Origin of the sequence: Candidatus Microthrix subdominans (assembly GCA_016719385.1) — a bacterium.
GTDB classification, from domain to species: domain Bacteria; phylum Actinomycetota; class Acidimicrobiia; order Acidimicrobiales; family Microtrichaceae; genus Microthrix; species Microthrix subdominans.
In genome coordinates this window covers 287,533-402,875 of record JADJZA010000006.1, presented here as the reverse complement: position 1 = coordinate 402,875, position 115,343 = coordinate 287,533, and the positions used below count along the sequence as shown (strand labels likewise).

General features: G+C 69.1%; 103 protein-coding genes, 2 tRNA genes, 1 other RNA gene and 3 pseudogenes (2 of these 109 only partly in view). 37 read left to right on the top strand and 72 right to left on the bottom strand.

Annotated features, from left to right (window positions below):
- Positions 1-43, bottom strand: the start of a protein-coding gene (locus tag IPN02_09960) for a hypothetical protein (GenBank protein ID MBK9297140.1). It extends 251 nt beyond the left edge of the window; the window shows 43 of its 294 coding nt (coding positions 1-43); it begins with the start codon at positions 41-43; the stop codon falls past the left edge of the window.
- Positions 44-195: 152 nt separating this feature from the next.
- Between IPN02_09960 and IPN02_09955 the strand changes: the two genes are divergently transcribed.
- Positions 196-831 (top strand): TetR/AcrR family transcriptional regulator, encoded by a 636-nt coding sequence (locus tag IPN02_09955; protein ID MBK9297139.1) that lies wholly within the window; start codon positions 196-198, stop codon positions 829-831.
- Here the strand turns inward: IPN02_09955 and IPN02_09950 are convergent.
- Both IPN02_09950 and IPN02_09945 read right to left on the bottom strand, forming a co-directional pair.
- A complete protein-coding gene (locus IPN02_09950; protein ID MBK9297138.1) occupies positions 828-1,136 on the bottom strand; it encodes an ATP-binding domain-containing protein in 309 nt (102 codons plus the stop codon). The genes IPN02_09955 and IPN02_09950 overlap by 4 nt on opposite strands.
- Positions 1,085-2,989, bottom strand: a complete 1,905-nt coding sequence (locus IPN02_09945) for an AAA family ATPase (protein ID MBK9297137.1) — start codon at positions 2,987-2,989, stop codon at positions 1,085-1,087. Before IPN02_09945 ends, IPN02_09950 begins: the two co-directional genes overlap by 52 nt.
- 148 nt (positions 2,990-3,137) lie before the next feature.
- Here IPN02_09945 and hemE point away from each other — a divergent pair.
- The 3 genes and pseudogenes from hemE to hemG all read left to right on the top strand — a co-directional run bounded on the left by hemE (position 3,138) and on the right by hemG (position 6,684).
- Positions 3,138-4,240 (top strand): annotated as a pseudogene (gene hemE, locus IPN02_09940) (uroporphyrinogen decarboxylase).
- The gene (hemH, locus tag IPN02_09935; GenBank protein MBK9297136.1) at positions 4,230-5,186 is read left to right on the top strand and encodes a ferrochelatase; all 957 of its coding nucleotides are present in this window, start codon (positions 4,230-4,232) and stop codon (positions 5,184-5,186) included. The pseudogene hemE and the gene hemH overlap by 11 nt, the downstream one beginning before the upstream one ends.
- A gap of 13 nt (positions 5,187-5,199) precedes the next feature.
- Positions 5,200-6,684, top strand: a complete 1,485-nt coding sequence (hemG, locus tag IPN02_09930; GenBank protein MBK9297135.1) for a protoporphyrinogen oxidase — start codon at positions 5,200-5,202, stop codon at positions 6,682-6,684.
- Positions 6,685-6,730: 46 nt separating this feature from the next.
- Here hemG and IPN02_09925 read toward each other — a convergent pair whose 3' ends face one another.
- Positions 6,731-7,372 carry a class E sortase gene (locus IPN02_09925; GenBank protein MBK9297134.1) on the bottom strand — a complete coding sequence of 214 codons (642 nt, stop codon included), beginning with the start codon at positions 7,370-7,372 and terminating at the stop codon, positions 6,731-6,733.
- Between the two features lie 108 nt (positions 7,373-7,480).
- Entirely contained in the window at positions 7,481-7,915 is a 435-nt protein-coding gene (locus IPN02_09920; GenBank protein ID MBK9297133.1) for a DUF456 domain-containing protein, read from the bottom strand.
- A 402-nt stretch (positions 7,916-8,317) separates the two neighbouring features.
- Here IPN02_09920 and lnt point away from each other — a divergent pair, with 402 nt between their 5' ends.
- On the top strand, positions 8,318-9,913 hold the full coding sequence (lnt, locus tag IPN02_09915; protein MBK9297132.1) for an apolipoprotein N-acyltransferase: 1,596 nt from the start codon (positions 8,318-8,320) through the stop codon (positions 9,911-9,913).
- On the opposite strand, the gene IPN02_09910 is transcribed toward lnt, so the two are convergent.
- Complete coding sequence (locus tag IPN02_09910; GenBank protein MBK9297131.1) at positions 9,888-10,367, bottom strand: D-tyrosyl-tRNA(Tyr) deacylase; 480 nt, start codon at positions 10,365-10,367, stop codon at positions 9,888-9,890. The genes lnt and IPN02_09910 overlap by 26 nt on opposite strands.
- A 72-nt stretch (positions 10,368-10,439) precedes the next feature.
- Here IPN02_09910 and IPN02_09905 point away from each other — a divergent pair, with 72 nt between their 5' ends.
- From IPN02_09905 to IPN02_09890, 4 genes are all read left to right on the top strand, one after another.
- Positions 10,440-11,771 (top strand): glycosyltransferase family 4 protein, encoded by a 1,332-nt coding sequence (locus IPN02_09905; GenBank protein MBK9297130.1) that lies wholly within the window; start codon positions 10,440-10,442, stop codon positions 11,769-11,771.
- Between the two features lies 1 nt (position 11,772).
- Complete coding sequence (locus tag IPN02_09900) at positions 11,773-12,513, top strand: class I SAM-dependent methyltransferase (protein ID MBK9297129.1); 741 nt, start codon at positions 11,773-11,775, stop codon at positions 12,511-12,513.
- A gap of 69 nt (positions 12,514-12,582) precedes the next feature.
- On the top strand, positions 12,583-13,638 hold the full coding sequence (locus IPN02_09895) for a prenyltransferase (GenBank protein MBK9297128.1): 1,056 nt from the start codon (positions 12,583-12,585) through the stop codon (positions 13,636-13,638).
- A 32-nt stretch (positions 13,639-13,670) separates the two neighbouring features.
- A complete protein-coding gene (locus tag IPN02_09890; protein ID MBK9297127.1) occupies positions 13,671-14,252 on the top strand; it encodes a hypothetical protein in 582 nt (193 codons plus the stop codon).
- On the opposite strand, the gene IPN02_09885 is transcribed toward IPN02_09890, so the two are convergent.
- A complete protein-coding gene (locus tag IPN02_09885) occupies positions 14,238-14,819 on the bottom strand; it encodes a class I SAM-dependent methyltransferase (GenBank protein MBK9297126.1) in 582 nt (193 codons plus the stop codon). The genes IPN02_09890 and IPN02_09885 overlap by 15 nt on opposite strands.
- Before the next feature lie 102 nt (positions 14,820-14,921).
- Positions 14,922-15,584 carry a GtrA family protein gene (locus IPN02_09880; protein ID MBK9297125.1) on the bottom strand — a complete coding sequence of 221 codons (663 nt, stop codon included), beginning with the start codon at positions 15,582-15,584 and terminating at the stop codon, positions 14,922-14,924.
- A 133-nt stretch (positions 15,585-15,717) separates the two neighbouring features.
- On the opposite strand from IPN02_09880, the gene IPN02_09875 reads away from it, so the two are divergent.
- Both IPN02_09875 and IPN02_09870 read left to right on the top strand, forming a co-directional pair.
- Complete coding sequence (locus IPN02_09875) at positions 15,718-16,809, top strand: Na/Pi symporter (protein MBK9297124.1); 1,092 nt, start codon at positions 15,718-15,720, stop codon at positions 16,807-16,809.
- 314 nt (positions 16,810-17,123) lie between these two features.
- Positions 17,124-18,773, top strand: coding sequence for a PQQ-dependent sugar dehydrogenase (locus IPN02_09870; protein ID MBK9297123.1), 1,650 nt, complete (start codon positions 17,124-17,126; stop codon positions 18,771-18,773).
- Positions 18,774-18,883: 110 nt separating this feature from the next.
- Here the strand turns inward: IPN02_09870 and IPN02_09865 are convergent, their stop codons facing one another.
- From IPN02_09865 to IPN02_09845, 5 genes are all read right to left on the bottom strand, one after another.
- Complete coding sequence (locus tag IPN02_09865; protein ID MBK9297122.1) at positions 18,884-19,312, bottom strand: GNAT family N-acetyltransferase; 429 nt, start codon at positions 19,310-19,312, stop codon at positions 18,884-18,886.
- Positions 19,305-20,033, bottom strand: coding sequence for an NUDIX hydrolase N-terminal domain-containing protein (locus tag IPN02_09860; protein ID MBK9297121.1), 729 nt, complete (start codon positions 20,031-20,033; stop codon positions 19,305-19,307). Before IPN02_09860 ends, IPN02_09865 begins: the two co-directional genes overlap by 8 nt.
- A gap of 42 nt (positions 20,034-20,075) precedes the next feature.
- Positions 20,076-22,376, bottom strand: a complete 2,301-nt coding sequence (locus tag IPN02_09855; GenBank protein ID MBK9297120.1) for an HD domain-containing protein — start codon at positions 22,374-22,376, stop codon at positions 20,076-20,078.
- Positions 22,377-22,548: 172 nt separating this feature from the next.
- A complete protein-coding gene (locus IPN02_09850) occupies positions 22,549-22,887 on the bottom strand; it encodes a P-II family nitrogen regulator (protein MBK9297119.1) in 339 nt (112 codons plus the stop codon).
- 76 nt (positions 22,888-22,963) lie between these two features.
- Entirely contained in the window at positions 22,964-24,223 is a 1,260-nt protein-coding gene (locus IPN02_09845; protein ID MBK9297118.1) for an ammonium transporter, read from the bottom strand.
- 751 nt (positions 24,224-24,974) lie between these two features.
- On the opposite strand from IPN02_09845, the gene IPN02_09840 reads away from it, so the two are divergent.
- Positions 24,975-25,892: an ABC transporter substrate-binding protein gene (locus tag IPN02_09840; GenBank protein ID MBK9297117.1), complete on the top strand. Its 918-nt coding sequence runs from the start codon at positions 24,975-24,977 to the stop codon at positions 25,890-25,892.
- Between the two features lie 356 nt (positions 25,893-26,248).
- Here the strand turns inward: IPN02_09840 and IPN02_09835 are convergent, their stop codons facing one another.
- From IPN02_09835 to IPN02_09815, 5 genes are all read right to left on the bottom strand, one after another.
- Positions 26,249-27,004, bottom strand: a complete 756-nt coding sequence (locus tag IPN02_09835; GenBank protein MBK9297116.1) for an ABC transporter ATP-binding protein — start codon at positions 27,002-27,004, stop codon at positions 26,249-26,251.
- A gap of 134 nt (positions 27,005-27,138) precedes the next feature.
- On the bottom strand, positions 27,139-28,161 hold the full coding sequence (locus IPN02_09830; protein MBK9297115.1) for an ABC transporter ATP-binding protein: 1,023 nt from the start codon (positions 28,159-28,161) through the stop codon (positions 27,139-27,141).
- A complete protein-coding gene (locus tag IPN02_09825; protein MBK9297114.1) occupies positions 28,151-29,146 on the bottom strand; it encodes a branched-chain amino acid ABC transporter permease in 996 nt (331 codons plus the stop codon). The genes IPN02_09830 and IPN02_09825 overlap by 11 nt, the downstream gene beginning before the upstream one ends.
- Positions 29,146-30,477, bottom strand: coding sequence for a branched-chain amino acid ABC transporter permease (locus IPN02_09820; protein MBK9297113.1), 1,332 nt, complete (start codon positions 30,475-30,477; stop codon positions 29,146-29,148). The genes IPN02_09825 and IPN02_09820 overlap by 1 nt, the downstream gene beginning before the upstream one ends.
- A 118-nt stretch (positions 30,478-30,595) precedes the next feature.
- A complete protein-coding gene (locus IPN02_09815) occupies positions 30,596-31,279 on the bottom strand; it encodes a chlorite dismutase family protein (protein MBK9297112.1) in 684 nt (227 codons plus the stop codon).
- Between the two features lie 146 nt (positions 31,280-31,425).
- Here IPN02_09815 and IPN02_09810 point away from each other — a divergent pair, with 146 nt between their 5' ends.
- A complete protein-coding gene (locus IPN02_09810) occupies positions 31,426-33,861 on the top strand; it encodes a flippase-like domain-containing protein (GenBank protein MBK9297111.1) in 2,436 nt (811 codons plus the stop codon).
- A gap of 100 nt (positions 33,862-33,961) precedes the next feature.
- Here the strand turns inward: IPN02_09810 and IPN02_09805 are convergent, their stop codons facing one another.
- Positions 33,962-34,237, bottom strand: coding sequence for a MoaD family protein (locus tag IPN02_09805; protein ID MBK9297110.1), 276 nt, complete (start codon positions 34,235-34,237; stop codon positions 33,962-33,964).
- Positions 34,238-34,491: 254 nt separating this feature from the next.
- Between IPN02_09805 and IPN02_09800 the strand changes: the two genes are divergently transcribed.
- Entirely contained in the window at positions 34,492-35,418 is a 927-nt protein-coding gene (locus IPN02_09800; GenBank protein MBK9297109.1) for a glucosyl-3-phosphoglycerate synthase, read from the top strand.
- Positions 35,419-35,462: 44 nt separating this feature from the next.
- On the opposite strand, the gene IPN02_09795 is transcribed toward IPN02_09800, so the two are convergent.
- The 4 genes from IPN02_09795 to ispD form a co-directional block, all read right to left on the bottom strand.
- Complete coding sequence (locus IPN02_09795) at positions 35,463-36,464, bottom strand: glycerate kinase (GenBank protein ID MBK9297108.1); 1,002 nt, start codon at positions 36,462-36,464, stop codon at positions 35,463-35,465.
- Between the two features lie 71 nt (positions 36,465-36,535).
- Entirely contained in the window at positions 36,536-37,141 is a 606-nt protein-coding gene (locus IPN02_09790) for a LytR C-terminal domain-containing protein (GenBank protein MBK9297107.1), read from the bottom strand.
- Between the two features lie 171 nt (positions 37,142-37,312).
- Positions 37,313-38,362 (bottom strand): 23S rRNA (guanosine(2251)-2'-O)-methyltransferase RlmB, encoded by a 1,050-nt coding sequence (gene rlmB / locus IPN02_09785; protein ID MBK9297106.1) that lies wholly within the window; start codon positions 38,360-38,362, stop codon positions 37,313-37,315.
- Positions 38,359-39,600, bottom strand: a complete 1,242-nt coding sequence (gene ispD / locus IPN02_09780) for a 2-C-methyl-D-erythritol 4-phosphate cytidylyltransferase (protein MBK9297105.1) — start codon at positions 39,598-39,600, stop codon at positions 38,359-38,361. The genes rlmB and ispD overlap by 4 nt, the downstream gene beginning before the upstream one ends.
- A gap of 39 nt (positions 39,601-39,639) precedes the next feature.
- Here ispD and IPN02_09775 point away from each other — a divergent pair, with 39 nt between their 5' ends.
- Entirely contained in the window at positions 39,640-40,296 is a 657-nt protein-coding gene (locus IPN02_09775) for a Crp/Fnr family transcriptional regulator (protein ID MBK9297104.1), read from the top strand.
- 61 nt (positions 40,297-40,357) lie between these two features.
- Here the strand turns inward: IPN02_09775 and IPN02_09770 are convergent.
- From IPN02_09770 to IPN02_09750, 5 genes and pseudogenes are all read right to left on the bottom strand, one after another.
- Positions 40,358-40,964 (bottom strand): annotated as a pseudogene (locus IPN02_09770) (TIGR03086 family protein).
- A gap of 101 nt (positions 40,965-41,065) precedes the next feature.
- Positions 41,066-42,163: a DUF480 domain-containing protein gene (locus tag IPN02_09765; protein ID MBK9297103.1), complete on the bottom strand. Its 1,098-nt coding sequence runs from the start codon at positions 42,161-42,163 to the stop codon at positions 41,066-41,068.
- Positions 42,160-42,855, bottom strand: a complete 696-nt coding sequence (locus IPN02_09760) for a dienelactone hydrolase family protein (protein ID MBK9297102.1) — start codon at positions 42,853-42,855, stop codon at positions 42,160-42,162. The genes IPN02_09765 and IPN02_09760 overlap by 4 nt, the downstream gene beginning before the upstream one ends.
- Before the next feature lie 42 nt (positions 42,856-42,897).
- Positions 42,898-43,971, bottom strand: a complete 1,074-nt coding sequence (disA, locus tag IPN02_09755; protein ID MBK9297101.1) for a DNA integrity scanning protein DisA — start codon at positions 43,969-43,971, stop codon at positions 42,898-42,900.
- A gap of 135 nt (positions 43,972-44,106) precedes the next feature.
- Positions 44,107-44,976, bottom strand: a complete 870-nt coding sequence (locus IPN02_09750; protein MBK9297100.1) for an alpha/beta hydrolase — start codon at positions 44,974-44,976, stop codon at positions 44,107-44,109.
- A 149-nt stretch (positions 44,977-45,125) separates the two neighbouring features.
- Here IPN02_09750 and IPN02_09745 point away from each other — a divergent pair, with 149 nt between their 5' ends.
- Complete coding sequence (locus IPN02_09745) at positions 45,126-45,557, top strand: rhodanese-like domain-containing protein (GenBank protein ID MBK9297099.1); 432 nt, start codon at positions 45,126-45,128, stop codon at positions 45,555-45,557.
- Between the two features lie 63 nt (positions 45,558-45,620).
- Here the strand turns inward: IPN02_09745 and IPN02_09740 are convergent, their stop codons facing one another.
- The 7 genes from IPN02_09740 to IPN02_09710 form a co-directional block, all read right to left on the bottom strand.
- The gene (locus IPN02_09740) at positions 45,621-46,043 is read right to left on the bottom strand and encodes a hypothetical protein (GenBank protein MBK9297098.1); all 423 of its coding nucleotides are present in this window, start codon (positions 46,041-46,043) and stop codon (positions 45,621-45,623) included.
- Complete coding sequence (gene radA / locus IPN02_09735; GenBank protein ID MBK9297097.1) at positions 45,983-47,032, bottom strand: DNA repair protein RadA; 1,050 nt, start codon at positions 47,030-47,032, stop codon at positions 45,983-45,985. The genes IPN02_09740 and radA overlap by 61 nt, the downstream gene beginning before the upstream one ends.
- Before the next feature lie 98 nt (positions 47,033-47,130).
- Positions 47,131-47,508, bottom strand: a complete 378-nt coding sequence (locus IPN02_09730; protein MBK9297096.1) for a RidA family protein — start codon at positions 47,506-47,508, stop codon at positions 47,131-47,133.
- Positions 47,509-47,757: 249 nt separating this feature from the next.
- On the bottom strand, positions 47,758-48,573 hold the full coding sequence (locus IPN02_09725; GenBank protein MBK9297095.1) for a hypothetical protein: 816 nt from the start codon (positions 48,571-48,573) through the stop codon (positions 47,758-47,760).
- Positions 48,574-48,925: 352 nt separating this feature from the next.
- Complete coding sequence (locus tag IPN02_09720; protein MBK9297094.1) at positions 48,926-49,711, bottom strand: hypothetical protein; 786 nt, start codon at positions 49,709-49,711, stop codon at positions 48,926-48,928.
- A gap of 167 nt (positions 49,712-49,878) precedes the next feature.
- Entirely contained in the window at positions 49,879-52,437 is a 2,559-nt protein-coding gene (locus tag IPN02_09715; protein MBK9297093.1) for an ATP-dependent Clp protease ATP-binding subunit, read from the bottom strand.
- 100 nt (positions 52,438-52,537) lie between these two features.
- Positions 52,538-53,914 (bottom strand): hypothetical protein, encoded by a 1,377-nt coding sequence (locus IPN02_09710; GenBank protein ID MBK9297092.1) that lies wholly within the window; start codon positions 53,912-53,914, stop codon positions 52,538-52,540.
- Positions 53,915-54,144: 230 nt separating this feature from the next.
- Between IPN02_09710 and IPN02_09705 the strand changes: the two genes are divergently transcribed.
- Positions 54,145-55,068, top strand: a complete 924-nt coding sequence (locus tag IPN02_09705; GenBank protein MBK9297091.1) for a pseudouridine-5'-phosphate glycosidase — start codon at positions 54,145-54,147, stop codon at positions 55,066-55,068.
- A gap of 25 nt (positions 55,069-55,093) precedes the next feature.
- Entirely contained in the window at positions 55,094-56,302 is a 1,209-nt protein-coding gene (locus IPN02_09700; GenBank protein MBK9297090.1) for an ATP-binding protein, read from the top strand.
- On the opposite strand, the gene IPN02_09695 is transcribed toward IPN02_09700, so the two are convergent.
- From IPN02_09695 to IPN02_09685, 3 genes are all read right to left on the bottom strand, one after another.
- Entirely contained in the window at positions 56,272-57,087 is an 816-nt protein-coding gene (locus IPN02_09695; protein ID MBK9297089.1) for an ATP-binding cassette domain-containing protein, read from the bottom strand. The genes IPN02_09700 and IPN02_09695 overlap by 31 nt on opposite strands.
- Positions 56,976-57,659, bottom strand: coding sequence for an ATP-binding cassette domain-containing protein (locus tag IPN02_09690; protein MBK9297088.1), 684 nt, complete (start codon positions 57,657-57,659; stop codon positions 56,976-56,978). Before IPN02_09690 ends, IPN02_09695 begins: the two co-directional genes overlap by 112 nt.
- A 64-nt stretch (positions 57,660-57,723) precedes the next feature.
- Positions 57,724-57,999 (bottom strand): hypothetical protein, encoded by a 276-nt coding sequence (locus tag IPN02_09685; protein MBK9297087.1) that lies wholly within the window; start codon positions 57,997-57,999, stop codon positions 57,724-57,726.
- A 113-nt stretch (positions 58,000-58,112) separates the two neighbouring features.
- On the opposite strand from IPN02_09685, the gene IPN02_09680 reads away from it, so the two are divergent.
- Together IPN02_09680 and IPN02_09675 are read left to right on the top strand one after the other, a co-directional pair.
- Positions 58,113-60,092, top strand: a complete 1,980-nt coding sequence (locus tag IPN02_09680; protein ID MBK9297086.1) for a protein meaA — start codon at positions 58,113-58,115, stop codon at positions 60,090-60,092.
- Between the two features lie 188 nt (positions 60,093-60,280).
- Entirely contained in the window at positions 60,281-61,276 is a 996-nt protein-coding gene (locus tag IPN02_09675) for a hypothetical protein (protein ID MBK9297085.1), read from the top strand.
- 36 nt (positions 61,277-61,312) lie between these two features.
- Here the strand turns inward: IPN02_09675 and IPN02_09670 are convergent, their stop codons facing one another.
- From IPN02_09670 to IPN02_09640, 7 genes are all read right to left on the bottom strand, one after another.
- Entirely contained in the window at positions 61,313-63,172 is a 1,860-nt protein-coding gene (locus tag IPN02_09670) for a glycoside hydrolase family 15 protein (GenBank protein MBK9297084.1), read from the bottom strand.
- The gene (locus tag IPN02_09665; protein ID MBK9297083.1) at positions 63,135-63,611 is read right to left on the bottom strand and encodes a hypothetical protein; all 477 of its coding nucleotides are present in this window, start codon (positions 63,609-63,611) and stop codon (positions 63,135-63,137) included. Before IPN02_09665 ends, IPN02_09670 begins: the two co-directional genes overlap by 38 nt.
- A gap of 101 nt (positions 63,612-63,712) precedes the next feature.
- A complete protein-coding gene (tal, locus tag IPN02_09660; GenBank protein MBK9297082.1) occupies positions 63,713-64,819 on the bottom strand; it encodes a transaldolase in 1,107 nt (368 codons plus the stop codon).
- Between the two features lie 91 nt (positions 64,820-64,910).
- Positions 64,911-66,059 carry a CoA transferase gene (locus tag IPN02_09655; GenBank protein ID MBK9297081.1) on the bottom strand — a complete coding sequence of 383 codons (1,149 nt, stop codon included), beginning with the start codon at positions 66,057-66,059 and terminating at the stop codon, positions 64,911-64,913.
- Complete coding sequence (locus IPN02_09650) at positions 66,060-67,055, bottom strand: metallophosphoesterase (protein ID MBK9297080.1); 996 nt, start codon at positions 67,053-67,055, stop codon at positions 66,060-66,062. It abuts the gene before it with no gap.
- Positions 67,056-67,094: 39 nt separating this feature from the next.
- Positions 67,095-67,316 carry a hypothetical protein gene (locus tag IPN02_09645; protein MBK9297079.1) on the bottom strand — a complete coding sequence of 74 codons (222 nt, stop codon included), beginning with the start codon at positions 67,314-67,316 and terminating at the stop codon, positions 67,095-67,097.
- Positions 67,313-68,866 carry an acyl-CoA carboxylase subunit beta gene (locus IPN02_09640; GenBank protein ID MBK9297078.1) on the bottom strand — a complete coding sequence of 518 codons (1,554 nt, stop codon included), beginning with the start codon at positions 68,864-68,866 and terminating at the stop codon, positions 67,313-67,315. Before IPN02_09640 ends, IPN02_09645 begins: the two co-directional genes overlap by 4 nt.
- Before the next feature lie 209 nt (positions 68,867-69,075).
- Here IPN02_09640 and IPN02_09635 point away from each other — a divergent pair, with 209 nt between their 5' ends.
- The gene (locus IPN02_09635; GenBank protein ID MBK9297077.1) at positions 69,076-70,176 is read left to right on the top strand and encodes an ATP-dependent DNA ligase; all 1,101 of its coding nucleotides are present in this window, start codon (positions 69,076-69,078) and stop codon (positions 70,174-70,176) included.
- Positions 70,177-70,329: 153 nt separating this feature from the next.
- Here IPN02_09635 and IPN02_09630 read toward each other — a convergent pair whose 3' ends face one another.
- The 3 genes from IPN02_09630 to IPN02_09620 all read right to left on the bottom strand — a co-directional run bounded on the left by IPN02_09630 (position 70,330) and on the right by IPN02_09620 (position 72,935).
- Entirely contained in the window at positions 70,330-70,932 is a 603-nt protein-coding gene (locus IPN02_09630) for a lysophospholipid acyltransferase family protein (protein MBK9297076.1), read from the bottom strand.
- Between the two features lie 45 nt (positions 70,933-70,977).
- Entirely contained in the window at positions 70,978-72,000 is a 1,023-nt protein-coding gene (locus IPN02_09625) for a PHP domain-containing protein (GenBank protein MBK9297075.1), read from the bottom strand.
- A gap of 173 nt (positions 72,001-72,173) precedes the next feature.
- Positions 72,174-72,935 (bottom strand): phosphoglyceromutase, encoded by a 762-nt coding sequence (locus IPN02_09620; GenBank protein ID MBK9297074.1) that lies wholly within the window; start codon positions 72,933-72,935, stop codon positions 72,174-72,176.
- A 312-nt stretch (positions 72,936-73,247) separates the two neighbouring features.
- Here IPN02_09620 and dnaK point away from each other — a divergent pair, with 312 nt between their 5' ends.
- The 5 genes from dnaK (at position 73,248) to IPN02_09595 (ending at position 78,316) form a co-directional block, all read left to right on the top strand.
- A complete protein-coding gene (gene dnaK, locus IPN02_09615) occupies positions 73,248-75,080 on the top strand; it encodes a molecular chaperone DnaK (protein MBK9297073.1) in 1,833 nt (610 codons plus the stop codon).
- A complete protein-coding gene (locus IPN02_09610; GenBank protein MBK9297072.1) occupies positions 75,077-75,685 on the top strand; it encodes a nucleotide exchange factor GrpE in 609 nt (202 codons plus the stop codon). The genes dnaK and IPN02_09610 overlap by 4 nt, the downstream gene beginning before the upstream one ends.
- Positions 75,686-75,759: 74 nt before the next feature.
- Positions 75,760-76,902, top strand: a complete 1,143-nt coding sequence (gene dnaJ / locus IPN02_09605) for a molecular chaperone DnaJ (GenBank protein ID MBK9297071.1) — start codon at positions 75,760-75,762, stop codon at positions 76,900-76,902.
- Positions 76,903-76,983: 81 nt separating this feature from the next.
- Entirely contained in the window at positions 76,984-77,397 is a 414-nt protein-coding gene (locus IPN02_09600) for a MerR family transcriptional regulator (protein ID MBK9297070.1), read from the top strand.
- Positions 77,398-78,001: 604 nt separating this feature from the next.
- Positions 78,002-78,316 (top strand): hypothetical protein, encoded by a 315-nt coding sequence (locus tag IPN02_09595; protein MBK9297069.1) that lies wholly within the window; start codon positions 78,002-78,004, stop codon positions 78,314-78,316.
- Positions 78,317-78,394: 78 nt separating this feature from the next.
- Here IPN02_09595 and mce read toward each other — a convergent pair whose 3' ends face one another.
- Together mce and ccrA are read right to left on the bottom strand one after the other, a co-directional pair.
- Positions 78,395-78,796 carry a methylmalonyl-CoA epimerase gene (gene mce / locus IPN02_09590; protein ID MBK9297068.1) on the bottom strand — a complete coding sequence of 134 codons (402 nt, stop codon included), beginning with the start codon at positions 78,794-78,796 and terminating at the stop codon, positions 78,395-78,397.
- Positions 78,797-78,917: 121 nt separating this feature from the next.
- Positions 78,918-80,267: a crotonyl-CoA carboxylase/reductase gene (gene ccrA, locus IPN02_09585; protein MBK9297067.1), complete on the bottom strand. Its 1,350-nt coding sequence runs from the start codon at positions 80,265-80,267 to the stop codon at positions 78,918-78,920.
- A gap of 146 nt (positions 80,268-80,413) precedes the next feature.
- Between ccrA and IPN02_09580 the strand changes: the two genes are divergently transcribed.
- From IPN02_09580 to IPN02_09570, 3 genes are all read left to right on the top strand, one after another.
- A complete protein-coding gene (locus tag IPN02_09580; GenBank protein ID MBK9297066.1) occupies positions 80,414-80,887 on the top strand; it encodes a CBS domain-containing protein in 474 nt (157 codons plus the stop codon).
- A gap of 52 nt (positions 80,888-80,939) precedes the next feature.
- Complete coding sequence (locus tag IPN02_09575; protein MBK9297065.1) at positions 80,940-81,929, top strand: zinc-binding dehydrogenase; 990 nt, start codon at positions 80,940-80,942, stop codon at positions 81,927-81,929.
- Positions 81,930-82,104: 175 nt separating this feature from the next.
- Positions 82,105-83,286, top strand: coding sequence for an acetyl-CoA C-acetyltransferase (locus IPN02_09570; GenBank protein ID MBK9297064.1), 1,182 nt, complete (start codon positions 82,105-82,107; stop codon positions 83,284-83,286).
- Between the two features lie 209 nt (positions 83,287-83,495).
- Here IPN02_09570 and recR read toward each other — a convergent pair whose 3' ends face one another.
- The 5 genes from recR to ffs form a co-directional block, all read right to left on the bottom strand.
- Positions 83,496-84,149 (bottom strand): recombination protein RecR, encoded by a 654-nt coding sequence (recR, locus tag IPN02_09565; protein MBK9297063.1) that lies wholly within the window; start codon positions 84,147-84,149, stop codon positions 83,496-83,498.
- A 4-nt stretch (positions 84,150-84,153) separates the two neighbouring features.
- The gene (locus tag IPN02_09560; GenBank protein ID MBK9297062.1) at positions 84,154-84,540 is read right to left on the bottom strand and encodes a YbaB/EbfC family nucleoid-associated protein; all 387 of its coding nucleotides are present in this window, start codon (positions 84,538-84,540) and stop codon (positions 84,154-84,156) included.
- A 190-nt stretch (positions 84,541-84,730) separates the two neighbouring features.
- A complete protein-coding gene (locus tag IPN02_09555; GenBank protein MBK9297061.1) occupies positions 84,731-85,210 on the bottom strand; it encodes a hypothetical protein in 480 nt (159 codons plus the stop codon).
- Positions 85,147-87,180 carry a DNA polymerase III subunit gamma/tau gene (dnaX, locus tag IPN02_09550; protein MBK9297060.1) on the bottom strand — a complete coding sequence of 678 codons (2,034 nt, stop codon included), beginning with the start codon at positions 87,178-87,180 and terminating at the stop codon, positions 85,147-85,149. Before dnaX ends, IPN02_09555 begins: the two co-directional genes overlap by 64 nt.
- Before the next feature lie 85 nt (positions 87,181-87,265).
- Positions 87,266-87,364, bottom strand: an RNA gene (gene ffs, locus IPN02_09545) — signal recognition particle sRNA small type.
- Between the two features lie 117 nt (positions 87,365-87,481).
- On the opposite strand from ffs, the gene IPN02_09540 reads away from it, so the two are divergent.
- A tRNA-Ser gene (locus tag IPN02_09540) sits at positions 87,482-87,566 on the top strand.
- A 221-nt stretch (positions 87,567-87,787) separates the two neighbouring features.
- On the opposite strand, the gene IPN02_09535 is transcribed toward IPN02_09540, so the two are convergent.
- Positions 87,788-88,345, bottom strand: a complete 558-nt coding sequence (locus tag IPN02_09535) for an SRPBCC family protein (protein MBK9297059.1) — start codon at positions 88,343-88,345, stop codon at positions 87,788-87,790.
- A 277-nt stretch (positions 88,346-88,622) separates the two neighbouring features.
- Between IPN02_09535 and IPN02_09530 the strand changes: the two genes are divergently transcribed.
- From IPN02_09530 to IPN02_09520, 3 genes are all read left to right on the top strand, one after another.
- Positions 88,623-88,994, top strand: coding sequence for a hypothetical protein (locus IPN02_09530; protein MBK9297058.1), 372 nt, complete (start codon positions 88,623-88,625; stop codon positions 88,992-88,994).
- 151 nt (positions 88,995-89,145) lie between these two features.
- Positions 89,146-89,219: transfer RNA gene (locus IPN02_09525), tRNA-Arg, on the top strand.
- A gap of 523 nt (positions 89,220-89,742) precedes the next feature.
- The gene (locus IPN02_09520) at positions 89,743-92,580 is read left to right on the top strand and encodes a patatin-like protein (GenBank protein ID MBK9297057.1); all 2,838 of its coding nucleotides are present in this window, start codon (positions 89,743-89,745) and stop codon (positions 92,578-92,580) included.
- A 125-nt stretch (positions 92,581-92,705) separates the two neighbouring features.
- On the opposite strand, the gene ilvD is transcribed toward IPN02_09520, so the two are convergent.
- From ilvD to IPN02_09505, 3 genes are all read right to left on the bottom strand, one after another.
- Positions 92,706-94,412, bottom strand: coding sequence for a dihydroxy-acid dehydratase (gene ilvD, locus IPN02_09515; protein ID MBK9297056.1), 1,707 nt, complete (start codon positions 94,410-94,412; stop codon positions 92,706-92,708).
- Positions 94,413-94,631: 219 nt separating this feature from the next.
- The gene (locus IPN02_09510; protein MBK9297055.1) at positions 94,632-95,234 is read right to left on the bottom strand and encodes a hypothetical protein; all 603 of its coding nucleotides are present in this window, start codon (positions 95,232-95,234) and stop codon (positions 94,632-94,634) included.
- Positions 95,195-95,911 carry a metalloregulator ArsR/SmtB family transcription factor gene (locus IPN02_09505; GenBank protein MBK9297054.1) on the bottom strand — a complete coding sequence of 239 codons (717 nt, stop codon included), beginning with the start codon at positions 95,909-95,911 and terminating at the stop codon, positions 95,195-95,197. The genes IPN02_09510 and IPN02_09505 overlap by 40 nt, the downstream gene beginning before the upstream one ends.
- Positions 95,912-96,184: 273 nt before the next feature.
- Between IPN02_09505 and IPN02_09500 the strand changes: the two genes are divergently transcribed.
- Positions 96,185-97,408, top strand: coding sequence for an acyl-CoA dehydrogenase family protein (locus IPN02_09500; GenBank protein MBK9297053.1), 1,224 nt, complete (start codon positions 96,185-96,187; stop codon positions 97,406-97,408).
- Positions 97,401-98,120: a TetR family transcriptional regulator gene (locus IPN02_09495; GenBank protein MBK9297052.1), complete on the top strand. Its 720-nt coding sequence runs from the start codon at positions 97,401-97,403 to the stop codon at positions 98,118-98,120. Before IPN02_09500 ends, IPN02_09495 begins: the two co-directional genes overlap by 8 nt.
- Here the strand turns inward: IPN02_09495 and IPN02_09490 are convergent.
- The 3 genes from IPN02_09490 to IPN02_09480 all read right to left on the bottom strand — a co-directional run bounded on the left by IPN02_09490 (position 98,108) and on the right by IPN02_09480 (position 101,870).
- Entirely contained in the window at positions 98,108-99,607 is a 1,500-nt protein-coding gene (locus IPN02_09490) for an MFS transporter (GenBank protein ID MBK9297051.1), read from the bottom strand. The two genes, IPN02_09495 and IPN02_09490, sit on opposite strands and share 13 nt — an antisense overlap.
- Positions 99,604-100,476 carry an enoyl-CoA hydratase/isomerase family protein gene (locus tag IPN02_09485; GenBank protein ID MBK9297050.1) on the bottom strand — a complete coding sequence of 291 codons (873 nt, stop codon included), beginning with the start codon at positions 100,474-100,476 and terminating at the stop codon, positions 99,604-99,606. The genes IPN02_09490 and IPN02_09485 overlap by 4 nt, the downstream gene beginning before the upstream one ends.
- Positions 100,477-100,604: 128 nt before the next feature.
- A complete protein-coding gene (locus IPN02_09480; GenBank protein ID MBK9297049.1) occupies positions 100,605-101,870 on the bottom strand; it encodes an amidohydrolase in 1,266 nt (421 codons plus the stop codon).
- 245 nt (positions 101,871-102,115) lie between these two features.
- On the opposite strand from IPN02_09480, the gene IPN02_09475 reads away from it, so the two are divergent.
- Positions 102,116-103,360 carry a cytochrome P450 gene (locus IPN02_09475; GenBank protein ID MBK9297048.1) on the top strand — a complete coding sequence of 415 codons (1,245 nt, stop codon included), beginning with the start codon at positions 102,116-102,118 and terminating at the stop codon, positions 103,358-103,360.
- A gap of 50 nt (positions 103,361-103,410) precedes the next feature.
- Positions 103,411-104,268, top strand: a complete 858-nt coding sequence (locus IPN02_09470; GenBank protein MBK9297047.1) for an META domain-containing protein — start codon at positions 103,411-103,413, stop codon at positions 104,266-104,268.
- A gap of 81 nt (positions 104,269-104,349) precedes the next feature.
- On the opposite strand, the gene IPN02_09465 is transcribed toward IPN02_09470, so the two are convergent.
- The 10 genes and pseudogenes from IPN02_09465 to kdpB form a co-directional block, all read right to left on the bottom strand.
- Positions 104,350-104,655 carry a hypothetical protein gene (locus IPN02_09465; GenBank protein ID MBK9297046.1) on the bottom strand — a complete coding sequence of 102 codons (306 nt, stop codon included), beginning with the start codon at positions 104,653-104,655 and terminating at the stop codon, positions 104,350-104,352.
- A gap of 129 nt (positions 104,656-104,784) precedes the next feature.
- Positions 104,785-105,489, bottom strand: a complete 705-nt coding sequence (locus IPN02_09460) for an ABC transporter ATP-binding protein (GenBank protein MBK9297045.1) — start codon at positions 105,487-105,489, stop codon at positions 104,785-104,787.
- Positions 105,486-106,238, bottom strand: coding sequence for an ABC transporter ATP-binding protein (locus tag IPN02_09455; GenBank protein MBK9297044.1), 753 nt, complete (start codon positions 106,236-106,238; stop codon positions 105,486-105,488). Before IPN02_09455 ends, IPN02_09460 begins: the two co-directional genes overlap by 4 nt.
- 66 nt (positions 106,239-106,304) lie before the next feature.
- A pseudogene (locus IPN02_09450) lies at positions 106,305-108,485 on the bottom strand (ABC transporter permease).
- Positions 108,486-108,490: 5 nt separating this feature from the next.
- The gene (locus tag IPN02_09445) at positions 108,491-109,978 is read right to left on the bottom strand and encodes an ABC transporter substrate-binding protein (GenBank protein MBK9297043.1); all 1,488 of its coding nucleotides are present in this window, start codon (positions 109,976-109,978) and stop codon (positions 108,491-108,493) included.
- Between the two features lie 156 nt (positions 109,979-110,134).
- Positions 110,135-110,995, bottom strand: a complete 861-nt coding sequence (locus tag IPN02_09440; GenBank protein ID MBK9297042.1) for a PAS domain-containing sensor histidine kinase — start codon at positions 110,993-110,995, stop codon at positions 110,135-110,137.
- Positions 110,992-111,687 (bottom strand): response regulator, encoded by a 696-nt coding sequence (locus IPN02_09435; protein MBK9297041.1) that lies wholly within the window; start codon positions 111,685-111,687, stop codon positions 110,992-110,994. Before IPN02_09435 ends, IPN02_09440 begins: the two co-directional genes overlap by 4 nt.
- Before the next feature lie 46 nt (positions 111,688-111,733).
- Positions 111,734-114,325, bottom strand: a complete 2,592-nt coding sequence (locus IPN02_09430) for a sensor histidine kinase KdpD (GenBank protein MBK9297040.1) — start codon at positions 114,323-114,325, stop codon at positions 111,734-111,736.
- Between the two features lie 25 nt (positions 114,326-114,350).
- Positions 114,351-114,929, bottom strand: a complete 579-nt coding sequence (gene kdpC / locus IPN02_09425; protein MBK9297039.1) for a K(+)-transporting ATPase subunit C — start codon at positions 114,927-114,929, stop codon at positions 114,351-114,353.
- Positions 114,929-115,343 carry the final stretch of a potassium-transporting ATPase subunit KdpB gene (gene kdpB / locus IPN02_09420; GenBank protein ID MBK9297038.1) on the bottom strand. Its footprint extends 1,694 nt past the window's final position, so the window shows 415 of its 2,109 coding nt (coding positions 1,695-2,109); the start codon falls outside the window, past its right edge; its stop codon occupies positions 114,929-114,931. Before kdpB ends, kdpC begins: the two co-directional genes overlap by 1 nt.

The window sequence follows — 115,343 nt, the reverse complement described above, 5'->3', positions numbered from 1 at the left end:
CAACCTTGTCGGGCGATGCTCCGGGCGTCACGGTTGCAGTCATGTGATCTCTCTCCCCCGAGGTGATCGTACGTGTGCATCTCGGCCGGCGCGTCCGAGCGGACGGTCACCGCCTATTCTCCTGCCAATGTACGCCGTACAGACCGCCCTTTGCACAACAGCCTGGCGAAGGGGAGACTCGGAGCGTGGGTTTCGATGAGCAAGCCGCAGAGCCGGCCGCCAACAGCGTTACGCCCGCGCGTCAGCTCCGACGGAGCGGCCAAAACACGAACGCCTCTCACGTTGGACCACATCGTCACGACGGCGATCGACCTGATCGAGGCCGAAGGCCCCGATGCCCCGTCGATGAGACGCCTGGCCACCCGGTTGGGTTCGTCGCCAATGGCCACCTACCACCATGTCGCCGATCGCCAGGCCCTGATGGAGGCGATCGCTCAGCACGTGGTCGCCGAACTCAACACCGTGAGCGACGAGGCGACGGAGGAGCCATCCCGGAATTCGAAGCTGGGCTGGGCCGAGCCGGTCCGAGTCAATGCAAGGGCGTCCCTCGTCCTCTCGCGGCGTTATCCGGCGACGTTTGCGGCGTTGCTGCGGTCGAGGCCCACCACCTTGGTGTCCGCCGTGTTGGGCGTCTCCTCGGACCTGATGGCCGCCGGCCTCGACGAGGCCGACGCTCGCATGGTGGTGCGCACGATCACCCGCTACGTGATGGGCACGGTGATGGGCGAGGGGGCCGCAGCGCGGTCCGGCCTCAGCCGAGAGGAACTGGACGAATCGTTCGAGTTCGGCATCGAGGCGCTGCTCGACGGCATGGCCAGGCGCCTGGCCTAGGACCGCTTGCCACCCGAACCGAGGAGCACCTCGGGCAGGGGTCGCTCGTGCACCAGCGACAGTCGGCGGGTGGCGCGGGTGAGCGCCACGTACAGCGCTTGGGGGCCCCGATCGTCGGCCTCGAGGATGTCGGCCGGTTCGACGACGATCACCGAATCGAGCTCCAGGCCCTTCACCATCCGCACGACGACGACGGTCACCTGCTCGTCCAGCCCGTGGCGGGTCGCCCGGCCGAAGTCGACCCCGGCGTCGGTCAGCGCCCGCTCGCAGCGCTCGAGCCAGGCGTCGGCGCAGACGACGGCCACGCTTCCCTGGCCGACTGCGTTGACCTCCCGGCGGACCGCCCCGACCAACACGTCGGCAAAACGCGAGCTGCCCGAAAATCGTCGACCCGCTCGACCACCGGCTCGTCGCCGAGCTCACGGATCGAGCTCGGCGGCGCCAGCCCGGGCGCGGCCAGCGGTAACAACTGCGCCGCCAGTTCCATAATCGGTCCGGGCAGGCGATAGCCGGTACGCAGCTCCACCCTGCGGGCCGGGCGACGCTGCGGCAGCGCCTCCAGCACCTCATCCCAATCGTCGTGGGCCCACGGCGACGTCGCCTGGGCGATGTCGCCCACCACGGTCATCGAACCGCCCAGGCTTCGCCGGCGCAGCGTCCTCAACTCCATTGGGGACAGATCCTGGGCCTCGTCGACCAGGATGTGGCCATAAGTGCGGATCACATCGCTCTCGCGCCTTCCCGGCCGAGCGCCGAGGCGCACCAAGGCCTCGTCGAGCACGGGCGCATCAGCGAATGCCCACACCCGCTCGGAGGCATCGTCGTGGTGGGGGCTGATCAGGAGGTCGATCTCGTCGTCGCTCAGGCGGCCGGCCGCGGCCGACGCGATGAGGGCCCGAGAGCTGTACAAGTCGTTCAGCAGCTCCGACGCGCTCAGCACCGGCCACATCCACTCGAGGGCGTATCGCACCTCCTCCATCCTGCGAATGCGGTCGCGCAGGTCCTCCGGCGCGATCGGCTGGCGCGAACGCTCGGCGAGCAGGCCGAAGACCCGCTCCTCGACCATCCGCCGACCGGCATTGTGGCTGCGAACGCGGCTGCGGACGTCGGCCACGATCCGGCGACTTTCCTCCACGCTGAGACGCAGGCGCTGGACGCCGAAGGGCACCACGAGCGGCTCCCGCAGGGCCCGCTGGCGATCCCTGACCGCCTGGCGCACCAACGCCACCATGCGCAGGTCACCCTTGACACGAGCGACCGGCAGCGGGTCGGAGGCGGCCACCCGGGTATCGGGGATCAGGTCGCCGATCACGGCGGTGTGCACGCCGGCCTCGCCGAGGGACGGCAGAACCTGGTCGATGTAGGACAGGAACAGGCGGTTGGGACCGACGACCAGCACCCCCTGGCCCTCGAGCGGGAAGCGATGGGTGTAGAGCAGGTAGGCCGCTCGGTGCAGGGCCACGACCGTCTTGCCCGTTCCCGGCCCACCCTGCACGATGAGCACCCCCGGCAGCGGCGCCCTGATCACCTCGTCCTGTTCGCCCTGGATGGTGGCGACGATGTCGGACAGCTTGCCCGACCGGCGCTCCTCCAGCGCCGCCACCAACGCCCCGTGGCCCTGCACCGAACCGTGGTCGAGCGCCTCGGCCGCCGAGCCGAACAGCTCGTCGTCCATGCCGAGCAGCGCCCGACCCCGCACAGCGAAGTGACGGCGACGGACCAGCCCCATCGGGTCGGAGGCAGAGGCGCGGTAAAAGGGTTCGGCCACGGGGGCCCGCCAATCGACGACGACAGGGTTCTGGGCTTGGTCGGCCACCGAGATGCGGCCGATGTAGTAAGGCTCGGCACCGTCGGGCGGGGGGTCGCCCCTCGTCAGCGGTTGATCCAGGTGTCCCTCTGGGTCGGCGCCGTTGGCGGCGACGTCATCACGGTCGATACGGCCGAACATCAAGGCGCTGTCGCCAAGTTCGAGGTGAGCCAACCGGGCGGCGACGCGATCCCAGATCACATCGCGCTCGTATCGGGCCTGGAACGTGCCGCCGGGTTCGTGCACCACGGTGTCGCGCACCTCTTCGGCGGCCCGGCGGGTGGCGTCCAGGCACTCGTAGGCGAAGTCGATGTAGGCCTGCTCGGCCTCCAATTGAGGGTCTCGGCTCACGAGAACGGCGATTCCTCCGATGGGCGAATTCGTCCGACGATTGCGACGGGGCCGAATTGAGGGACAGAGCAGCCTACCGGGCCCGGCGGCGCCACCGCGGCACGCCACCGGGTCCAATCCGCCGTCCCCGGCAGTAGGATGCGGGCCGATATGCCCGCTGAGCCCCCACCTCCGAACCCACGCCCTCACCATTTTGGAAGCCGCCCGTGGCGGCTGTCCCGATCGGGTGCCGATCTGGTTCCAGCGTCAGGCCGGCCGTTCGCTGCCCGAGTACCGGGCGGTGCGGGGCAGTGGATCGATCACCGAAGCCATCCTCCAGCCGGAGCTGGCCGCCGAGATCACGTTGCAGCCGGTACGCCGCTACGGGGTGGACGCCGCCGTGCTCTTCAGCGACATCGTTACCCCGGTCCACGCCATCGGGGTGGACATCGACGTCGTGCCGGGCATCGGGCCGGTGGTCGAACAGCCTTTTCGCAGCCGGGCCGACCTCGGCCGTCTCCGCCCCTCGACCCGGAGGCGGATACCCTGTACGTACTCGAGACGATCAAGGCGGTCATCTCGGCCACCGATGTCCCGTTGATCGGCTTCGCCGGCGCCCCTTTCACCGTGGCCAGCTACCTGATCGAGGGGCGCCCGTCGCGCACCTACGGCGCCACCAAAGCCCTGATGCTCGGTGACGAGGCCCTCTGGTTCGACCTGATGGAGGCCCTTGGCGACCTGGCCATCGCCTCGATCCGCTCCCAGGTGAACGCCGGCGCCCGGGCGGTGCAGCTGTTCGATTCCTGGGCCGGCGCCCTCACGCCCGCCCACTACCGCCGCTACGTGCTGCCCACCTCCCAGCGGGTCTTCGCCGAGCTGGCCGACCTCAACGTGCCCCGCGTGCACTTCGGTGTTGGCACCGGCGAGCTGCTCGGCCTGTTCGCCGAGGCCGGCGCCGACATGATCGGCGTCGACTGGCGGGTGCCGCTCAGCGAGGCCAGAAAGCGGGTCGGTGGCCTCCCCGTCCAGGGCAACCTCGACCCGGCGGTCGTGCTCGCCGGCGTCGAGCCCACGCTGGCCGAGGCCCGCGAAGTGCTCGGCCAGGCGGGGCCCGGTGGCGCCCACGTGTTCAACCTCGGGCATGGAGTACTGCCCGAGACCAACCCGGAGGTGCTCGAAGCGCTGGTCGAGTTCGTCCACGCCGAGGGCCGCACCATCGCCGAGGCCGGGCTGACCGCAGACGGAACGGGAGATACATCCAATGGCTCATGACGCAGAGCGGGTGCGAGGTGCCCTGATCATGGCGTACGGCTCGCCGGGGTCGCCCGAGGAGATCGAGTCCTACTACACCCACATTCGCCGGGGACGCCCGCCCACCGACGAGGCGCTCGCCGACCTGCGCGGTCGTTACGAAGCGCTGGGCGGCACCTCCACGCTGCGACGCCGGACCGCCGACCAGGTGTCGGCGATCACGCTGTCGCTGCAGCACGATCAACCCGGACGCTGGGTGACCGCACTGGGCCAGAAGCACGCTGCCCCCTTTGTCGAGGACGGCGTGGCCCACCTGCTCGAGGTCGGCGCCACCGACATCGTCGGCCTGGTGCTCGCACCGCACTACTCGGCCGCTTCGGTCGGGCAGTACCACGATCGGGCTCGGGCGACCTGCGCCGAGGCCGGCATCGGCTACGCCGGGATTCACTCCTGGTGGGGAATCGACGCGTATCGCCGCTTTCTGGCCGACCAGGTGACCGAGGCCCTCGCCGAGCTCCCAACCGCCACGCGGGTGTTGATCACTGCTCACTCCCTGCCGCTGCGGGTACTCGAGGGCGATCCCTACGTCGACGAGCTCACCGCTTCGGCCACAGCGATCGCCGAGGCGGCCGGGCTGAGCGCCGACCGTTGGGCGCTCGGTTGGCAGTCCGCTGGACGCACGCCCGAGCCGTGGGCGGGCCCCGACATCCTCGACGAGCTCCGCACCCTCGCCGACGACGATGAGGTGGACGGCGTCCTGGTCGTGCCCCAGGGGTTCACGGCCGATCACCTCGAGGTTGCCTACGACCTCGACATCGAGGCATCACAGCTGGCCGACTCGCTCGGGCTGGCCTTCGCCCGCACCTCGGTGGTGAACGACGACGTGGCGGTGATGGCCGATCTGGCCGAGCTGATCCACGAGCAGACGCCCGAGCGGGGCGTGCCGTCCTCCGCGCTCGAGACCTGATGGGCCGACCCCGATGGCTGATCGGCCGACCTCGATGACAGGCGCCCGCCGGCGGTTGGTGATCGTCGGCGGCGGCATCTCCGGGCTGGCCGCCGCCTGGGAGGCCAGCATCGGCGGCACGCTCGACGTCACCGTGCTCGACGACGGCGGGGCGGCGGTCGTCCCTCCCAGCTCCCGGCCGGACATCGGGGGGAAGCTGCGCACCTCGCCGGTGGGTGGCGTGGCCACGGACGAGGCGGCGGACATGTTTCTCGCCCGGGTGCCCGAGGGCCTGGCCCTCGCCGACGAGCTCGGTCTGAGCGACCGCCTCACCGCACCGGTCGCCGGCGGCGCCGCCATCTGGATGGACGGTGCCGCCCACCCGATGCCGACCGGGCTGGTGCTCGGCGTCCCCACCGACCCGCACGCGCTGGGAGGCTCCGGTCTGCTCGAGGCCGACGACATCCAGGCGGTTCGCTCGGAGTTGGTGCGCACCGGGCGACCGGTGGTCGAGGACCGGTCGATCGGTTCGCTGATCAGGGAACGCCTCGGCGATCGCATCGCCGATCGGCTGGTGCAGCCCCTCCTCGGGGGGATCAACGCCGGGGTGATCGATCGGCTCAGCCTGGCCGCCGCGGCGCCCCAGCTCGACGTCGCCGCCCGTTCGGGTCCCTCGCTCACCGGAGCGCTGGCCGCCACCCGACGAGCCGCCGGACCGCCCTCGACGACGCCCGCCTTCTACGGCCTTCCCGGCGGGATGACCGAGCTCGTCACCACCCTCCGCACCGCGCTGTCCACTCGGGGAGTGCGCCTGCGCGACGCCGTACGGGTGGAGTCGGTCGAGCGCGCCGGCGGCGAGTTGCGAATGGTGGTCGCCTCGACGCGGACCGGCGCCCGGGCAGCGATCGCGGCCGATGCCGTGATCCTTGCCGTACCCGCCGCAGCGGCGGCGGCGCTGCTCGCCCGGACCGAACCGACCGAGCCGAGCCATTGGGCCGGGGCGCCCGAGACCGCCGCAGTCCTCGGCGGGTTTCGCAGCGCCTCGGTGGCGATGGTGCGCCTCGCCGTCCGCCCCGACCGGGTGCGGGCACCCGCAGGGCGGGCGGGGTTGCTCGTGCCGCATCGGTCGGGGTTCGCCACCGTTGCTGTGAGCTACGCCTCGACCAAATGGGCGCACCTGGCCGAGGACGGTCTGGTGCGACTGCGGATCTCGGTGGGCCACGACGACGACCCCGACTCCCCTCGGCTGCCCGAGGACGAGCTGGTCACCCGTGTGCTGGACGAGGCCCGCACGCTCACCGGGCTGGACGGGCCGGTGGAGCACCACTCGCTGGTCCGCTGGCACGACGCGTTTCCCCAGTACGACGTCGGTCACCTCGACCGCTGCGCGACCGTCGACGCAGCGCTCGCCGAGGAACTACCCAACGTCCTCGTCACCGGCGCGTCCTACCGGGGCATTGGTATCCCGGGGTGCATCCGCCAAGGCCGTCGGGCCGCTGCGGCCGTCATGAGCGGCTGAACGACCCGGGCGACGACGCGACGGACCACCGAGCACTCCTGGCGACTCACCGGTCCGACTCGAGGCGAACGACGATGCGCTGGCGGGCCGAACCCGGCGGATGACAGGCGAACAGCGTTGCGGTGGCATCGACGGTCGGGCGGGCGACGTCGAGCTGGTTGGGGTTGACGATCTCGGTGTCGGTCACCCGATAGGTCACCGCCGAACCGGCCGGCCCAATCGTCGCCTCGTCGCCCACGTTCAGCTCATCGAGGCGGCGGAACGGTGCGCCGTGGGTGGTCCGGTGCCCGGCGAGCACCATGTTGCCTGGCCGGCCGGGCAAGGCCGTCCCCGGCCAGTGACCGACCGCCGATGCCAGAGATGCCAGCTCAACCCCCTCGGCCACGCCGCTGTCGAGGCCGATCGCCGGGATCCGCAGCCGCATCTCAGACCACGGTCGAACGTGCGGCTCGCCCTTCGCAGCGTGGCTCGGTGTCCCGGCCGGCAACAGCACCCGTGCGGTCTCGCCGCCGTCGTCGGCACCGACGCCGGGCACCGGCACGACGGCGACCGGACCGGCTTGGGAGCGTTCGGGCGTCAGACGCCGAGCGACGACCAGCCCCGCCACCAGCCCCAACGTCACCGCCAGCACCCACGCGATCAGCGCGACGCTGCGACGGGCCCGCCGCTCGCTGCGATGCTCAGCCATGACACCCCCGCTGTCCCCGGGCGATCTGCGGCGCCCGCCGCCCCTCGCCCTCCGACCATGATGACAGCGAACGGCGCCGATCCAAACCGGCAATCCAGCGGTCGGGGCTCAGCCGGCCAGCGCGCCCAGCATCCACACACCGGCCATTAACGCCACCGCCGTCAGCTCGATCAGCATCGCCAGGCCGACCGCTCCCAGCGCTGTCCGGGTCGATCGCCAGGCGAGCGAGTGTGCCCGCAACCGGGCCCACTCGGCCAGGTACACGCCCAACACGAAGCCGAGCGGGGCACCCACCACCGGCACGACGAAGAACCCGACGACGCCGAGCACGCCGCCGACCAGGGTCGTCGAGTTGGGCACGCCGCGGTCGTTCAGCCGACGCGACGGCACCAGGTACTTGACCACGAAACCCACTGCGGCCGCACCGCTGGCGACGAGGAGCACGAGCCAGCCGGTGGTCGAGCGCTCGACGACTGCCCACACCACGATCGCCGCCCAGGCCAAGGCCGTGCCCGGCAGTAGCGGCACGACCACGCCGAGCATCGCCACGACCAGCAACGCTCCAACGGTGACATCCAGCCACAGCGGCGCCCCGCTAGCGGCGGCGATCACCACCAACCACCCACCACGTCAGCCCCAACCCGGGAGCCCAAGCAACCGCCAGGCAGCGCTCCCCACTCCCCGGTTCGGCAACGACTCCCAACCCGGGAGCCCAAACAACCGCCAGGCCGCGCTTTCCACTCCCGAGTTCGGCACAGACTCCCAACTCGGGAGCCCAAACAACCACCAGACGGCGCTCCCCACTCCCCAGTTCGGCAACGACTCCCAACCCGGAAGCCCACACGAGCATCAGCCGGAGCCTCGACTCCCCGGTTCGGGGCGCTGGTGCAGCAGCTCTGCGTGTCGGGGTAAGCGCTCATCGGGACAGTCTGGTGTACTGATCCGGTGCTGGACGCCCAACCACCCGACTTCTCCGAGACCCCGTCCGCCGAGACGCAGCCGGCCGAGCCCGCCGATCCATCCGAACCGGGCGATGGCTGGGCGCCCGCCCGGCCCCTGGCCATCGCCGGGTCGTTGACTGCCGGCGTTGCCGTCGCTGCCGGGCTTCCTCCCTGGGGCTGGTGGCCGATCACCCTGTTCGGGCTGGCCGCTTGGGCGGCGGTGCTCGCCGGGGCCTCACCCCGGGCGCGGTTCTGGCGCAGCTTCGGAGTAGGTGTCGGCTGGTTCGCCCCGTCGCTTCTGTGGATGGTCACCTTCACGCCTCCCGGGTACGTGATCGCCATTGCGGTGTTTTCCACCCTGCTCGGCCTTGCCGGCCTGGCCACACCACCCGGCCGGGCCCGGGCACTGGCGCTGCCCGCCGCCCTGGCCATCACCGAGCTCGTCCGCTATCACGCCCCCTTCGGCGGCGTCCCCTTGTCGATGACCGCTCTCACCCAGGCCGAGGGACCGCTCGCTCCGATCGCCCGGCTGGGTGGTCCACTCCTGCTGACGATCGGCATCGCCGCCGTCGGCGTGGGGCTGGAAGCCGCCATCCGGCGACGCTGGACACACGCCGCCGCCGCCATCGCCCCGGTGCTGGTGATCGCCGTACTTGGAGCGGTGGCCCCTTCCGGCAACGCCGTGCGACCCTTGCGGGTCGCCATCGTTCAGGGCGGCGGCCCGCAGGGCACGGTGGCGTTGAACACCGACCCGGCCGACGTGTTCGACCGCCACCTCGAGGCCAGCCGCTCCGTGCCGGGCGACGGTGCCGTCGACCTGGTGCTGTGGCCGGAGAACGTGGTGAACGTCAGCAACAAGCTGGCGACCGACTCGGTGGATCCGGTGCTGGCCGCAGAGGCCCGCCGTCTGGACGCGCCACTGGTCGTCGGCGTGGTCGAGAGCGTCGATGCCGACCAATTCGCCAACTTCTCGATCGTCTACGGCCCCGACGGCAGCACCGGGTCGCGCTATGACAAGCAACGACGGGTGCCCTTTGGTGAGTACGTGCCGTTCCGTCCGGTGGTCGAGCCATTCGGAGGCGGGTTGCTGCCCACCCGCGATCAGCTTCCGGGTACCGGCCCGGCGGTGGTCGACCTGCCGTTGACCGACGGCACCGACGTGAAGGCGGCGACGCTGATCAGCTGGGAGGTGTTCTTTCCCCGGCTGGTGCGCGAGGGGGTGGCGGCGGGAGCGGAGCTGGTGATCAACCCAACCAATGGTGCGTCGTATTGGCTCACGCTGGTGCAGTCCCAGCAGGTGGCCAACAGCCGACTGCGGGCGATCGAGTCCGGCCGATGGGTGCTCCAGGCCGCCCCGACCGGCTTCTCGGCCGTCGTCGATCCCGCAGGCGACGTCATCGCCCGCACGGCGGTCTCCGAAGAGCGCGTGCTGATCGAGACGATCCAAGCGCGCAGCGGCGACACAATCGCCCAGCGAACCGGCTTGTTGCTGCCGTGCCTGGCCTCCGCAGCGCTCCTGCTCGCCGCCTGGGCGATCGCCACCCCGGGCGGGCGCAACCGGTTGACCGCTCGATTCAGTCGACGTCGAGGATCACGGTAAACGGACCGTCGTTGGTCAGGGTGACCGCCATGTCGGCGCCGAAGCTGCCGGTCGCCACCTCGGCGCCCAGCCGGGCCAGCTCGGCGGTCACCTCGTCGACGAGCGGTTCGGCAACCGGCCCGGGGGCGGCGGCCGAATAGCCCGGGCGGCGCCCCTTGCGGGTATCGGCATACAGGGTGAACTGGCTGATGACGAGCACGCCCGCCGGCTCGCCGGCTTCGACCAGGTCGGAGGCCGACCGTTCGCCGCCGGTGCCGACGAGAGCACCGTCGAACCCGGCAACAGGGTCGAAGATCCTCAGCCGCCACATCTTGGTGGCCAGGCGCCGGGCCAGCTCGGGAGTGTCGTCGTGGGTCACCCCAACCAGCGCGCACAGCCCCGGCCCAATCCGACCGACGCACGCCCCTTCGACGTCGACTCGGGCTTCGCCGACCCGCTGAACGACCGCCCTCATCGGCCCCGCCTTCGCTGTGACGAGCGCCCCGGGATTGACCGTTCCCCAACCATGGGAGGAAGCTAGTCGGCCATGCGCCCACTCCCCGGTCCAGGCGATCCCCTGTCCATCGCCTACCTCACCTATCGGGGTAAGCCCCACGTCGGCGGCCAAGGGGTGTACACGAGGCACCTCACCAAGGCCCTGGCCGACCTCGGTCATCACGTCGTCGTCCTGTCGGGACAGCCCTACCCCCACCTGGATGAGCGGGTATCGCTGGTCAAGCTACCCAGCCTCGACATCTATAACGACCACTTCCCGATGCGAATGCCCGGGCTGTGGGAGATCAAGGATCTGGCCGACTGGGCCGAGGTCACCTCGTTCTCGATGGGCAGCTTTCCCGAACCCCTCGCCTTTTCGATGCGCGCTGCCAAGTGGTTGTCCGACCACGGCGACGACTTCGATCTCGTGCACGACAACCAAAGCCTGGGCTACGGGCTGTTGGCGATCGAGCGGCAGGGCCTGCCCGTGCTGGGCACGATCCATCATCCGATCACCGTCGACCGGCGCGTCGAGATGGAACACGCCGAGAACTGGAAGGCCCGCTGGGGCAAGCGCCGCTGGTACCGCTTCACCCGCATGCAAACCCGGGTGGCCAAGCGGCTGCGTCGCATCATCACCGTGTCGGAAAACTCCGCCACCGACATCCTCGCCGACCACGAGGTGCCCGCCGACCGGCTCCACATCGTGCCCGTCGGCGTCGACCCGGACCTGTTTCGTCCCCTGACCGGCGTCGAGCGGGTGCCGTTGCGCATCATCTCGACCGCGTCCGCAGACGTACCGATGAAGGGCCAGCGGTTCCTGCTGGAGGCGGTGGCCAAGCTGCGGGCCGAGCGCAGCGACGTGTCGATGACGATCATCGGCTCGCTCAAGGACGGCAGCCGCACCCACTCGACCCTCGACCGCCTGGGCCTGCGGGATTGTGTCTCCTTCGTCAGCGGCGTGAGCGACGAGCGCATCGTCGAGCTGTACTCCGAGGCGTCGGTAGCCGTGGTGCCCTCGCTGTACGAAGGGTTCTCGCTGCCGGCGATCGAGGCGATGGCGGCTGGGTGTCCGCTGGTGGCCACCACCGGTGGGGCCCTGCCCGAGGTGACCGGCGCCGACGGAGACACCTGCTACCAGGTGCCCCCGGGCGACGCGGACGCGCTCGCCGTCGCGATGGGCCGGGTGTTCGACCATCCCGCCGAAGCGACCGCCATTGCCGAACGTGGCCGCAACCGCGTCGTGGAGAACTGGAGTTGGAAGCGCACCGCCGAACGAACGGTGACCCATTACCGGGCCCTGCTCGACGAAGCGGCTGCGGAACGAGCGGGATCAGCGGACGCCGACCAGCCCGACCCACACCACGCCCCTGCGGGGGTGTGAGGTGCTGACCGTCGACTTCGACCGGCTGGATCTGAAGCCCGGCCACCGCTTTCTCGATATCGGGGCCGGTGCCGGACGCCACTGCTACGAGGCCGCTCGACGCGGCGCCCACGTCGTCGCCCTCGACTACGACGCCGACGCCCTGCCCGAGGTTCACGCCATGCTCGGCGCCATGGTCGAGGTGGGCGAAGCACCAGCCAACGTGGCATGCCTGGTCATACGCGGCGACGCACTGAAGCTGCCGTTCCCCGATGCCAGCTTCGATCGCATCGTCGTCTCGGAAGTGCTCGAGCACATCGACGACGACGCCGGCGTGTTGGCCGAAATCCATCGGGTGCTGCGGCCGGGCGGCATCGTGGCCGCCACCGTCCCGGCCTGGTTTCCCGAGAAGATCTGCTGGTGGCTGTCGGCGGAGTACCACGCACCGCTGGTGCCCGGCGGACACCTGCGCATCTACACGGAACCGATGCTGACCGAACGCGTCAACGCATCCGGGCTTCGCTTCGAAGGGTCGGGCCGCACCCACGCACTGCACAGCCCGTACTGGTGGTTGCGCTGCCTGGCCGGTCCGACCAACGACACCAACCGGGCGGTCGCCGCTTACCACCGTCTGCTCGTGTGGGACATGACCAAGGCCCCCTGGGTGACCCGAACCTTCGATCGGGTGATGGCCCGCCCCCTGGGCAAGAGCCTGGTCGCCTACGCCCGGCGCCCCACGACGTCCCCTCAGGACGAACGGTGACGAGCGCGCCGGCCGCCCGAGGGGACGCGTTGACGATGACCGGACCGCTCCGATGAGGGAGCACCGCCGATGACCGAATCGAGCGGATGGCTACGCGGCGTCGAGGGCGTTCTCAGTGGCCCCGACCTCACGCTCACCGTCGAGCGGCTGGCCGAGTGGCAGCTGAGCGACGGCATGATGCCCTGGTACCCCGGTGGCCATGCCGACCCCTGGAACCACGTCGAGGCGCTGATGGCGCTGATGCTCGACGGGCGCAAGGCCGAGGCCGAGGCCGGTTTCGCCTGGTTGGAGCGCCTCCAGCACGCCGACGGTTCGTGGCACCAGTACTACCTGGCCGGCGGCGAGGTGGAGGAAGCCAAGTTCGATGCCAACTGCATCGCCTATGTGGCAGCCGGCCTCTACCACCACTGGCTGCTGTTCGAGGACCGCTCGTTCCTCGACGCCAACTGGGGCATGCTCAGCGGCGCCGTCGATTTCGTTCGTGGCCTGCAGACCGATCGCGGCGAGGTGTTCTGGGCCCGCAAACCCGACGGCACCCCGTTCGAGTTTGCTCTGCTCACCGGATCATCCTCGATCACCCACAGCCTGCGGTGTGCGGTGGCGGTGGCCGAGGTGCTGGGCAAGGAGCGGCCAGAGTGGGTGCGCTCAGCCCAGGCGCTCGGGCGCGTGATCCGCGACGAGCCGGAGGCGTTCGCCCCGAAGCACCGCTGGGCGATGGACTGGTACTACCCGGTGCTCGCCGGGGTGGAGACCGGCGAGCGGGGACGCCACCGGCTTCAGTCCCGCTGGGCGGCGTTCGTGATGGAGGAGCGGGGCGTTCGCTGCGTGTCGGACCGGCCGTGGGTGACCGCCGCCGAGACCTGCGAGTGCGCGATGGCCCACCTGGCGGTTGGCGAGACCGCTGCTGCCAACCAACTCTTCGCCTGGGCGCAGCGACTGCGCAACGACGACGGCCACTATTGGACCGGTATCGTGTACCCCCAAGAGGACTACTTCCCAGCCAACGAGACGTCCACGTACTCCGCGGCGGCAGTCGTTCTCGCCGCCGACGCGCTCTCAGGGGCCAGCCCCGCCTCCTGGCTCTTCGCCGAACACGACCGCCTCCCGGCCGGCGTGCCCGACTAGTGGACGGGCTCGGCGGGCGAGAGGATGTGTTGATGACCGAGCCATTCGCCCCCCGCTCACCAGGCAGACCCATGACGGACGGCACGAGGGACCTGCGACGCTCGGTCCTCGCCGGCGGTCTCGCCGTGGCGCTGCTCGTCGTCCTCCCGCTGACGACGGTGGCCTGGGCGGCGCCGTCCGGGGCCACCGAACGGCCGGCACCGACGTCGGCGGTAACCCCGACGACTTCCGAGGCAAACGGGTCACCGACCTCGGTGACCACCGAGGTCACGCCCAGCACCCCTCCACCGCTGGTCGAGCAGAGCCCGCTTCCGGGCGACACCACCCCAACCGATCCGGTCGACAAGGGCGGCTCGCTCAACAACATCCTTCCCCGGCCGAACTCGGGCCACGAGCCCACCTACCAGGGGGACCGGGGCACCGGCAGCCAGTACGCGGTGCTGGGCGGGATGCTCCTGATGCTCGGCGCGATCCTCGCCCTCGTCACCCGTCAGAGCCGTCGTTCCAAGGCACGCTGGAGCGCCGCCGCACCGATGGCCGGAACCTCGGAGGTGGGTGCCACCCCACCCTCGGATGACCCCGCCTCGGAGGCTCCGGGATCAGACGCGCCGTAGCAGGCGGAGCGAGCCGGTGTGGCCGGTCTCGACGAACTCGCCGGACTCGATGGCCCGCAGATAGATCTCATAGGGCGGGCGCCCGCCGTCGTTTGGGTCGGGAAACACGTCGTGGATCGCCAGTGTGCCACCCGGGGCAACGTGGGGAGTCCACAGCTCGTAGTCGCGGTGGGCCGGCTCGCTGCCGTGGCCGCCGTCGATGAACAACAGGGCCAGCATCGACCCCCACACCGGCGCCACCACCTCCGAGTGCCCGACCAGCGCGACGACCACCCGCTCGAGCCCCACCTCATGGATCGTGCTGCGGAAGGTGGCCAGCGTGTCGAGGAGATCGAGGTCCGGGTCGACGAGATCGGCGTCGTGATGTTCCCAGCCGGCCTGGTTTTCCTCGGAGCCCCGATGATGATCGAGCGCAAACAACACTCGCCCCGCGTCGCGAGCAGCCGATCCTAGATAGAGCGCCGACTTTCCGCAGTACGACCCGATCTCCAACATGGGTGCCGACCCGACGGCTGTGAGTGCGGCGACAGCTGCGGCGTGCAGCGCCAGCCCTTCGTCGGGCGGCATGAACCCTCGGGCGGCCTCGGCCGCCTGTCGATCCTCAGGTTTCACAGCGCCAGCATTCGCTTGACGTCGTCGCTCGGTTCGCCGATGGCCACCACAGAAGGCTTAACTGCCGGGGACGGACGACTTGTCGGAGTCGTCATCGACGGTAGCCACCTCGGCGTCGGGGCTCGCTGCCGGCCCGGGGACATCGGGGGAGGCGCCGTCAAAGACGACACCGGGGAAGAGGTCGCCGCTGACGTCAGCGACGACCTCGGAAGTTTCGTCTTCGTTCAGGTGGGTCACCGTGAACACCAGCTTGTCCAGGAAGACAAACCGGGCGGCCCACACGACGCCGTAGCCGATCAGCTGGGCAGCGAAGATGCCCAGGGCGCGCACCCAGGCGGCGGTGGTGTCCTCGGGCAGCCAACCGTCGACCAGGTACAGACAGTAAGCGGCGAAGGCGGTACCGAGCACGGCCGACACCCAGAAGACGATGACCTCGGTGCGCACCTTGTCTCGGTTGGCGTGACGCCACACGTAGTACTTGTTGGCCAGGAAGTTGGGTGGGGTCAGGATGGTGGCGGCGATCAGCTGCGCTGGCACCACAGCAATGCCCAGCCACCAGTGGAACAACTGAAGGAGGATCTGCCCCAGGGGCACGAACACCAGCGACACCGCCGAGTAGCGAAGCAGCTTGCGGAACTGGTGATGGTTCCACAGCTTCTTGATCCGGTCGGTGGAGGTTTTTGCGGGAACCTCCTCCCAGATGTCTTCGGCGGTATGCATCCCCACCACACTATCGGCGCGCAGTTACCGAACCTGAGCGGCAAGATTCCGCGGCGACGCGCGGTTATCGGTCAGACTCTGCGGCGTGAGCGACGCGGTAACCGACACCGACACCCGCCAGATACCGACCCCGGTGCGGGCACTGCTCGTTTTCGGGCTGCTGTACCTGTTCCTCGTCGGCATCTCCGTTCTGGAAAACGGCATCTCCTCGCTGGGCGAAGGCGTCCAGGAACAGCTTTTCACCAGCGTCAACAACCCGATCGCGGCGTTGTGCGTCGGCATCCTCGCCACCGTTCTGGCCCAGTCCTCGTCGGTGACCACCTCGACCATCGTCGGCCTGGTCGGCACCGGGTTGTTGCCGGTCGAGGCGGCGGTGCCCATGATCATGGGCGCCAACATCGGCACCACCGTCACCGCCACGCTGGTGTCGCTCGGGCACCTGCGCCGCTCCAACGAGATGCGCGATGCCTTCGCCGCCGCCACCGTGCACGACTACTTCAACCTGCTTGCGGTTGCGGTGCTGTTACCCCTGGAGTTGACCACCCACTTGCTGGCCCGCTCGGCGACGTGGCTGACCGACAGGCTGGTCGGCCGCGGCGGCGGCACCTTCAACAGCCCGATCCAGGCGGCGGTCAAGGGCCCGGCCAGGTGGGTACGGTCGGTGGTGGAAGCCACCGGGGCGTCGGGCACCCTGCTCGGGGTGTTGTTGATCGTCGTCGGGCTGTTGTTCATCTTCTTGGCGTTGGCATTCATCACCAGCAACATGAAGGCGCTGGTCGCCGACCGGATGGAACAGTCGATCAACGCCTTCCTCGCCCGCAGCGGCGGTGCGGCGGCGATGCTGTTGGGCCTGGTGATCACGATGGCTGTGCAGTCCTCGTCGATCACCACGTCGATCATGGTGCCCCTCGCCGCCTCCGGGGTGCTGACGCTGCGCAGCGTCTACCCGGTGACCCTCGGGGCCAACGTGGGCACCACGATCACGGGGATCCTCGCCTCGCTGGCCATTTCCAGGCCCGAGGCCCTCACGATCGCCCTGGTGCACACCCTGTTCAACATCGGCGGTATCCTGCTGTTCTATCCCGTTCCGGCAATGCGGGAGATCCCGCTCCGCCTGGCCACCGCCACGGGAGAGTTCGCCGGTCGCCGGCCAGTCGCCGTCGTGTCGGCTGTCGGTTTTTGTTTCGTCGTGGTCCCGGCTCTCGGGATCGCCATCCTGAGGTGAGGTAACGCCATGGTTATGAGTTTTTTCCGAGGCGACGGTAGCGGTGGTGTGACCGAATCCGTCGACCGCCAGATCACCGAGATGCTGGGCGCCTGCCGCCACAGCTTCGATCTGGCCATGTCGGCGCTGGTCGCCGACGACAACATCACCGCCATCGGCGATGATGTTCACGAGACCGACGACCAGGTCAACGAGCTGGAGGAGACCGTGCGCCGCGAGCTGGTGGTTCACGCGGCGGTTCACGGCCAAGCGGACATGACCCTGACCATGCCCAGCCTGCTGGTCGTCAAGCGCCTGGAACGGGTGGGCGACCAATGCAAGAACATCTTCGGCATGGCCAACCAGGGCGTGCGCTTCACCACTGCCCCCGACCGGGACGTCTTCGACGAGGACCGCCGCTTGATCTCGGCGATGTTCGGCACCACGGCCGAGGTGATGGCCTCCCGAAACCTCGACGCCGTCGAGGCGTTCAGTGCCGATGCCGAAGCCCTCATGGCCGAGCTGGAGGACCGGGTGTTTCAGCTGATGACCAGCGACAAGCCGTCCAGCTTCGGAGTGCCCCGGGCGATGCTGGCCCGCTACAGCAAGCGCATCGTTGCCAACCTGGAGGGCTCCGCCCGCACGGTCTCCGTGCCGCTCACCGGCACCGAACCCACCGATCTCGACGAGTGAGACGCTCCCCGGCGAACGCCGCCGCCGTGGCATCCGACCAAGGAACGCCTCGGGTGGCCCGGCGTTGGCTCGGGGTTGCCGGGGCGGCCGTGCTGCTCGCAACCTCCGGCTGTTCCGACGGCGGAAGCGGCGATGGCACCTCCAAGTCCAACTCGGATGAAACTTCTGCGGCTCCGGCATCCTCCGGGCCGGCGGTCACCGCCACCGCGCTCGACGTCGAACTGGATGCCCCCACCGTGGTGCTGGGGGCCGCCGACGGCACGCTCCTCATCGCCGAGCGGGCGGGCACGGTCCGTCGGGTCGACCCCGAAGCTCCGTCGGGCTCCAAGCTGGTGCTCGACGTCACCGCCGACGTGGGCGACACGTCGGGCGAGAAGGGGTTGTTGGGCCTGGCCATCTCCCCCGACGAGGACGAGCTGTACGCCAGCTACACCCGAGCCGAGGACGGCGCCAGCGTCATCAAGATCTTCCCGATGGGGGCCGACGGCGTGGCCGGCGCCTCGGGCCGGGAGATGCTGGTCGTCCCGCAGCCGTTCTCCAACCACAACGGCGGCAACCTCGTCGTCGACGACGAGGGGCTGCTGTGGTTCGGGCTGGGCGATGGTGGCGACGCCGGCGACCCGGATGACAACGGCCAGAACCCCGCCACCCTGCTCGGGTCGATGCTGCGGGTGCGGCCGACACCGGACGGCGATGAACCCTACGAGATCCCCGCTGACAACCCGTTCGCCGACGGCACCACTCCCGACGGGGCTCCATCCAACAACGCTGAGGCGGCCCCGGAGGCGTGGGCGTACGGCCTACGCAATCCGTGGCGCTTCAGCTTCGACTCGGCCACCGGCGACTTGTGGATCGCCGACGTCGGTCAGGGCGAGTGGGAGGAGATCAACCACCTCCCCGCCAACGATGGCCTGGGCAAGGGCGCCAACTTCGGTTGGAACCGTCGCGAGGGTGCGCACCCGTACTCCGACGGACCCGACCCGGCCGCCGAACCGGGCGACATGATCGACCCGGTGTTCGACTACGCCCACTCCGACGGTCGTTGCTCGGTGACCGGCGGCGTCGTCGTGCGCGACTCTCCCGGCCTGGCTGACCTCGACGGGGTCTACCTGTGGGCCGACCTGTGTGAGGGTGTGCTGCACGGGTTGCAGCCCGCCGACAGCGGTGTGACCGACCTCGACCTGGGGGCCGAAGTGCCCGGCATCACCAGCTTCGGCACCGCAGCCGACGGTGAGGTCTATGCCGTCTCGGTCGACCAGAACCAGCTCTGGCGCCTCACCCAAAGCGACTGATCAAGCCGCTACGCAGGCGCAGCACCGATCTCGATCGGTTCCTCGGTCCGCTCATCATCATCGTCGAACACGGCGACGAACTGAGGCTCGCCACCCCTGAGTGACTGGCTTCAGCCGCTGTGGCGATAGACGTTGGTGTCGCGCTGCACGAACCCGAGGCGCTTGTACAGGCGGTTGGCGGCCTCGCGGGTGGGACGGCTGGTCAGGTCGACCGAACGGGCGCCCAGCGACTCCGCCACCTCCAACGCAAACTGGTTGAGCGCCGCACCGACACCCTTGCCGCGAGCATCGCCATCGACGACGACATCCTCGATCCACGCCCGAACGCCGGTAGGGATGGGAAACACCACCAACGTGAGGCTGCCGAGCAACGTCCCGCCCTCCTCGGCGACAAGGAAGTGACAGGCCTCGTGGGTGACGACCCCGGCCAAAACCTGCTCGGTGAGGGGCGGGGCCGACTTGGACAGCTGCGGCAACAATGCCGCCATCGCCTCGGTGAGGCCGGGCTCCATCTCGCTGACCTCGCGTACCTCAACCATTCGTTTGCTCCTCGTTCTCGCTCGTCGCAGTCGGTTCTTCGCCGGTTGGAAGGGGCTCGCCCTCGGGAATCCACACGTCGCTGCGGGGCGGGTCGAAGAACGGAGCCTGCCCACCGCCGTCGATGGCGTCAAAGGCGACGTCCACCCAATTGCCGGCGCCCGCCAGCGGCTCGGGTAGCGAGTCCCGATCGAACCAGCCGACGTCGAGGCACTCGAGGGGGTGATGGACCAGGGTGCCGCCGATCGGCCGCAGCTTGAAGATGAGCGAGTACAGCGGCTCGGCGGAGAACCCGCGCCTCAGCCCGTCAAACACGGCGATCAGCGATTCGGCCCGGGCGATGATGCCGGTCTCCTCCCCCACCTCCTTCTCGGCCACCTCGGCCGGCGAGTAGCCGATGTCGGCCCACCCGGTCGGGTAGAGCCACACGCCCGAATCGGCCCGCTGGATCAACAGGATCTCGCCGTCGTCGTTGCCGACTACCGCGCCAACCGCAATCTTGGGGGTGACGTAACCGGTGGCGGTCTTCATCGACTCGACGACCAGCTGGGAGGGGTCGAGCGTGGTCCGACGAGCGGCCATCCGCATGTCGGTCGCCACGGCGAGCACCTCCTCGTAACGCTCCTGTTCGTAGAGGCTTTCGGTGAATCCCAACCCGTTGCGCGCGATGCCCGCGAGCGCCTCAGACCAGCGGATGAGGTCGGATTCGGTGATGCGTTCCACTGCCGGCGACCCTAGTGGGCACCCGCCGTGCGGGAGGTCCGCTCACGCTATGGCCGCATGGAGAAGCGCCTGGCGCACCGCCGCCACGCGCCGTCGATCGGCCAGCGGGCCGCCAGTTGCCTCCGACACCGAAAAGGTATCCACCGCGTTGGGGCCCAGCGTGCTGAGGGTGGCCTTGACGATCGTGCAGTCCAACTCCGCCAGGGCCGATGCCAGCGAGAAGGCCAGACCCACCCGGTCGGCGGTGGCCACCTCGATCACCGTGACGCCGGTGCCCTCATCGAAGGTGATCGTCGGCTCGGCCATCGTGCCCGGCCAGTCCCGTGCTGGCTCCGCTTCGGCCCGTTCGGCCAGCCGGGCCCTCAGCGCCAGGCGCGAGTTGAGGGCCTCCTGCAACTCGGGGAGGATCGAGTCCCAACGCGGGGCCTCACCCGAGGGCGTGCGGACGCGGAACACCTCGACCGCCCAGCCGTCCCAGGACGAGGCCGACGCAGCCAGGATCTGCGCACTGCGCAGCGCCAGCACGCCGGCAACCCGGGCAAACAACCCGGGACGATCGGGCCAACACACGACCAGACGGTCGCCCTCCCCCGTCAACGCCGGTCGCCGGGCGGCCAACAAGCCCTCGACCGCAAGGTCGGCCCCCAGCGGTGCGGCCAACGGAGCATCCCCCTCCGGTGCCACACCGGCCAGGGCGCCCACCGCCCGGTCGGCGAGGGTGCGCACCAACACGGCTTTCCACGAGCCCCAAGCGGTCGGGCCGGTGGCCCGCCCATCGGCCTCGGCCAGGGCGGCGAGCAAACGCACCTCGGCCACCGAGTGGATATGGTCGGTGATCAGGGCAACGGTGGTCGGGTCGTCGAGGTCTCGCCTGGTCGCCACATCGGGCAATAACAGGTGGTGGGCCACCATCGTGGCGACCACTCGAACTTCGCGTGCGGGAAACCCCATGCGCTCCATCGCCCCTCGGGCCAGCTGGGCACCGACCTCGCTGTGGTCACCTGGCCGGCCCTTGCCCAGGTCATGGAACAGCGCTCCCAACACCAGGAGGTCCGGCCGGTCGACCCGTCCGGCCAGCGCCGCCGCCATCGCAGCGCACTCGGTGAGGTGACGATCGACTGTGAAGCGGTGATAGGGGTTGCGCTGAGGCGCGCACCGAACCGCCTCCCACTCGGGGAGGATGGCCGACCACAACCCGAGGCGGTCGAGCGCCTCGATGACCCCCACCGCCGGCGGACCGGCGCCGACGAGCCGACAGAACAGGCGTCTCGCCTGAGCATCCCATGGGGTCGGGATCGGCGCCAGCTCGGTCAGGTCGACGAGGGTGTCGCGTCGCAGGCGCAGCCCACGTTCGGCGGCGGCCACGGCCAGGCGAAGCACGCTGGTGAGGTTCCACTCGGCGTCATCGACCATCGCTGCGGTCCGCCCTCCAGCCGGCGGTACGTCGCGTTCTCCCTGCGGGGACACGTCGCCACCCTGTTGTACCAACGGCGCAGCGTCGGCGGACCGTGCCCAACGGGGGTCGCTCATCCGGTGCCGTTGCCCCACCAACATCACCTCGTCGGCCACCCGAACCACCTCGCCTGCGAGATCGGGGTCATCCCGCAGCACGACGTCGGCACCGGGCTGGCGGCGGCGGTGGCTGGTGAGCTCCGGCCACAGGTCATCGATCACCCACGACACCTCGCGCGCAGCGGCCGAGATCGACCGGGCCAGGTCGTCGGCCGACGCGTATCCCAACCGCTCGGCCACGGTGGCCTGCTCCTGGAGCACCAGGCGGTTACCGGGCCGTCCGGTCACCCGGTGCAGCTCCGCCCGCACCGCCCACAGCACCTCCTCGGCCTCATCGATCAGGCGCCCCACCTCGCGGGGCAACGGCGACCCAAGCGTCTCGATCCAGCCGAGCGTGTGGACGTCGCGCAACCCGCCTCGGCCCTCCTTCAAGTCGGGCTCGAGTTCGTGGGCAACCTCACCGCAGCGTCGGTGACGTTGTTCGGTCCTATCCACCAGGCGCCGCATCCACTGCGACCCGAGACGGGAGCGCTGGCCCTCGGCTGCGGTCTGCAATCGATCGGTGACCGCCCGATCGCCCGCCAGGTGGCGCAGGCTGAACAGCGATGTCGCGGTGTCGAGGTCGGCATCGGCCAACTCGAGGAATCCCCCGATGCTGCGTAGCGCGTGACCAAGGCCGATCCCCGAATCCCACACCGGATACCACAGGGCGTCGACCATCGCCGCAGGCGGCGGGTCACCAACCCGCTCGTCGTACACGATGATCAGGTCGAGGTCGCTGCCAGGCGCCCGATCGCCCCGCCCGGTGCCGCCAACACCGACCAGCGCCACGTTGGAGGCTCCGGCCCGTTTGCCTTCTTCGGAGGGGTCGTCGGTCAGCCCCGCGACTGCGTCAGCCCACAGCGCCCGCAGCCACCCGACCGTCGCCTCATCGAGGGATCGCCGCAGGGCCCGGCCGGTGAGGGTGCGCTGGCCGATGACCCAATCGAGTGCAGGCCCGGGCCTAGACAGCGTCCCGGCCCCGCTCGCCGGTACGGATCCGAACCAGGTCCTCCACCGGGCTGACCCACACCTTGCCGTCGCCGATCTTGCCGGTGGCCGCCGCCGCCACGATGGCGTCGACGACCGCTCCAGCCCGCTCGTCGTCGACGATCACGTCGATGCGCAGCTTGGGGACGAAATCGACCTGATATTCGGCGCCCCGATAGGTCTCGGTGTGCCCTCCCTGGCGCCCGACGCCCTGCACCTCGGTCACGGTAAGTCCGGCGATGCCGGCCTCCTTCAGGGCGTTTCTGACGTCCTCGAGCTTGAACGGCTTCACGATTGCGGTGATCGCCTTCATCACTGGTTCCTTTCGTTGGGGTGTTCGGATGCAGAACTGGCGGGCGGGGGGCCGACCTTTGCCGGTGCTCCCGTGCTCATGACCGGGTGCCGACCGCCAGGCCGGCCTGGTGGTAGGCGGTCTCGGCGTGCTGGGCCCGGTCGAGCCCCTCCACCTCGGTCTCATCGTCGACCCGCAGGCCGATCGTGACCGACAGGGCGTACAAGATGCCGGCGGTCATCACCCCGGAGAACACGATGGTGACCGCGTTGGCAAGCACCTGCTCGCCCAGCAGGCCGAGACCGCCGCCGAACAGCAGCCCGGGCTGGGCCAGCCCAGGCCCACGGCCCTCCTCCCAGCCGGTTGCGCCCGGGTTGGACAACAACCCGATCATGAGCGAGCCGACCAGCCCGCCGACGAAGTGCACGCCCACCACGTCGAGAGAGTCGTCGTAGCCGAAGCGCCGCTTCAGCGACACCGCCTGGGAGCACACGACCCCGGCCAGCAAGCCGATGGCGATCGCCCCCATCGGGTCGACGTAGGCGCAGGCGGGGGTGATCGCCACCAGCCCGGCCACCACGCCCGAGGCCGCCCCCAGCGTGGTGAACGCCCCGTCGCGGACGCGTTCGGTCAGCACCCAGCCCAGCCCGCCGGCTGAGGAGCCCACGAACGTGGCCATCAGCGCCGCCAGCGCGTGGCCGTCGGCGGCCCCGGCCGAGCCGGCGTTGAAGCCGAACCAGCCCAACCACAGGATGGCGGTGCCGATCAGCACCAGAGGCATCGAGTGGGGTAGGAACCCGTCGCTGGGCCAGCCCTTTCGCTTGCCCAGCATGACGGCGGCAACCAGCGCTGCGATGCCGGCATTGATGTGAATCGACGTGCCACCGGCAAAGTCGAGCGACCCTCGCACCTTCAACCAACCCTCCGGGTTGGCAACCCAGTAGGTCACCGGGACATACACCAACAGCGACCAGACGGGCACGAAGATCGCCCAGGCCGAGAACTTCATCCGATCCGCCACAGCTCCGGAGATCAGCGCCGGGGTGATGGCGGCAAAGGTCGCCAGAAAGGCGACGAAGGCCATCTCCGGCACCCCGACGTTCTCAAACGGGGAGATTCCCCGCAGGCCGACAGCGCTGAGGTTGCCGATGAACGGTCCCGCGCTTCGGAAGGCGAGCGTGTAGCCGAGCACCACCCAGACAAGGGGCACGACGAGGATGCACCACAGACTCATCATCATCATGTTGAGCGTGCTCTTGGTGCGGGTCAGGCCGCCGTAGAAGAGCGCAAGACCTGGGGTCATGAACAACACCAGCGCGGTGCAGACCATCATCCAACTGAGCGATCCGGAATCCATCACTACCTCCAGGGTGAACGACGCCGTCGGGCCCGACGAACGGGCCGACGTCGGGGTTGGGGGACGACACGGAGGACCGTACGGACCGCGTGTTTCCAGTCCGTTTCGAGTCGGTGAACAGGGGGTGTAGCTGCGCCGGTGCCCCCGAGACCGTCTGTCCGACGTCGGACTTCACCCCGTTCACCAGTTGACGGCGAGCACACGTGAGATTTCATACTGTGACGGCCGTCGCCCACTAAGGTCTCATTCGGACCGGAGGGAACCCCCCTCGGTTGAGGGGCCCCCGGGCTTCGATGAGGGACAACCACACGGAGGGAAGATGTTCCACAAGCGCAAATGGACCCGCCTCGCGGCGGGCGTGTTGGCGCTCTCGCTCGTCACCGCAGCATGCGGTAACGACGACGAGAGTTCCAGCGATACCACCCAGAAGACCGACGAGTCCGGCGGGGGCAACGACAACAGCCTCATCGGCATGAAGGGCACCACCCCGTTGGTCGACTTGGGCGACGAGTTCAAGGGTCGTCTCATGGAGATCGATCCCTCGCTGGTCGACTTCAACTACGCAGCGGAAAGCTACGACGCCGCCATCATCCTTGGCCTGGCAGCGACCGAGGCCAAGACCGACGGCTCGGCCATGGCCGAGAAGATCAACGGCATCACCCGCGACGGTGAGAAGTGCACCGACTTCGCAGCATGCAAGAAGCTGATCGAGGCCGGCACCGACATCGACTACGACGGACAGTCCGGCCCGTTGGAGTTCTCGGGCAACGGTGAACCGACGGAGGCCTCCTATGGCGTCCTTCAGTTCGGCACCACCGACTGCGAGGACACGACCGAGTGCCTCGACGACTCCAAGACCCAGTTCATCGTGGCCACCGCACCTGAGGAAGCCGACGTCGACCAGGTGGCGGTCGAAGGCACCCGTGAAGGCAACGGCACCCTCGAGATCGGGTCCCTGCTGCCCAAGACGGGCTCGCTCGCCTTCCTCGGCCCGCCGGAGTTTGCCGGCGTCGACCTGGCCGTCCAGGAGATGAACGAGGCCGGTGGCGTGCTCGGCAACGACGTCGTCCACATCGAGGGCGACTCGGGCGACACCGAGAACGGCGTTGCACCGAAGACGGTCAGCACCCTGCTGGCCAAGGATGTTGACGCCATCATCGGCGCCGCCTCCTCCTCGGTCAGCCTGTCGGTGATCGACACGATCGTGAACGCCGGCGTCATCATGTTCTCCCCGGCGAACACGTCCAAGGAGTTCTCGGACTACAACGACAAGGGCCTGTACTTCCGCAACGCCCCGTCCGACATCCTCCAGGGTTCCGTGTTGGCCGACGTCATCCTTGAGGACGGCCACCAGGCCGTGTTCATCCTCGCCCTGAACGACGACTACGGCACCGGCCTGGCCGATGACCTTCAGAAGTCGCTCGAGGCTGGTGGCGCCGAGGTGGTCGGCAAGGAAATCTACGACCCCAAGGCGACCGACTTCTCCGACATCGTTGGCAAGGCCAAGAGCGCCGACCCCGACGCGGTTGCGCTGATCGGATTCGACGAGAGCTCCAAGATCCTCTCGACGATGATCGAGCAGGGTATCGGCCCGTCAGCCGTGCCGGTGTACGGCGTGGACGGCAACATGGGGAACGCACTGGCCGAGAACTTCGAGGCCGGCAAGTAGCCATCGCTCAGACGCCGCTGCGGCGGCACTGACAACTCGATCGGGCCGGTTCCTACGGGGACCGGCCCGTATCGCGTCTCGCCACCGGTTGAACGGGGTGGGGGTGTGGGGCCGCAACTCGGGAGCCCAAACGACCGCCAGACAGCGCTCTCAACTCCCCAGTTCACAAAGGGCACGCAACTCGGGAGCCCAAACGACCGCCAGACAGCGCTCTCAACTCCCCAGTTCGGAGATGCGGAGCGAGGGCGGGCACGGCGAGGTGGTGCCTGCGCGGGAGGCATAGCGAAGCGGCCTCCCGCCAGGTGCTACCTCGCCGGGCGTCTCACTACCTCATCGGGTCCGGCCGGACCCGGTACTCAGTCCGGGTTGCGGTTTTTGGCCAGGGTGCCCAGGTACAGCTCGATCACCTTGGGGTCGTGCAACAGCTCGGCGCCGGTGCCGGCAATGGCGTTCTTGCCCTGGTCGAGCACGAATGCCCGGTCACATACCTGCAGGCAACGCCGGGCGTTCTGCTCGACCATGAGGATCGACACGCCGGTGGCGTTGATGCGCCGACAGTTGATGAACACCTCGTCCTGGAACGCCGGCGAGAGGCCGGCGGAGGGCTCGTCGAGCAGCAGCACAGATGGCTCCATCATCAGCGCCCGCCCCATGGCCACCATCTGGCGCTCGCCCCCGGACAGCGACCCTGCCTGCTGGCTGGCGCGCTCGCCCAGGCGGGGGAACAGCTCGGCGACATGGGCAAAGCGCTCCTTGACCACCGACGGCCGCAGGAAGGCGCCCATCTCCATGTTCTCGCGCACCGTGAGTGCCGCGAAGACGTTCTCGGTCTGGGGAACAAACCCGACGCCCCGGCTCACCAGCTGGTGGGCCTTCATCGAGGTGATGTTCTCGCCGCGCAGGCTGACGACGCCGGTCGTGACCGTGATCAGCCCGAAGATCGCCTTGAGCAGCGTGGACTTGCCGGCGCCGTTGGGGCCGATGATGCCGACCATCTCGCCCCGGTTGAGCACCGCCGAGCAACCGTTGAGGATGTTGACGCCGGGAACGTACCCGGCGATCAGATCATCGGCCACCAGGATCGGCTCGCCGGGCTGCGGATCCTTCGACAGGTGCTGTGGGGCGAGATGCCCGAAGCCTGCGCCGAGCGCCTTGTCCTCGTCGGAGATCGCTTCGTCAGACATCTCCCGGCCGGCGGTTTGTCCACCCAAGTCCTCGGTGCGTGCCGGCTGGTCGATGTATTCCATCAGGGCGCCTCCAGCGTGCCGGCATCCGGCTCGGCTTCCACCGACCCCTCGCTCGGGTTGGTGAGAATGTCCGGCCTCAGGTCGAGATCGTGATGGCTGCCCAGGTAGGCGTCGATCACTGCGTCGTTGGAACTGATATCGCTCGGCGTGCCTTCGGCGATCAACCGGCCTTCAGCCATGACGGTCACCCAGTCGGAGATTTCCTGCACCATGTCCATGTCGTGCTCGACGAAGATCACGGTACGGCCCTCGTCCCGCAGTGACAGGATATGGCCGAGCAGCGATTGCTTCAGTGCCGGGTTGACGCCGGCCATCGGCTCGTCCAACATGATCAGTTCGGGTTCGGCCATCAGCGCCCGGGCCATCTCGAGCAGCTTGCGCTGGCCGCCGGACAGCGAGCCGGCAAACTCCTCACGCATGTGGGCCAGGCGAAAGCGTTCCAACAACAGGTCGGCGCGCTCGGTGATCTCCTTCTCCTGGGCGGACCACAGCGGCGGAACGATCGCCGTCAGGAAACTTTCCCCACGCTGGTGGGTGGCGCCCAACATCATGTTCTGGATGACCGACAGCTTGGACAACGACTTGGTCAGCTGGAAGGTGCGGATCATGCCCAGGCGGGCCACTTTGTGCGGCGCAACGCCGGCGAGCTTCTTGCCGTTGAACGTCCACGCCCCGGAGGTCGCCTTGTCGAAGTTGGTCAGCAGGTTGAAGAAGGTGGTCTTGCCGGCACCGTTGGGCCCGATCAGGGCGGAGATCGCCCCGCGCTGAAACTCGACATGGTCGACGTTGACGGCCGTGACGCCGCCGAAGCGACGGGTGACCCCATCGGCGACCAGGATCGGATCGGGCTTGGGGGCGCCGGGCTCGCGAGGCACGTCGGCGAGCACCTTCGCTTCGAGGGCGCGGTCCCGTGCGACCAGTTCGGCCGGCGGAGCGGTGGCTGCGTCGGGGCGGGGCGGACCGCTGGGGACCGTGGCGGCATCTCCGGGACCGGTGTAGGTGGGGGCGTCGTCAGCGGACATCGACCTCGAGCTCCTTTCGATCCCCGAAGATCCCTTGGGGTCGGAACACCATCAGCACCATCAGGGCGATGCCGAGGAAGATGAAGGGGATGACGCCCGCCTGGACGTCGGTCATCACCGAATTGGGGATGATGTTGGCCTTGGCCGCCTGATCGGCGGTCTCGGAAACGAAGGTGAAGATCGACCAGAACATCATGCCGCCGATCACGGGTCCGAAGGTGGTGGCGGCCCCGCCCAGGATCAGCGCTGTGTAGGCGATGAACGTCGCCTTGGTGGCGAAGTCGTCGGGCCCGGCAAAGTTCTTGGCCAGCGCCAGGATGATTCCGCCGCAGGCGCCCATGACGCCGCCCAGGATGAGGGACTGCATCTTGTAGGCGTAAACGTTCTTGCCCAGCGAACGCACGGCGTCCTCGTTCTCGCGCACCGACTTGAGCACGCGTCCCCAAGGGCTGCGCATCAGCAGGTAGGTGAGCAGGGCAAAGAACCCCACAAGCAGCCAACCCCACAACATCACCCAAAGTTCCTGCCCGCGGAACGACAGCGGTCCCAGGACGTAGCGCCCGCTGTTGGAGAAGATGTTGGCGTCATAGAACCCGTTGGCGAACTCGTTGATGCCAGAGTTGCCGCCCGTGACGCTCTCGACCGCTTCGGATCGCACGGTCAGGCGGATGATCTCCGACGCCGCGATCGTGACGATCGCCAGATAGTCGCCCCGCAGCCTCAGGGTGGGTAACCCGAGGATGAGGCCGAGGACGACCGCTGCGAGGACGCCGAACAATATGGCGGCCCACAGGGGCCAACCCCAGTTCGTGTAGCTGATCGCCGTGCCGTAGGCGCCGGCGGCCATGAACCCGGCCTGACCAAAGTTCAACAGGCCCGTGTAGCCGAAGTGAATGTTCAGCCCCTGGGCGCCCAGGATGTAGAAGAGCGCCAGTGGCGTGAACAACGCCGTCAGCGTCTGCTGGAAGATGAAGCCCCAATCCATCAGCCCACACGCTCCCGTCGTCCGAAGATGCCTTGCGGCGCGAACATCAGTACCACGATCAACACGACGAGCGCTCCGACGTTACGCAGCGACGTGGGGATGAACAGCGTGGACAACTGGATGGCGAGGCCCAGGAGGAAGCAGCCCGCAGCGGCACCGAAGGCGGTGCCCAAGCCACCGAGGGTGATGCCGGCGAACATCAACAGCAGTAGCTGCTGACCCTCCATGAAGTTCACCTGGAAGCTGGTCGAGTACAACACGCCGCCCATGGCAGCCAACCCGGCGCCCATCACCCACACCAACAACACCACGCGGTCGACGTCGATGCCCGACGAGGCTGCCAGCGCCGGGTTGTCGGCGACCGCCCGCATCGCCTTACCGAAGCGAGCCGTGCGCAGGAAGGTTCCGACCGCCCCGAGCACAACGAGGGCGATGACGATCGTGATGACCGTACGTGCGGGGATCACCCGGGAACCCAGCTCGAACCCACCACCACCCACCGTGCCGGTGTAGGGCTTGTTGCGGGCGCCGAAGAAGTACTGGAACAGGTTGAGCGCCAACAGCGACAGCCCGAAGCTGACCGTCATCAGGCCAAACAGGCTGAGCTTGCGCCGCCGCAGCGGCCGCCACAGCCCCAGCTCGAGCCCGGCTCCCGACGCCGCACCGATCAGCACGCCGAGCACGGCTGCGAGCGGCAGCGGCAGGCCGACGCTCTGGTTGAGGTACCAGGTGATGATCGCACCGAAGGTCACCATCTCGCCATGGCTGAAGTTGGTGAGCTGGATCGTGCCGTAGATCAGCGACAACCCGATGGCGCACATGGCGATGATCAGCCCCAGTTGCACGCCGTCGACCAACTTGCCCGGGATCTCGTCAAGCTTGGTCGCCGCCTGTCGCGTGCTCTCGCCGAACGGGAAGTTCTGGATCTGGCGCTTGTCGGCGGTCAGCCGGAAGGTGCGTGACACCGCCTCCGGGTCGGTCAGCTTGACGCCGTCGGGCAGGGAGTCGACCTGCAGGGTGACGGTGTAAGTACCGAGGTCGTCACCCACCCCGAGAACGAAGATGCCCTCTTTGTCGGAGGTGACGGTCTGGGACTCGCCACCCTCCTTTTCGATCTTGATGTCGACCCCGACGACCGGCTCGCACGTCTCGGAGATCAGCACACCGGCGATCGAGGCGCCTTCGGGCCGAGGGAGCGTCGGCCGCTCGCACTTGGTGTTCTGGCGCGGTGTCCTCTCGGCAGCTCCAGCCGACGAACTCCACATCGTCATCGAACCGATACCGACGAGCATCGCCAACGCGACGCCTAGACGGCGTATTGGTGTCGTCACCGGCGATCAACTACGACGTTCATTCGCTTCCCCCTCACAAGGCGGCGAGCATAACGGACGTCACACCTGCGGGTGCGAATGTCACCCAAACGCAAGCTCTACTGCAGACCGACCGCTCTCAGCGAACCCCGAGGGACTCGAGCACCTGGTCCGGGTCGTCCACCATGCCCACCCAGAACCGACCGAACTCGGCGTAGCGCGACGATGCTTCATCAAAGCGCATCGTGTACACCACCTCCTTGAGGTCGTCGGGGTGCTGGGCGAACAGGGTCACGCCCCACTCGAAGTCGTCCGTGCCCGTCGAGCCGGTGATCAGCTGGGTGACCCGGCCGGCGAATGCCCGACCCGAGGTGCCGTGTTCCCACATCAGCTTCTTACGCTGCTCGTAGGGGAGGGTGAACCAGTTGGCCCCCGGGCCGCGACGCTTCGACATCGGGTAGAAGCAGAACGCCGGCTTGCCTTCCGGGGGCAACGTGGGGAACAACCGCTCCTGGATACGGGACTCGGGCATGCCCTTGGCGTACTCGGAGACCTCGGTGAGCGACACGTAGCTGTCGACCAGTTCGAGACCGGCGGCGACCAGCTGCGTCTGTAAACCCCGCAGCCGCCATTGATCCGACGAGAGGGCCATGACCCCCAGGTCGGCCTTGTGGCCCAACAGCGCGGCACACACCGCCTGATCGTCCCCGTCGTTGCCGCCTTTGAGGGCGGCGAGGACAGCGGTCCGGTCGGCGGTGGCGGAAGCCTTGAAGAACAGGTGTAACACGGCCTGGCCGACGGTGGGTTCGGATGGCGAAGTCATGGGGCCACCCTACGACCCGGAGAAGCGTTGTGGCACACGTCGATCGATCCGACTGCTCTGACAGAAGCAGCTCCTGTCCGACAGAGAGAGCGCGCGCCTGTGCGGAAACCAGAGGGCGCTGGCAGCGGCCAGTAGGGTCACGACCCATGGCTCAGGCCGACCCTCGTTTCGTCACCGGCGACGACGACGCCCCGGATTGCGAGCTGATCGGTCGAGCCTCACCGGCCATGGTGCGGTCCCCCACCTACGTCGTGCGCTTGCTGGTGGGGGCGGTCGCCATCCTGGTTGGCCTGGTGATCGCCGTGCTCTACGAGGACGCAGCAGCCGGGCTGGCCTACAACCAACGGCTGCTGCTCGACGCCTTGCCCGACGTCCTCCAAACCCTGGTGAGTTCGCTGGGGGTCTACGCCCTGGTCGCCGTCGTGGGGGCGATCAACTGGGTGTTGCTCAGCCAACGACGGTTCCGGACCGCCCTCACCCTCAACCTGGCGGCGCTGGCCGGAGCGGCGCTCAGCTTCGCCGCCGAACGCGTGGTCGTGGCTATGTCGTCGTCGAGCACCCTCGACGGCTTCCTGGCCGAGCGGCTGAGCGGGCAGTCGATCCCGACGATCTCCACCTCCCCCATCCTCGGCGCAACGGTGGCGGCGCTCGTCCTGGGTGGGCCGTGGCTGAGCGCCCGGTGGCGAAACGCCTGGTGGTGGACCACCGTCATCTACATCGCCGCCGTGTCCGTGCTGTCCACGTCCGGATTTCTCGGCGTGCTCGTCGACCTGGGGGTCGGCACGGTGGCCGGCGCGTTGATCGGCATCATCTTCAAGACACCAAACCAGGATCCGAGTGGAGCGTCGGTCGTCGCCTCGCTGCGGCGGCTCGGGCTGTTGCCGGTCAGCCTGGCCTCGACCGCCCCCCACCCGACGAGCACCCCCACCTCGGTGCGCTGGGAGGGCACGCTGGAGGACGGCTCCGACATCGCCATCAAAGTACGCGGGCCCAACCGCCACGCCGCCGAGCTGCTCTCCCGGTTGTGGCGGCGGTTGCGCCTGAAGGCACCCAGGGGGGAGCGCAGCGTCGGGACCCTTCGGGGGGAGGCCAACCACGAGGCGCTGTCATCGCTTCAGGCCCACAACCTGGGCGTCCGAACCCCGCGGGTGCTCGCATTCGGGTCAACCGGGGCCAACGGCATGATGCTGGTGACCGAGTTCGTCACCGCCACCGACCTGGCGGAAGTCGACGAGCACCGCTTCGTCGGCGCGCTCGAGGACGCCTGGGCCCAGCTGGCGGCGCTGCGTCGCGCCGGCATCGCCCACCGGCAATTTCGGGTGGACAACCTGATGATCGACGACGACGACCACATCTGGTTGGTGGGCTTCGTCGGCTCGGAGGTGGCGGCCGACGACGTTCAGCTGACCGACGACATCGTCGAGTTGCTCGCCTCGACCGCGGCGGTCGTCGGGCCGCAGGCGGCGGTGGCGGCGGCGCTCAAGGTCCTCGGGCGCGATCCGCTCGTCGAGGCGCTCTCCCGCATGCAGCCCCTGGCCGCAACCACCGTCACCCGGGATGCGCTCAGCCAGGACGGCTTCAAGGCGCTGCGCAGCGAGGTGGCCAAGCGTACCTCGATCGAGGAGGTGCCCGACGCCGAGGACCTGTCGCGCTTCAGCACCCGCCGCATCCTCACCATCTCGATGATCGGCGGCGCCGCCTACTTCCTGGTGCCACAGCTGGCGTCGGCCGGCAACCTGTGGGACGAGACCCAGTCGGCCAACTGGTGGTGGGCGGCGGTGGCGCTGTTGTGCTCGGCGGTGAGCTACGTCGGCTCAGGCCTGGCCCTGGTCGGCGGCGTGCCCAACCGGGTGCCGATCCTGCAGGCGGTGCTCGCCCAGGTGGCCGCAGCGTTCTCCGACACGATCACGCCGGCCAAGGTGGGCGGGATGGCCCTCAACCTGCGCTTTCTCACCAAGCAGGGGGTGGATGCAGCCGTCGCCGCCGCCGGCGTCGGTATGTCGGTCGTCGCCGGGTTTGCGGTGCACATCCTGTTGGTGGCGTCCTTCATCACCGCCGCCGGCCGCTCCAGCGGCGGCCTCGGCCTCGGCCTGCCATCGCTGACCACCGTCCTCGGTTTGGTGGCGGTCGTCCTTGCGGTGTCCGGCCTGGTGATGGCCACGCCGTGGGGTCGCCGGGTGTTTCTCCAGAACCTCATCGACGCCCTTCGCCGGGCCCGCGACGGCGTGGTCGGAATCGCCACCCGACCGGGCAAGGTGGCGTCGCTCTTCGGCGGTTCGGCGATCACGACGATGGCCAACCTGGTGGCGCTGTACGTGTCGGTTCTGGCCTTCGGCGGGTCGGCCAGCTTCGTCCAGGTGGGCGTCGTCTACCTCACCGGTGCGTTCGTCGAGGCGGCCGCACCAACCCCTGGTGGGTTGGGCGCCTCCGAGGCCGCCTACATCGCCGGGCTGACCGCCGTGGGCATGACCACAGCGGTCGCCGTGCCGGCCGTGTTCCTGTTTCGCCTGGCCACCTTCTGGCTGCCGGTGGCGCCCGGCTGGGCGGCGATCACCTACATGCGCAACCGGGACGACCTGTAGCCCAACCGGGGCCGGCGGGGGCGCCCGGCGGATGTGTCCGCCGCGCCGGCCGTCCCCCAGCGGTCGGGCACTCGGCCACCAGCGGCGGACCGTCGGCCTGCTAGCCCCCGGCGACGGCGGGAACGATCGCCACGGTTTCGCCATCGGGCACGGGCGTGGACAACCCGTCGAGGTAGCGCACGTCCTCGTCGGAAACGAACACGTTGACGAAGCGTCGCAACTGACCGTCGTCACCAAAGATCCGCTCGCGGAACCCCGGGTAGGCCTCTTCAAGCGAGGCGAGTACCTCGCCGACGTTGGTGCCTGCGACGTCGACGGAAGAGGTGCCACCGGTCAGGGTTCGAAGGGTGGTGGGGATACGAACGGTCACGGCCATCGCAAAGGCCTCCTTGGGTCGGGGCGAACTCGAAGTTGGACGGGCCGACGGACGCCGGCTCGCGAGCGGCCGATCGTAGCGACACAGACGCGTTCCCGGAGAACGCTCACGTCCCGCTCGATGTTCCCCACCCATCGTTTCGCGGTCGGCGCGCGCCACCCGACCGGTGCCGACGCACCCCGACGCCGTATGATCGGAGCGCTCGTCGGCGCTCGGCTTGACCCCGGGGGCCCGTTCAGTCCGAGCCCAATCACATGACCGCGCCATCCTCCTCAACCCTCCCGGGGCCGCCCTTCTTGGCAGGCCCGCTCCGTCAGGCCAGCCATCGCGACTTCGATGTCGCCCGGCTGGCCGCCACCCGCACCGACCGGGTCACCGTTGCCATCCCGGCCCGCAACGAGGACGGGACGGTCGGCGACATCGTGGCGGCTCTGCACCGGGATCTGGTCGTCGGCGGGCTCGTGGACGAGCTGATCGTGATGGACGACCACTCCACCGACAACACCGCCAGGGAGGCCGAGGCCGCCGGGGCCACGGTGGTGGCGTCGTCGTCGTTGTTGCCCGAGTTCGGCTCCGGGCATGGCAAGGGTGAAGTGCTGTGGAAGTCGCTGTTTGCCAGCACCGGCGACGTCATCGTGTGGTGCGACGCCGACATCACCGATTTCTCAAGCCACTTCGTCACCGGACTGCTCGGTCCGTTGCTGAGCAACACCGACGTGCAGTTCACCAAAGGCCACTATCGCCGGCCCGGCGAAAACGGCACCGGGGGCGGCCGGGTCACCGAGTTGGTTGCCCGACCCCTGCTGTCGATGTTCTTCCCCCACCTGGCGCTGGTGGCCCAGCCGCTGTCGGGCGAGTTCGGTGGGCGCCGGTCGGTGCTGGAACGCCTGAGCTTCGTACGCGGCTACGGGGTGGATGTCGGGCTGCTGATCGACATCGCCGCCGCCATGGGCACCGAGTCGATCACCCAGGTCGACCTCGACGTACGCACCCACCGAAACCGGCCGTTGTCGGAGCTGGGCCCGCAGGCCGCCGCGGTGGCCGCCGCCATCCTGGCCCGGGTCGATCCCCGGCTGATCGGCGAGCGCATGACCCTGGAGCGGCCCGACCTCTCGGTGGCCGAGGTCGACCTGGGCGAGCTGCCTCCGATGCTCAAGGTGGACGACTACTCCGCCCGCTGACCCAACCGGACGCCCGTCGGGCAGCGGCTGGGTTCGGAAGCAGCTCAGCCCGGAAGCAGGGCGTCGAGCATCCGCTCGGTGGCGAGCGTCACCGAGCGAGCGGGATCACCGAGCGCTGCCTCTCGTCCGACGCCAGCAACCAGCGAGGCGACTTCGAAGCCCGGGGGCAGCTCGAGGCCGTCGTCGAGTTCACCCACCACCGCTCCCGCCGACAGGCCCAGCGAGGCGGCCAGTCCGGCGACGCCGCCGAGCACCTTGCCCTCGAAGGAGGCGGCATCGCAGAGACCCTCGCCGGTCAGAACCGCGTCGGCGTCTTCGAGCATCACCTCAAGGCCGACGTGGTCGGCGACCAGCTCGAAGCCCTCGGTCAGGGTGGCGCCAAGCGCCGCCAACCCCCCGGCGAGCCCTCCCGCCGAGCCCGAACCCACCAGCGACGACACGTCGACGCCGTAGCTCTCCGCGTACAGTTCCACCAACCGGTCCAGCCGCCGGCTGAGCAGCTCCACCTGGGCGGTCGTGGCGCCCTTCTGCGGGGCGAAGCAGGCGGCAGCTGCGGTGAAGGTGAGGCGGACGTCGCAGGCGACTTCCAGACGGACGCCGCCCAGACGCGGCACGGGCCCCAGGCTCCGCAGCGCACCCAACCCACCATCGGTGGTCGCCGAGCCTCCCATGCCGATCACGATCGACCGGGCGCCGGCGTCGAGGGCGGCGGCGATCAACTCGCCCACCCCGGTCGTGTCGGCGGCCAGCGGCTCGTTGCCCTCGGCCCCGCCGACCAGCGCCAGCCCGGAGGCGGAGGCCATCTCGAGCACCGCCCGCTTTCGGCTGAGTCGCCAGCCGGCCTCAACCGGGTCGCCGAGCGGTCCGGTGACGGTGCTCGTGCGGTTGGCGCCCCCCAACACCTCGAGAAACCCTTCGCCGCCGTCGCTCATCGGCACCTTGAGCGCCGTCCACCCGCGCGCTTCCACGGCTTCGGCCATGGCTTCGGCGGCATCGAGCGCGCTCAGCGAGCCGCGGAACTTGTCGGGGGCCACGACGATGCGCACCCGGCCAGGGTAACGACCGACTGCGATCGGCCCGCACCCCTCTCCCCGGATGCCTGGGGGCTCCGGTCGGGCTATCCCGCCGCGGTGGTCGCCACGCCCGGCGGTGTGCTGGTGGCCGCGTCGCCACCGTCTGCACCCGGTTTCGCCGGATCGAAGCCGTCGCCGAGAATGACGATCACCTGAGCGTTCTTGCCGCTGGCCTCGATGGAAACCTCGGGGGGCCGCGCCTCCACGGTTGACTCGGGGAGCCCGGCGGCCTTGGCGACAGCCTTGGCGTCGGCCTCGAAGCCGTTCTCGAAGTACACCTTGGTCGGCTGGCCCTTGTCGCCGTTGAGCGCCGCAACGCTCGTATAGCCGGCCGCCTTCAACTTCTCGGCAACGTCGCCGGCCGCACCGCTCACCCCGGAGGCGTTGGCCACGGTGACCTTCAGCTCGGCGACCGGCACCGACGTCGTCGGCGCAGCGGTCGTCGTGGTCGCGTCCTTGGCAGGATCGTCACCACCGGCGGTTGTCGACGTGGCCGAGTGCAGATCGGGTGAGGCCGTCACCTGGCCAGTGCCGGGGTTCTTCCAGACCAGCAGCACGCCGATGATCACTGCAACGGCGACGAGGGCGATCCCGCGCCCGGCGTTGGGCTGGGTGGGACGAGAAGATCGTGATCGTGTTGGTTCGGTCATGTGTTGGTTCCCGCCGTCGACCTGGATGGACTACCCGGGCGGCTCACCGAGGCGTGTGACAACAATCGGTGCTGAGGAGAGTAGTAGCCGCCGCCAGAAAAGTCGGTGACCCTCCGGAACGGCACCCCTGGAAGGGGACCGACGGGGGCCGATCCCCCCGAAACCCAACGCTCACAACGAGCGACGTCGGGTGATCTCGTAGGTGGCGATCGCCACCGCCGCAGCCACGTTCAACGAGTCGAGGCTGCCTCGTAGCGGCAGCGACACCACCTCGTCGCAGCGGCGCGCCACCAGACGCGACAGACCTTTGCCCTCGGCGCCGGCGACGAGGCAGATCGGCTGGGTGGCGACGGTCAGGTCGTAGAGCGAGGTGGGACCGGCGCTGTCCAGGCCGACCACCCACACCCCCGCCGAACGGAGCGACTCGATCGCAGCGGGCAACCCGCCCACCAGAGCCATCGGCAGGTGCTCGACGGCACCGGCGGCCGTCTTGGTCACCGTCGGCGTGACGTGCGCAGCCCGGTGTCGGGGCAGGATGACCCCATCCACGCCGGCACATTCTGCAGTTCGCAGCAGCGCACCCAGGTTGCGGGGGTCGGTGACCCCATCGAGGGCCAGCAGAAACGGCGAACCGCCACGGCCGCCGTCTGCAACGAGGTCCTCGAGCTCGACCGGCTTCAGCTCGGCGGCCTCGGCCACCACGCCTTGGCTGGACTCGGTGTAGCTGCGACGGTCGAGCGCCTTACGTCCCAGCTCGGTCACCATCACCCGCTGCTCGCGTGCCAGCTGACGAATGTCGTCGAGCACCGGCGCCGGGTCGAGGTCCTCGGCCAGGAAGATCTCGCGCACCTTGCGGGTGCCCGCCAGCAACAGCTCGCGCACGGCCTGACGACCCTCGACCTGGTCCCCGCCCAAGCCGTAGCGCGAGGTGGTGGCGCTCGGCCGGGTTCGACGGTCGCCGCGATCGCTGTAGCGAACCGAGCTGCCGGTCTGAGCGGTCGGGCCGCGGCGAGGGGGTCCGCTGCGCTGGCCTCCGCCCGCTTTGCCCCGTGGCGGCTTGCCTCCTGAGCCACCCCTGCTCGGCGTCCGTTCGCCGGCGCCCGAACCTCGCCCTCGGCCAGGTCCACCGCCCTTGGGAGAAGCGCCCTTGCCGACGCCACCCCGCGCCGGCCGCTTACCGCCGGACGGGTTGTTTCTCGAGCCTCCCGTTCCCCGGCTCATCGGCGGGCCACCAGTGCGCTGGCCAGCGCAACGATCGCTTCGCCGGAGCCGAGCGAACCGACGCCCTCGGCACGTCGTCCTTTGACCGACACAGGCGCGCCGACCACATCGCTGAGCCGCCGGGTCATCTCGTCGCGGTGAGGCGCCAGCTTGGGTCGTTCGGCGATCACCGAACAGTCGACGTTGACCGCCTGCCAACCGGCGTCGGCCACACGGGCGACCACCTCGCCGAGCAGTGCCATCGAGTCGGCGCCTGCGTGAGCCGGGTCGGTGTCGGGAAAGTGGGAACCCAAATCACCGAGCCCGATGGCACCCAGCAGCGCCTCGGCGACCGCATGGGCGACCGGATCACCGTCGCTGTGGGCCTCCAGCCCGGGCACACCGGGAATCTCGACTCCGCCGAGCACACAGCGACGCTCGGGATCGTCGGAGAAGCGATGGATGTCGAAGCCGTTGCCGACGCGCAGGTCGATCGGCTCGGTGCGGTCGTGGTCGGCCATCTCCCCATCCTCCCGCGCCGCCGCACCCGGGCGGTCATCGGCGTGGGGTGCAGGCCCGGTCGCATCCCGTTCGGCCAGCAGCGCTGCGGCGACGACGAGGTCCGACGGCACGGTCACCTTCAGGTTCGCCGGGTCCCCCTCGACGACCTCAATCCGCTGCCCGCAGGCCTCGATCAGCGAGGCGTCGTCGGTGGCCTCGCGATGATCCCGGTGCGCCTGGCGCAACGCGTCCGCACGGAAGGCCTGGGGCGTCTGCACGGCGATCAGCGTGTCCCGATCGACCACCGATCCATCGTTCGAACGCAGCGTGTCGGTCAGCGCCACGCCAGGGATGGCTCCGGCCGCCCCGTCCGGGGACGCAACCGCGTCGATCACCCGACGGAACACGGCCCGGTCGGCCAACGGGCGCGCCCCGTCGTGCACGGCGACGATTCCAGCCGTTGCTGGCACTGCCGCCAGCCCGGCCCGCACCGATTCCGAGCGTGTGGCACCCCCGGCCACGACGGCGTCGATGCCGGGCAGCTGCGGCCGCAGCCGGGCCAGGTGCTCCAACCGGTCGGCGGGCACGACGACCACGACACCGGTGGAGACCTCCGCAGCCGCCTCGAGCGCCCAGGCCAGCAGGGGCCGACCCGCAAGGGCGACGAACTGCTTGGGCCCCCCGAAACGCCGCCCGGAGCCGGCGGCCACCACGATCGTCCACACATCGAGCACCATCACAAGGTAGGCGAGTGCCATCGGCCACAGCATGAGCAGGCTCAGCACTAGGATGCGCTCGTGGATCGATCCAAGCTTGCCGAAGTCACCTTGTTCGCTGCGCTCACCGACTCCGAGCTCGATCGCATGCTCGACGAGTCGTCCAGCCTCGACCTGGTTCGAGGCGACGTGCTGTTCAAGGAGGACGAGGATGCCGACGCATTGTTCGTTGTCGAGTCGGGCCGGGTGGCGATCGGCAACCGCTCGGTCGACGGTCGCGAGTCGATAGTCGCTCTGATGGAATCAGGCGACCTGTTTGGCGAGATGAGCCTGTTCGACGGCACCGGACGCTCGGCCGACGCCCGGGCGCTCGAGCCGTCGCAGGTGCTGTCGGTTCCCTTCGGCCCGCTGCGCGCCATCCTCGATGAGCGCCCCGCCCTCCTGTGGGAGGTGGTGAAGATGCTCAGCGGGCGGCTGCGCCACATGGACGCAGCGCTCGCCGATGCGTTCTTCCTCGATGTGACCGGCCGTACCGCCAAGCGCCTGCTCGAGTTGGCCGGCGACACCGATGCCTTCGAGATTCCCATCACCCAGGAAGAGCTGGCCGGGCTGATCGGCGCCAGCCGCGAACGCGTCAACAAGGCGATCTCGGCGTTCATGCGCCTCGGCTGGATCGAACAGCACGACCGGGCCTACGTCATCTTGAAGCGACGCGAGCTCGAGATCCGCGCCCGCTGAGTCGATCCCAGCCGCTCGGCGCGGACGCCTCGCCGGTGCGGCTGTCCGACCAGCGCTGCGTTCATTGGGTGGGCGACTCCCATCGGGGGTTCCGCCCGGTCCACCCGAGGAGACGGTCGACCGCAGTGGCACCGTCTGGGACGGACACCTCGGCGCCGAACACCCCCGGCGAGCGCATCACCTCTGGTGGAACCGCGTCGCCGAGCGCGCGAACGAACGGGACTGCGTCGTCGGGGATCGAGACGCTCACGTCGGTCGCCGCCGCGATGTCCCAGGCGTGGAGGAACAGGTCGGCTGCCGGGAACCTGAGCCCGTCCCGAACGGAGCGACGCCCCATCGGGGTGTCGACCACCCGCTCCAGGCCGAGGTCGTCGATCTCCGCCACCGCTTCCCGGGCGGGGGCGGCCAAGCCGGTCCACCACAGCAACGGGTCGGCCCGGACGGCGTCACCGGGCGGATCCTGACGCCCGAAGCCGAGATCGGGCGCTTCGCCCGCGCAGGATGTGCAGCCCCATGGCCGTCGCGGCGCCGACGTGGCCGAGAACATCAAGCGCTCGCCAGCCTTCACACGGCGATGGCCGACCCCAGGCGTCACCGGGCACCTGCTCGACCACCTCGGACATCACATCGATGCCACGCCGATACGCTTCGTCGCTCGTCCAAATCATGGAGACACCCCCACATTTTGCGGTGCGGCGAAGCTACACCACGGATTCGCTTGCGACGTCGAGGTTTCGCGACCCACGGCGCAACCGATGGAGGATGGGCGCTACTCGACCCGCTTCAGTTCGGCGGTCAGGTGGTGGGTCATCGGGAGGCCGACCGCAGCCATGGCGAGGTCGTAGCCGAGCCGATTGCCCGTCACCAGGTAGCGCCGCTCCGTGGCGGTGACCTCCTTGGCCGTGGGTGTGCCGGCGACGATGGTGGAGTCGATCGCCAAGCGCACGGCGTGCCGATCCTCGGCGCCACCGGGATGGGTGGCGAGGCCGGATCCCGCCTCGATGAGGCCGGGCGCCTGGGCGATGACCAGCTCCACCTCCGACTCCCCGATCAACCGCAGGTAGCCGGTCTCGGCGTGCAGCGGACGACCGTCGTCGGCGTGCCTGGTCGCCGACGTATAGACCAGCACCGGCTTGTCGGCCAGCGGCGCGAACGTGATCGTTTCGGAGTACCCGAAGTCGTCGATCGTCGGGTACTCCCCTTTCCCGGACCCTTCCCAGCGGCCGATCAGCGGTCGCAGCGGGTCGAGCAACGGTGACATCGCAGGTGGAGGTGGCGAATCGACGGAAGGCGGGTCGGCTTGTTCCGCCACCACATCGGCCGGCGCAGCGCTTCCCAGCAGGTGGGCCCAGCGGGCCTCGCGGCGACCGGCCTGACGGGGCAGCTCGACGACCAGCGGCGTGGTGCGACCGGCCAGCTCGCCCAGCGCATCGGTCACCTCGGACAGCTCGCCAAAGCTGTGGAGGCGGCCGGCCCGGCTGCGCAACTCCCCTGGCGTCTGCGGCCCGCGCAGCATCAGCAGCGTCAGCACCGCCCGACGACCATCGGACAGCTCCAACACCTCGTCGGCCACCTGACGGAACTTCTCCCGTCGCTCTCCGGAGCGGGGATACACCCGACGAATCAGCGAGCGATCTCGCAGGGCGTCGAGCGCGCCGGCAACCTCGCCTGCGTCGAGCGCCATGATCGGGTTGCGCCCCGAGCTCTGGTTGGCGGCCGTCACCAGCGCGTTGAGCGTCAGCGGGTAGGTGGAGGGAACGGTCAGCTCTTTCTCCATCAGGCATCCCAGCACCCGGAGTTCGATGGCTCCGAGCGCAGGCGCGACCTCGCCGGTCGCCGGTTCGCCGCTCATCAGGTCGTCGCTCACGTTGGTGACCCCGCTTCGCTCGCAGCGGTCGGATCGCCGCCGCTGCCCAGAAACGCCAGGGCACGCCCCCACGCGTCGGCCGCATCCTCGGGGCGGTGGTTGGCACCGTCGGGGTCCTGGGCGAACGCATGGTCGGCGCCGGGGTAGCGCACCACGGTGGCCACCTCGTCCAGCTCGTCCAACTCGCTCTCCGGCAGCCACGGATCCTCCGTGCCGCACAGCGCCAGCACGGGACACGCTCCCGGCGCTGCGACCGAATCGATGGCATCGGTCTGATGGGGAGCCCGCCACGCCTCGGGCATGCGGATCATGCCGTAGAAGCTCACCGAAGCGTCGAACCGCCCCGACGACGAGGCCTTCATGGCGTACATGCCACCCATGCAGAACCCCATGATGCCAACGGTGTCGCACCCGGTCGCCTCCGCTGCAGCCAGCGCATCGGCCAGTTTGGCGTCATCGCGCAGCTCACCGGCGGACTCCAGGCGATCGACCACGCTCAGCTGCTCGCGGCCGGGCCACATCTCCGGCACAACCACGACCCAGCCCTCGGCGTCGGCCACCCGTTGAGCATGCTGGTCGAACAGCGGCCGCAGACCACGGATATCGGGCCACATGACGAGGCCACGAGCGGGCGTCACCCCGGCCGGACGAGCGATCTCCGCCGGCGTGCCGGTGTGCAACGTGATGCGCATGGTCCCCTTTCGGCCGAGTTGTTCGGCTCCTGATGACGGTGGCTACTGGTAGCGGTTGAGGATCGACGATTGAGCCTGCTGGCTGAGACCGTCACGGATGACCGCTGCCAGCTGCTCGCTCACCTCGGCCACGTCGGCCAGTTCCTCGGTCGAGGCCCGCATCAGCTTGTCGAACCGGCCGCAGCTGCCGACCACCGCTTCGATCACCGGCTCGGGAAGCCGGGGCAGGATGCGTGCCAGGATGCGATAGCCGCGCGGCTGCATCGTCTGGTCGAGGTCGACCGAGTTGCCGTCGCCGAGCTCGAGCACGTCGCCGACATCGTCGGGGTCGGTGATCTCGCCCGGGTCCAGGTCCCGCAGACGCTCGAGCGCCTCCGCAGGTTCGATGCCGTCGGGTGCGTAGTCGCGGATCAGGTTGGTGCGTTCGTCGCCGACGCCCGCCATCAGGTCGCGAAGCTGGAGGCGCACCAGGCGGCCGTCGGCACCCAGCTCGATCAGGTGGTGCCGGAGTTCGTCGGCGATCCGGCTGACCATCTCGGAGCGCTGCAGCACGACGATGACGTCGCGCAGTGTCACCAGGCCCTCCACCTCGTGGGCGGTCAGGCTGGCCAGCTCCTCGTTGAGGCGGCTCTTGTAGCGCTCCAGCGTCTGCAGCGCCTGATCGCAGCGGTTGAGGATGTTGGGGATCGACTCGAGCTGGTACTTCTCGTCGCCCCGGTACACGGTGAGCACCGCCATGTCCTCGGACACGGTGGCCACCGGCACGCCGACCGAGCGCGCCACACGCTCGGCGGTGCGATGGCGGGTGCCGGTCTCGGTGGTCGGCACGTTGGGGTTGGGCACCAGGTGAACGTTGGCGCGGGCAATACGCGACGAGTCGGCCGACAAGATGATGGCGCCGTCCATCTTGGCCAGCTCGCTCAACCGTTGGGGCGTGAACGCTGCGTCGAGGAGGAACCCGCCCGAACACACGTTGAGCACCTCCGGGCCATCCCCGACGACGATCAGGGCGCCCATCCTCGCCTTGGAGATGCGATCGAGGCCGTCGCGCAGCTGGGTTCCGGGAGCGACCGCCGACAGCGCGTCCCACAACTCCTGTTTGCGCCGAGCGATCACGTTTCTATCTTAGCGCCAAGCTGCCAATGCCCGGCCCTGGCCCTGGCCCTGGCCCTGAGCGGACCAGCTGCAGCGCCGCCACCCGATATCGAACCAATCGTCGGTCGAAGCGCCAAGCGTCCACCGAGCAAGAGTTCAGGCGAGCACTCGATCGAGCCACGCAATGAGGTCGGCGGTGACCTCGTCACGGTTGATCTCGTTGAGGATCTCGTGGCGTGCCCCCGGGTATCGAGCAACGAAGACGTCGTCGACTCCGGCGTCGCGGTAGCGCTGAGCAACCAACTCGATCAGCTCACCGCCGCCCGCCAGTGGATCGGCGTCGCCCGACATGAGGTAGATCGGCAGATCGGCCCGCACCCGGGCGATCGAATCCAGATCGCTGGTCGATGCGGTCCCCTCGAGCATGCCGCGAGCGGCCGTTGCGTCGAGGCCGAAACCGCAGGCGTCGTCGGCGACGTAGGCGTCGACCTCGGCGCGATCCCGGCTGAGCCACTCATACTCGGTCGGCGCCGGCTCGAACGGGGCGTTGAAGGCGCTGAGATCGACCTCGGCATCGGGATCGATTCCAGCTCCAATCACGTCGAGCGCCGAGGTGCCCGAGAGGACCGCAGCATCCACGTCGCCGGAGTGGCCGATCAGAAACTGCTGGAGCGCAAACGAGCCCATCGAGTGGCCGAACAGGATCAGCGACGTGTCGGGGTGCTCCTCGCGGGCCCGTTTGCCGAGCGTTCCGATGTCGGCGACGAGGCCCGCCCACCCGGCCGGCCCAAGCTCGCCGTAATGCTCCGGACCACCGGCGGTGCGGCCGTGACCGCGATGGTCGTTGGCGTACACCACGTATCCGGCGTCGGTGAGCGCTTCGGCAAACCGGCGGTAGCGGGCGGCGTGCTCGCCCATACCGTGCGCCAATTGGACGATCGCCCGCGGCGTGCCGTCTCCGGTCCAGCGATACACGTGGATCGATTGGCCGTCGCTTCCGTCGAAGGTGAAGGTGTCCTCGTTCATCGCCCGATCCTCCCACACCGGTTGATCACCCGGGGGCCCTCAGCGGGTTCGGGACTTCGAACGCGATCATCGACAGTTAAAACGCGCACGAAGCGTCGACCCGCGCCTCCGACTGGGCGGTGAGCGAATGTACGGACAATACTGACCCGATGAATCGCCCTTCACCCATTCGAGCCGTCCTCGCGTCCTTGGCATTGTTGGTAGCAGGGCCAGCGCTCGCCGGGTGCTCCGGCGATGAGGCGGCAGATGCAGCCACCCCCGGCGCCGAAGGCTCGAACGCTCCAGCGCCGGGCCGGGAAGCAGCCGGGGTGGCGTTGGATGCCGACCGCATCGTCATCGACGTACGTACTCCCGAGGAGTTCGACGCCGGCCACGTCAACGATGCTCGGCTCATCGACATTCAGGGACCGGACTTCGACGCCCAGATCGCCGAACTCGACCCCGACGCCGACTACGTCGTCTATTGCCGCAGCGGCAATCGTTCAGCGGTCGCAGCCGGGGAGATGCGGGCCATCGGCCTGGACGTCCTCGACGGTGGAGCAATGGACGACATGACCGCCGCCGGGTGGCCTGCCGGCTGAGTGCTCGAAGGGTGTTGCGGGCGTGCGACCGCAGCGCCGGTGTCGCTCCGCCACCGAGGAGTGCTACACCGCCCGCAGGTCGGCATCCTGCAGCGAGATCGCCTGCATCGCCTCGCCCAGCGTGGGCACCTGTTGAAGGCGGGCGGAGCGCGACCACTCGGCTGCGCCACCGGCTGGGTGGACGCTGCGGTCGCGCGGCGCCACGATGCGGTGGAAGCCCAGCCTGGCCGCCTCCGAGATCCGGCGGCTCGGTTCGGGCACCGCCCGCAGCTCGCCGGTGAGCCCCACCTCCCCCACCATCATCACATCGCCGGGGATGGCCCGCAGCGTTGCCGCCGACACCACTGCGGCGGCGATCGCCAGGTCGGCGGCCGGCTCGCGAACGGTCAGCCCGCCGGCGACCGAGACGAACACGTCGGCGTTGCTCAGGTCGAGCTGCGCCCGCTGAGCGAGCACCGCCAGGATGAGGTCGATGCGCCTGGGCACCAGCCCGGTGACGGTGCGGGTGCCGTACCCCCCGGTGCCCGCCGGGCGGGGCTGACCAGCGCCTGCACCTCGACCAGCACTGGCCGGTGGCCCTCGAGCACGGCCACCACCGCCGAACCGGGTACCCCGGCGCGCCGATCGGCCAGCAACAGCCCGGACGGATCGTCCAAGGACTCGATGCCCTGGCGGCCCATGCGAAACATGCCCACCCGGTCGGTGGCACCGAAGCGGTGCTTCACCACCCGCAACAGCCGCAGCGCGCCGTCGCGGTCGCCCTCGAAGTGCATCACGGTGTCGACGGCGTGCTCCAGCACCCTCGGCCCGGCCAGGCCGCCGTCCTTGGTGACATGGCCGACCAACACGACGGCGGCACCGCTGCGCCGGGCGACCGCCACCAGGGCGTTGGTGGCCTCACGCACCTGGGTGACCGAGCCGGGCACGCCGCTGACCCTGTCGTCATAGAGCGTGTGGACCGAGTCGACGACCACCAACGCCGGGGTGGTCTCGGCCAGCCGAGCCAGCACCACCTCCAGCCTGGTCTCGGCCAGCACGTACAACTCGTCGCAGATGGAGTCCAGGCGCTGGGCGCGTCGCTTGAGCTGATTGGCCGACTCCTCGGCGGTGACGTAGAGCACGCCGCGGCCACTCCGGGCCACGCCCGCAGAGGCCTGCAACAACAGCGTGCTCTTGCCCACCCCCGGCTCACCCCCGATCAGGCTGACCGATGCCCCGGTGAAGCCGCCGCCCAGCGTTCGGTCCAGCTCGCCTATGCCGGTTGCGAACTGTGGGTCCCCCAGCTCGGGAACGTCACCGATCGCCCGCACCGTGCCCGGCACGTGCGGGATCGGGTGGTCGTCGGCCGGAGCCGCCAGCTCCTCGGTGAGGGTATTCCAGTCGCCGCACCCGCCGCAGCGACCGGCCCACTTGGGGGCCTCCTGCCCACAGGCCAGGCAGCGGAAGACGGGTGCGGGTGATGCTTTGGAAGCCATGACACCACGCTAGAAACGAACTGTGACAACGAAGGCCGGCGAGAGCCTTTCGCCCCACAGCGGCCACGGCGGGTACAGGATGGCTTCGCCGGACGTGTTCACCGACGCTGCGCGATCAGATCGATCTCGATGTTCGAGCCGAGCGGGAGCGAAGCCACCCCGATGGTGGTGCGCGCCGGGAATGGCTCAACAAACCTGGAGGCGTACACCCGGTTCATCTCTTCGAAATCGTCCATGTCGGTCAGGAAGACGTTGATCTTCACCACGTCCTCCGGGGTGAGCCCGGCCGCTGCGAGCACGCCGAACAGGTTGTCGAAACACTGCTCGGTGCGTCGGGCGACGTCACCCTCGACGAGCGCGCCGGTGGCGGGGTCGATCGGCGTCTGCCCCGAGCAATAGACGACACCGTCGGCGTCGACGCCGTGGCTGTACGGACCGACCGCAGCGGCGGTTGGGCTGGTGATGGGCCGGCGCATGTCGTGCTCCTGTTTGGCGTGAGGCGGTGCGTGAACGCATCAATCGTCGTGAAGGTCGTTGCACCGGTCCGACCAGGTCGGTGCCGCAGCGACACTACGAGATGACCCTTCCACGTGAGCGTCGACCACATGCGTTCCCACGTTCCACATCGGCGATCACTTCGGTGCCGAGCGGACGGGGAACCACTCGTCCACGACCGAAGCGACACGGCCCAGTTCCACCAGAGCGGCAGCGATCCCTGGCGATGCTCACGGACCGTCGCAGGCCACCTCGCCCGGGAGCAGTGCCCGCACCACCACTTGGAGTTCGGCACCCTGATCATCGACGAACGGCATGCCGGAGACCCGCGCTGCGGAAAACACCTCGGCTGCGTGAACACCGGCGATCTCGGCGCAGCGCGACCCGGCGACCGTGTCGTTGGGCTTGACCGTGCCGAACACCTCGACGAACCGCGGCCCTGGCCACGGTGTCGTCCCCTCCGGAGTCGTGCCGAACTCGTGGGTCCCCGGCAGGTCGGTCACCTCAACCCGATCCGGCACCCACGGCGTAGGTCGATCACCCAACCGACGCGATCGTTCGATCAGCGTCTCGAGTGTGTTGCGGGCCTCGATTTCCGACGTGCCGAGATCGCCCCGCGCGTCGTACCCCAAGCCATGTACGCTGACCTCGGCCGGGCCAGCCGCGCTGCGGAGCCGCACCGTGGTACCACCCAAGTCGGCGACGCGTGGGGTGCCGTAGTTCACCGACTCATCGATCATCTCGGATGCCGCTGCATCATCGAGGAAGGCCCGGAGCTGCTCGGGCGGCACCGAGCCCAGCAACACCTCCACGGGCGGCGGCACCGTCCACGGCGGCGTCTCGAGCTCCTCGGCAACGAAGATGCGACCGTCGCCGTAGATGGTCACCTCGGGCACGTCGTTGGCGGCGACGGCGAAGGGCACGAGCCCACCGCCGATGTCCACCTGCCACACCACCTCGCTGTCGGACAGCATCTCGGCCGCGGCCGACGTGTCGGTCGGGAGCGTTCCCTCGGCTACTGGTCCGTTGGTGGCTGGTGCGTCCACCGAACCCTCGGTTGCGGTTCCGCATCCGACGGTTGCCAGCACGATCGCTGTGCTGACAGCCGCCGCGCAACGAGGAGCGCAGCGCAACCCGCTGCCGACATGCGGGCACTCGGAGTGGTGTGGGCGGGTTTCATCGAAGGTACGCCGGTGACCCGACTGCCGCCTCAACGCTGTTCGAACGACCTGACGAACCGATCTGGACACGCTGCCTCCCTGGACCCTTGCCACCTGAGACGACGACGAAGGGCCAGGAGTTCCCCACGACCCGGAAAACTACGGCTGGGTTGCGATCCGACAAACCGGATCGCACCGACCAAGCCGACAGAGACGCGCTCGGCCGGGGTCAGCCGCGCTACCGATCGAGACGCCGGCTGGCCCACATGCCGATGAGCAGCACGGCGCCGGCCAACAACACGAGCACCCCACCGACCAACACCAACTGCGGGGCCCGGCCCGACTTTTCCTCCGAGGTGGCGCTGAGCGCCGTCTCGGTACCCGCCGCAGTGAGATCGGCGCTCCAGCTCACCCGGCTGCCCGCCGACGTGCCCTCGGAGCGTTCCCCGTTGCTGTCGATCAGCTCGCCGGGCATGGAGACGGACAGGTCGAGCGTGAGCGACCCCGGGTTGTCCTTCAGCTCGGCGGCCAGGTCCTTGTCGCTGCGGCCCAACGCCAGGCCGTCGAGGGCGTCGGCCACGCCTTGGTCGGAGAACTGGGCGAGGTTGACCTCGGTGACGAGGCGACCGTCGAGGACGTACTTGGTGCCGCCGAACTTGTCGAGCACGTTGACCTGAAGGCCCTGCAGCGGTCCGTCGGGCCCGGTGATCTCCTCCAGGGTTGGCTGCAGGTCGCTCGGTCGTCCGTAGTCCTTCGTGACCAGTAGCTTCACCGAGCCGTCCTCGACCAGCTCGGGGTCGGTCACGTCCCAACCGGCTGCGGCCAGATCGCTGGTGTCGATCGCCTCCAGGCCTCCGATGCGTCCCAGCGCGTCGCGGTCGAGCTCGACGACCACCTCGACGGTGCCCGAGCCGTCCTCGGCCACGTCCACGTTCACCTCGGCGGTCGCCTCGCAACCGACGAGGCCGACGACGACCAACAACGCAAGCAGCACCGAGCGGATTCGGCGGGAGGGGGTTCGCACCCCCGTCACGGTAGACGGCCCCCACGGTGGCCAACGACCTCGAAGGCTCGGTGCCCGTAGCTGTCATGGCGAACGCGCAACCGCCCGGCTCGCCCTCGTGGGGCGGGCCGGGCCGTTGCTCTCGAGCTCGGGACGCTCAACCGAGCGTCCCGATCACGATCGTCGGATCAGTTACCGGACTCCGGGACATCGCCCGCCACATCGCCGGCAACCATCTCCGCCGGCGAGTCGGGCGGGATGAAGCCCTCGACCGCCTTGAACACCGCAATGTTCTCGTCCGGATTCTCCGGGTCGGGCTCAACGTCGACCACGATGATCTGGCCGGCGGTGAACTCCTTGTGGAGCAGCTTCTCCGAGACCGGATCCTCCACCTGGCGTTGGATCGCCCGGCGCAACGGCCTGGCCCCCAACGTCGGGTCGTACCCGGTATCGGCCAAGTGAATCTTCGCCGCCTCCGTGATCTCGAGGCCCATGCCCAATCCGGCGAGCTGCTCGGCAACCCGGGCGGTCATCAGATCGACGATCTGGATGACCTCGTCCTTGCTCAGCTCGTGGAAGACGATGACGTCGTCGATCCGGTTGAGAAACTCGGGCCGGAAGTGCGCCTTGAGTGCGTCGTTGACCTTGGCCTTCATCCGCTCGTAGCTGACCGCCTCATCATTGCGCGAGAAGCCGACGTTGGCCTTGCGCAGATCCGCGGTGCCCAGGTTGGAGGTCATGATCAGCACGGTGTTGCGGAAGTCGACCGAGCGGCCCTGGCTGTCGGTCAACCGGCCTTCCTCGAGGATCTGCAGCAGCGTGTTGAACACGTCGGGGTGGGCCTTTTCGATCTCGTCGAAGAGGACGACCGAGAACGGCTTGCGCCGCACGGCCTCGGTCAGCTGACCACCCTCTTCGTACCCGACGTACCCGGGGGGCGAACCGACCAGGCGGCTCACCGTGTGCTTCTCCATGTACTCGGACATGTCGAGGCTGATCATGGCGGTCTCGTCACCGAAGAGGAACTCGGCCAGCGTCTTGGCCAACTCGGTCTTGCCCACGCCTGAGGGGCCCAGGAAGATGAACGAACCGGACGGACGCTTCGGGTCCTTCAGCCCGGCGCGGGTGCGGCGGATCGCTTGGGACACCGACTTGATCGCCTGGTCCTGACCGATGACCCGCTCGTGGAGTTCGTCCTCCATGCGAAGCAGCTTGGTGGTCTCCTCCTCGGTGAGCTTGTAGACGGGAATACCCGTCCACATCGCCAGCACCTCGGCGATCGACTCCTCGTCGACCTCGTCAAAAAGATCCTCGCCCGAGGCCCTCAGCTCGGCCTCGGTGTTCTCCTTGGCCTCGAGCAACTCTTTCTCGCGGTCGCGCATGCGGCCGGCCTGCTCGAAGTCCTGGCTTTCGACCGCTTCCTTCTTCTGGCGGCTGACGTCGGCCAGTTCGGCCTCGAGCTCACGGAACTCCTCGGGGGCGGCCATGCGGCGGATGCGCAGCCGGCTGCCGGCCTCGTCGATCAGGTCGATCGCCTTGTCGGGGAGGAACCGATCGGAGATGTAGCGGTCGGCCAGGTTGCCGGCGGCGACGAGCGCCTGGTCGGTGATCGTCACCCGGTGGTGCTCCTCGTAGCGCTCGCGCAGCCCCTTGAGGATTTCGATCGTGTGGGCGACCGACGGTTCGTCGACGACGATCTTCTGGAAGCGCCGCTCGAGGGCGGCGTCCTTCTCGAGGTGCTTGCGGTACTCGTCCAACGTGGTGGCACCGATCGTCTGCAGCTCGCCTCGGGCCAGCATCGGCTTGAGGATCGAGGCTGCGTCGATGGCGCCCTCGGCCGCACCCGCGCCGACCAGGGTGTGGATCTCGTCGATGAACAAGATGATGTCGCCGCGGGTTTTGATCTCCTTCAGCACCTTCTTGAGGCGCTCCTCGAAGTCGCCGCGGTAGCGGGACCCGGCGACCAGGGCGCCGAGGTCGAGCGTGTACAGCTGCTTGCCGGTCAGCGTGTCGGGCACGTCGCCATCGGCGATCGCCTGGGCCAGGCCCTCGACGATCGCTGTCTTGCCCACGCCGGGCTCGCCGACGAGCACCGGGTTGTTCTTGGTGCGGCGGCTGAGCACCTGCATCATCCGCTCGGTCTCCTTCGAGCGACCGATGACCGGGTCGAGCTTGTGTTCCTTGGCCAACTGGGTGAAGTTGCGCCCGAACTGGTCGAGCACGGGCGAGCCGGACTGGCCGCCTTCTCCGCTGGATCCGCCGGTGCCGGCGGCGGCCTTCTCGCCGCTGCCGCTGGCGCCCTGCGGGCCGGAGTAGCCCGACAGCAGCTGGATGACCTGCTGGCGAACACGCGACAGGTCGGCGCCCAACTTGACGAGCACCTGGGCGGCCACGCCCTCACCCTCGCGGATGAGGCCGAGCAGGATGTGCTCGGTGCCGATGTAGTTGTGGCCGAGCTGCAGTGCTTCGCGCAGCGACAGCTCGAGCACCTTCTTGGCACGGGGGGTGAAGGGGATGTGCCCCGACGGCGATGAGCCGCCCTGGCCGATGATCTCCTCGACCTGACTGCGCACCGCTTCGAGGGAGATCCCGAGGGATTCCAGGGCCTTGGCGGCGACGCCTTCGCCCTCGTGGATCAGCCCGAGCAGGATGTGCTCGGTACCGATGTAGTTGTGGTTGAGAAGTCGAGCTTCTTCCTGGGCCAAAACGACGACCCGGCGAGCCCGATCAGTAAAGCGTTCGAACACGAGAGATTGCCTCCATACAGGGCCACATAGCCCCGAGACGAGTGATGCAGAGTGTAACCGGAGGCGGCTTCGTTTCGTTCCCGCGGGCTGTAGTGAATTCTCAGCCAGGTACTTTGGGCCCCTGGGCTTCGAGTTGCCGGGCCGCCTCGGAGAAGGTCACGCACCGAACGTCGCTGCGTCCGCATGCGTCCTGGACGAATGAGAGTACCGCCGCGTCGCTCGACGCGCTCTGCGCCCTCTCACCGGCGACGGTGACGACGAAGGGAGCCCGATCGCCGGTCATCGCCGCCGCCAGGCCGTCGGCCAGTTCGGCCTCGAGCGCGCCGGCGTTGGCCGTCGACGTGTCGACCGCCGGCGAGAAGTGCCAGAGCCCAAGGCTTTGCCGGGGTGGGGCGCCCTGCGCCGTCGCCGCCGGCCGGGCGACCATCCAGTGGAGGTCGGCCTCGGCGAGGGCGCTGGCCAGAGCGGTCGGTCCGGCAGCGCTTGCGGCGGTCCCGTCGGCGACGTCGGCGCAGCGGGCGGCGGCGCCGTTCAGCCCGCCGGCGAACAGGTCGGGCAGCTCATCGCCCCAGGCGTTGTACTGGTTGGGGTGAGCCCCCACCGAGCGCAACTGGCCCAGCTCGGAGGACCAATCCCCGGCGCTCCACCCGTCGGCGCCGTCCTTGGGACAGTCGTCGGGCCCCAGCCCGGCGGCCACCTCGTGTCCGGCTGTGGCACGGTCGGCCAGTGCGTCGACCAGCGCTCCGACCTGGCGCCGGGCCTCATCATCGCCTGCAGCGACCGGTGCCGGGGCCTTCTGCCCCGGGCCGGACGGCAGATAGCGGTCGATGCCGACCGGTCCGAGCAGGTCGGTGATCGAGGTGAAGAAGGTGAACCGGGCGTCGGTCGCTGCCGCCACGTCCTCCCAGCGGCGCACCCGCTCGGCGCTCAACCCGCCCCCGACGCCGATGACGACCAGTTGCGGGTCGACATCGGCGGACGCTGGGGTCTGCTGGTCGGGGGGCGTCGTGGATGCCGCCGCGCCCGATGGAGGCTCCGCCGCCGCCGACCCCACACCCATCCGGGGTCCGGCCGGGCCAGCAGGCGATACCAGATCGCCAAGGCGACCGAGCAGCAGCACAGCGACAACGACGGCGACCAGGGCCCCGACCAGCCGGGTGCGCGGGTCGCGGACCAGGTCGATCGGCCCGGTCTGACCGTCGATGCCCAGCCGGTGGAGCAGCCCGGTACTCGATGCGCCGACCACAAGCCGGTGGTCGGGCTGGGGCGCTCGAAGGGCCTCGGCGAAGTTCGAGGGTGCCGCGACGGGTGGCTCGTCGTGGCTGGTCGGGTTGGCCTGGGGCGGGCCGAGCACCCCGGGGACCGCATCGGGGTCGACCCAGGACCGGGTCGACGGGTCGACCGACGGGTTGGGAATCACCACGTCGCCGGGCTCGGTCCAGCTCGAGCGCGGTTCCGCTCCGACGGTGGAGAACACCCCGGTGGTCGCGCCGGTCGGCGCTCCGCTGCCCGAACCGTGTCCGCGCGACTTTGTCGATCGTGATCGGGGCCAGAGCCGTTGTTGTGATGGCCGATCGCCGCGCTCGCGCATGGGAATCCCTCCCAGGAGATCCGCCGCCCGCGCCCATCCACCGTACCGCCCGGTCGCGCCCGATTCGCGGATCCCACCCGCTGCGTCGAATGCCCACCAGATGCGACACTGCACAGATGCCACGACCCGAAACGTCTGTCCGCCTCAGCGACGAGGTCAGCTCCGCCCTGGCCGAGGGCCACCCGGTCGTCGCCCTCGAATCGACGATCTTCTCCCGGATGGGCCTGCCCGCCCCCCACAACCAATCCGCGCTCGCCGCCTGCCTCGACTCGGTACGGTCCGGCGGTGCCGTTCCGGCGATCACCGCCGTGGTCGACGGCGAGGCCCGGGTGGGGCTTGACCCCGACGAGCACGGGCGCATCCTCGAGGCGGACACGAAGACCTCGCGCCGGGACCTGGGGGTGGCGATCGGCGCCCGCTGGCCGGTTGGAGCCACCACCGTGGCTGCCTCGCTGCGGCTGGCCGCCCTGGCGGGAATCTCGGTGTTCGCCACCGGCGGGATCGGTGGTGCCCACCGGGGCTGGGCCGAGACGGGCGACGTGTCGGCCGACCTGGGCGCCCTGGCCAGCGAGCCGGTCGTGTGCGTGTCAGCGGGCGCCAAGGCCTTCCTCGACCTCGGCGCCACCTTGGAGCGTCTCGACACGTTGGGCGTGCCGGTCCTCGGTTGGCGCACCGACGCTTTTCCAGCCTTCTACTCCCGCGACTCGGGCCATCCGGTGCCCCACCGGGTGGACGACCTCGACGAACTGGCCGCCATCGTGGGGGCCACATGGTCGCTGGGCCACCCCGGCGGCCTGCTGGTCGCCAACCCGATCCCCGCCGAGGCCGAGATTCCCTTCGGTGAGATTCGGCCCCATATCGACGAGGCGCTCGGCTCGGCCCGCCGGCTGGGCGTGACCGGCCCGGGGGTGACCCCGTGGGTGCTCGAAGCGATCCGAGAGGCCACCTTCGGCCGCTCGGTGCCCGCCAACCTGGCGCTGGCCGCCGACAACGCTGCGTTGGCTGCCCGGCTGGCCACCGTCCTCGCCGAGTCCCGCTGACCCCGCCGCCGGTACCATGGCTGGGGTGACCGCCCCGGCCACCCCGCTGGGGTCTGCCCAGCTCCCCGAACTCGAGGCGTCCCTGCTGCGCGGGCTGTCCTTGGCCCGCTTGGCGGTGTTCGCCTGGATGGTGGTGGTCGTCATCGTCGCCCGCAACGACGTGGCCAACCCCTGGGTGGCATGGGGTGGGTTGGGGGTCATCGGGGTGTGGTCGCTGTGGGAGTTCGCCCGGGTCCGCGCTCCGATGACCCAACGCTTCGCCGGCATCGTCACCGTGATCGAAACCGGGCTGGCCGCCGCGCTGTTGATCGCCGATCCGTGGGTGTGGACTTCGACGGTCGGGCAGCGCTACGCCTCCGCGTGGCCGCTGATGCCGGTGCTGGCTGCGGCGATCATCTGGGAACGCCGGGGCGGGCTGGTCGCCGCCCTGACGCTGGGGGCGGTCAACGCGGTCGCCCTGGCCGGCCTGGCGTTCGTCGGCGAGCTGGCCAGGCTGGCCGACGCCGGGGGCCAGTCGCTGTCGATCGCGTCGACCGTGGCCCTCTGGCTGGTGGCCGGCCTCGCCGCCGGCGCCGTCGTCGAGCGGCTCGGCCGGGCCGAACGGCGGGTGGCCCAGGCCGAGGTTCGCGAGGAGATGGCGCGCGAACTGCACGACGGGGTGCTGCAAACCCTGGCGGTGGTCCAGCGCCGCAGCACCGACAGCGAACTGTCGCGCCTGGCCCGGGACCAGGAACTCGACCTGCGCTCATGGCTCTTCGGCGACGACGACCTCGCCGGCCCCGAACTCGCCCTCGGCCCGGCGTTGCGGGACGTCGCCCGGCGCGCCGAGCGCACCCACCGGCTGCGGGTGCAGGTGGTGGGGGTCGGTCTCGACGAGGACGCGGGCGGCGGCACTGAGGCCGCGGTCGACCCGTCGATCATCGCCGCACTCGCCGGCGCCGCTGGGGAAGCGATGACCAACGCCGCCAAACACGGCAACGCCGGGGCGGTGACGCTGTACGTCGAACTCGACGACGACGCGGTGTTCGTCTCCGTGAAGGACGACGGGGCGGGCTTCGACGTTGAGGGCGCCGAGGCCGGCATCGGCATGTCGCAGTCGATCACCGGCCGCATCGAGGCGGTGGGCGGGCGGGTCGGGTGGCGCAGCACAGCGCCACACGGCGCCGAGGTGAGCCTGACCGTGCCCCTCACCGACGGCCGGAATCAGCGCCGGCGGGGGGCCGAGCCCAGGTAGGCCGCTTCGAGCGCCGCCCGGTCGGCGAGCAGCTGTTCGGACGGTTCGTCCCGGATCACCCGCCCGCCGCCGAGCACCACGCCGCGGTCGGCCACCGCCAACACCGCATCGACAAACTGTTCGACGACGAGCACCGCTGTGTCGCCCTCGTCGGCCAGGGCCCGCAGGCCGGACAGCAGTTCGACGACGACCCGGGCAGCCAGCCCCATCGACAGCTCGTCGATGCAGAGCACCTTCGGGCGACGCACGATCCCCAGGGCCACCGCCAGCTGCTGTTGTTCGCCGCCCGAGCATGCCCCGGCGCGCCGGGCGGCCAGCCCCGCGAGTGCGGGGAACACCCCGGCCGCCTCGTCGACCGAGGACCCGACCAGGCGGAGGTGTTCGGCGACGGTGAGGCTGGGGAACAGGCCACGGTCATCGGGAACCGACACCATTCCGGCGGCCACCCGGGCTCCAGCCGCGGCCGAGCCCAGCTCCACCCCGTCGACTCGCACCGACCCGTCGGCGCCCGGAACCAGCCCGGCGATCGCCGACAACACCGTCGTCTTGCCGGCGCCGTTAGGCCCGAGCACTGCAACGACTTCGCCGGGTCGCACCCGTAGCGACACGCCGGACAGCACCGTGCTGTCGCCGTAGGCGGCGGTGAGCCCCTCGACCACCAGGCCCTCCTCGGTCACCGGGCGGTCCCCAGGTAGGCGGCGATGACCTCGCCGTCGGCGCGGACCTCCTCGGGCGTTCCGTCGGTGAGCACCCGGCCGCCGACGAGGACCACCACCCGGGAGCACAGCCGGAAGACCAGCGCTGTGTCGTGCTCGATCAGCACGATCCCCAGGCCCTCGGCGGCCAGGGATTCGACAACGGAGGCCAGCGCCTCGATTTCGGTCGGATCCAGTCCTGCGGCGGGCTCGTCGAGCACCACGACCGCCGCCCCGGCGACGACAGCGCGGGCGACCCCGCCCAGCTTGCGTTGCCCGAGCGACAGCTCGCCGGGCCGCCGGCCGCCCCGTCCGCCCAGCCCGACCCGCTCCAAGGTGGCCGCGAGGTGGGCGGCGTCGGCGTGCGGCGCGGCCACCGCGCAATTCTGCGCCAGGGTGAGGTCGTCGATCAGCTCGACGGTCTGCCAGGTGCGGGCCAGGCCCGCCCGGGCCCGCCGGTGGGGCGGTCGCCCGGTGACGTCGTGCCCGTTCACTTCGACGGTTCCGTCGTGGGCGACGAAGCCGCACCAGGCGTCGACCAGCGAGGTCTTGCCCGCCCCGTTAGGCCCGATCAGCCCGACGATCTCGCCGCGCTGAACGCTGAGGGACACGTCGTCGGTGGCCCGCACGCCTCCGTAGCTCACCCCGACGTGTGCGGTCATCAGCGCAGGTGGTTGGTCGACCGGCTCGGCCGATGCGACCAGGGGCGACGGCGCGAAGTTGATCTCAGCCGCCCACGAGCGAGGCCAGGCCCCAGATCGCGGCCACCAATCCGACGATGATCATGGCGACCGCTCGCCCCACCGGCGGATGGGCGGCGCCGGTCGAGCCCGCCGTCTTGGCCTTGCCGGGCCGTCCGCCCGGCTCGGACCCATCGCGCAGGTGCGTCGGCGGCCGAAGCAGCGCCGCCACGTTGCCGACCACCAGCGCACCCCCGAAGGCGAGCACCAGCCAGGCAAGCAGGTCTTCTCCGAGGAACAGTTCAGGGTTCTGGGCCAGCACACCCCCATTCTGGCCGCCGAAGCCCCCGCCCGCACCCGCACCACCTCCTTGCAACACCTCCCGCAGCGGCTCCCGGGCGTGACACCCGCCGCCGTTCCCGAAAGAATGAGGTGATGGCCACCCCTTCGTCCCACTCTGCGTCCCCACGTCGGAAGCCCGACCGCCCGTGGATGATGCGGACCTACTCGGGCCACTCGACCGCCCGTGCGTCCAACGCCTTGTACCGCACCAACCTGGCCAAGGGTCAGACCGGCCTGTCGATCGCCTTCGACCTGCCCACCCAGACCGGCTACGACCCCGACGACCCCCGCAGCCGGGGCGAGGTCGGCAAGGTCGGGGTGCCGGTGGCCCACCTGGGGCACATGGCCACCCTGCTCGACGGCATCCCGCAGGGCGAGATGAACACGTCGATGACGATCAACGCACCCGCCGCCTGGATGCTGGGCCTCTACGTGGCCAACGCCAGGGCCAACGGCGTCGACTCACACGCGCTGCGCGGCACCACCCAGAACGACATCGTCAAGGAGTACCTGTCGCGGGGGACATTCATCTTCGGCCCCGAGCACTCCCGACGGCTGATCGTCGACATGTTCGCCTATTGCAACACCAACGTTCCGCTGTGGAACCCGATGAACGTGTGCAGCTACCACCTCCAGGAGGCGGGCGCGACGCCCACCCAGGAGATCGCCTATGCGCTGGCGACCGCCATCGGGGTGCTCGACGCGGTGCGGGACTCGGGCCAGGTGCCGCTCGACAAGATGCCCGAGATCGTCGCTTCGATCTCGTTCTTCGTCAACGCCGGCATCCGCTTCGTCGAGGAGACCGCCAAGATGCGGGCGTTCACCCGGATGTGGGACCGCATCACCGAGGAGCGCTACGGGGTGAGCGACCCCAAGGCCCGCCGGTTCCGCTACGGCGTGCAGGTCAACAGCCTGGGGCTGACCGAGGCGCAGCCGGAGAACAACGTGCAGCGCATCGTGTTGGAGGCGCTCGGCGTCACCCTGTCGCGCAACGCCCGCACCCGGTCGCTGCAGCTGCCCGCCTGGAACGAGGCGCTGGGGCTGCCCCGCCCGTGGGACCAGCAGTGGTCCTTGCGCATCCAGCAGGTGCTGGCCCAGGAGACCGACCTGTTGGAGTACGACGACCTGTTCGAGGGCAGCCACGTGATGGAGGCCCTCACCCGGAACCTGGTCGACGAGGCCCAGGCCGAGCTCGACGACGTGCTGTCGCTGGGCGGGGCGTTCGAGGCGATCGACGAGCTGAAGGGCCGCCTGGTGCGCAGCCACACCGAGCGCATGCGCCGCATCGAGGGCGGCGACCTGCCGGTCATCGGCGTCAACTGCAACACCTCGACCGCCGAGTCGCCGCTCGGCGGCAACGAGTCGATCATGAAGGTCGACCCCGAGGTGGCCGCCGAGACGATCGCCGACGTCCAGGCCTGGCGCGAGGCCCGCAACGCCTCCGAGGTCGACGCCGCACTCGCCGAGCTGGAGCGGGTGGCCCGCAGCGACGAGAACATCATGGCCTCGACGATCGCCCTGGCCGAGGTGGGCGGCACGACCGGCGAGTGGGCCGGGGTGCTGCGCGAGACGTTTGGCGAGTACCGGGCACCGACCGGCGTCGGCACCGCCGCCGGAGCCGGCCCCGGCAACGATGGCCTGGCAGCTGTCGCACGACGGGTGCAGGCGCTGCCCGGTGGGCCGGTGCGGCTGCTCGTCGGCAAGCCCGGCCTCGACGGCCACTCCAACGGGGCCGAGCAGATCGCCGTCGCCGCCCGCGACGCCGGCATGGAGGTGATCTATGCCGGCATTCGCCTGACCCCGGCTCAGATCGCAGCGGCCGCCCGCGACGAGGACGTTGAGGTCGTCGGCCTGTCGATCCTGTCCGGGTCGCACCTGGAGCTGGTGCCGGAGGTCGTCCGGCTGCTCGCGGAGGATGGCGTTGACGTGCCGGTGATCGTTGGCGGCATCATCCCCCCCGACGACGAGGCACGTCTCCTCAGCCAGGGGATCACCGCTGTGTATACGCCCAAGAACTTCGAGCTGGCGACCATCATGGGCGACATCGCCAACCTGGCGATCGCTCGGCGCTAGCCCGACTGCGTTCGGCCCCTGCGCAATCGACCCGGCTCGGGGCTCACCGACGGTTGCGGCAGGGCTCCAGGTCGGCACCTCATCAGGGAACGGTCGCCCGCCGACTCCCGAACGCGGAGGCCCGGTGGGTATGGTCACCGATCCGGACGGCAGCGAGGAACCACCACATGAGGCGAGGTGTGCGATGTTTGGCCGCGGCCGTCATGGTGGTGGCTGCCACGGGCTGCAACTTCACCGAGAGCGAAGAGATCGCCCGCCCCGACGATAGCGTTGCGACGACGGCGAGTTCGGCGACGACGACCAGCGGAGTACCGAGCGGCGCCAAGCCCCTCGTGGCGCTGGCCGATGGCGCTCAACCCAAACCTGGAGCGACCGTCGACGTGACGACGGTGAAGCAGCTCCAGGCCCAGCTCGTCTCCAAGCAGACCGCCGCCGACCTGCCCGCAGCCGATGGGCGCTACGACCTGACCGGCCGCGTCATCGTCGCACCGCAGCCGGTGATCGACGGGCTGGTCGATGACGGCCGGCTGAGCGATGCGATCACCGCCGACGTCGCGTTCGTCGACGTGCTCGAGGACGAGGCCGGGACCAAGCCAGAGGCGACCAAACCAAACGGGGCCAAGGGCGGACCCAGCTCGTCCACGGCACCGGGCTCGAACGGCACGGTGGACAAGCCGGCGGCGTCCGCTCGAGCCGGCTCGATGCTCATCGGCGAGACCGGGCCGGTCCGCCTGGTGGTCGCCGGATCGGCCGACTGCTGCGGCTTCGCCCTCGTCCGGGAGCGGGATGCCTTCTCGGTCGAGGTCACCGCCTCGGCCCAGGGCCCGAAGTCGCTGCACGTCGTTGCCGTGACCGGCGTCGACCCGTTCGCCAAAGTCGCCAAGCGCGACGCGTACGTGCCCCCGGCGGCGACCGCCAAGCCGATCGGCAAGGTGGCGATCCCCGACATGACGGTGAAGCTGCCGGCGACCCCGCGCCCCCCCGGCGTCACCGATCCCCCAGCCGACCCGGACAAGCGGGCCTCCGTCGAGTTGCCCCCGCCGGCTCCACCGGGCAGTTGGTGCGGCTACCTGGCGATGCGCGCCGTGCCGTTCGACGAAATGGTGGTGATCTGGAACCAGCTCGGCCGACCCGCCCACATGGATGCCGACGGCAACGGCATCCCCTGCGAGACCCGCTACTAACCGCACGCGCCGGAAGCCTGCGATGTCACCTGTGGTTCATGACGCTGAGCTGCCCGCACCCCGCAGCGCAAGGGCGGCCTGGACGAGGGAGGCGTGGCTCAGCGCCTGGGGGAAGTTCCCGATGAACGCACCGGTTTCGGGGTCGACCTCTTCGGCGAAGAGGCCGAGGGGGCCGGCCATGGCGACCAGCTCGTCGAAGACGCTCCGGGCCTCGGACACGTCGCCGGTCAAGGCCAGCGCCTGAACCAGCCAGAACGAGCACGGCAGGAAGGCACCCTCGCCACCGGGCAGGCCGTCCTCACCCGGGGGATATCGGTAGACCAACGGCCCACCGGCGCCCAGCTCCCGGCGGATGGCGGCGACCGTCGACCGGATCCGTTCCGAAGCGGCGGGTTCCACACCGAGCAGCGGCAGCACGAGCACCGCTGCGTCGAGGTCGTCCGACCCGTAGGTCCGGGTGTAGGCGCCCACGACGTCGTTGTAGCCGTGGGCGGCGATGTCGGCGGCCAGCGCCGCGCGCTCCCGACGCCACGCGTCCTGCTGTCGCTTCGGGGTTCGCTGGGTTGCGGAGATGGCGAGGGCCCGGTCGAGGGCCAGCCAGGCCATCAGCTTGGAGTGGACGTGATGGGCCTCGTCGCCTCGGACCTCCCAGATACCGGCGTCGGGATCGCGCCAGCGGGCGACCACCTCGTCGACAAAGCCTCGCAGCGCCCGCCACGTCTCGGTGTACAGGCCGTGGCCGGCGGCGGTGAGCAACCAGGCGGCGTCGATCACCCACCCGTACCCATCGAGCTGATGCTGGTCGGCGGCCCCGTTGCCCACCCGAACCGGCCGGCTGTTGGCGTACCCGGGCCACCCCGTCATCTCCCCTTCACCCCTGGGATGCCGCCCATGGAGGGTGAGCAGCACCGGCAGGCGGGGCCGGTCGCGGCGGCTGGCATGGAGCAGCCACGCCAGGAAGTGACGGGCCTCGTCATCCTTGCCCACGCCGAGGAACGCGCCGATACCGATGCTTGCGTCCCGGGGCCAGGCAAAGCGGTAGTCCCAGTTGCGGATGCCGCCCGGGTCTTCGGGAAGCGAGGTGGTGGGCGCCGCCACCGGCGCACCCGACGGGGAGTAGGTGAGCAGCCGAAGGGTGAGCAGGCTGCGCACCACGGTGTCGCGGTGGGGAATGTCGTCGGGGATGTCGGCGCACCAGCTGCGCCAGCCCCGCTCGTCGTCGCACACGGCGGCCCACGCTCTCGCAGGGTCGACATAGATCAGCGGCTCGTGATCGGCGACACCGACGACGATGGTCAGGTCCTCGCCGGCCTCGATGGTCACCGTGTGGGTCCCACCCGGTTCGAGGTCGAGGTTCGCCGAGCAGGTCAGCGCCATAGCTTCGGCACCCCACGAGCACACGGTGACGTCGCCGCGCCGCTCGACACGTGGTGCGACATGGCGTTCGCCGAGGCGGGGATCGAACTCGATGCCGACCTCGACCGGGCCCTCGACAGCGCTGAGGCGCCGTACGAGCAGCGTGGTCGGCAGGAACCGTCCGGCGACCTCGCTCACCATGGCTTCGGTAAGCGTCAACCGGCCGGCGTCGGTTACCCACGTGGTGCGGAGCGTCGCGGTCTCGTGCCGGTACTCGCGGTCAATCACGGTGGCGGGGGCGTTCGGACCCATGCGAAACCGACCGGCGGCGACGCCGCCGACGAGCCGACCGAACACGGGCGAACCGTCGAAACTCGGGATGCACATCCAGTCGATCGAGCCGTCCGAGCCGACCAGCGCCGCCGTTCGGGTGTCACCGATCATCCCCAGGTCCTCGATCGGCCGGCTCGCCCCGCGCACGGCCTCGTCGACGGCGTCCACGTCAGGTGGCGCGCAACAGGACGCCGAGCGCGATGCCATAGAGGATGTGGGCGACGATCGCCACCGCCGGGGTCCGGGCCCCGTAGTTGAGGCCAAACGGTCCCGGCGGTTCGAGGGAGGCGGTTGACGATCGCCCCGCCCGCGACGACGCCATGTTCGGGTTGACGACTGCGAACCAGGGCACGAGCACGGTGAGCACGATGGCGACGTGAACGATGCCGAGCAGGCCGCCGAGCCACCACGTCGCCCGGCCGAGCAGGGCGAAGACGGCGGCGTAGCCGAGCGCGAAGCCCTGCCCGATGCCGAGGTGGATAAAGAACCCTGCAGCGCGGGCCTTGTCCGGGTCCTCGGTGACGATCGTGCCGAGCATGAGCGGCAGGTCGAGTCGGGTGAGCCCGAGCATCTGCGCGCCGACCATCACGCCGGTGAGCGCAGCGGTGGCGACAAACCCGAAGACGGCCCAGCCCGCCCAGTCCATCTCAGGCCCCCGGCCCAACGGCCGTGCAAGGTGCGGGCGCGCAACCCTTCCAAACCGGCTGTGCACCCCTGCTGGCTGCGGGCCCGCCGATCGAACTCATGTCACGAAGCGGCGAGCGCTTGTGCTTTGGTGTCGAGCGACCCGATCAGGTGCTCGAAGGAGGCGTTGAACTTGTCCACGCCCTCGGTCTCGAGTGTCCGGCCGACGTCCTCGAGGTCGATTCCCACCGCCTCGAGGTCGTCGATGACCTGCTGTGCCGCGTCGGCATCGATGTCGACGGTACGAGCGAGGGTTCCGTGGTCCTCGAATGCCGCGATCGTGTCCTCGGGCAGCGTGTTGACCGTGTCGTCGCCGATGAGGTTGTCGACGTAGAGCGTGTCGGGATACGCGGGATTCTTGGTGGAGGTCGATGCCCACAACGGTCGTTGGGGGCGCGCACCTCGTGCCGCCAAAGCCTCCCAGCGATCGCCTGCGAACCGATCCCGAAAGAGCCGGTAGGCGACCTGCGCCTGGGCCACCGCCGCCCGGCCACGCAGCGCCAACGCCTCGTCGCCCCCGATCGCCTCCAAGCGTCGATCAACCTCGACATCGACCCTGCTGACGAAGAACGAGGCAACCGAGTGAACCGACGAGAGGTCGCCACCTCGTCCGGCGGCCGCCTCCAGACCCGAGAGGTACGCCTCGATCACCTCCGCGTAACGGTCGATCGAGAAGATGAGGGTGACGTTGATGCTGCGAGCCCCGGCGATCATCGCCGCGATGGCATCGACGCCCTCGACCGTCGCAGGGATCTTGACGAGCAGGTTCGGTCGGTCGATCCGCTCATGCAGATCCTGTGCCGCCCGGATCGTCCCGTCGACGTCGTGGGCCAACTCGGGGGCGACCTCGATCGAGACGAACCCGTCGCCACCCCCGCTGGCGTCGTAGACCGGTCGCAACACGCCGAGCGCGTCGACGACATCGTCGACGACGACATCCCAATAGGCGTCGATCAGCTCACGGCCGGCACGGAGCAGATCGGCGAACTGAGCGTCGTAGGCATTCGAGCCCTCGATCGCCTTGGCGAAGATGGTCGGGTTGGCGGTCACACCGCGAATCCCCTCGCTCACCATGCGAGCGAGGGTGCCATCGCGCAGGTAATCCCGCGTGAGGTTGTCCAGCCATGGGCTCTGCCCGTACCCGTCGTGGAGCTGCTGAAGTCGAGTCATGTTTGGCTCCCTACTTCTTAAAGAGGGTCGCGTTAGTTATAGAACGCATGAGGGGTTGCGTCAAGGGCCTGGCTCGAGACCGGCCGATCCCCTACCCGGCCGGTCGACCCCGCTCGTCCCGGCCCGCCCAGCGGATCCTGCCCGGGGTCTCCGAGAACCGGGCGAGTAGCCCCGGCATAGCGATGCCGTCGACGGTGACGGTCGCGTCCCGCTCGACGAAGTGGGGGTCCTCGGCCACGTCGGCCATCGAGTAGATCGGCGCCACCGCAGCGTCGGCCGCATCGAACGCTGTCAGCACCTCGTCGAGCGTGCGCTCGGCGATGAAGGCCGCCACGGCAGCGTCCAGCTCGGCGCGGTGCGCCACCCGCCCGGCGAAGGACCTCAGCCGTTCGTCGTCGCCCAGCCCCACCATGGTGGCGACGCGTGCGGCCACCGTGTCGGCGGAAGCGGACAGCGCCACCCAGCGCCCGTCGGCAGTCTCATAGGCGTTGCGGGGCACCGAGTAGGGCAGCTCCGAGCCCATGCGGGGCTGCAGGGTGCCGTCGGCTGCATAGGCCGCCCAGTTATGCCCCATGAACGAGAACAGGCTGTCGAGCAGGCTGACGTCGACCACCTGGCCCACCCCGGCGTGCACGGCGGCCATCGTGGCGTAGGCGGCCACCACCGCTGTCAGTTCGTCGGTCAGCGCGATCGGCGGCAACACCGGAGGGCCATCCGGGCTGCCGTTGATGTCGGCGAAGCCCGACATCGCCTCGGCGATCGTGGCGAAGCCGGGTCGTCCGGCATGGGGGCCGTCCTGACCGAAGCCGGTCACCCGGGTGATCACCAGCGTGGGGTTGGCCTCCCACAGCACGTCCGGCGCCAACCCCAGGCGTTCGAGTGTGCCCGGGCGGAAATTCTCGATCAGCACGTCGGCCTCAGCGGCCAGCGCCAGCACCGCCTCAAGGCCGCCGTCGGTCTTGAGGTCGGCGGTTCGCAGCACCTTGTTGCGGGCGGTAATCCGCCACAACAGCGACGGTCCCCCGTCCGGTGCCGGGAACCCCATCGCCCGGGTGGGGTCGGGGCGATCCGGGTGCTCGACCTTGACAACATCGGCACCCAGGTCGGCGAGCAAACGTCCGGCGCCCGGGCCGGCGAGCACGGTGGCCAGCTCGAGCACCTTGAGGCCGACCAGGGGTCCGGCCGCCGGCGGGTCGCCGGGGTCGGGCTCGGGCCAGCGGCGGCGCTCGGCGGCGGAGATTCAGCGCCCCAGATCGATCGAGAAGCAGCGATCGCCGAGCTCTCCGAAGGAGTAGATCGGATAGACCCCGCCAAACATGCCCCGGGTGCGATCGGTCCATTCGAGCGCCCGAGCGGTGGACACCCGGCGGAGCACCTGCACCAGCGTGCCCTCGTGAAGGCGGTACTCGGCCCAGGCGCCCGGGAAATCCTTCACGCTGGCGACCTCGACGTAGGGCACGTCGCCCGACGCCGCCACAACCCGGCGCCGGTTGCGGTGGGTGTGCCCGGCGAAATAGCCGCGCACGTTAAGGCGGCGGGCGATCAGCGCCTGCAGGGCCTCGGATGCGTCGGGCAGGATGCCAAAAAATCGATCGGTTCGCTGGTCCTCGTCGGGCAGCCAGATCTGGTGATGGCCAAACACGAGCACCGGCACGTCGCTGTCGGCCGCCTCATCGTCGAGCCGCTCGAGTTGCTCGGCGCTCAGGTCGCCGTTGGGGTGGCCATCGCGGGAGGTATCCAACATGATCGCCAGCGCGCCCGGCAGCTCAACCCGTTCGTAGCTGGGCCCCACCTCGACGTGGTGGTAGCTCTCGTGGTTGCCCCGGATGAAGTGCAGCCGGTCGCCGAACGTCGGCCGGTAGGTCGCCTCAAACTCGGCGAGCTGCTCGGCGGACCCGTCGGTGGTCAGGTCGCCCTTCACCAGCACTGCAACCGGGTCGAGCTCGGCGATCTCGGCCACCGCATCGGTGTTCATCAGCGTCGGGTACGGCGTGCTCCCCGGCGGCACCGAGAACGCCTCGCCCTGCCCGTCGATCAGCCCGGCCTCGGTCTCGCCGAAGTGCACGTCGTTGACCGTGGCGAACGTACCGAGCAGCTCGCCCTTGGGTCGGGGCAGGGTCGTCGCGTCCAGACCGTCGAATCGGTAGGCGGTCGCCGGCTCCAGGCCAACATGGCGATGAACGGTGGTGCCGTCGTGGACGGTCACCTCGTCGGGGGCGACGGTCGTCAGTTCCATCGCTGGTCAACCTATCCGCGCTCGAAGGCTCCTGAGTGCTCAGAGACCCCAGGGACGACGTCGGCGCAGCGGCGCCGGCTTGGTCCACCAGCGACCGGAGAAGCGCCACCGGGGCGCTGTGATCCGCTCGTCGGCGCCGACGGATCGGGGGTAGGCCACCTGGATGGCGGCGACGATCGCCACGACCTCATCGTCGGCAGGGGCCGGGGTGATCGTGCGCACGCCAACCGCGGATTCGTCGTGCTGAAGGCTGGGTCTCACAGCGGCACGTTACCGTGCTTGCGGGCGGGCAGCTCCTCGCGCTTGGAGCGCAGCATCTCCAGCCCGGCGACCAGCTTGCGCCGGGTCTCGGCCGGGTCGATCACGTCGTCGATGTAGCCGCGGTCGGCCGCCTCCCACGGGTTGAGGTGGTTCTCCTCGTAGGCCGCCACCAGCTCGGCCCGCTTGGCCACCGGATCCTCGGCTGCCGCCAGCTCCCGACGGTTGACGATCTCGACCGCGCCCTGGGCGCCCATCACCGCCAGCTCCGCCGACGGCCACGCAAACGCCAGGTCGGCACCGATGCTCTTGGAGTTCATCACCACGTAGGCGCCGCCATAGGCCTTGCGGGTGATCACCTGGATGCGGGGCACGGTGGCCTCGCAGTAGGCGTACAACAGCTTGGCTCCGTGGCGGATGATGCCGTTGTGCTCCTGGTCGACGCCGGGAAGAAACCCGGGTACGTCGACGAAGGTCACCAGCGGCACGTTGAACGCGTCGCAGGTGCGGACGAAGCGGGCGGCCTTCTCGGAGGACTCGATGTCGAGCACCCCGGCGTACATCGCCGGCTGGTTGCCGACGATGCCGACCGAGTGGCCACCGATGCGGGCGTAGCCACACGTGATCGAGCCGGCCCAGCGCGGGGCATATTCGAAGTACTCGCCGTCATCGGCGATCGCCCGAATGACCTCGGTCATGTCATAAGGCATGTTGGAGTTGAGCGGGATCATGTCGCGCAGCTCGGGCACCAGCCGGTCGGGCGGGTCGTCCGAGGGCAGGAACGGCGGCTCCTCCAGGTTGTTGGCCGGGAGGAAACTCAACAGGAACTTCACGTCGTCGAGCACCGACTTCTCGTCGGGTCCGGCGAACTGGGCGACGCCCGACTTGGACGAGTGGGCGCCCGCGCCGCCGAGCTCCTCGAGCGTCACCGTCTCGCCGGTCACGGTCTTCACCACGTCGGGACCGGTGATGAACATGTGCGAGGTCTCGTCGACCATGAAGATGAAGTCGGTCATCGCCGGGCTGTACACCGCTCCGCCGGCGCACGGGCCCATGATCACCGAGATCTGCGGGGTGACGCCGGAGGCCCGGACGTTGCGGTGGAAGATGCCGCCGTAGCTGGCCAGGCTGACCACGCCCTCCTGGATGCGGGCGCCGGCGCCGTCGTTGAGGCCGACCAAGGGGGCCCCGGCCTTGAGCGCCAGGTCCATCACCTTGTGGATCTTCTCGGCGAACACCTCGCCGAGGGCGCCACCGAACACGGTGAAGTCCTGACTGAACACGAACACTTTGCGACCATCGACGGTGCCCCAGCCGGTGATCACCCCGTCGCCGTAGGGGCGGTAGTCGTCCTTCAGCGAGGAGGAGCGGCTTCGGGCCAGCTGATCGAGCTCGTTGAACGAGCCTTCGTCGAGCAGGTACTCGAGACGCTCGCGGGCCAGCATCTTGCCGCCGGATCGCTGGCGTTCGACGAGGCGCTCCGAACCGGCGTTGAGGGATTCCTGGCGCCGCCGGTGCAGATCATCGATGCGAGCGGACATGCTGTTCTCCATAAGAGCGCCAAAGTTAGGGTGCGCCGGACAGCCGCACCAATGAGCGGCCACCCTCGCAGGCCAACTCGGGAGTCCGGATGTACGCCAGGGCGCGCTCTGGGCTCCCGCTGCGTGCGCCGACCCGAACCCGGGAGTCCAGACGTGCGTCAGAGCGCGCTCTGCGCTCCCCAGTACGATTTTCTCGAACCAGTTGCCGAGGGGAGTCCCAGATGCAGTTGCCGGTGATGCCGCCGATCAAGCCGATGTTGGCCAGGGCGACGACGACGGTGCCCGAGGCCGATGGGCTGCTGTACGAGCCGAAGTGGGACGGCTACCGCTGCGTGGTCTTTCGCGACGGCGACGAGGTGGAGCTCAGCTCCCGAGGCCAGAAGTCGCTCACCCGTTACTTCCCCGAGCTGATCGACCCGATCCGCGCCCAGCTTCCACGCCGCTGCGTCGTCGACTGCGAGGTGGTCGTCGTCACGCCCGACGGGCTCGACTTCGACCTGCTCGGCCAGCGCATTCACCCGGCGGAGAGTCGGATCGAGCGGCTGTCGGTCGAGACACCCGCCTCGCTGGTCGTCTTCGACCTGCTGGCGCTCGACGAGGTTGACCTTCGCCCAATGGCCTTCATCGAACGGCGCGGTGCGCTCGTGTCGCTGTTGGCCGATGTCATCCCTCCGGTTCATCTGTCGCCGGTCACCGACGACCCGGAGGTCGCCCAGGACTGGTTTCGGCGCTTCGAGGGCGCCGGGTTCGACGGGGTGATGGCCAAGCGCTCGGACGGCGTCTACGAGGAGGACAAGCGCAGCCTCACCAAGGTGAAGCACCGACACAGCATCGACGTCGTCGTCGCCGGCTACCGCCCCCACAAGTCCGGCGACGGCGTCGGCTCGATGATGCTCGGGTTGTACGACCGGCCCGAGGGCGATCGAGCAGCGTCGCTGCAACATGTCGGGGTGGCCTCGGCGTTCAAAGCGGCCCAGCGTCCCGAGCTGGCCGAGCTGCTCGCGCCCTACCGGCTGGGCGAGGGCGAGCCCCACCCCTGGACCGGGTGGGCCGACCCCGAGCAACACGCCGATGGCGGCGTGCGCATGCCCGGTGCCCCCAACCGTTGGTCGGCCAAGCGCGACCACAGCTGGGTGCCGCTGCGGCCCGAGCTGGTGGCCGAAGTGGTGGTCGAACAGCTCACCAAGGGCCGCTTTCGCCACCCCGCCCGCTTCCAGCGTTGGCGCAGCGACCGCACCCCCCGCTCCTGCACCTACGACCAGGTCGACATCGCCGCACCGGCCGAGCTGTTCGAGCTCTTTCCGGAGGCGCCCACTCCCTAAACCCGGCTGCGGCGCAACAACCGAGGCGCACCGGCCGAGCTGTTCGAGCTCTTTCCGGAGGCGCCCACTCCCTAAACCCGGCTGCGGCGCAACAACCGAGGCGCACCGGCCGAGCTGTTCGAGCTCGTTCCGGAGGCACCCACCACCTGATGCTCAGCCGGCGGCGGACTCACCCGGTTCGCCGGAGCCGAGCTTTGCGTCCTCTTCGCTCAGCCGGGGCGAGGTCTGATTCTCGGGCCGAATGCCGGTGACGTTGTCGTACAGGTCGCGAAGGCGGTCCATATCAGCGGTCACGTCGCCGGTCAGCTTGAACGAAGGTCCGAAGCCACCGGTGCGGTTGGGCCAGTCGATGTAGCCCAGCACCACCGGCACGTCGGCGGCGCGAGCGATGCGATAGAAGCCCGACTTCCAGTACTCCCGCTTGCCGCGAGTGCCTTCGGGGGTGATCACCAGACCCATGCGGGGGCCATCCCGAAACCGCTCGGCCATCTGCTCCACCAGCCCACCAGGATGGGATCGGTCCACGGCGATGCCACCAGTCCACCGCATGATCGGCCCCATCGGCCCCTTGAACAGTTCCTCCTTGCCCAGCCAGCTGAGCGGGACGTCCTTCGCCCAGGCATAGGAGAGCATGAACAAGAAGTCCCAGTTGCTCGTGTGCGGCCCGGCCACCAGGACGATCGATTCCTTCGGCACATCTCCAACGAAGTTCAAACGGGAGAGCCAGGGAAATAGCCGCGCAAAGGCCTTCTTCATCATCATCGGAGATTATCCGCACCTTTGGGCCACGGTCGGGATCGATCACCCGGTAGCGGCGCACCAGTCGAGCAACGTGTCGAGATCCCAGGTGGTGAGGATGCGATCGGGATCGACCCCGCGCTCCCCCAGCCGCTCGTAGCCGTGGGCCACCCACTCAAGCTGGCCGGGAGCGTGGGCGTCGGAGTCAACCGAGACGAAACAGCCCCACTCGAGCGCCAGGTCCAGCAACTCGTCCGGTGGATCCTGTCGTTCGGGTCGGCAGTTGACCTCGACCGCTGTCCCGAACTGAGCGCAGGCGGCAAACACCAGCTCGGCGTCGAACGTGCTCGGGGGCCGACCCCGGCCGACCAGCTTGCGTCCGGTGCAGTGGCCCAGCACGTCGACGTGGGGGTTGGCGACGGCCCTCACCAGGCGCTCGGTCATCGGACGCTCGGGCATCGACAGCTTGGAGTGGGCCGAGGCGACCACCAGGTCGAGCCCGGCCAGGACGTCGTCGGGCAGGTCGAGGGTGCCGTCGGCGAGGATGTCGACCTCGCACCCGGTCAGGATCCGAAACGGCGCCAACTCCTCGTTGAGGGCGGCCACCTCGATCAGCTGCTCGGCGAGGCGCTCGGGCGTCAGCCCGTGGGCGATCGTCAGGCGGGGTGAATGGTCGGTGAGCGCCAAGTGGGTGCGACCGAGCGCCCGGGCGGTCATCGCCATCGTCCGGATCGGTGCCCCGCCGTCAGACCAGGTGGAGTGGCTGTGCAGGTCGCTGCGGCAGGCTTCGAACACCGTGGCCCCGGCGCTCACCCGCAGGCGGGTTCGCTGCTCCAGCTTGGTCAGGTAGGCCGGCGGCCGGTCGAGCACAGCGTCGGCGATGACCGATGCGGTCGACGGACCGATGCCGTCCAGGTCGGTGAGGGTGCCCGCCTCAGCCCGTCGCTCCAGGTCGTCGTCGTCCATGCCGGCCGCCACCTCGGCGGCACGGGTGAACGCCTTGGCCTTGGCCGCCGGCTCGAACCCGCGGTCCAGGTAATACACCGCCCGGTTCAGCGCAGCAATCGCCGTGGTCGTCGTCGACATCGCCTCCGAGGCTATGTCTCGGGCACCACCGTCTCGGGCACCACCGTCTCGGGCACCACCGTCTCGGGCACCACCGTCTCGGGCACCACCGTCTCGGGCACCACGTGGCGGTTACGTGCTCGGCCGGCTCGCCGACGGCAACGACGCCTCGACCGAACCGATACCCGGTGAGGTTACTGGCCCTGCTTGGCCACCGCTTCGGCGGCAGCTGCGATCTGCTCGGGATCGCCCAGGTAACGATCCTCGAGCGCCATCGTGGTGCGGGGCCGAAAGTCGCCACCCAGCTCGTAGCGCAGGGGCACGCCAGTGGGGATGTTCAACTCGGCGATGTCGGCGTCGCTGATGCCCTCGAGGTGCTTGACCAGGGCCCGCAACGAGTTGCCGTGGGCGGCCACGAGCACGGTGCGGTCGGCGCGCAGATCGGCACAGATGTGGTCGAACCAGTAGGGCAGAACGCGCTGCAGCACCATCGACAGGCTCTCCGCACCGGGGAGCAGCTCGCTGACCACGTCGGCATACCGGGGGTCGTTCACCGGGTGGTACTCGGAGTCGTAGTCAACCTCGGGCGGCGGCACGTCAAAGCTGCGGCGCCACTCCTGGAACTGCTCGGCAGACACTTCGCTGCGCACCTGGGCCTTGTCTCTACCTTGCAACGCCCCGTAATGGCGCTCGTTGAGGCGCCAGCTGCGCCGCACCGGGATCCACTGGCGGTCCATCGCCCGCAGCGATTCCTCGGCGGTTCGGATGGCGCGCTTTTGCAGCGAGGTGTGCACGACGTCGGGGATCACCCCGGCCTCGGCCATCAGCCCACCGGACTCAATCGCCTCGATCATCCCCACGTCGGTGAGATCGACGTCCACCCATCCGGTGAAGATGTTCTTCAGGTTCCATTCGCTTTGTCCGTGGCGGAGCAAGACCAATTCCATGGGCCACATGCTGACAGGTGGGCGCCCGCAACGACGATCCGACGTCACCTGGGGTGCCCGGGCACCATGCACGACGCCCCACCGGCAACCCGGTGACCAACGACACCCTCGCATTCCACCCACCCGACTTGATAACGAAGCACTCAGGTTTTATTGTGGCGCTCGTTGTCATGAGGTTGCCAGCGCTACAATTCGTCGCTCAGGTGCACCATGACGAGCGCCCCACAGGCGAGCAAACAGCCGCTGCGGGCCGCGACAACACGAACTACGTCAGCAAACCAACACCAAGAAACACAGTCACACGAAAGAAGGAGTCTCGGCATGCCCAAGGCCGTCGGAATCGATCTCGGAACCACCAACTCGGTCGTCAGCGTGCTGGAGGCTGGCGAACCCATCGTCATCCCCAATGCCGAGGGCTCGCGCACGACGCCCTCGGTCGTCGCCTTCGCCAAGGACGGCGAAGTGCTGATGGGCGAGGTTGCCAAGCGCCAGGCGATCACCAACCCCGATCGCACCATCCGCTCGGTCAAGCGCCACATGGGCACCAACTGGTCGGTCGACATCGACGGCAAGGCCTACAACTCCCAGGAGATCTCCGCTCGCACCCTGATGAAGCTGAAGCGGGACGCCGAGAGCTACCTGGGCGACACGGTCAACCAGGCCGTGATCACCGTGCCGGCGTACTTCGACGATGCCCAGCGCACCGCCACCAAGGAGGCCGGCGCGGTCGCCGGGCTTGAGGTGCTCCGCATCATCAACGAGCCCACCGCAGCTGCGCTCGCCTACGGCCTGGACAAGGGCGGCGAAGAGCAGACAGTTCTGGTGTTCGACCTTGGCGGCGGCACGTTCGACGTGTCGATCCTCGAGATCGGCGACGGGGTGTTTGAGGTGAAGGCCACCAACGGCGACACCTCGCTGGGCGGCGACGACTGGGACGATGCGGTCATCGATTGGCTGGTCGCCACGTTCAAGGGCGCTCACGGTGTCGACCTGAGCAAGGACAACATGGCCATGCAGCGCCTCAAGGAGGCGGCTGAGAAGGCCAAGATCGAGCTGTCCCAGGTGCAGCAGACCCAGATCAACCTGCCGTTCATCACCGCCAGCGATGCCGGCCCCCTGCACCTGGACGAAAGCCTCACCCGCGCCAAGTTCCAGGAGCTGACCTCCGACCTGTTGCAGCGCTGCAAGGTGCCCTTTGAACGGGCGATCACCGACGCCGGCATGTCGAAGAACGACATCGAGCACATCATCCTGGTCGGCGGTTCCACCCGTATGCCCGCCGTCGCCGACATGGTGCACGACCTGCTGGGCAAGGATGCCCACAAGGGCGTCAACCCCGACGAGGTGGTGGCGATGGGCGCCGCCATTCAAGCCGGCGTACTCAAGGGCGACGTCAAGGACGTGCTGCTGCTCGACGTCACACCGCTGTCCCTCGGCATCGAGACCAAGGGCGGCGTCATGACCAAGCTGATCGAGCGCAACACGACGATCCCCACCCGTCGCACCGAGGTGTTCACCACCGCCGAGGACAACCAGCCGTCCGTGGAAATCCACGTGCTGCAGGGCGAGCGGGAGATGTCGAGCTACAACAAGACGCTCGGCAAGTTCCAGCTGGTCGACCTGCCCCCGGCCCCACGCGGGGTGCCCCAGGTCGAGGTCACGTTCGACATCGACGCCAACGGCATCGTCAACGTGTCGGCAAAGGACCGGGCCACCAGCAAGGAGCAGTCGATCACGATCACCGGTCAGTCCTCGCTGAGCAAGGACGAGATCGACCAGATGATGCGCGATGCCGAGAGCCACGCCGAGGAGGACAAGCGGCGCAAGGAGGAGGCCGAGATCCGCAACACGGCCGACACCCTCGTCTACCAGACCGAGAAGCTGGTGCGTGAGCACGGCGAGAAGCTCTCCGACTCGGACCGCAAGGACGTCGAGGACTCGTTGGCCGCCGTGAAGGAGGCCCTGACCGGCGACGACATCGAGAAGATGAAGCAGACGACGGAGGCCCTCACGGCAGCCAGCCAGCGCTTCGGCCAGCAGATCTACGAGTCGGCGGCGCAGGCCGGTGAAGCTGGCGGCGACGCCGGCGAGGCGTCGGGCGACGACGAGGAGGTCGTCGACGCCGAGATCGTCGAGGACGAGGACGACTCGTGAACGACCGCGACGAAGCAGCCGAACAGGCACCCAGCGACGGCCCGGTGGCCGACAACCCGGCCTCAAATGACGCCGAGGCCAACGGCGCCGGGACCGAGTCGGACGCAGGCTCGGGGTCCGGTTCCCCGTCGACGTCGGCGACCTTCACGGGGGAGACCGCCGAAGAGCAGTTGGACGAGTGCGCCCAGCTGGTCGAGGCGATCTCCACCGAGCGCGACGACATGCGCGGGGTGGCCCAGCGGGTCCAGGCCGACTTTGAGAACTACAAGCGCCGGGTCGAAGCCCAACGGGCCGAACAACAGAACCGGGCGGCCGAGGACCTCGTGCAGTCGCTGCTGGAGATCCTCGACGACTGCGACCTGGCGGCGGCACACGGTGCCGACGATGTGGCGCCGATCGCCAACAAGTTGTTGTCGACGCTCGAACGTCAGGGCCTGACCAAGGTCGACGACACCGAGGTGCTCTTCGACCCGAACCTGCACGAGGCGGTGATGTCCGAAGAGGGCGACGGCGACGGCGAGCACACGGTGAGCGCCGTCATGCGCGCCGGGTACCAATGGCGTGATCGCCTGCTTCGGCCCGCCATGGTGAAGGTGCGTTCCTGATCCGTACTCAAGACCCACGACTCGTCGGCGACGACGAGCGCCCTCGCCACACCAAGCGCTGAAGGAGGTGCCCCGTGGCCCCACAACGTGAATGGTTTGAAAAGGACTACTACGAGGCGCTGGGCGTCTCGTCAACAGCGACGGCGAAGGAGATCACCTCCGCCTACCGCAAGCTCGCCCGGAAGAGCCATCCCGACGCCAACCCGGGCGATCTCAAGGCTGAAGAGCGCTTCAAGAAGATCTCTGCCGCCTATGACGTGATCGGCAACGAATCCAAGCGAGCCGAATACGACGAGGTCAGAAAGCTGGCCGCCTCCGGGGCCGGACCCGATGGGTTCCCCGGTGGCGGCGGTGGCGGTTTCGGTCCTGGCGGCATGCGCTTCGACAGCGGCGACGTGGGCGACCTCGGCGACCTGCTGGGTGGGTTGTTCAACCGTGGCGGCGGAGGCGGTGGCAGTGGACGCCGCCGCCAGCCGACCAAGGGCGCCGACCTGGTCACCGACGTCTACCTCAGCTTCGAGGATGCCGCCCACGGCCTGACCACCGGCGTGCAGCTGAGCAACGAGGCGCCGTGCCCGGATTGCGCCGGCAGCGGCGCGGCCAAAGGCACCCAGCCACGGGTGTGTCCCGATTGCGCAGGCACCGGCGTCACCCAGGAAAACCAAGGTCTTTTCGGGTTCAGCCGGCCCTGCGCCTCCTGTAACGGCAGCGGCAGTCTGATCGACACCCCATGCACCACGTGTCGGGGCATCGGCAGGGTACGCAAGCCGCAGGAGGTGCGCATTCGGATCCCCAGCGGCGTGAGCGACGGCGACACGATCCGCGTCGCCGGCAAGGGCGAGCCGAGCCCGGGAGGCCGCCCTGGCGACCTGATGGTCCGGGTCCACGTCGCATCACACCCACGCTTCACCCGGGACGGGCTCAACCTGCGCCTCGTCGAGCCAATCTCAATCACCGACGCCGCGCTGGGTTCCAAGCTGCGCGTGTCGACGTTGGATGGCACCAACGTCACCCTTCGCATCCCGGAAGGTACCCCCACCAACAAGACCTTCCGGGTGAAGGGACGGGGCATCGAAACCACCAAGTCCACCGGTGACCTGCTGGTGACCGTCGAGGTCGAGACACCCACCGACCTCACCGCCGAGCAGCGAGACCTGCTCGAACAACTCGATGCAACGCTCAAGTCCACCCGCAACAGCGAGACGAACGGTTCCTGACCCGTGGCGCCGGAATGTCGGCGCAACGCTCAACCACCCACATTCCGCATCCGAGTAGCCACCTGAGGAGGTGACCGAGCCATGCACGATCAGAACCGAGCCGTCTACGTCATCTCGGTGGCCGCCGAGCTGGCCGGGGTTCATCCCCAGACGTTGCGTATCTACGAGCGCAAGGGCCTGGTGGCCCCTGCCCGCACCGGAGGGGGCAGCCGCCGCTACAGCCGATCCGACATCGATCAGCTGCTGCGCATTCAGGAGCTGACCAACGAGGGGCTCAACCTCCTCGGCGTGCAGCGCGTGCTGCAGCTGGAGAACGATCTGGCCAACGCCCGGGCCGAGCTCGAAACCCAGCGCCAGGAGTCCCTCCGTAAGATCGAGGCCCTGAGGCAGGAGGCCGAGGGTCACCTGCGGGCCCAGCGCCGCGACCTGGTGCCGTTGCGTCAGGAGGTCGTGTTGTACCGCGATGTCCGCCCAGGCTCAACGCGGCGCGGCTGAGTCAACCCCGCTCCCCGTGGGCACAAGCCGGCGAAGTGCTCTCGGTGGGCGCCACAACGCACACGCGAAACCGGGACCGAACCCAGCGTCCTTCGGGTGGGAGAGCCCGGTGGCCGTCTCAAGGCGTTGGTAGGTACCAGCATCTCAAGATCGGCTCATCCAGCTCACGGTATGGACGTGGATTCGATCCCGATTTCATGGCCATCAGAGCAAGCGTCGAGCCCCCCTTGATGACGTACGAGGACCGGCTGACCGGTCCGGTGAATTGCTCCCCTTGGTTTCGTTACCGATCACCATGACCCGCCGGTGAGACGGTGTCAACGGCCAGTATCTGACGGTCGATCAGCTTTCACCGGCCCGACGGAGCCACGGCGCAGCGGGTCTGACCACCGCCGTCAGGGCTCCGATGCGAAGCGCGACGCACCGGTTGAGCGCGCGGCCTATGGTGGGCAGTGCCAGGACTGAGGGGGTCCCGGCGAACCCTCCGGCTTCCACCCAGATGGGCTCCGGGGGGCGAGCCTTCACCTCGCAGTTCGGTATCCGAACAAGGCGTTCGGATTCCCCGCCGGGCATCGTCCCGGTGCGTCACACGAGGAGGAAGCGGATGTCCAAACGGCATCAGAAGTCTCAGACCTCAGTCGTTCCCGAGCCCCGAGAGGACCGCAAGCGGGAGCACCGACGGTTGCGGCAGAAGGTCCGCCAGGACCTCCACGTCGCCTCGGTGGAGGGCGACGTGGACGAGGTTGTGCTCGACCGGCCGCATGCCACTCACGGCTACCGAGAGGATCACGAGGTTCCGACTTCCAACGCCGTTCCGGCACCGCCGAAGCGCACCAAGCACTGGAAGCAGTCCTTCTGGAAGCGCCGCAAGAACGAACGGCGCCGCCGCGCCGCCGAGTTCGACGCCGCCGCCAACTGAGGGCCAACCCCCTCTGGTTGAAAAACGATGAAAGCCCCGGAGCCGAAACCTCGGCTCCGGGGCTTTCGCTTTTCCGTACTACTCCTGGACGAGCTCGATGAGGGTGCCGAAGCTGCCCTTCGGGTGGATGAAGGCCACCGTCGTGCCACGGGATCCCGGGCGGGGCTCTTTGTCGATCGGCGTGGCGCCGGCGGCCACCATCGAGGCCAGCGCCTCGGCGCAGTTGTCCACCCGGTAGCCGATGTGGTGCAGCCCCTCGCCGCGCTTTTCGATCGACTTGGCGATCGGCGAGTCGGGCCGGGTGGCGGCGGTCAGCTGGATGTAGCTGTCGGCTACCTTCACCAGCGCCTCCTCGACGCCGTCGGACTCGACGATCTCGCGGTGGGCCACCTCGGCCCCGAAGGCCTCGGCGTAGTACGCCACGGCGGCGTCCAGGTCGCGCACGGCGATGGCCACGTGATCGATCTCGGTCAGCAACATGTTCGGATCCTCTCGGTGATGGCGGTACCAGTCGTCGACGCCGCTGGGCAGTCCACGCTGGAAATGGTGGCAGAGCCGAGACCGTCGATGGAGCTGCGGCGATCGATGCTGCCGGGGATGGTCAGGCCTTGGTGCCGGCCATCCGTCGGAACAGGTTGATGCGGTCCTCGCCCACGACCTCGCGCTTCGCCTGGTCGGTGATACCCATGCCCTCCTCGGGCGACAGGCACAGCACACCAAGCTTGCCTTCGGCCTCGTTGCGGTGCACCTTCAGCGCGGCGTCGCCCACGTGTGTGAGGTCGTAGACGTCGGACATCACCGGGACGATGGCGCCCTGGTCGATCAACCGGTTCATCTCCCACGCCTCCTGGTAGTTGGCGAAGTGCGACGAGATGATGCTCTTCAACTTCATCCACAGGTGGCGGTTGTCGTACTCGATCATGTAGCCGCTGGTCGCAGCACAGGTGACGATCTTGCCGCCGCGCTTGGTGATGAACACCGAGGCGCCCATCGTCGAACGGCCCGGGTGCTCGAACACGATGTCGGGGTCGTCGCCGATCATCCCTCGCACCTGCTTGCCCAGACGGCGCCACTCGCTCTCGTCCTGGGTGTTCTCGTCCGACCAGAACTGGTAGCCCTCGGCCTTGCGGTCGACGACGAACTCGCAGCCCATCGCGTTGAGCAATTCCGCCCGCTCGGGCGAGGAGACCACGCCCACCGGCGTGCCGCCGCCGTTGAGCACCAACTGGGTGGCGTAGGCGCCGATACCGCCGGTGGCGCCCCAGATGAACACGTTGTCGCCCTGCTTCATGTTGGCGGCGTTGTCGCCGACCAACATGCGGTACGAGGTCGAGGAGCACAGCGCGTTGACCGCCGCCTCCTCCCAGCTGAGGTGGGCAGGCTTGGGCATCAGCTGGTTGGCCTTCACCACCGACAGGTCGGCCAGGCCACCGAAGTTTGTCTCGAAGCCCCAGATGCGCTGGTTGGCGGCCAGCATCGAGTCGTTGTGGGCCGACGGGTCCTGGTCATCCAGGTAGTTGCAGTGAACGGTCACCCGGTCGCCGGGCTTCCAGTTGCGCACCGCCGAGCCCACCTTGACGATCACGCCGGAGGCGTCGGAGCCCACCACGTGGTAGTCGAGGGCGTGGCGCTTACCCCACACCGACTCCTTGCCCAGGCGGTCGAGGAACGCGAAGGTGGGCAGCGGCTCGAAGATCGACGTCCACACCGTGTTGAAGTTGATCGAGCTGGCCATGACCGCCAGGTACACCTCATCGGGCGCGATCTCGGGCGTGGCCACCTCGTCGACGTGGAGGCTCTTGTGCGGATCCTTGTCGGCCGACTCGTAGCCGTCCCACATCGTCTGCTCGGAGCGCAGCACGTGGGCGGCCCGGTAGCTCTCGGGGATGGCGAGGTTGGCGAAGTCCTCGGGCGAGGCGTCGGACTGGATGGCGTCGAGAATCTCCTGCATCCGTGGAGGTTATCGACCGGCCGGGGAATTTCACGAACCGCCATGCCCGCTTTCGGCAAGCGGGCGAACGGGCTCTCATCGGACCCCGCCGATGTGTCATGCAGGGCCATAGGGCCGGGGCTAGATTGGCGTCGACAGGGGGAACCATGAACGTCGAAGACGTACTGAGGGGAAAGTCGCTGGGCTCGGGGGAGTCGGGCCCGGTAGCCACCATCCGGCCGGACAGCACCGTGGCCGATGTGGTCGTTGCGCTCCGAGAACAGAACATCGGGGCGTTGGTGGTGTCGAGCGACGGCTCCCACGTCGACGGCATCATCTCCGAGCGGGACATCGTCCGACTACTCGGCGAGGGGTCGACACCCGCGCTCGAGCAGGTCGTGTCCGAGGTGATGAGCACCAACGTGCGCACGTGCTCGATGACCGACCAGCTGGCCGAGCTGGCTCAGCAGATGACCGTCAACCGCATCCGTCACCTCATCGTCGCCAGCGAGGGTCGGATGGTGGGCATCGTCTCGATCGGCGACGTGGTGAAGTCGCGCCTCGATCAGCTGGAAGAGGAGAAGGCGCGCCTCGCCGATGAGAACGAGTCGATCACGGAGTACATCCAGACCGGTCGCTGAGTTTGTTTGGGGCGGGGCCGGTCTTAGGGCACTCATGATCTAGGGAGCCAAAATGCTTGCTGTTGCCGCCGTTTCGCAGTCCTCCGAGGATCCGCTCTCCGGGCTGGAGGTGGGCGAGCGTCCCGAGCCTGAGGTGCCCGAGGGGTGGACCACGGTCCAGCTGCGGGCGGCAACGCTCAACCACCACGACCTGTGGTCGCTGCAGGGGGTGGGCCTGGCCGAGAAGGCGCTGCCGATGATCCTGGGCTGCGACGGCGCCGGCATCGACGCCGACGGCAACGAGGTGGTGGTGCACGCCCTGGTCGGCGACCCCGACTGGCGCGGTGACGAGACCTTCGACCCCAAGCGGTCGATTCTGTCCGAGCGGTACCCGGGCACCTTCGCCGAGCGAGTGGCCGTGCCCAAGCGCAACCTGGTTCCCAAGCCCGCCTCGCTCAGCTTTGAGCAGGCCGCCTGCCTGCCCACTGCGTGGTTGACCGCCTACCGCATGCTGACCACCCGCAGCGGCATCGCTCCCGGCAACGCTCTGCCACCTGGAAGCACGGTGTTGGTGCAGGGCGCCGGCGGCGGTGTTGCCACTGCTTTGGTTGCTCTCGGCTCCGCAATGGGCCTGCGCATGTGGGTGACCTCCCGAGACGAGGTCAAGGGTGCCCAGGCGGTCGAGCAGCTCGGCGCGGATGCCCATTTCGCTTCCGGCGAGCGCCTGCCCGACAAGGTCGATGCGGTGATGGAGACCGTCGGTGCCGCCACCTGGGGGCACTCGATCCGTTCCCTGCGACCCGGCGGCACGCTCGTCGTGTGCGGAGCGACCAGCGGTGATCCCTCCCCCACCGAGCTCACCCGCATCTTCTTCCTTCAGCTCTCGGTGATCGGCTCCACGATGGGTACCCGGGACGAGCTGCAACGGCTGCTGTCGTTTCTCGACGTCACCGGTGTGCGACCTCTCGTCGACGCGTCCTACCCGTTGGGCGACGCCGCCGATGCCTTCGCCCGGCTGCACGAGGGCTCGGTGTTCGGCAAGTTGGCCCTGACGATGGGCTGAGCCGACCCACCTCGGCGTCCGGCTCGGCACCCATCCGGGTGGTCTCGTCGGCGGTGACCGCCCGATCGAGTGGGACGGGCCGGAATGACCCAAGGAGTTACCGACAGGTAGCGTGATCAAAACCAAACGGCGAGCGCGTCGCGCCCGACATCGCACACACCCAGGGAGATCCTTCATGGCAGGTTCAGTCATTCTCGGCGGAGCACGCACTCCGTTCGGCAAGTTCTCCGGCTCGCTCGCCGGCTTCTCCGGCGCCCAGCTGGGGGGCAAGGCGATCGCCGGCGCCCTCGAGCGCACCGGCATCTCGGCCGACCAGGTCGACTACGTCCTGATGGGCCAGGTGCTGCAGGCCGGCGCCGGGCAGATCACCGCCCGCCAGGCCGCAGTTGAGGCCGGTATCCCCCTCGACGTGCCCGCCACCACGATCAACAAGGTCTGCCTCTCGGGCATCAACACGATCATGCTGGCCGACCTGCTCATCCAGGCGGGCGAGGCCGAGATCATCGTCGCCGGCGGCATGGAGTCGATGACCAACGCCCCCTACCTGCTGCGCGACGCCCGGTCGGGCATGCGCATGGGCGACAAGACCGTCGTCGACTCGATGATGCACGACTCGCTGTTCTGTGCCATCGACGAGCTGGCGATGGGCGCGTCCACCGAGCAGTACGCCGGCAAGGCGGGCCTCAACCGCGACGTCCAGGACGAGCTGTCGGCACAAAGCCACGAGCGCGCCGCCGCAGCCCAGAAGGACGGCAAGTTCGACAACGAGATCATCTCGGTGGAGATCCCCCAGCGCAAGGGTGATCCGATCGTGTTGGAGGCCGACGAGGGCGTTCGCCCCGGTACGACCGCCGAGTCGCTCGGCAAGCTGCGTCCCGCCTTCGCCAAGGACGGCAACATCACCGCCGGCAACGCCTCGCAGATCTCCGACGGCGGCGCCGCCGTCATCGTCTGCTCGGCTGCCAAGGCCGAAGAACTGGGCCTGAAGCCCTTGGGCGAGATCGTGGCGATCGGTCAGGTGGCCGGTCCCGACGCCTCGCTGATCTCCCAGCCGGCGCAGGCGATCAAGGCCGCCATGGCCAAGGTCGACCTGACCGTGGACGACATCGACCTGTTCGAGCTGAACGAGGCCTTCGCCGCCGTCGGCGTCCAGTCGATGAAGGACCTGGGCATCTCCGACGACATCGTCAACGTCAACGGTGGCGCCATCGCCATCGGCCACCCGGTCGGCGTGTCCGGCACCCGCATCGTGTTGACCCTGCTCAACGAGCTGGCCCGCCGCGGCGGCGGCACCGGCGCAGCGGCGTTGTGCGGCGGCGGCGGCCAGGGCGACGCGCTGATCGTGCGCACCGTCTGATCCAAGGGGCCAGCCACGCTGCACCAGCTGAGGAGCCATGCCGGAGGCCATCGGGGCCTCGGTGTGGCTCCTCGGTCGTTTTTGGGGTAAATACCCGTGGCCGAGGCGAGGCGAGGCGAGGCGAGGCGAGGCGAGGCGAGGCGAGGCGAGGCGAGGCGAGGCGAGGCGAGGTCTGCCCGACCGCTGTTCAGGCGGCCTGCCCCTTCCGGTTATCCGGCCGGTGTGGCGTCAGCCTCCGCCGGCGCAGGGACGGCCGGCGACCCTCCCACGTGGGTGCGGCCCTCGAGCGCACGGCCCAATGTCAGCTCGTCGGCATACTCCAAATCGCCGCCCACCGGCAGGCCGCTGGCGATGCGGCTCACCTCCAGGCCGGGCAGGTCGAGCAGGCGGCTGAGGTACAGCGCGGTCGCCTCACCCTCCAGGTTGGGGTTGGTGCACAGGATCACCTCGGTGACGTTCTCGGCGCCGATGCGCTCGACCAGCTCGCGCACTTTGAGCCGGTCGGGCCCGATGCCCCGCAGGTGGTCGATCGCTCCACCGAGCACGTGGTAGCGCCCCTCGTAGGTGCCGGTGCGCTCCACCGCCACCACGTCCTTGGGCTCCTCGACGACGCACAGGACGCTGCCGTCGCGGCGGTCGTCGTCGCACACGGTACACAGCTCGCCCTCCGACACGTTGAAGCAACGGTCGCAGAACCGGACCTTGTCCTTCACCTCGATGATCGCCCGGCTGAGGCGCGTGGCCTCCTCTCGGTCGGCGTCGAGCAGGTAGAAGGCGATGCGCTGCGCCGACTTGGGGCCGATGCCGGGCAGGCGCCCCAGCGAGTCGATCAGCTCCTGGATGGGGGCGGCGTAGGTGGGCACCCGATCAGCCCTCGATCTCGGACGACCCGTCCGACTCGTCGTCCGAGGCGGGGCCGATGCCGAAGGAGGCGGGGTCGATGCCCATCGACGACAGGTCAAGGCCACCCATCGGGTCCCCCGACTGCTCGGCGCGACCCACCTCGGCCACGGCATTACGCCACGCCGCCAGGATCAGCTCCTCGAGCCACTGGGTGTCGTCGGGGTCGACCACCTCGGGGTCGAGCTTTACGCCAACCGGCTGCAGGTCGCCGGTGATCGTCACCCTCACCTTGCCGCCGCCGGCGCTGCCTTCCACCCGCGTGGCGGCCAGCTGCGACTGGGCGTCGGCCATCTGCTGTTGCATCTGCTGGGCGGTCTCCATCAACGAGCCGAGGTCGAGGCCACCGAGCATGGCGGCCATCGGGTCGGCGTCGGCCGATGGAACCTGCTCCGGCGTTGGATCATCGGGGCTGGTGTTCTCGGGTGAGGTCACGTCGTACTCCGTGGGGTCGTCGCCCGCCGGGGGTGCGGGCAGTCCAAGCTACGTGCGCCGGGCCACGCTGCGGTGGAGCCGGCTCGGTGGGCACGTCGATGGTGAGCGGTCAGGGCTCCGGGGTGATCAGCTCGGCGCCCGGGAACGCCTCGATCAGGCGTTGTGCTGCGCTCAGCGGTGGGTCGGCGTCCTCGAGGTCGGCGAGATCGTCATAGTCGCCGCCGCTGGCCCATTCAGCCTCGTCGGAATCATCCCCGCCCCGAGGGGCCGGGCCGCCATCGTGTGCGGTGCGGCCATGTCGACCCGACGCGTCGCGCCCGGCCCCCACTCCGCCCGCTGCCCCGGCGCCCGAGCCGGCGACCAGCTTGAACGAAACCGGCTGGCCCGCCGCACCGGAGAGCACCTCGCCGAACTCACCCTGCCGAGCTTGGGCTCGATCGAGGATGGCGGGGTTGTCCAGGCGAAACTCGAGCGTCCCGCCCTCGTCGTCGAAGTGGCCGACGAACAGCGCCCGGGTCACCGGCTTCAGCTTGCCGAGCACGCTGTCGAGCAGGCCGTTGAGCCGTTCGGCGCCTGCGGCCGAAGCCACGGGTGTGACCGGCGCAGCCGGTGGCGGGGCCGGTGACGGCGGGGCGGGCGCCTGAGGAGCGGCGCCTTCGGGAACGCTCGGCGGTGCCTGTGTCGGGGCACGGCTGACGGGCGCCTGACCGACGGCGTCGGGATCAGCCAGCGGGCGCGCCGGATCCTGCTCCGGTGCGGGTGTCGCCCCGGCGTCGGAGTACGGGCTCTGGTCGACCAGTGGGCGCGCCCGGTCCTGCTCCGGTGCGGGCGGCGCTTCGGCATCGGAGGACTGGCTCTGATCGACAAGTGGGCGCGCCGGGTCGGGCCCGGCATCGCTCGGTTGCTGCACCGGGGCCGCCGGGCTCCCCTCTGGCGGCTTTGGGCGCCGGCGACGAGGCGGGGGCGGCGGCTCCTCCGCCGTCGACACGTGGATCGGCTCGGCGGCGGCGCCTCCTTGCCCGTCTTGGCCCGCAGCATCGCTCGGGCCTCTTCGACCACCGACCGGTGGCTGCCTTCGCCGCTCATACCGGGCCGGTCGGCGGCGGGCGCTGACGGAGCTGCGGCATCGCTTGCTCGCTCAGACGACGTGTCGGGCGAGGCGGCCTGGCTTGTCCCACCGGGGTCGGCCGGCGACGGTTGCGGCGAGGGTGTGGTCGATCCGCCGGTCGCCGGAGCGGAGGCAGCCGGTGCTGCGGGTACACCCGATCCGCCGGTCGCCGGGGCGGTAGCAGCGGGTGTTCCGGGAGGTGTTGCGGGCACCGCACCGCCCGCTGGTGGGGGCGGCCCTGCTTCCGGGACAGTGGTAGACCCCGGCGTCGACGCTGCGGTCGCGGACGAGGCGGCCTCGACGGCCGCTCGGGCGGCCGGAGGCGTCGTGTGCGCCACCGAGACGGCGCCTCCGGCCAGTGCCCGCTCCAACGCCTCCACCCGTTCGGCCAGCGCCTCGATCGACAGGTCGGCGGTCGGCGCTGTCAGACGCACGAGAGCCACCTCAAGGGGCACCCGCGGGTCGGAGGCCTGGCGCATGTCGACCAGCGCCGACCCGAGCTGCTCCAGCGCGCGAGTCAGCCGGGCGGGACCGAAACGGCGGGCCCGGTCGGTCAGCTCCTCGCGATCGGCGTCGGCGACGTTGGCCCCCTCGACCCCCATCGTCAGCAGAAACAGGTCGCGTAGGTCGGCAACCAGCGCCTCGGCCAGCACCCGCGGGTCGCTGCCCATCCCCAGTGCATCGGCCACGGCGGTCAGGGCGGCGCCGGTGTCACGCTCGGTCAGGGCACTCACCAGGTTGGCCGAGGGCTCCTCGCGGGGCACGACGCCGCCGCCTGCCACCACCTGATCGAGCGATGAGAGCGTGTCGCGTGCCGAACCCCGCCCTTGGCGCACGACGTAGGCAATCGCCTCGTCGTCAACGGTCAACTCGGCCTCGGCGATCACCCAGCGGACGTAGTTCTCCAGCTCGTGGGGCGAGAGCAGCTCGAAGTTGAAGTGCTGGGTGCGGCTCTTGATCGTGGGCAGCACCTTCTGGGGGTCGGTGGTCGCCAGCACGAAGGTGACGTGCGGCGGGGGCTCCTCCAGCGTTTTCAGCAAGGCATTGGAGGCCGCACCGGTCAACATGTGCACCTCGTCGAGGATGTACACCTTGTTGCGGCCGGCGGTGCCAAGGGCGGCCCGGCTGACCAGGTCCCGCATGGCGTCAACGCCGTTGTTGGAGGCCGCATCCAGCTCGTGGAGGTCCATCGACGTGCCGGACTCCATCGCCACGCAGCTGTCGCACACCCCGCACGGCTCGCCGTCGGCCAGGTTGGTGCAGTTCAGCGCCCGGGCCAGGATGCGAGCGCTCGAGGTTTTCCCGCAGCCCCGCGGGCCGCTGAACATATAGGCGTGGCCCACCGTGTCGGTCCGGACGGCGTTGCGGAGGGCGACCGTGATGTGGTCCTGCCCCCGAACCTCGGCGAACCGGCTGGGGCGGAAGCGGCGATACAGGGACTGATAGCTCACCGCATCGAGGATACAAGGCCGTCGCCACCCACCGACCGAGCCGAACAGCCCTGCAGACCCTCGCCGCTCAAGGGTCTCGGCGAGGGACGACCAGGTGGTCTGCGGCACTCCGAACGCTCCGCTGAGGGCTGCTGCCTTCCGGCCCTGACCCGGTTCACGGGGTTCGGTCGCACAGGACCCGGTCGTCCCACGTCGAGACCCGCCTCCACCTCACGGGTGAGGGATCGGCGAGGGCCACACGATATCGTGTCTCAGCACCGACGGCGACACCGGCTCCGGCTAGGGTCGCTCGGTCACAAGAGGAGAGGTGCGAGAGCGGCCGAATCGGCACGCTTGGAAAGCGTGTGAGGGGCAACCCTCCGTGGGTTCAAATCCCACCCTCTCCGCTCGGCGGTCGCGACGAGCCGGTCTGGTTGGCAGGAGTTGTTCCGCCAGCCGACCGGACTCGCCGCAACCAGGCCTGATTCTCGGAACTCACTCGAGCTCTGCCGCTATCGCGTCGTAGAGCAACGCGATAGCGGCAGAGTTCGCACGCTGACGTCGACGCCAGCTACGACGGCGACCCAGCTGCCGTCGTCACGTCCCCTGGCATCAACCGCTCGCTGGGCTACCGGCGGGTCGGCGACGTGCTCGTCGACGAGTTCGAGGCCTCATCGGCGAGCATCGGGTTGGACTCGACGTACGTGCGGAACCTGCGCAGCATCGCCCGGTTCGCCGGCCCCATCGCAGGGCCGGTAAATCGGGCGAACCGCGCCGAAACGCCGGTGAGGGTCATCGCCATCGTCCACTCCACCAGCGAACGGCCATCCCGCAGGTCGGTGACCAGGTAGTCCTCGGCGAAGGCCGACGGCCCGCCCTTGATCGTCTGGTTGAATCGAAACGCCATCCGTCGGCCCGGCTCCCAGGCGATGAACTCCTCATAACCCACCATGGGCCCGCGCATCCACACCGTCCGGGTCGACCCGACCTCAAGGGGCATCGGCGAGGTCCAGTCGACCCCGGTGATCGGCCACGCCCACCGCGACCACGAGTCGGCATCGAGAAACACATCGAAGATGCGCTTCGGGCTGGCCGCTATCACCTCGGCGGCCTCGACCCGCACGGGAGCCCGGTTGAAGTAGTCGAGATTCACCCGTTCGCACTCGATCAGGTCGTTGTCGGACACGCACATCTCCCCTGCTGGTCGGCCATGAAACCAGATCGTATCGCCGTCGGGTCGTCGAAAAGTCCGCTATTTCATTGACCTTACGCTGCAAGTGACCGACGCCACTGTTACAAAGGGTTGCATTATCGTAACCAGACCGTAAAGTAACGACTCGTTAACCATCCCCCCGCCGGCCCTGACGTGCCGCCCTCACTTCAGCAGTGTTGCTGACCGAGGGCGGGCGTGTGAGGGATCGGTCCTGCCGTCATCCGATGGCTCAACCCTGGAGGCAACTCCCATGACCAACCCCTTTAACCTTCGACGCTCATTCGCAGCGGCAGCCGTCCTGCTCATCGCAGCGACCGGCTGCGTCGCAGCTCCGGGCAGCGGTGGCACCAGCCGCTACCAGTCGGGAGCGGCCTCGTACTACACCCAGGCCGGCGGCCCAGTCGCCTTCCCCCGAGTGCGCACCTCCAACGGCTGCGCCCACCGCACCGCTGCCGCCGGCACCGTGCTGCACCTCCGCCGTGGCGGCAACACCGCCACTTGCGTCGTCAACGACCGGGGCCCGTATGCCGGTGGCCGCATCGTCGACCTTCAGCCGAAGCAGTTCCGTCAGCTGGGACCGATCTCGGCCGGCGTCCTGCGTGGCGTCGAGATCCGCTACTAGGTCGAGGCCGACGCACGTCTCAACCGTGCGTGCCGATTTCGTGAGCGGTGCCCCGGAGCGAAAGCCCGGGGCACCGTCGCGTGCAGACCGGTCCACGAGGAGATCGTTTGGCGCACTGCAGCGCAGCGCGTAGAGTTGCCCGCTTACACCGGCGCTCGTAGCTCAATTGGATAGAGCACCTGACTACGGATCAGGAGGTTGGGGGTTCGAGTCCCTCCGAGCGCACTGCTGTGATGTCTCCCGACATCTACGAGGCCCGAACCTCCCAACCGGGGTTGGGGCCTTGTCATTTTTGAAGCGTGGCGAGTGCTCGCCAGACCTCGCAGCCGACCCTTCCTTGGGGTCGAGGGTGACCGGACGGCGGACGATCACGAGCAAACCAACCACCGCCCCGAGCTCCCATCTCCTGCCGCTACCGGGAGACGACGTCCGACCCAGGCGACCAGCGCCTACCCGAGGCCGTCCCGACAACATGATTCAAGTGCGGCGAAACCCCGTTCACGCAACCCAGCTTCGCCGACGTCACCAGCACACCGGTGCGGGCTGATTCCTCGTTGCTATGTGGATGCTCAGGTGTCATTGTCCTGCTAGGGGAAGGGACGGCTGCCATGCAGATCCGGGTCCATGGCATAGGCGGGCCGACAGCGGCCTCCGTCCTCGGCATGTCGGACGACGCCGGAACCGACGCGCTCTGACAGACGGATGAACACAACGGCTACTGGGTCGATCCCAGACTTGAGGAACAACCATGAACGTGCAACGCGAACTTCGCTTGGCCCTCGGCATGCGCGGCGGCGTCAGCCTGGCCGTGTGGTCGGGTGGCGCCTGCGCGGAGATCGACGAGCTTCGACGCTCGACACCCCCAGATGGGGATCCCTTCTGGAGCGGTCTTGTCGAAGCGTGCGGGTACAGCAACGTCGTCGTCGACGTGCTCGCAGGCACGAGTGCCGGCGGCCTGAACGGGGTGCTGTTCGCCGGGGCCATCCGCCACGGATACCCGATGCGCGAGCTGTTGCCGACCTGGAGTCAAGTCGCCTCCATCAACGAGATCCGGCGCTGTGAGCCTCCGTGGAGTTCCCTGTTCGACGGCGACGGCAAATTCCTCGACGAGCTCTACAAACGACTCCGCGAACTGATTCTCGTCGACACCCCATCGGAACCAAGACCATTCGTCGACCTTCAGCTGACCGCGACGATGGTCGAGCCACTCCAGATCCCGAGCCACCATCTGAGCGATGAACAGATCAAACGTTCACGCTCCTCGGCGCTCTTTCACTTCCGCTGCTCGCCCAACGACGTCAACGGCCGGGACGATCTCGTCGGTCCCGAAGCCGTGGCCCGCCTCGCACTCGCCGGACGAGCCACCTCCTCGTTTCCCGTCGCATTCGAGGCTGCGGTCGTTCGATCGACACGTCCTTGCAAGTTTGGAGAACCGGTCACCCCCGACGCCGAGCGCTGGACCAGAGATGATCATCGGCGGGTCGACTGTCGCGGCGTGTTTGGCGACAGCCGCGGTGAGCCCATCGGGGCGCGAGCGCCCCAGCGAGATGACGACTTCGTCGTCACGGACGGCGGCATCGTCGACAACATCCCGCTGGGGCGCGCACTCGACGCCATCGTTGCGGCCGCTGCGGACGGCCCAACCCGCCGGGTGCTGGTGTACCTCCACCCCACCGGGCCACCGCCACCAGCGGGGCCGGCGGGGCCATGCCCTGACGGCGGGCAACCGACCGAGGTCGTGGCGGGCGATGGCGGGAAGGCTGCCCAAACACCTGACACCCCCGACGCCGCCCAACAAAAGCGCCGCCAGGTGAAGGCCGTGGCGAAGGGTGCCCTCACTGCGAAGTTTCAGCACGAGTCCATCGACGGCGACCTCGAGCAACTCGATCGCCACAACCGGTCGATCCGCATGGCCCAACTGCTTCGCGCGGCGACCCTCGCCCGATTCAAAAGGCACCAAGCCGAAACGGGCGCAACCACGTTCCAGCTGGACGCCTCACGTTGGGAGGATTACGCCATGCAGCGGGCCACGGCGGACGCCGTTCGGCTGCGTCGGCTGCTCGACCAGCCGGTGATTGCGCTGGGCGAGGACCCGTTTCCGGTCGTGGACGACGAGTCCTCTTGGCGCGCCCCACTGGGGGACTGGATCGACTCCGACCTGAACAACCTGGACTGCGTTCTCAGCGCCGCCTTCCAACAGCAGGTGGGCGGGGGCCCGGACGTCCCCCAGCAGGTGGGCAAGGTGCCGGAAAATCATGTCGACGCCCTGTTTGGCGCCGGCATTGCGGTGCTGCGCCGAACGCTCGCCCTGACACTGGAATGGACCCGTGCGGTCGAATCATCCGCCGAAGACGCCGAGGCCATCGACGCCATCGGTGATGCCAAGTTGGAGATGTACCGGCTGAAAGATGTGGTGAGCCTGCTGGAGCGCACGAGACGCATCGGCTGGGTGACCCTCGCCCGACGCAGGGGATACGTGCCCGCCGGGTCGATGGACGGCTGGTGCACCGAATCGCTGGCGACTCTCGACGGCCTCCTCTGCGTGTCCGGCGAGGTGTCCAACACCTTGCTCGACGAGAACGACTCCGGGCCGTACCTTGCGGGCACGTATGCGGTTCTGCAAGCGCTGGTCGACTCGGACGGCGGCGCCGACCCCGGCGAAGGAGGCACGGGTCTTCGGGAACTGATCCTCGAGAGGATTGTCAAGCAGGTCGACGAGGTCCGCAAGATCAGCACCGGGAAACTCCCTGACGGCCACCCCGCTGAGCTGCTGGACCTGGTGATTCGGGGACCAGAGACGACCAAGCATGCGCTTGCCGATCTGGAGATCCTGTGCATGCCCGAGTATCTCAGCGGCCGGCCGGGAGGTACCGAAATCGAGTTTCGTCGCCTCTCGGCCGCAGCCATCACACCACTCGCCGGCGAGTTCGAGCTTCTCAAGACCAAGTCGGACAAAATCGGCGAAGAAAAGCCGGACGGATGGACCGGTTGCCCCAACTTTCTTCGTCCCCAAGTCAAGCTGGCCGGCAACGAACTCGGCAACTTCTCGGCATTTCTCGATCAGCGCTGGCGCGAGAACGACTGGATGTGGGGCCGCCTCGACAGCGCGTCGACGGGCATCCAGATCCTTCTGGATGACCTGACCCCTGACCAAGAGACCGCCGTGCGCGACTACCTCGCCGAGCTGAGGGCTGCGAACAAGGAAGTCGAGGTCCAGGGCGGCCAGGACCCGAGCGCAGAATCCGAGAACGATGTTCGAAACGCACTCATCGCCATCCGACAGAATCAGATCATCGCCGAAACGCTTCCGGCCGTCGACAAGCGCACGTGGCGTGTTGGGTTGGACACCTTGAACGACCCGGGAAGCAGCGAAATTCAAGCCACGGCAGGCCAGTTGGTAACCGTCGCCGCCAACGTGCTCCGCAGCGAATTCCCCGGTCCGATGAGGTGGGTCGCCGGACCAGCCGCTTGGATCGGCAAGGTGGCGGCGCGCTGGTTCACCCGACCCAAAAAAGCAGCGTCCACCGACACGGCGTCGCATGGGATGCTCGGCTGGTTGAAGGCTCGGTTCCGGCGGGTGAAGTGATCGGCCTGGCCTGACGGTGACCTTCCTCTGCCTGATGTGGCGCACCACGCCCCATATCGACCCTCCGGCCGACTCCGAGGAGCTGCGCTCCTCAGAGCGGTCGAACTCGTCACCCAGCGAAATCGCTAGCGGGGGTTGGTGATCGCCCCGGTCTCGGCGCCCTGCACCAGCTTGGCAAACTTGGCGAGCACGCCGCGGGTGTAAACGGGCTCGAGCGGTGCGTACGCCTGGCGGCGCTTCTCCAGTTCGGCGTCGTCAACGAGCAGGTCCAGCTTGAGCTCGTGGACGTCGATCAGGATGCGGTCGCCGTCGGCCACCAGGCCGATCGGGCCGCCATCGACCGCTTCGGGCGCCACGTGGCCGATGCAGAACCCCCAAGTGCCGCCGCTGAAGCGGCCGTCGGTGACCAGCGCGCAGTCGCTGCCCCGGCCGGCACCCTTGAGCGCCCCGGTGATCGCCAGCATCTCCCGCATGCCGGGCCCGCCCTTGGGACCTTCGTTGCGGATCACCAGCACCGTTCCCGGTTCGATCGTGCCGTCGAGGATCGCCGTCATCGCGGCGTCCTCGCCGTCGAAGGCCCGAGCGACACCGTCGAAGAGCATCTGCTCCTTGGTCAGCCCGGCGACCTTGACCACCGACCCCTTGGGTGCCAGCGAACCGGTGAGGATGTTGATGCCGCCCTCAGAGTGGATCGGCGCATCGAGGGGATGCACGACCGTGCCGTCGGGGCCGGGCGGGTCGATGTCGGCCAGGTTCTCGGCGACGGTCTTGCCGGTGATCGTCAGCGCGTCGCCGTGCAGGTGCCCGGCGTCGAGCAGCATCTTCATCACCATCGGCACGCCGCCAACCCGATCCAGGTCGGTCATGTGGAACCGGCCGCCCGGCTTCATATCGGCGACGTGGGGCACCTGAGCGGCGATGCGGTTGAAGTCGTCGAGCTCGAGGTCGACCTCGGCCTCGTTGGCGATCGCCAACAGGTGCAGCACGGCGTTGGTCGACCCGCCGAGCGCCGAGGTGAGGGCGATGGCGTTCTCGAACGCCTTCTTGGTGAGGATCGTGCGGGCGGTGATGCCGGCGCGGAGCTGGGTGACCACCGCTTCACCGGCTCGGCGGGCGTCCTCGTCGCGCCGACCGTCGATGGCCGGCGGCGACGCCGACCCGGGGATCGACATGCCGAGGGCCTCGCCGATCGAGCTCATCGTGTTGGCGGTGAACATGCCGCCGCACGCGCCCTCACCCGGACACGCTGTCCGCTCGATCTCGTCGAGCTCCTCGGGGGTGATGGCGCCCAGCGCACAGGCCCCGACGCCCTCGAACACGCTGGTGATGTCGGTCGCCTCGCCGTTGTGTTCGCCGGGCATCGTCGACCCGTTGTAGATCATGGCGCTGGCCACATCGAGCCGGGCGGCGGCCATCAACATGCCCGGGATCGACTTGTCGCAGCCGGCCAGGCCGACCACCCCGTCGAGGCGCTCGGCGAAGATGACCGTCTCGACCGAGTCGCAGATCACCTCTCGGCTGACCAGCGAGGCGCGCATGCCCTCGTGGCCCATCGAGATGCCGTCCGAGACGGTGATCGTCCCGAACTCGAGCGGATAGCCCCCGGCCTGGCTGACGCCGGTCTTGGCGTGGCCGGCCAGCTTGGACAGCGTCATGTTGCAGGGGGTGATCTCGTTCCACGACGAGGCGATGCCGATCTGGGGCTTGTCCCAGTCCTCGTCGCCCATGCCGACCGCTCGCAGCATCGCCCGTGACGGTGCCTTTTGGAACCCGTCGGTGACGTCCCTGCTGTGGGGCTTCAGATCGACCGCTGTCTCACCCGTATCTGCCATGGAACGACGGTACCTCAGGAGCGTGGCCGTTCCGCCAGAACGGATGATTGGGATCGATCGGACCGGGGTGACGTGCGGCCGACGCCGGGGCACCTCGGCGATCGGCCTGGGCGACACCAGCGGCCTCGAGGTGTCGGTGAGCCATCGCGTGCTCGATTGGGTGGGACGGGTACCCGGATGGGTGTTCCCCGCCACGGTGGCGCTCGGCGCCGGCGACGCTCAGCTGAGGTCGTCGCCCGAACGGGTGCCGACCGGCTCGGCTGCGGGGGTGACCGGACAGAACCGCTCGCCCTCGAGGCGGGCGAACAGCGCCCAGCCGAGCAGGGCGACGGCAACCGCCTGCAAGACCGGCTGAATCGGCTCGAACCAGGTGATGGCACCGGCGCTGCCCAGCGCGATCAGCACCAGCTTGTTACACACCGGGCACCCGACCGCGAAGAAGGTGAGCACCCCACCGATGGTGCCACGCCGACGATTGACCCGGTCCTCATCGTCGTCGTACTCGCCCTCGGCGGCGACCGAATCGCCGGCTACCTGCGACGGCGGGTTGACCGCCGGGTCGCGCACGTAGGTGGCGACCAGCAGGCCGCCGAGCACCGAGCTGACGATAAGGGACGGCCACGACCACCACGTCGGTGGGATCTGCCGACCGAAGATCGGGTTCTTGATCAGGGCGGTGGGGATGGCGATGACGAGCGCGAACGCGACGCCGGCCCCGACCGCCGTCGCCCAACGACGGGCGGGCCATGCGAGCAGAGCGGTGAACGCTTCGATGACGCGCCTCATACGTCGACCTCCACCGGCAGACCGGACAGCCGCCACTCGAGCATGCCGTCCTCCAGACGAGCCGCATGACGACCCTCGGCTTCGAGCAGGCGGACTGCGTCGTGGGCCATCACGCAATGGGCACCACGGCAGTAGGCGACCAGGTCGAGGTTGGGGTCGAGCGACTCGAGCCGCTCGGTCAGCTCGGTCAGCTCGCCGAAGGGCAGCGAGCGCGCCCCGGGGATGTGTCCGGCGTCGAACTCCTCGGCCGGGCGCACGTCGACCACCTGCACGTCGCCATCCTCGATGCGCCGCATCAGATCGTCCCGCCGGATCAGCTCGACGTCGTCGAGCGAACCGGTGCCCAGGTAGGCCTCGAGCGCCCGCTCCACATCGGCGGAGTGGGCGCGGGCCACCCGCCCGAGCGACGCATACAGCGTCGCCACGTCGTCCCCGCTGAGCCGGTAGTACACGCGGGTGCCGGCCCGACGGGTGGACACGACGTGGGCCATCTTCAGAATCTGCAGGTGGGACGAGGTGGTCGTGATACCCATGCCCGCCTGGCGAGCCAGCGAGTCGACCGCCCGCTCGCCTTGGGCCAGCAGGTCGACCAACTCCAGGCGCTTGGCGCTGGCGAAGGCCTTGCCGACCACCGCCAGCCGGCTGAAGAACTCGGCGCGCCGCTCGGTGCCGTCGGTTTGGCCGTCGATGTCGGCCCTCACTGCGACAGCCATCCCGGAACCTTTCCTTTCCTCAGCACCATTAATCCAATGTTCCTTGGAACATGACATCGTAGCTGGCCAGGTCCACCCCTCCATGGCAGCGAACGAACGACACCAGAAGGGCACCGCACATGCTGGGACCTCGGAGGGGATGCTCGCAGAATGGGTTCACGTGGAACATCGTGAAACGCGGCCAGACGAGTGGTAGAACACGTTCTCGCGCCGATGCGGGTGAAGCACACCGGGTAGGGCCGGCGCAGCGGATCGACGCCATGAGGGAGTTGGATGGACTTCGACGAGTCACCGGACGAAGCGGGCTTTCGTGCCGAGGCGGTGGCCTGGCTGGATGAGCACCGGTCGAGCCCCGAGGCCCTGCGGGTTCGACGCCGGCCGGGCGAGGACGACGCAGCCTTCGTCGAGCGGGCCCGTCCGTGGCAGGCATTGCTGGCCGACCACGGTTGGGCCGCCATCACCTGGCCCGAGACCTACGGAGGGCGGGGCGCCCCGCCCGCCTACGCCGCCATCTTCAGCGAAGAGGCGGCCAAGCGGTCGCTGCCAACCAGTCCTTTCGTGGTGGGCACGGGCATGGCCGGACCGACGATCATCACCCACGGCGACGCCGATCAGTTGGCCCGCTACCTGCCTCCGATGCTGCGGGGCGACGAGGTGTGGTGCCAGCTGTTCAGCGAAACCGGCGCCGGATCCGACCTGGCCGGCCTGGCGACCCGGGCGGTGCGCGACGGAAACGAGTGGGTCATCGACGGCCAGAAGGTATGGACCTCGGGCGCCCACTACAGCGACTACGGCATCCTGCTCGCCCGCACCGACCCCAACGTGCCCAAGCACCGGGGCATCACCTACTTCCTCATCGACATGCACCAGCCCGGCGTCGAGATTCGCCCGCTGCGACAGATCACCGGCGCATCGCACTTCTCGGAGGTGTTCCTGACCGGAGCCCGGGTGCCCAACGACGCCGTGCTCGGCGGGGTCGGTGGCGGCTGGGCGGCAGCGATGACCACGCTGGCCAACGAGCGCACGTTTATGGGCGGGCACGGCGGCGGCCCGGGGCTGGCCGACCTGTTCGGTCTGGCCCGGCGAAGCGGCGCCACAGCCGAGCCGCGGGTGCGACAAGGGCTCGCCGCCGCCCACTCCCGGGCGCAGATCATGAACTACCTGGGCATGCAGGCCCGGACCGCTGCAGCGAAGGGCCAACCGCCCGGGCCGGGCACCTCGGCGCTGAAGCTGATGGCCGCCCAGCACCGCAAGCGCAACGCCGACCTGGCGTTGGCGATCGAGGGTGCCGCGGGGATGCTGGCCGCCGCGTCGGCACCGGAGGGAGGCCAATGGCAGCAGTACTTCCTGTCGGCCCCATCGATCCGCATCGCCGGCGGCAGCGACGAAATCCAGCGCAACATCATGGGCGAGCGGGTCTTAGGCCTGCCGCCCGAGGCACGCCAGGATAAACACGTGCCCTTCCGCGACGTTCCCACATCGGCCAATCGTGGCTGACGTCGCTGTCGGCTCGTCGACCGGCTCCGACGGGGACGCCCGTGGCTCCGATGAGGGCGCCTCCGAAGGTGACGGTCGCAATTCCGACCACAAGGGGCCGCCCGGCCACCCGGCCGGAGATGGCCAGGCGAACGATGCGCAGGGGTACACACCCGAGCAACAGGAGCGCCGCCGACGCCTGATCGACGCCGCCTTCGAGCTGGGTGCCGCGGGCGGCTACGACGCCGTGCACATGCGCGATGTGGCCGCCACCGCCAACGTCGCCCTCGCCACCATTTACCGCAACTTCTCCTCCAAGGATCACCTGCTGGCCGCAGCGACGTCGGAGTGGACCGGACGCCTACGCGATCGCGTGGCCCAGCGCCCGCCCCGGGGCGACACCCCGACCGAGCAAATGATCGACGTGCTCGATCGGGCGTGCGCCACCATGGAACGCCAACCGAAGCTGTCCAAGGCGCTGGTGCGGGCGATGGCCTCGCCCGACGCCGGGGTGCGCAGCAGCGGCGGGGCGGTTCGCTCGTCGATCGCCGATGTCGGCGACCCGATCCTGGCCCACCTCGACCCCGACACCCGCGCCGACATCCTGGCCGTGCTCGGCCATGTCTGGTACTCCGCCCTGATCACGTGGGCCAACGGACGGACCGACTTCGCCACAGTGACCGAGGAACTCCACCGCGCCTGTCGGGTGCTGATCTCCCCCTACGACCCCTGAGGGGCGGCCCGCTCGGCGATCACCGTTTCGGTACGGAGGGGACGGTCCTCCAGGCGCAGGGCCAGCACGACCGAGGCGAGTGCCACCGGCACGCCGGCCAGAAAGACCAGCGGCACCGCGTGGGCAAACCCGGCGGCGCCCATGCCCCTGGCAGCCAGGCCTGCATTGAGGATCCCACCGAAGATCGGAATGCCGATCGTCGAGCCGAGCGACCTGCACAACAGCACCGTCGAGGTCGCCGTACCCAGGTCGCCCACCGGCGCCGCGTTCTGTGCCGCCAGCAGCGACGGCTGCATGACGAACCCGATGCCGAGGCCGAGCATGAGCGCCCACGCCCCGACTACCGCCGTCGGGGTGGCGAGCCCGATCGTGGCCAGCAACGCGATACCGATCACCATCAGCACCGAACCACCGATGGGCCAGGACCGGATCCGGCCCGACCGTTCGACCGCCCGACCGGCCACCAAGGTTCCGGCGGCGGCCCCGAACATCAACGGCATCAGCGTGAACCCGGCGGCGGTGGGGCTGACACCGTTCACCTCCTGAACGAACAGCGGCACGAAGAAGATGCCGCCCCAGATCAGCACGCCGCTGGCAAAGTTCACACCGATGCTGGCCCGCATCAGCCGGTCGCCGAACAGCCTGAGGGGCAGGACCGGCTCTGGGGCGACGAGTTGGCGCCGAACGAACGCGAAGCCAAGCACCGGCACGGCGATCGCAAGCGCGATCAGCTGCGGCGACGTCCACCCAAACGTCTCTCCGCCGAGCGTCGCCACCAGCATCAGCGCGCTCAGGGCGGCGGCGAGCAGCAGCGAGCCCGCCCAGTCGATCGAGTGAACCACCCGGTGCCGGCTGCTCGGCACCTTGGTCGCCACGATCACCGCCGAGATCAGCCCGACCGGCAGGTTGACGAAAAACGCACAGCGCCAGCTGAGGTGGTCGACGAACAGGCCGCCAACCAGCGGTCCGGCAACGCTGGACACGGCGAAGGCAACCCCCTGGTAGCCCATCCACCGTCCAAGCTGACGGGCCGGGATCACGTCGGCGAGCACGGCCATCGACAGCGTCCCCAACCCGCCGGCGCCCAGGCCCTGCACGAACCGGGCGAGCAGCAACTGGTTGAGGCTCTGGGCCGCCCCGCACAGCAGCGAGGCGACCAGAAACACCCCGATCGCCTGCACCAGCATGCGCTTGCGGCCGTACAGGTCGCCGAGCTTGCCGTAGATCGGCATCGACGCCGCCGTGGCCAGGGCATAAGCCGTGATCACCCAGGTGATCCGCGAAAAGCCGCCCAGGTCGCTTGAGATGGTGGGCAGCGCCGTCGCCACGATCGTGCCGTCGAGCGCACCCAGGATCTGGGCCAGCTGCACGCCGACGAAGATCGCCAGCACCCCGGCGACCGGCCCCGTCGTGGTGGGCGGCGAAGGGGGCGAAGCGACGGACGGCGGGTCGGGCGGCCGGGCGGGCCACTCGGCCCCGGCGTTCACCCGCCGGTGCGGTAGTCGCCGAAGGGTGCGTCCCGTTCGGCCAGCGCTTGGGTGAGGCCCTCGTCGCGCATCTTGTCGATGAACTCGGTGAACGTGGCCGCCTTGGTGCCCATCGCACACAGCTCGGTGCCCTGGCGGATGGCGGTGCGCATGCCCATCGTGTCCATGCCCCGGTGCACGGCGCGCTTGTTGAGCGACACGATGTCGGTGGGGATGTTGGCGACGCGCCCGGCGACGGCGAGCACCTCGTCGTCCAGGTCGGCCTCGTCGAAGGCCCGGTTGGCCCAGCCGAGGCGCACCGCCTCGTCGCCGGAGATCGAGTCGCCCGTGACCATCATCTCCATGGCGGCGCGCATGCCCAGCATCCAGGCGTGGAAGTGCATGTCGGGCACGCCGAAACGCACCGCCGGGTAGCCCATCTTGGCGTCGTGGGCGACGTAGACCAGGTCGCACCCGGTGGCCAGCTCGCTGCCGCCGGCCAGGCAGTAGCCGTGCACCTGAGCGATCACCGGCTTGGCCAGGTCCCAGATGCTCATCCAGGTTTCGGTGACGTGGCGGGGCCACTGGCCTTCGCCCTCGGCGGTGAAGTGGGGCATGTCGACGCCCTCGTTGCCGCCGCCCAGGTCGTAGCCGGCGGAGAAGCAGGTGCCCGCACCGCGCACGATCATCACCCGCACCTCGGGGTCCTGGTCGGCCTGTTGCAGGGCATGCATGATCTCGGCGCGCAGCTGGTGGCTGAGCGCGTTGCGCTTCTCGGGCCGGTTGAGGGTGAGGCGACGCACGTGTGGCGCCGGATCGTCGACGATCAGCACTTCGGGGGCCGAGCCGAGCGCCGGGACGTTGCCCCCGCTCTCGGCCTGCGGCGCCACCGTGCCGTACGTCGACTCAGCGCCGTACGGGGACTCAGCGCCGGACGGGGACTCAGTGCCGGACGGGGACTCAGCGCCGGACGGCGACCCGGCGGCGGACCTTGCGACCTCGTTGTCGGTGGCGTCGCTCACTTGATTGCGCTCGCATCCATGTCACCGGAGATCCGCTCGAGCGATTTGTCGGGCACCCCGCCGATCGGCCGCGCGACCTCCTCGACCGTCGGCCCGATGCGCGCCGCCAGCGGGGCGAGGGCGTCCAGGTCGAAGCCGTACATCTCGGCGGCGTTACCGGCGAGGATCTTGCGCATCTCCGCCTCGGGGGCGTCGCTGAAGCGGGCCCGCAGGTTCTCCCGGGTGTAGGGGTAGGTGCCCTCGTCGTGGGGGTAGTCGCTGCCCCACATGAACTTGTCGAGGCCGATGATGTGGCGGGCGTCGGCGTCGGCCTGTCGGGGCTGGCTGACCCCCATCCACACGTTCTGGTGGAAGTACTCGGTGGCGTCCTTGGGCAGGATGTGGTCGGCCCCGTAGCGAATCTCGCCGGTGGCACCGGTGTCACGGATGCTGCGGATGTTCGTGTCGAGGCGTTCGAGCAGCGGCGGCACCCAGGCACACCCGGCCTCGGTCAGCACCACCTTGAGGCGGGGGAACCGTTCGAACACGCCCGAAAGGATCAGCTGCACCAGCGGGCGTTCGGTGTAGAACGGCACCTCATTGATGTAGAGCAGCATCGACACCGGGTAGGGGCCGTAGTCCGGGTTGCCCGAACCGCTGTGGATGTTGATCGGCACCTCGAGGTCCTGCAACACCTGCCACAGCGGGTCGTAGCAGCGGTCGTACAGCGGCTTCACCCACTTGACGTCCGGGGCGATGTTGGGCAGCAGGATGCCCCCGCGCAGGCCGTTCTCCTTGATCCAGCGCACGTCGGCGATGGCGTCGTCCACATCGTTGAGGAAGATCTGGCCCACGCCTGCCCGGCGCTCCGGATACTCGTTGCACCAGTCGACCAGCCATCGGTTGTGGGCCGTCACCCCGGCATGGCGGTGGCGATACTCCTCGTCGGTCGGCGGCTTGGCGAACAGCACGAAGCTGGGGAAGAACGGCGGGACGGTGTTGGGGAACACCACCTCGGCGGCGATGCCGTCGGCCTCCTGCTGGGAGTTGCGCATCTCGTTGTCCCAGTTGCGCAGCTTCCGCTTGTCGCCCAGATCCTTGTACGGGTTCTTGTACTCGCCGCGCCAGGCGTCGAAGTCGGGAACGAACTCGGGGTCGAGGTACTCCCGATAGGCCTGGTGGCTGCCGCCGGCGTGGCAGTCGGCCGAGATGATCGTGTACGGCGCAGCGGCGCTGGCTTCTCGATCGGCTGTCTCGGTGGGTACCGGTTCGGTGAGTGTCATGGGGCCAACCTTCCGTGGAGCTGGGCTGCGATGACGGCCTGCGGCGATGGGCTGGCGCCCACCAACGTCGCTTCAAGTAGAACACGTTCTCGCGCCCTTCGCCAGCGATCGCGTTCCCCCTGCCGACCCAGCGGGTGAACAGAGACACACCACATCTAGAGACCGTTCAGATAGAATCCGTTCTACTTTGATCGACCAACAGCGTTGCGCCCCACCGAGTGTTGCGCTGAGGGAAGGATGCGACCGTGACCGAGCTCGACGCCCCCGAGATCGACCTGCTCAACCTGGATCGCTTCGCCGACGGCGTCCCGCACGATTGGTTCACCTGGCTGCGGGCCAACGACCCGGTGCATCATCACGCCGAGCCCGATGGCCCGGGGTTCTGGGTGATCACCAAGCTCGAGGACGTGATCACGTGTAGCCGAGACTTCGCCACGTTCTCCTCCGCTGCAGCCCTGGGCGGCGTGGTCGGCCTGCCCGAGCCGGGCCCCGACGAGGAGGACCACAGCGAGGTGACCGGCAGCCTGTTGCTGTACATGGACCCGCCGGGCCACACCCGTTACCGCCGCCTGGTCAACCGGGGCTTTACGCCCAGGATGATCGCCAAGATGGAGGGTCACATCCGGGACCTGACGGCTGAAAACCTCGACGAGACGCTCCCCCGGGGCGAGGTCGACTTTGTGGTCGACGTCGCCGCCGAGTTGCCCCTCAAGGTGATCGCCGAACTGATCGGGGTGCCCCGGGAGGACCGCCACAAGATCTTCGACTGGAGCAACCGGCTGGTCGCCGGCGGCGACGACGAGGAGTACAAGGTGAGCGAGGACCGCCTGGCCGAGGCCCAGGTGGAGATGTTCCTCTATGCCCAGAAGCTGGCCGAGGCCCACCGCACCAACCCGGGCGACGACATCATCGACGCGCTGTTGAACGCCGAGATCGACGGCGAGTCGCTCTCGGAGACCGACTTCAACATGTTCTTCGTGCTGTTGTCGGTCGCCGGCAACGAGACGACCCGCAACGCCATCTCCCATGGGCTCAACGCGTTCCTTCAAAACCCCGACCAATGGGCGCTGCTCGTGTCCGACCCGGACCGCTACATCGCCGGGGCGGTCGAGGAGATCCTCCGCTGGGCGACGCCGGTGATGTACTTCCGCCGAAACGCCACCGCCGACTTCGAACTGCGGGGCAAGACGATCAAGGCGGGCGACAAGATCTCGCTGTGGTACGTCTCGGCCAACCGGGACGAGGAGGTCTTTGATGACCCGTTCCGCTTCGACATCACCCGCGACCCCAACCCGCACGTCGCCTTCGGCGGCGGCGGCCCCCACTTCTGCCTGGGCGCCCAGCTGGCGAAGATGGAGATCCGGGTGCTGTTCGAGGAGCTGGTTCGCCGGGCGCCGCGCATCGAGGCCCTCGGCCCACCCGATCCGCTTCGCTCCAACTGGATCGGCGGCATCAAACACCTGCCGGTCCACTTCGTCGACCCGACGTAGGCCGGTCACCCGGAACCCCGGAGCGGCCCTCGGTCGCTAGCGTCCCGGGAATGGCCTCACGCCCGACCTCCCAGCGACTCCTCCCAATCAGAACGGCGGCGCGCCGCCCGCTGGGCCTGGCCCTCGCCCTGATGCTCGCCGCTGGGGCGCTCGCCGCCTGCGGCGGTTCCGACGACGATCCCACCCCGGACAAGGCCGGCGGGGCGGGAGACCTGAGCGAAGCGCTCGACGAACGAACCTGGGTCCTCGACGGCGCTGGAAGCACTCCGCCGATCCCCGGGGGCAGCAGCGTCACACTCGCCGTCGAGTCGGGCCGGATGTCGGGTCGGGCCCCGTGCAACACCTACAACGCCGAGTTCACCATCGACGGCGACCGGGTTGCGCTGGGACCGATCGCCACGACCAGGATGGCCTGCGACCCGGCGACCAACGAGGCTGAGACCGCCTTCCTCACGGCGCTCGAGCAGGTGGACAGCGTCGCCGTCGATGGCGACCGGCTGACCCTGACCAATGGTGACGACGTCGACCTGGTCTTCGATACCCAGGACCTCGCCACCGCGCTGGTGGGAACCTGGGAGATCGTCAACCTGGCCACCGACGACGCGCTGGCCACCCCGCTCGAGGGCACCACCCCGACGATCGAATTCGCCGACGACGGCACACTCAGCGCAGACGCCGGCTGCAACAAGATCGGGAGCACCTGGGAGCTCGACGGTTCAACCCTGTCGATCGGCGACGGGCAGCGCACCTTGATGGCCTGCGAGGACCCGGAGGGGTTGATGGAGCAGGAGGATGCGCTGGGAGCGGCGCTCAACGCTGCGGCCCGGGTGGAGATCAGCGAGCAGCTGACGATCTTCAACGACAAGGGCGAAATCCTGATCGTGGCCGACCGGGCTGCAGAGGGATAGTCCGCCGCCGCGTCACGGCCATGGCGTCAGTCCCGTTGGTTCGGACTGGACGTTCGCCCAACTCAGTCCCGCTCGTCCAACTCAGTCCCGTTCACGGAGCGCGTCGACCAGCCGGTCGGTGGCGGTGGCGGAGTCGAACGACAGGCGGGCCATCCAGAACCGCAGAAACTGGGCGAGGGAGTAGCGGACGAACAGCGCCGCGCCGACGACGGCCAGCGTGAGCCCGATCAGGGCGCTGACGATGGCGTCGCGCTGCTGCAGCGGGTTGGTGGTGCTGTGACCGATGAAGTAGGCGACGATGACCATGACGACCGCCACGATCATCAGCGCCGCGCCGACCCACAGCAGCGCACGGTCGCGACCGCTGGCGGTGCCGGGCAGCGCCATGTCGGCGATCTCGGCGCTGAACTGTTCCACCCGGTTGATACCCTCGCCCGTTTCGGGGTTCTCGGCAGTCACAGGGTTCTCGGGCACAGGGTTCTCGGGCACAGGGTTCTCGGGCACAGGGCTTCTCCTTCATCCACCCAGGTAGGCCTGGGAGAGGCGTTCTTCGATGTCGTGGGGCCGTCCGGTTTCAACGACGCGGCCCTGCACCATCACTGCGGCCCTGTGGGCCACGTCGATGACGATGCGGGCAAACTGCTCGACGAGCAGCACCGAGGTGCCCTGGGCGGCCACCTGGGCGACGGTGGCGTAGAGCTCGTCGACGATGATCGGCGCCAGCCCCATCGACAGCTCGTCGAGCACCAACAGGGCCGGGTCGGTCGCCAGCCCGCGAGCCATGGCAAGCATCTGCTGTTGGCCGCCGGAGAGGGTGCCGCTGGTCTGATCGATCCGCTTGGCCAGCTGCGGGAACCGGGCGATCGAGCGCTCCTCGATGCGGGCACGGTCCTGGCCCCGGTGGGTCATCATCCACAGGTTCTCCCGCACCGTGAGGTTGGGGAAGATGCCCCGACCTTCGGGGATGAGGCACAGGCCGCGCCGGGCCAGGTCGTCGGCCCTGGCGCCGTTGACCCGGCGCCCGGCGATGTTGATGTCGCCAGCAGACGCCGGCAGCAGGCCGGCGAGCACCTTGAGGGTGGTCGACTTGCCGGCGCCGTTGGGCCCGAGGATCGCCATCACCTCGCCGGCGCCGACCACCAGGTCCACCCCATGCAGCACATCGATCCCGTCGTAGCCGGCGTGGATGCCGCGCAGCTCCACCAGCGGACTCCCACTCATCGAGCACCCGCTTTGGGCTGATCCGGCTGAGGAGCGCCAAGGTAGGCCTCGAGCACTGCCGGGTCGGCCTGCACCTGGGCGGGGGGTCCGCTGATGAGCATGCGGCCCAGGTTCAATACGTTGACCGTGTCGCAGACCTCCATCACCAGTGACATGTCGTGTTCGACCAGCACGATCGTCGTGCCATCGCCGGCCAGCTCGACGAGGAGCTGCCCGAAGCGGGCGGTCTCGGCATCGTTCTGGCCCGACGCCGGTTCGTCGAGGAGCAGCACGCTCGGCTCGCAGGCGAGCGCACGGCCCAGCTCGACCAGCCGGCCATGGCCCGTCGACAGCGTGGTGACCCGTTCGTCGGCCACGTCGCGCAGGCCGACGCGATCGAGGACCCGCTCGGTGAACGCAGCCGGGTCGCCCGCATGGCGGGCCCACCGGTGATGGATGTCGGCCGCCACCCGGATGTTCTCGCGCACCGACAGCATCGTGAACAGCTCGAGCTGTTGAAACGTTCGAGCCAGGCCGGCCCGCGCCCGCCGGTGCATCGACTTGCGGGTGATGTCGACGCCGTCGAGGGTGATCCGACCCGACGACGGTGTGACCAGCCCGGTGATGGCGTTGAACAGGGTGGTCTTGCCCGCCCCGTTCGGCCCGATCAGCCCGGTGATCTGCCCCTCGGGGGCGACGACCGAAGCCGAATCGAGCGCCCGGTTACCGCCAAACGACACGACGACATCGGTCGCCTCAAGCACGCCCACCGACCACCTCCTCGTCGCTTCGCCCCGCCTGGCTGCCACCGCCGGCGCTCCAAGCCCACCCGTACGGGCGGGGACGAACGCCACGCCCGCATTGCCGGTCCCGTCGAAGGACAGCTCCTCGTTCATCGAGGCCAGGTCGGCGGCCGACCAGGCCCGTGCGATCCCTGCCCACTCGATGCCGGCATCGGGGAACTGTCCGGTCGGTGTCGCCCTGCGCTCTGCGCCGGCAGCCCGTCCCGCCCTCGCCGTCGCCAGGGCCCCGGCGATCACGAACGAGGCCGCCACCAGTGCAGCGAACGGCCAGTTGTCGATCACCCCGGCCAGGCGCAGCGCGTAGGCGCCGATCATCGCCGCCACCATGGCGATCAGCGCCGGACGATCCCGACGCAACGGGGCCACCCCAGCGGACATCAGCGGCACCACCCCGCTGGGGCTGCGACCCAGGCCGATGCCGGCGAGGCCCGGGGTGATCGTGTTGATCTTGGCGAACAGCGGCCCCAGGCCGGAGGTCAGCGGGATGAGGCCAAACAGGCTGATGCCGGCAAACAGGGCGCCGCCGATCAGTCCGGCACCGCCGACGACGACCAGGATGAAGATCGGCAGGCCGGTGAGCAGGTCGTAGCGCGATGGTGACACCGTGCCGAGCTGCATGCCGTAGAGGGCACCGCCCAACCCGGCGATGGCCGCCGACAGGGTGAATACGCCCACCCGCGGCCAGCGCAGGTCCAGGCCGAAGGTGGCACAGGCCACCTCGCTGTCGCGCATGGCCACCAGCTGGCGGCCCCAGCGGCTCCAGCGCAGTGCGGCGACCAGCACCGCAACGACGGCGAAGGCCACCGCCGACAGCATCAGTTGCCGACCGGGCGTGTCGAAGCGGTACCCGAACAGCGACAGCGCGTCGATGCTCGTGCTGTTGACGTTGAACAGGCTGATGTGGATCGGGCCCAGGTCGAAGTCGGGCAGGTTGAAGATCCAGCGGTCCATCGCCACGCCGAATGCAGCGGTGGCCAGCGCCAGGTAGATGCCCGAGAGCCGCATCACCGGCAGGGCGATCAGCGCCCCGACCGCGGCGGCGAACACCATCGCCAGCACCAGGCCGAGCGGCGACCCGCCACCGCCGTGATGGGCGACGGCGATGGCGCCGATACCACCGAAGGTCAGCTGGGCCAGCGAGATCTGCCCGGCGAAGCCGACCAGCGGCACCAACGACAGTGCGACGATCCCCAACGAGAACACCGGCCCGTAGGAGATCAGGCTGCCGGCGTCGAGGGTGGTGACCATGACGACCCCGACGGCGATCACGACACCGGCCAGGACGAACGTGCCCGGGCGGGACGGCGACGGGAAGAACTCGCGCAGCTGGGTGCGGGTGCGCAGGCGGGGGTTGGGCACGAACAGCAGCGCCAGAAACAGGATGATCACCGCTGCGGCCGGGCGCATCCCGGCCAGGTACCGGTTGTCGCCAGGCAGGTAACCGGCCAGGTAGCCCTCGGTCAGGCCGATCGCTATGGCCCCGACGAAGGTCAGCGGCAGCGAGCGCAGGCGACCGAAGATCGCCGCTGCGTAGGCGTTGACGATGAGGAGCGACAGCGACCCGGCCTCGAGCGACAGCGACGGTGCAATGAGGATGCCGCCGACCGCCGCCAGCCCGACGCCGACCGCCCAGCTGATCAGGGCGATGCGGTCGGGACGGGCGCCGTTGAGCAGCGCCAGCGACCGGTCGTCGACGTTGGCCCGCATCGAGACGCCGATGCGCGTGCGGTACAACAACCAGCGCAGGCCGATGGCTACCGCAATCGCCACGCCGATGGTGATCGCCTGGTGATACGTGATCGACGTGACCCCAAGGTCCAGACTGCGTCCCTGGAAGAAGGTGCTCATCGGTCGGCTCTGGCCCGGCGTCCAGATCAGGTTGGCCAGGCCGATCAGGCCGACGAGCAGGCTGATGGACACGACCAGCTTGGTCGCCTCGCTCGTGCCGGCCAGGCCCGACATGATCACCCGTTCGAGCATCAGGCCGAACAGCGGCGCAATCACCCCGATCACCACGATCAGGGCCAGCGGGGTGGGCCAGCCCCACTGGAAGCGGATCTGCCAGTAGGCGAAGGCGGCCAGCATGCCGATGGCACCGTGGGCGAAGTTGAAGATGCCGGTCGTCGTGTAGGTGAGCACCAACCCGCTGGAGATGATGGCGTAGATCGCCGCCAGGCTGAGGCCGACGATGGTGAAGATCAGAAACTTGTCCACTTACGTCACTCGAGATCGTCGATCGACTTGCCGACCGACTCGAGGGTGGTGCCCGACCCGTAGTCGCCGGTCAGCTTGATGATGTTGTCCTTCGAGCAGGAGAACAGCCCGTCGGTCGGCTTGAAGTCGTCGGGGATGACGAAGCCCTTCGGCGTGGCCTCGACGACCATCATGCAGTCGGCGCCCTGGTCCTTTGCCGGGTTGGTCGCTGCGTTCAGCCCGCCCCCGGTCCAGTCGGTGATCCCCCGCGCCGCTTCGTACACGCATGTGCGGGTCACATCGGAGCCGCACTCCTTCACCGCTGTGGCGAAGAACAGCCAGCCCGAGAAGGCCTGGTAGCCGAGCAGCGCCTGGTCCTTGCCGTCGGGGAGGTACTCGGCGAACAGGTCCATGTACTGCTGTGTCGCCGGGTTGTCGGCGGCGAGGAACGGCGGCACGATCGAGGCCACGGCGTAGACGTTGTTCACCGCGGCGCCGCCCACCTCGATGAAGCCCTGATCGATCACGTTGGTGCCGGCGAGCACCCACTTGGGTTCGTAGCCGATGTCGGCCATCGCCTGAAGCAACTTGGCCAGGTTCTCCGGCTCGCCGGTGTACACCACGCCCTCGACCTTGTCGCTCGACAGCGCCTCGGCGAAGGGCGTCCAGCTGGCCTCGCCCGTCGAGTTGTACTGGGCCTGATACACCGAGGTCCATCCCAGTTCCTTGGCGGCATCCTGGGCCTGGGCGTCGACGAACACCAACGATCCGATGTTGCCGGTGAGGAAGCCGACCCGGTCGGTCGACCCGGGAAACTCGTCCTCCAAATAGCGGAACAGGCCGACCTGCAACTCGTCGATCGCGGCTGGAATCGGTGAGACCGACAGGTCTGAGGCGCGGGCCTCGGGCGACACCTGGAAGCCGGGAATCTCGGGGAGCATGCAGCGGAGGCGCTCCTCCTGTCCAGTCTCGTCGAACACGCCGCCGCTGCCGACCAGCATGAAGTCCTCCTGGCAGGACTCGGTGACGCGCTGTTTGTACTCGGTCAACTTGGCGTCCCGTTCGACGTCGACGATCTTGCGGCCGTTGATGCCACCGGCGTCGTTGCACCACGACGTGAACACCTCGGCGGCGTCGAAGATCTCCTGGTTCAGCCCGGGGCGGCCGATGAAGCCGGGGTCGGCGATCGTGCCCACCTGGATGGCGTCGTCGGTGACCCCCTGGGCCGTCGCTCCCGAGGCGTCACCTGGACCGCATACGCCCTTGAGATCGCCAAAGTCACCTGCTGCCGGAGCCTGTTCGCCCGGGGCCTGCGTTCCACCGTTGCCCGAGGTGCTGCCGTCGGCGGCGGTTGCACCGTCGGCGGCGACCGGTGCGGCCGCGCCGGTCTCGACCTCGTCGGCACCACGGGTGCAGCCGCCGGCCAGCACGGCCACCACGATGACGGCAGCCGATGTCCGCCTGCGAAGTCCCGACCCGAACCCGGCCGACCTGCGTCGTCCCCCAACTTCCATGTCGCGTCCCCCCGGATCTGTGACGAACGCCACCGTACTCGGTAGAACGCGTTCTCGCGCACGCTTCCCAAAACTGCGAAGTAGGGAGTGGAAACGACCGCCTGGCGGTCGTTTCCACTCCCCACTTCGATGCTTTTTAGGTCACAGGGCTGCCGATCAGGTCTCCGGTTCGAGGCTCGACGCCCGCAGGCGAGCGACGGCCCCGGCGAACACCGTGGCCATCGTCGCTGCGGTCAGCCGCTCCTCGACCGAGGTGCGACGGCCGGGCTGGGGTGACAAGGTCAGGTGGCCCAACCGGACCGACCCGACCTCGACGGACAGGTCGAGGCCGTCGGGGAGCACGGCCCGGTCGGGGTTCATCGCCGCCAAGGGGCCCATCACCGAGCCGGTCGACAGCAACCAGGGGCCGTCGCCACCCTGGCCGTCGGGCGACCAGTCGCAGCTGGCCAAACCGAGCAGATCGGTCAGCTCGGCCTGCAACACCTCGCTGAGCTCGTCGATCGACGAGGCCACATCGGCAGCCTGGATGAACTTGACCAGCTGGTGAAGTTCCTTGCGCCGTGCGATGTTGCGGGCGGCCAGGCTGGCCAGCCTGCTGCTGAGCACGCCGACGATGACGCCGACGACGACCAGTGAGATCGCGGCGGACAGGTCGTCGCCGTCGTAAATGGCCAGCCGGTAATACGGCTTGGTGAGGAGGAGATCGAAGATCACCCCGGCCCACACCGCCGCCAGCAGCGCCGGGCCCGTCGTGCCGATCGCCGCGACCACGACGACCGCCAGCACGAGCACCACGGCCGCTGCGCCGGTGTGGGAGCCGCGCAGCGGAATCGTCGCAGCAGCGGTGACCGCCGGCAGGGCGACGGCCAGGACGTATCCGGCGATCAGCCGGGCCCGCACGAGCGGCTGGCCCTCGGCCGGCTCCACCGTCTCGAACCGGCCGTGACCGACCCGCCTCGAGTCGGTGGCGCTGATCGACGCGAGAATGCGTTGAAGAAATCGATCGAAGCGGTTCATCGCTGGTCATCTCCGTCGGTGAGGAACCGGTAGCCCATGCCCGGTTCGGTCTTGAAGTGCCTGGGGTGTGAGGGGTCTGCCTCGAGCTTGCGGCGCAGGTTGGCCATGTGGACCCGCAGGTAGCCGGACTCGTCGTCGAAGTTCTGGCCCCACACGGCGGTCAACAGCTGGCGCTGGGTGACCAGGCGGTCACCGTGCCGCACCAGGTGTTCGACCAGCTCCCACTCGGTGGGCGTGAGGTGCACGGCCTGGCCGGAGCGCTCCACCCGCTTGTCGGCCAGGTCGATCCGCAGCTGGCCGACGGCCACGACCGGGACGGCCTCGCCCCCGGACGCGGTGCGCCGCAGCGCAGCGCGCATGCGGGCGAGCAGCTCGTTCATGCCGAACGGCTTGGTGACGAAATCGTCGGCTCCCGCGTCGAGCGCCTCCACCTTGTCGGCCTCCTCGCTGCGCACGGTCAACATGATGATCGGCACCTCGGTCCACCCGCGCAGGCCGTGGATCACTTCGATCCCGGTCAGGTCGGGAAGCCCGATGTCCAACAGCACGAGGTCGGGGTGACGATCCGCCGCCAGTTGAAGCGCTCCACGCCCGGACTCGGCCAGCACCACCTCGAACTCGCGGGCCCGCAGGTTGGTGGCCAACGCTCGCCGGATCTGCGGCTCATCGTCGACGACCAGCACGGTGGTCACGAGGCCACCCCCGCCCGGGAAACAGCGCCGACCACCAGAACGTTGGTCACGGCGTCGCCTCGAGTGGCGATCGACCGGCGGTGCGCCAAGCGGACACCGGAGCTCCCGGGTCGGGGCCGAGCGGCGGCATGGCATCGCTCCGCCCGGCCAGCGGCAGCGACAGCGTCACGGTCAGACCGCCGCCGGGCGTCTCCTCGGCGCCGAGCACGCCGTGCATGGCGGTCATGAAGCCCCGGGCCACCGCCAGCCCCAGGCCCACTCCCCCGCTCGTGTCGTCCCCGAAACGTTGAAACGGCTGAAACATGGTGGCGCGTGCCTCTGGGGACACCCCCGGACCGTGATCGATGATCCTCGTCACCGCCGAGCCGTCACGGCTGGTCGCCTGAACGACGACCTCGCGGTCGGCGGGCGAATGGTTCAGCGCGTTGGACACGATGTTGGCCAGCACCCGCTCGAAGAGCCCCGCGTCGGCCAGCGCCGCCGGGGCGTCGTCGTCGAGCTCGATCACGACCCGTTCGGTGGCCTCGGACAGGCTGGCGAGCGCCGCCGCGATGGCGTCGTCGAGCCCGACGGGCCGGACGATGATCTCGACTGCGCCGGCCTCGATGCGGCTCATGTCGAGCAGGTTGCCGATCAGGTCGTCCAGCCGGTCCGCCTCCTCGTCGATCGTGCGGGCAAACTCGGTGCGCTGCTCGGCGTTCCAGTCCACGTCGTCCTGGAGAAGGCTGGTCGATGACGCCTTGATCGACGCCAGCGGCGAGCGCAGGTCGTGCGACACCGCCCGCAGGATCGCCGTGCGCAGCTCGTCGGCCCGGGCCAATGCGGCTCGGTCGCCGGCCGCCGCCTCCAACACCCGCCGTTGCAGCGCCTCGACCAACCGGGTGGCGAACGCCCCCAGCACACGTCGATCGGCGGCGGTCAGACCGCCCGGCGTCAGCGTGAGCAGGTGGTGCTCCCCCAGCTCCAGGCGCTCGCCATCGGCGGGATCCGGTGTCGGGTCGGGTCCGTCGACGGCGACGACGCTCCAGCTGCGTTCGTCGCCGCGGACGAAGACCGCCGCCGCCTGTTGGCCAAACGTGATGCGCAGGTGGCTGAGCAGCACCGCCACCGGATCGTTCTCGCCGGCATCGGCCCCGACCACGTCGACGAGGGCCTCCGTCTCCGCCCGCGCCCGGGCAGCGTCGGCCGTGCGTCGGGCGGTCCGGGCGACGAGCAGGCTGACGAGCCCGCCGGCCGACACGAAGGCCGCCACCGCGATCAGGTGTTCGGGGTCCTTGATCCGCAGCGTGTAGAGGGGCTGGGTGAAGTACCAGTTGGCCGCAGCGGTCGACGCGAGTGCGGTGACGAGGGCGGGGCCGAACCCACCGACCGCCGCCACGACGCAGACGTACAGCAGGTAGATCACCAAAACCGAGGGCAGCCCGATCGAGTTGCGGGCGGCGTCGAGCACGACGGTCAGAAGCGGCAGGCCAACCACCACCAGCGCCCAGCCGGCAACCCGCCGACGACGCGACAGCCGGGACCGGCGGCGACGGTGAGCGGCCGGCAGCGGCGCCCGTTCTACGACGCCGTCGCGGGAGATCACGTGGACGTCGATCTCGCCCGCAGCTCGGATCACGCGGTTGATCACCGAGCCCCGCACCAGCTCGGAGAGTCGATCGCGGTGGGAGGCGCCGAGCACGATCTGGGTGGCGCGCACCGATTCGGCGAACGCAACCAGCCCCTCGGCGACGTCGTCGCTGGTCGTCTCGTGGTAGGTGCCGCCCAGGTCGGCGAGCAGCGCCCGGTGCGCAAACAGCGCTTCGTCGGGGCCCTCCCGCAGCCCGGTGCCCGGGCGGATGTGCACCCCGATCAGGTCGCCGTGGCTGCGTCGCGCCATGCGGGCGGCCCGGCGGATCAGGTGGTCGCCGCTCGGGGCGCCGGTGATGGCCACCACCACCCGCTCACGCGTTTCCCAGGTGCCCACGATCCGCTCGTCGCGCAGGTAGCGCCGCATGGCCTCGTCGACCTTGTCGGCCAGCCATAACAGGGCCAGCTCGCGCAGCGCGCCCAGGTTGCCCGGGCGGAAGTAGTTGCTGAGGGCGGCGTCGACCTTGTCGTGCGCGTAGATGTGGCCGTGAGCCATGCGGCGGCGCAGGGCCTCGGGCGTCATGTCGACCAGCTCCACCTGCTCGGCGTCGCGCACCACCCGGTCGGGCACCGTCTCGCGCTGGCGCACGCCCGTGATCGCCTCGACGACGTCGTTGAGCGACTCCAGGTGCTGGACGTTGACGGTGGAGATCACGTCGATGCCGGCGTCGAGCAGCTCCTCGACGTCCTGCCAGCGCTTGGCGTGGCGCGATCCGGGGGCATTGGTGTGGGCCAGCTCGTCGACGAGCGCCACCTCGGGGCAGCGGGCGAGCAGTGCGTCGAGATCCATCTCCTCCAGCTCGGCGCCGCGATGGTCGAGGACCCGCCGCGGTGCCACCTCGAGGCCCTCGAGGCGGTCCGCGGTGTCGCGGCGGCCGTGGGTTTCGACGAAGCCGACCACCACGTCGGTGCCCCGGTCGAGGCGGCGGCGTCCCTCGCCCAACATGGCATAGGTCTTGCCCACCCCCGGCGCGGCGCCCAGGTAGATGCGGAGGCGGCCTCTGCTCACGGTTGGAGTCTACGAAGCGCGTCCATCAGCGGGCTTCGCCGTTCTCGAGGGCCAGGTTGAGCTGGACGACGTTGACGCCATCGTCGCCGAGCACGCCCAGCGGGCGGCGCTGCGTGGCGTCGTCGATCAGGTCGGCGACCACCTCGTCGTCGAGGCCGCGCTCCGCCGCCACCCGGGGGGCCTGCATCTGGGCGTTGGCCACCGAGATGTGCGGGTCAAGGCCCGACCCGGAGGCGGTGACGGCGTCGACCGGCACCTGGGCACGGTCGTCGAGCCCGTTCTCGGCCCGGTAGGCGTCGACGCGTTCGCCGACCAGGTCGAGCAGTTCATCGCTGGTCGGGCCCAGGTTGGACGCCCCGCTGGCGGCGCCGTCGTAGCCGTCGCCCGCAGCAGACGGCCGAGGGTGAAACCACTCCGGGCCCTCGAAGTTCTGGCCGATCAGGGATGAGGCCACCGGTTGACCCTCCGTTTCGATGATCGAGCCGTTGGCGCGGTCACCGAAGGCCAGCTGGGCGACCCCGGTGACCGCCAGCGGGTAGATGACGCCGACGAGCACGGTCATCATGCCCAGCATGATCAGGCCGGTGAGCAGTTGGCGACGCATCAGGAGACTCCCAGGGTGGTGATGATCAGGTCGATCGCTTTGATGCCGATGAACGGGGCGATCAGCCCGCCCAGCCCGTAGATGGCGATGTTGCGCCGCAGCACCTCGGCGGCGCCGACCGCCCGGAATTGCACGCCGCGCAGCGCCAGCGGGATGAGCGCCACGATGATCAGGGCGTTGAAGATGACCGCCGACAGGATCGCCGATCGAGCGGAGCCCAGACCCATGATGTTGAGGGCATCGAGTTCCGGGTAGGCGACCAGGAACATTGCCGGGATGATGGCGAAGTACTTGGCCACGTCGTTGGCGATCGAGAAGGTGGTGAGCGATCCCCGGGTGATCAGCAGCTGCTTGCCGATCTCGACGATCTCGATCAGCTTGGTGGGGTTGGAGTCGAGGTCGACCATGTTGCCG

Bases quoted from the DNA above. Each gene is read 5' to 3' on its own strand.
- IPN02_09805 (MBK9297110.1), bottom strand. From the start codon at position 34,237: ATGGCCGTGACCGTTCGTATCCCCACCACCCTTCGAACCCTGACCGGT.
- IPN02_09670 (MBK9297084.1), bottom strand. From the start codon at position 63,172: ATGGCATCGCGCTCGGCGTCCTGTTGCGCGCCACCTGACGTGGACGCC.
- mce (MBK9297068.1), bottom strand. From the start codon at position 78,796: ATGTTGCTGACCGAGATCGATCACGTGGCCATCGCCGTGCGCGACCTG.
- IPN02_09880 (MBK9297125.1), bottom strand. From the start codon at position 15,584: ATGCATACCGCCGAAGACATCTGGGAGGAGGTTCCCGCAAAAACCTCC.
- IPN02_09580 (MBK9297066.1), top strand. From the start codon at position 80,414: ATGAACGTCGAAGACGTACTGAGGGGAAAGTCGCTGGGCTCGGGGGAG.
- radA (MBK9297097.1), bottom strand. From the start codon at position 47,032: ATGGCTTCCAAAGCATCACCCGCACCCGTCTTCCGCTGCCTGGCCTGT.
- IPN02_09640 (MBK9297078.1), bottom strand. From the start codon at position 68,866: ATGGAGAACAGCATGTCCGCTCGCATCGATGATCTGCACCGGCGGCGC.
- IPN02_09890 (MBK9297127.1), top strand. From the start codon at position 13,671: ATGACCGAGCCATTCGCCCCCCGCTCACCAGGCAGACCCATGACGGAC.
- IPN02_09560 (MBK9297062.1), bottom strand. From the start codon at position 84,540: ATGCTCGGTGGCCTCGACCTCGGCTCGTTGATGGAGACCGCCCAGCAG.
- IPN02_09750 (MBK9297100.1), bottom strand. From the start codon at position 44,976: ATGAACGAGGACACCTTCACCTTCGACGGAAGCGACGGCCAATCGATC.
- IPN02_09690 (MBK9297088.1), bottom strand. From the start codon at position 57,659: ATGACCGCACACGTCGGGGTGAGCTACGGAGGCGTGCGGGCCACCGAC.
- IPN02_09825 (MBK9297114.1), bottom strand. From the start codon at position 29,146: ATGGATTGGGGCTTCATCTTCCAGCAGACGCTGACGGCGTTGTTCACG.
- IPN02_09905 (MBK9297130.1), top strand. From the start codon at position 10,440: ATGCGCCCACTCCCCGGTCCAGGCGATCCCCTGTCCATCGCCTACCTC.
- IPN02_09505 (MBK9297054.1), bottom strand. From the start codon at position 95,911: ATGGCTGTCGCAGTGAGGGCCGACATCGACGGCCAAACCGACGGCACC.
- IPN02_09955 (MBK9297139.1), top strand. From the start codon at position 196: ATGAGCAAGCCGCAGAGCCGGCCGCCAACAGCGTTACGCCCGCGCGTC.
- IPN02_09470 (MBK9297047.1), top strand. From the start codon at position 103,411: ATGGCCTCACGCCCGACCTCCCAGCGACTCCTCCCAATCAGAACGGCG.
- IPN02_09790 (MBK9297107.1), bottom strand. From the start codon at position 37,141: ATGACCGAACCAACACGATCACGATCTTCTCGTCCCACCCAGCCCAAC.
- IPN02_09630 (MBK9297076.1), bottom strand. From the start codon at position 70,932: ATGAAGAAGGCCTTTGCGCGGCTATTTCCCTGGCTCTCCCGTTTGAAC.
- IPN02_09920 (MBK9297133.1), bottom strand. From the start codon at position 7,915: ATGCTCGGCGTGGTCGTGCCGCTACTGCCGGGCACGGCCTTGGCCTGG.
- IPN02_09650 (MBK9297080.1), bottom strand. From the start codon at position 67,055: ATGGAACTGACGACCGTCGCCCCCGACGAGGTGACCGTCCACGACGGC.
- IPN02_09865 (MBK9297122.1), bottom strand. From the start codon at position 19,312: ATGGTTGAGGTACGCGAGGTCAGCGAGATGGAGCCCGGCCTCACCGAG.
- IPN02_09810 (MBK9297111.1), top strand. From the start codon at position 31,426: ATGGCTCAGGCCGACCCTCGTTTCGTCACCGGCGACGACGACGCCCCG.
- IPN02_09800 (MBK9297109.1), top strand. From the start codon at position 34,492: ATGACCGCGCCATCCTCCTCAACCCTCCCGGGGCCGCCCTTCTTGGCA.
- IPN02_09895 (MBK9297128.1), top strand. From the start codon at position 12,583: ATGACCGAATCGAGCGGATGGCTACGCGGCGTCGAGGGCGTTCTCAGT.
- hemH (MBK9297136.1), top strand. From the start codon at position 4,230: ATGGCTCATGACGCAGAGCGGGTGCGAGGTGCCCTGATCATGGCGTAC.
- IPN02_09500 (MBK9297053.1), top strand. From the start codon at position 96,185: ATGGACTTCGACGAGTCACCGGACGAAGCGGGCTTTCGTGCCGAGGCG.
- IPN02_09760 (MBK9297102.1), bottom strand. From the start codon at position 42,855: ATGCGCATCACGTTGCACACCGGCACGCCGGCGGAGATCGCTCGTCCG.
- IPN02_09620 (MBK9297074.1), bottom strand. From the start codon at position 72,935: ATGTGGCCCATGGAATTGGTCTTGCTCCGCCACGGACAAAGCGAATGG.
- ilvD (MBK9297056.1), bottom strand. From the start codon at position 94,412: ATGGCAGATACGGGTGAGACAGCGGTCGATCTGAAGCCCCACAGCAGG.
- IPN02_09530 (MBK9297058.1), top strand. From the start codon at position 88,623: ATGACCAACCCCTTTAACCTTCGACGCTCATTCGCAGCGGCAGCCGTC.
- IPN02_09635 (MBK9297077.1), top strand. From the start codon at position 69,076: ATGCAGTTGCCGGTGATGCCGCCGATCAAGCCGATGTTGGCCAGGGCG.
- IPN02_09445 (MBK9297043.1), bottom strand. From the start codon at position 109,978: ATGGAAGTTGGGGGACGACGCAGGTCGGCCGGGTTCGGGTCGGGACTT.
- IPN02_09570 (MBK9297064.1), top strand. From the start codon at position 82,105: ATGGCAGGTTCAGTCATTCTCGGCGGAGCACGCACTCCGTTCGGCAAG.
- IPN02_09925 (MBK9297134.1), bottom strand. From the start codon at position 7,372: ATGGCTGAGCATCGCAGCGAGCGGCGGGCCCGTCGCAGCGTCGCGCTG.
- IPN02_09595 (MBK9297069.1), top strand. From the start codon at position 78,002: ATGTCCAAACGGCATCAGAAGTCTCAGACCTCAGTCGTTCCCGAGCCC.
- IPN02_09705 (MBK9297091.1), top strand. From the start codon at position 54,145: ATGCCACGACCCGAAACGTCTGTCCGCCTCAGCGACGAGGTCAGCTCC.
- IPN02_09845 (MBK9297118.1), bottom strand. From the start codon at position 24,223: ATGGATTCCGGATCGCTCAGTTGGATGATGGTCTGCACCGCGCTGGTG.
- IPN02_09460 (MBK9297045.1), bottom strand. From the start codon at position 105,489: ATGAGTGGGAGTCCGCTGGTGGAGCTGCGCGGCATCCACGCCGGCTAC.
- IPN02_09730 (MBK9297096.1), bottom strand. From the start codon at position 47,508: ATGCGCCGGCCCATCACCAGCCCAACCGCCGCTGCGGTCGGTCCGTAC.
- IPN02_09440 (MBK9297042.1), bottom strand. From the start codon at position 110,995: ATGAACCGCTTCGATCGATTTCTTCAACGCATTCTCGCGTCGATCAGC.
- IPN02_09885 (MBK9297126.1), bottom strand. From the start codon at position 14,819: ATGCCGCCCGACGAAGGGCTGGCGCTGCACGCCGCAGCTGTCGCCGCA.
- dnaK (MBK9297073.1), top strand. From the start codon at position 73,248: ATGCCCAAGGCCGTCGGAATCGATCTCGGAACCACCAACTCGGTCGTC.
- IPN02_09815 (MBK9297112.1), bottom strand. From the start codon at position 31,279: ATGACTTCGCCATCCGAACCCACCGTCGGCCAGGCCGTGTTACACCTG.
- IPN02_09520 (MBK9297057.1), top strand. From the start codon at position 89,743: ATGAACGTGCAACGCGAACTTCGCTTGGCCCTCGGCATGCGCGGCGGC.
- rlmB (MBK9297106.1), bottom strand. From the start codon at position 38,362: ATGAGCCGGGGAACGGGAGGCTCGAGAAACAACCCGTCCGGCGGTAAG.
- IPN02_09870 (MBK9297123.1), top strand. From the start codon at position 17,124: ATGCAAGAACATCTTCGGCATGGCCAACCAGGGCGTGCGCTTCACCAC.
- IPN02_09465 (MBK9297046.1), bottom strand. From the start codon at position 104,655: ATGGCGCTGCCCGGCACCGCCAGCGGTCGCGACCGTGCGCTGCTGTGG.
- IPN02_09625 (MBK9297075.1), bottom strand. From the start codon at position 72,000: ATGTCGACGACGACCACGGCGATTGCTGCGCTGAACCGGGCGGTGTAT.
- ccrA (MBK9297067.1), bottom strand. From the start codon at position 80,267: ATGCAGGAGATTCTCGACGCCATCCAGTCCGACGCCTCGCCCGAGGAC.
- kdpC (MBK9297039.1), bottom strand. From the start codon at position 114,929: ATGCGTCGCCAACTGCTCACCGGCCTGATCATGCTGGGCATGATGACC.
- hemG (MBK9297135.1), top strand. From the start codon at position 5,200: ATGGCTGATCGGCCGACCTCGATGACAGGCGCCCGCCGGCGGTTGGTG.
- tal (MBK9297082.1), bottom strand. From the start codon at position 64,819: ATGACTCGACTTCAGCAGCTCCACGACGGGTACGGGCAGAGCCCATGG.
- ispD (MBK9297105.1), bottom strand. From the start codon at position 39,600: ATGGCACTCGCCTACCTTGTGATGGTGCTCGATGTGTGGACGATCGTG.
- IPN02_09745 (MBK9297099.1), top strand. From the start codon at position 45,126: ATGAATCGCCCTTCACCCATTCGAGCCGTCCTCGCGTCCTTGGCATTG.
- IPN02_09665 (MBK9297083.1), bottom strand. From the start codon at position 63,611: ATGGACTGGGCGGGCTGGGCCGTCTTCGGGTTTGTCGCCACCGCTGCG.
- IPN02_09600 (MBK9297070.1), top strand. From the start codon at position 76,984: ATGCACGATCAGAACCGAGCCGTCTACGTCATCTCGGTGGCCGCCGAG.
- IPN02_09680 (MBK9297086.1), top strand. From the start codon at position 58,113: ATGGCCACCCCTTCGTCCCACTCTGCGTCCCCACGTCGGAAGCCCGAC.
- IPN02_09575 (MBK9297065.1), top strand. From the start codon at position 80,940: ATGCTTGCTGTTGCCGCCGTTTCGCAGTCCTCCGAGGATCCGCTCTCC.
- IPN02_09830 (MBK9297115.1), bottom strand. From the start codon at position 28,161: ATGTCCGCTGACGACGCCCCCACCTACACCGGTCCCGGAGATGCCGCC.
- IPN02_09850 (MBK9297119.1), bottom strand. From the start codon at position 22,887: ATGAAGGCGATCACCGCAATCGTGAAGCCGTTCAAGCTCGAGGACGTC.
- IPN02_09910 (MBK9297131.1), bottom strand. From the start codon at position 10,367: ATGAGGGCGGTCGTTCAGCGGGTCGGCGAAGCCCGAGTCGACGTCGAA.
- IPN02_09480 (MBK9297049.1), bottom strand. From the start codon at position 101,870: ATGACACTCACCGAACCGGTACCCACCGAGACAGCCGATCGAGAAGCC.